The organism is Amycolatopsis sp. cmx-4-61, assembly GCF_046548775.1.
Classification (GTDB): Bacteria; Actinomycetota; Actinomycetes; order Mycobacteriales; family Pseudonocardiaceae; genus Amycolatopsis.
The window spans coordinates 1-114233 of the sequence record NZ_JAEBEI010000004.1 but is presented as its reverse complement, the minus strand read 5'-3'; the positions used below and the strand labels follow the sequence as shown (position 1 = coordinate 114233).

Below are 114233 nucleotides of genomic sequence, written 5' to 3'. Positions count from 1 at the left end.
GTCCGCCGGCCCTACTCGTTCAGCGTCGTGTTCCCGGTGTCCGACGCCGGTGTGCTGAGCTCGAGCAGCCGGGCCTCGGCGTCGCGCAGGTAGCGGTCCAGCGCCGCTTCCGCGGCGTCGAACCGGCCGAGGCGCAGATCGCGCAGGATCCGCTCGTGGCAGTCGAGGAACGGCTCGTAGAACGAGCGCGTGTTCTCGTTGAGCACGAAGAACAGCCGCGTCTCGGCGAGCACCTGGCGCATCGTCGCGGACAGGCGCTCGCTGCCGGCGAGGTCCGCGAGGGCCTGGTGGAAGTGGATGCTGGCGGTGCCGACCGACGGCCAGTCCTCGGCCCGCGCCGCCGTCCGGCCGTCCCGAAGCGCCTGCTCCACCAGGGACAGATCCACTGTGGACAGTTCGGCCGCGCGCCGCAGGGCACCGCATTCGGTGGCGCGGCGGACGACGTAGAGGTCCTCGATGTCGTCGGTCGTCAGCTCGCGCACGAACACGCCGCGGTTCAGCTCGTGCACGGCCAGCCGCTCGTGGGCGAGCAGCTGGAACGACTCGCGCAGCGTGTTGCGCGAAACGCCGAGCGCCGCGCTGATCACCGGCTCGGACAGCCGTTCACCGGGGGCGAAGACGCCGTCGGTGATGTACTGGCGCAGGATCGCCGCGACCCGCTCGGCCGTGCCGCTGCGCTCGAGCAGGTGCCGAGCGCCCTCCAGTCCCGAGGCATCGACGGTCACGGCACTACCTGACGCCGAGTTCGAAGTCGAGGCTGTACCGGTTGCCCGGCATCGCGCCCGCGGCCTTGGCGCCGTCGATCGGCAGCACGACGCCGTTGACGAACCGGGACTCGTCGCTCGCCAGGAACACCACGGCCTTCGCGACTTCCCAGGCCTCGCCGACGCGCGCCGCGGGCGTGCTCGCGACCAGCTGGTGCTGCTTGGTCTCGAACTCCTCCGGCGAGTTCAGCGTGCTGCGCAGCATGTCGGTGTCGATCGCGCCGGGGTTCACCGTGTTGGCCCGGATGCCCTGGTGCGCGTGGGCGACCGCGATGGACTTCGTCAGGCCGACCAGCGCGTGCTTGGTGGCGTTGTACACCGGGTCGCCGGGACGGCCCATCACGCCGCCGTTGGACGACGTCGTGATGATGCTGCCCGCCTTTTGCGCGAGCATGTGCGGCAGCACCGCCCGGGTACCGAGGAAGGCGGCCCGCACGTTGAGCGCGAAGATGTGGTCGAAGTCCGCCAGCGTCGTGTCCACGAGGGACTTGCCGAGGTGGACACCGACGTTGTTGAACAGCACGTCGATGCGGCCGGCCTCGGCGATCACGCCGTCGACGAACGCCGCCACGGCGTCCTCGTCGGTCGCGTCCACTATGGCGTGACGGTAGCCGTCGAGTGCTTCCGCGGGCTCGCGGATGTCGGAGGCGAAGACCGTCGCACCCTCGGCGAGGAACTCCTTCACGGTGGCGAGGCCGATGCCCCGCGCGCCGCCGAAGACCACCGCAACCTTGCCGGCCAACCGACCCATGCTCACTGCCCCGCTCTCCGTCGTGCTGTCTGCTCTTCGTCCACCACGTAGTCCGCCGGCAGCCGGACGAGCGCGTCCGGCGGCCCGAGGTATCGCACCTCGACGCCGTACACCTCGCGCGCCGCGGCCGCCGAGACGTAACCCTCGACGACGTCGGCGAGCACCGCCGCCACCGGCCGCTCGACCGGCGGCCCGTACCCGCCGCCGCCCGGCAGCGTGACGTCCACGACGGACTCCGCGGCGAGCGTCACCCGGCTCTTCGCCGGCAGGTCCGCCCCGCCGCGGAGGCCGAAGCGGCCGGCCGCGCCCGCCCGGCCACCCGCCACCCCGGACGCGGCGGCGCGCACCCGGTCGACGTTCCCGTTGACGGACCAGGAAGTCACGCCGAGTGCACCCATCGTGGTCACCTGTCCGAGTCCGCCGCGGAACCGGCCCGCCCCGCCGGAGTCCACGCGCAGCTCGCGCGTGTGCTGGACCAGCGGGGCCATGGTCTCGATGACCTCGGTCGGCGTCGAGCGCAGGCCGCTCGGGAACCCGGTGGCGGACAGGCCGTCCTGGTCCGGGCGCGCGCCCATGCCACCGGTCTGGAAGACGTTCAGCATGAACCCGGGACCGCGCCAGATGGTCATCCACAGCGCGTCCGCGCTCGGCGCGATCGCCGCGCCGGGCAGCGCGCCGATCAGCAGCGACGGCAGGAAGTGCCCGATCAGGTGCCGGGACGCGACCGGCGCCGGCGGCAGGCAGTTCAGCACCGAGCCTTCGGGCGCGGTGACGTGCACCGGCCGGAACGACCCGGCGTTGTGCGGCACCTCCGGCGAGATCGCCGCCTTGACGGCGAACGACGCATACGCCCGCGTGTAGTTCAGGACGACGTTGATCCCGCGACGGCTCTGCGGCGAGGATCCGGCAAAGTCGAGGTGGATCCCGTCACCGTCCACAGTGGCCGTGACGCGCAGGACGATTTCTTCGTCGTCGAACCCGTCGGTGACCATCTCGTTGGTGTACGTGCCGTCGGGCAGCGCGCGCAGCGCGGCGCGCACCGCCCGTTCCGAGCGGTCCATGATCTCGGCCGCAACCTCGTCGAGGCTGTCGAGACCCAGCTCGTCCAGCAGCCGCAGCAGGCTCGCCGCGCCGACCTCGTTGCCGGTGACCTGGGCGTACAGGTCGCCGATGGTCTCTTCCGGCGTCCGCACGTTGGCCCGGATCAGCCGTTCGACGTCGGCGTTGACCTCGCCCGCGCGCAGGAACTTCAGGATGGGCAGCCGCAGGCCTTCCTCGAACACCTCGTGGGCTTCGGCCGACACGAGCCGCCCGCCGATGTCCGGCGCGTGGCAGCAGGAGGCGAACCACGCGACCAGCCGGCCGCCGCGGAACACCGGGGTGGCCACGGTGACGTCGTTGATCTGGCCGGCCGTCTGCCACGGGTCGTTGGTGAGCAGCACGTCGCCGGGTTCGAGGGCCGCCGGCGGGTAGGCCGCGACGAAGTGGTGCATGCCGGTCGCCATCGCGTTGATGTGCCCGGGCGTGCCGCCGACGGACTGGCCGATCATCTCGCCGCGCGAGTCGAACACCGCGCAGGCCAGGTCGAGCGATTCGCGCACGACGGCGGAGAACGCCGTGTTGACCAGCGCGTTCTGCTGCTCGGCGAGGATCGAGTGCAGCCGGTTGCCGACCAGCCCGGCCAGGATCGGGTCGACGGTCACACCGTCACCTCCAGCGCGGCATCGTCGCGGACGACGCAGTGCGCACCGGGCGGGACGACCACAGTGGACTCGCGTTCCTCCACGATGGCCGGTCCGTCCACCCGGACACCGGGCGCGAGCCGGTACCGATCGAAGACCGCCGTGTCGACAAATCCCCCAGTCGACAGGAAGTAGGCCCGCCTGCTGCCCTTCCGCGGCTCTCCGGAGGAAGTCGGTTTCAGCCGCAGGGTGACCTCGGGTTTCGGCCCACTGGAGACGACCCGCCAGTTCAGCACCTCGACGCCGACCTCGGGCCCGGTGCGCCGGTAGAGCGCCCGGTAGGTGCGGGTGAACTCGTCGATGAGGGTGCCGGGCCAGGCGCCGCCGTGGACCGGGACGCGGATCTCGTAGCCCTGCCCGGCGTAGCGCATCTCGGCGATGCGCCGGTGCGTCACGTCGGCGATCCCCGACTTCGCCAGCAGCGCCGCACCTTCGGCCTCCATCTCGGCGAACAGCGCGTCGACCTGCTCCCAGGCCAGGTCGTGGACGGCCGCGCGCGCCGACCGCACGAAGTCGAACGCCAGCGGCGCGGTCAGGAACCCGGCCGCGCTCAGCACCCCGGCGGCGGGCGGCGCGACGACCGACGGCGCCCCGAGCGCCCGCGCGACGCCGACGCCGTGCACCGGACCGGCTCCGCCGAAGGTGTACATCGGCAGCTTCGCCGGGTCGTGCCCGCGCTCGACGGCGTGCACGCGGGCCGCGTTCGCCATGTCTTCGTTGACGCTGGTGTGAATGCCCCACGCGGCCTCTTCGACGCTCACGCCCAGCGGCTCGGCGATCTTTTCGGCGATCGCGGCTTTCGCGGCGTCGGCGGCCAAGCGCATTTCGCCGCCGAGGAAGTAGCCCGGGTCGAGGTAGCCGAGGACGAGGTCGGCGTCGGTGACCGTCGGCTCGGTGCCGCCGCGGCCGTAGCAGACCGGGCCGGGTTCGGACCCGGCGGAATCGGGCCCGACGGTCAGCAGGCCGAGCGGGTCGAGGCGGGCGATCGAGCCGCCGCCGACGCCGATCTCGATCATGTCGGTGACCGGCACCTGTACCGGCAGCCCGGACCCGGGCCGCAGCCGGTACTTGCGGTCCACTTCGAACTGGTGCGTCACGAGCGGCGCACCGCCCGCGATCAGGCACAGCTTCGCCGTCGTGCCGCCCATGTCGAAGGCCAGCAGGTCGGCCGGTCCGATCGCCGCGGCCGCCAGCGCCCCGCCCGCCGGGCCGGACTCGAGGATCCGGATCGGGTGCCGGGCCGCCGTGTCCACAGTGGCCACTCCGCCGTTGGACAGCATGATGTGCGGGGCCCGGGTGACGCCCAGCCGGTGCAGCCGCTGTTCGAGGTCGCGCAGGTACCGCTCGGTGCGGTCCTGGACGTAGACGTTGGCGACCGTGGTCGACGTGCGCTCAAACTCGCGGATCTCCGGCACGACGTCGGAGGACAACGCGACCCGCAGCCCGGGCGCGACCTCGGCGAGGACCGCTGCGGCGCGCCGCTCGTGCGCGGGGTTGGTGAAGGAGTGCAGGAAGCAGACGGCGACGGCCTCGATCCCGCGCGCGGCCAGCTCCCGGCCGAGCCGCGCGACGAACGCTTCGTCAAGTCCGGTGTGGACGGAACCGTCGGCGAGGATCCGCTCCGGGACGTCGAACCGCAGGTGCCGCGGGACGAGCGGCGCGGGCAGTGCCAAGCCGAGGTCGTAGAGTTCGTACCGGTGCTCACGCCGCAGTTCCAGGACGTCGCGGAAGCCCGCGGTGGCCAGCAGCGCGGTCCGGGAGCCCTTCCGCTCGATCAGGGCGTTCGTCACCAGGGTCGTCCCGTGCACGACCTGCTCGACGTCCGCGGCGGCGATCCCGGCTTCGGCGAGCAGCGCGGCCAGTCCCGCTTCGACCGCCCGGGCCGGTTCGTCGTGCGTGGTCAGGACCTTGCCGACAGCGGCGATGCCGGTCGCGTCCACCACGCAGAGGTCGGTGAACGTGCCGCCGATGTCGACGCCGATCCTCACGTCCGGTACCACCGCGGCGAGGTGTTCAGCGGCGGCTTCAGCTTGGCCTTGACGACCAGGACGTTCGGCTCGTCCGACTCGACGAACTCGCCGAGCAGCCGCCGGAACGCCCGTCCGAATCCGGAAACGCGGTCGGCGTGCACCCCGAACGACCGGGCGAGGCCGACGAAGTCCGGGCTGTCCCAGTCGACCCCGCGGTGGGGCAGCCCTGCGCGGTCCTGGTCGTACCGCAGCATCCCGTACCCCCCGTCGTCGACCAGGACGACGGTGACCGGCAGCTGCTCCTGAGCGAGCGTGGCCAGATCACCGCAGCCGTAGAGGAACCCGCCGTCGCCGGTGATGCAGATGGCGCGCCCGGTGCCGGCCGCGGCCGCCCCCAGCGACGCCGGGAAGCCGTAGCCGAGGGTGCCCCAGCCCATCGGGTAGGCGAGCTTGCGCGGCGCCCGCACCCGGTGGAAGCCGCCGACCCAGTAGCCGGCGACGCACATGTCGGAGACCAGCACCGCGTCCGTCGGCAGCACCTCGTCCAAAGTGGACAGGAAGTCGTAGGCCTGCGGTTCCTCGTCCCGGATGCGCTGGCGCACGCGCCGGCCGATGCCGGCCAGCCGCAGCGTGATGTCATCGAGCCCGGGCCGCTGCTTCGGCAGCAGCCGTTCGACGATCGAACGCGCGTCCCCGACCAGCGTCAGGTCGGGGACGTAGTTCTTGGCGGCGTCGTCGGCGTCGACGTTGACCGCGATCAGCTTGGGCGGCTTGGGCATCCGCCAGTTCTGCGTCATCAGGCCGTCGAAGTCGGTGCCGATGGCGAGCACGACGTCGGCTTCGTCCCACAGCTCGCCGACCTCGGGCGTGTGCACCGGGTTCGGCGCCAGGCACGGGTGATCGAGCGGCAGCAGCCCGCGGGCGGCGAACGTGGTGAGCACCGGCGCGGCGAGCTTCTCGGCGAGGGCGCCGATCGCCTCGCCCGCGCCCGAGCGCAGTGCGCCGCCGCCGGCCCAGATCAGCGGGTGCCGCGCGTCGGACAGCATCGCCTCGGCCCGCGCGAGGTCGGGGACGTCGACGTCCGGCTTGCGGTGCGGCGCGGGCGGACGGCGGTGCGGCACCTGTTCGCGCAGGTAGTCGGTGGGCACGCCGAGGTAGACCGGGCCGCTCTGCGGCAGCTGCGCGAGCCGGGCGGCGCGGTGGACGGTGGTGCCGATCTGGTCGGCGGCCCGCACGGTGAAGCCGCCCTTGGTCACCGGCGCGAACATCGCCTGCTGGTCGGACGTCTCGTGCAGCACCCCGCGGACGACGCCGGGCCGCCGCAGCGTCGAGGGGATGTCGGTGGCGATGACCAGCACCGGGGCCGCGGACGCCATGGCCTCGCCGACCGCGCCGAGCGTGTTCGCCGCCCCCGGGCCGGTGGTGACCAGCGCGACGCCGAGCTTGCCGGTGGCGCGGGCGTAGCCGTCGGCGGCGTACCCGGCGGTCTGTTCGTGGCGGACCCCGACGAGCTTGATCCCGGTCTCGCCGAGCGCCTCCCACAACGGCAGGTTGTGCACCCCCGGGAGGCCGAAGACGATCTCCGTTCCGAGCGCTTCCAGCGCGTCCACCAGCTCCCGAGCACCACTCACAGCCACGGCCCGGATACTGCCAGATCGTTCAACGATCTGGCAATCGACCCCTAGACGATGTTGTGCTCGGTGCGGGGCGCACCCGCGGCGAACCGGCGGACGTCGAGCTCGGCGATGTCCACCGCCGGCCGTCGCCGCAGGTAGAGGTCCCGGACCAGCTCTCCGGTGGCGGGTCCCATCTGGAAGCCGTGGCCCGAGAAGCCGGTCGCGTAGAAGAACCGCGACAGCAGGACGCTTTCCCCGATGATCTGGTTGCGGTCCGGCGTCGTTTCGTACAGCCCGGCCCAGGCCGTCCGGAGGCCGGCGTCGAGGACCGCGGGGATCCGGCGGCCGGCGAGCTCGGCCAGCCGGGGCAGCCACGCACCCGGCTCGTACCGGGTGTCGAAACTGGGGACGCCGTCGTCTGTGTCGTCTCCGGAAAACGACATCGCCAAACCGGGTCCCTCGCGGTGGAAGTAGAAGGCCGACGGCATCTCGATGGTCAGCGGAACCGCTTCCGGCAGCCCGGGCACCGGCCCGGTGAACACGACCTGCCGCCGGAACGGGCGCACGGGCAGGTCCAGCCCGGCCAGCTCGCCGACCCGGCCCGACCACGCACCGGCCGCGCACACCACCGCGCCGGTCCGGACGAACCCGGCCGTCGTGGCGACGCCGGTCAGCGTGTCGCCGTCCCGCTCGATCCCGGTGACCTCGACCCCGGTCCGCACCTGCGCCCCGTGTGCGCGGGCCGCTTTCGCGTAACCCTGGACGACGGCGTCCGGTGTCGCCTTGGCGTCCTCCGGCGACCAGAGCGCGGCCACCACATCGTCGGTGGCCACCAGCGGGAGCACCCGCTTCGCCTCGGCCGGGTCGAGCAGGTGGCTGCGGACGCCGTGCGCGCGCTGGAGCTCGGCGCAGCGCTCGAACGCGGGCACGTCGGCGGGGTCGGTGACGAGGTAGAGGTAGCCGTCGCGCCGGAAGTCGATCTCGACGCCGAAGTCGCGCGAGAAAGCGCTGTACGCGGCCAGGCCGCGCAGGCCGAGTTCGACGTTCACGGGACTGGTGAACGACGACCGGATGCCGCCCGCGGCCTTCGCCGTCGAGCCGCCGCCCAGCTCGCCGCGCTCGAGCAACAGCACGCCGACGCCGGCTTCGGCGAGCCGGAACGCGCAGCTGACACCGATCACGCCACCGCCGATCACCCCGCATTCGGCCATCGGTGGCAAGGACGTTTCCCCTGCGCCGCGGGCGGTCATACTCGCCAGAGTAGAACGTGATCCACCGGCGGCGGCCGAGCGCGTAGAGTCGGCGTGCCGAGCTCGGAAGGTGATGTCCCATGGCGATGATGCCCGTGACCGATTCGATGTTCCTCCTCGTCGAAACGCGCGAGCATCCGATGCACGTGGGCGGCCTGCAGCTGTTCAAGAGACCGGAGGGCGCGGGCGACGACTACCTCCGCGATGTCCGGAAGAGCCTGCTCGAATCGGACAACATGCGCTCGGTGTTCCGCCGCCGACCGGCGCGGCCGGTCACCACGATGGGCCACGTGGCGTGGGCCAACGACGGCGAACTCGAACTCGACTACCACTTCCGGCACTCGGCGCTGCCGCAGCCGGGCCGCGTCCGCGAACTGCTGGAGCTGACCGGCCGCTGGCACAGCACCCTGCTCGACCGGCACCGGCCGCTCTGGGAAACCCACCTCATCGAAGGGCTCGCCGACGGCCGGTTCGCCGTCTACACGAAGGTCCACCACGCGCTGATGGACGGCGTCTCGGCGTTGCGCCAGCTGCAGGGCACGCTGTCGGACGACCCCGCCGACATGGACTGCCCGCCGTGGTGGGGGTCGCGGCACGAACCCCGCGCCGAACGCGAGAAGCGTCCCCGCTCGTTCCTGCAGGCCGCGAGCAAGACGGCCAACCAGCTCGCGAGCCTCGCGCCGGCCGCGATGAAGGTCGCGCGCGAGGCGTTCGGCGAACACACCGTGACCCTGCCGGGACAGGCGCCGAAGACGATGCTCAACGTGCCGATCGGGGGCGCGCGGCGGTTCGCGGCGCAGAAGTGGCCCCTGGACCGCGTCCGGCAGGTGGCCACCGCCGCCGGGGTGTCGCGCAACGACGTCGTGCTCGCGATGTGCTCGGGCGCGCTGCGGGACTACCTGATCGAACAGCGCGCGCTGCCGGACGCGCCGCTGATCGCGATGGTGCCGGTGTCGCTGCGCCGGCAGAACGACCCGGGCGAGGCGGCGGGCAACAACATCGGCGCGCTGCTGTGCAACCTGGCCACCGACCTGCCGGACGCGGGCAAGCGGCTCGTCACGATCCACCAGTCGATGCGCAACGGGAAGCGGCTGTTCTCGGAGCTGACACCGTTGCAGACACTGTTGCTCTCGGCGGTGAACGTCGCCCAGCTCGGCGTCTCGCCGATCCCCGGCGTCGTCAAGAACACCCGGCCGCCGTTCAACCTGGTGATCTCGAACGTGCCCGGCCCGCGCAAGCAGATGTACTGGAACGGTGCCCAGCTCGACGGCATCTACCCGGCGTCGGTGCTGCTCGACGGCCAGGCGGTGAACATCACGCTGACGAGCAACGGCGACCACCTCGACTTCGGCATCACCGGCTGCCGCCGGAGCGTTCCGCACCTGCAGCGGATCCTGACACACCTCGACACGGCCCTGGTGGAACTCGAAGCCGCGGTAAGGTAGCCCGCTCACCGGCACCGGACTCCCCCATCGGAAGGAAACTTTCCGAAAGCGGGGCGAAAATGCTGGTCAGGCGGTTCCTCCCGCTCCTAGGGTGGCGACGATCACCCCCGGAGAGAGGAGCAGGACATGACCGAGGAGTGGACGACCCCGGACTTCGTCGAGTACGAAACCCCGATGGAGGTCACCGCCTACGCGGCCCGCATGGCGGACTGACCGATGCCGGTCGAGCCACTCCCGGAAAGCGCATTCATCGACGCGCTGCGCGGTCTTTCCGGCCGGTACTGGGGAACGCACCCGTTCCACCGCCGGCTGCACGCGGGCGAACTCGGCGAGCGCGCGCTGCGGATCTGGGCGGCGAACCGCTGGTACTACCAGTGCGTGCTGCCGCAGAAGGACGCGGCGATCATCAGCAACTGCCCGCTGCCGGAGATCCGCCGCCAGTGGCTCGACCGGATCGTCTACCACGACGGCGCGAGCGCCGGGACCGGCGGGATCGAACGCTGGCTGCGGCTCTGCACGGCGGTCGGCCTGGACCGGGCGGAAGTGCTCGACGAACGGCACGTCGCTCCCGGTGTCCGGTTCGCCGTGGACGCCTATGTGACCTTCGCCCGAACGAGACCGTGGTGGGAGGCCGTCGCGTCCGGACTGACCGAGATGTTCGCCGGGCACCTGATGCAGCAACGGGTGGCGGACATGCTCGCGCACTACGCGTGGATCGCCCGCGACGACCTCGCGTACTTCACCAACAGGATCGACAAGGTCGCCGGCGAAGGCAAGGACACGCTCGACATCGTGGTCCGCCACTGCGTCACGCGCGAACAGCAGGACCGCGCGATCGCCGCCCTGTCGTTCAAGTGCGACGTCCTGTGGTCGATGCTCGACGCGATCGAACGGGCCGCCGCGTGATCACCGCCGAGTCCGTCCCCCGGCTGCGGCGCGGCGTCCGGTTGTCCTTCGACCACGTCCGCGACACGCACGTGCTGCTGTTCCCCGAAGGTGTCCTGGTGCCCAACACGACCGCGGCCGCGGTGCTCGAGCTGTGCGACGGCGCCCGGTCCGTCACCGAGATCACGTCAGCGCTTTCTTCGCGCTACTCCGGCGTCGTCGCCCAGGACGTTCTCGACCTGTTGTCGCGGCTGGGGGAACGGCGGGTCGTCGCGTGGACGTGAACCCACCGCTGGGCCTGCTGGCCGAGCTGACCCACCGCTGCCCGCTGCACTGTCCTTATTGCTCGAACCCGGTGGAACTGACCACCCGGGACGCCGAGTTGTCCACCGAGGACTGGCTGTCGGTGCTGTCCCAGGCGCGGGAGCTGGGTGTGCTGCAAGTGCACCTCTCCGGCGGGGAACCGTTGCTGCGTCCGGACTTGCCTTCGCTCGTCACGCACGCGTACGGGCTCGGGTGCTACGTCAACCTGGTCACGTCGGGGCTCGGCCTGACGGCTTCGCGGCTCGACGATCTCGTCTCGCGCGGGCTGGCGCACGTCCAGCTGTCGGCGCAGGGCGCGACCCGGGAGCGTTCCGACCTGCTGGCCGGGGCGAAGGCGCACGACCGGAAGCTCGCGGCGGCGGCACTGGTGAAATCGGCCGGGCTGCCGCTGTCGCTGAACGTCGTGCTGCACCGGCGTAACCACGATCAGCTGGCCGGAATCATCGAACTGGCCGAGGAAATGGGCGCGGACCGGCTGGAGCTGGCGAACACGCAGTACTACGGCTGGGCGCTGCGCAACCGGGAGGCGCTGATGCCGACGGCTGCCCAGCTGGCCGCCGCCGAGCCGGTGGTGCGCGCGGCGATCGACCGGTTGCGGGGGACGATGGAAATCGTCTACGTCGTCGCCGACTACCACGAGCCGTACCCGAAGCCGTGCATGTACGGCTGGGGCGCGCGGCAGCTGACGGTGGCGCCGGACGGGACCGTGCTGCCGTGCCCCGCGGCGTCGGCGATCTCGACGCTTTCGCTCTCCTCGGTGCGGGACACGCCGCTGGCCGAGATCTGGTACCACTCGTCGTCGTTCAACGCCTACCGCGGGGAGGAGTGGATGACCGAGCCGTGCCGCACGTGCGACCGCCGCGGGCTCGACTTCGGCGGCTGCCGCTGCCAGGCGTTCCTGCTCACCGGCGACGCCGCGGCCACCGACCCGGTGTGCTCGCGCTCGCCGGGCCGCGGCGCGGTCGACCTGGTGCTTTCGCGGCCACCGGTGACCGACCTGGTGATGCGCCGGTGAGGGTGGTCCTGCTGGGCACCGCGGCGGGCGGCGGATGTCCACAGTGGAACTGCGCGTGCCGGTTCTGCGTCTCGGACCTGCCGCCGCGCACGCAGGACTGCGTCGCGATCAGCGCGGACGGCGTCGGCTGGTACCTGCTGAACTGCTCGCCGGACATCCGGGCCCAGATTCTCGGGACGCCGGAGCTGCGGGCCGGGCCGGGACCGCGCGAGACTCCGCTGCGCGGGGTGCTGCTGACGGACGCCGAGCTCGACCACGCGCTGGGCCTGCTGATGTTGCGCGAGTCGGGCGGCCTCCCGGTGCGGGCTCCCGCGGCGGCGTGGGCCGCGCTGTCGCCGTTTCGCGCGGTGCTCGACGGCTACGGCCACTGGCCGTCCCTCGGGGATCTTCCGGGCCTGCGGGTGGAGGTCCTGCCGGTGAGCGACAAGCGGCCGAAGTACGCCGCGGGTTCCGACGGGCCGTGGGTGGTCGCCTACCGCATCTCGGACCCGGCGACGGGCGGGGTGCTGGTGTACGCGCCGTGCCTGCGGAGCTGGCCTGCGGGGTTCGACGCGTTCGTCGCCGACGCTTCGCTCGTGTTGCTGGACGGGACGTTCTACGCGCCGGACGAGATGAGCGGAGTCGGCGGCCCGGACCAGCTGGCCATGGGCCACCTCCCGATCACGGCGAGCCTGCCCCGGGTGGCCGGGCGACGGTGGGCGTACACGCACTTGAACAACACGAACCCGGTACTGGACCCGGCATCGGCGGAGCACGCCGCGGTGCTGGCGGCGGGTGCGTCGCTGCCCCCGGACGGCACGACGTACGTGCTTTAGGCCGTTGACAGCGGTGGTTGGCTGGGGAGATGCGCCTTGAGGGGTCCGCGCATCGCGGAGTGCCGGGTGTCGCCTGGCGCCGTCGGCCGCCGGTGACGCCCGGCTGGAACCCGCCGTTGGCCACGCGCCGCCTCCCGACGCCCGCCGACCGCACCTCGCCAACCGGCCCCCGCCACTTGCCGCGCTCGGCCACACGCCGCCTCCCAGTACCTGCCGATTGCACCCCGGCAACCGACCCGCGCCACCCCACCCCGCCCTCGGCCGGGCGCCGGCCCCTTCTCCGGTCGGAGCCGGGGCCGTGAGCGCTGCGCTGCTCGCGCCGCTGCGGGAGCCGCGGTTCCGTGCCCTCGTCACCGGCCGGGGGCTGGCCGATTTCGGGAATGCCGTTGCGCCCTTTGCGCTCGCCTTCGCCGTCGTCGATCTGACCGGGTCCGCGGTCGCTCTCGGGGTCGTCGTCGGGGCCCGGTCCCTCGCCAATGTGCTTCTGCTGCTGTTCGGCGGGATGCTGGCCGACCGGCTGCCGCGGTCGGTCATCCTGCAGGGCACCGAAACCGCCGCCGCGCTCACGCAGGCCGCCGTGGCCGCGAGTGTCCTCTGTGGAATCGCGTCCGTGCCGCTGCTGGCCGGGCTCGGGCTCGTCAACGGGGCCGTCTCGGCCATCTCGCTGCCCGCGGCCGCCTCGCTCACGCCGTCGACCGTTCCGGCCACCCTGCTCACCCCGGCGAATGCCCTGGTCCGGCTGCTTTCCAACGCCGGGCGCATCGCCGGGGCCGCGCTGGCCGGCGTGCTCGTCGCCCTCGTCGGCTCCGGGTGGGCGCTCGCCGGGAACTCGCTGCTCTTCCTCGCCGCCGCGCTCGCCTACCGGCGGATCCGGCTGCCACGCGGGGAACGCGTTCCCGGCCGCCGCCCGCTCGCCGAACTCGCCGAAGGGTGGCGGGAGTTCCGCGCCCGGTCCTGGGTGTGGCTGGTGGTGCTGCAGTTCATGGTCGTCAACGCGGTGACCTCCGGCGCGCTGCTGGTCATCGGCCCGCTCGTCGCCGACGACACCTTCGGCCGCACCGGCTGGGGGCTCGCGCTGGCCGTGCAGACCGCCGGTTCGCTGCTCGGCGGGGTCCTCGCCGCCCACTGGCAACCGCGGCGGATGCTCTTCGCCGGCGTCGCGTGGGTCATGGCGGGCGCGCTGCCGATGCTGGCCCTCGGCGAGACGCCGTACCTGCTTCCGCTGCTGGCCGCGATGTTCCTCGCCGGCGTGGCGTTGGTGCAGTTTTCCGTCGCGTGGGACGTGTCGCTGCAGGAGAACATCCCGCCGGACAGGCTCGCGCGCGTCTACTCCTACGACATGCTCGGCTCGTTCGTCGCGATACCGCTCGGCCAGATCAGCGCGGGCCCGCTGGCCGAACACGCCGGCCGATCGGCGACGCTCCTGGGCGGCGCGGCCCTGGTCGCCGGCGCGACCGCGCTCGTGCTGTGCAGCCCGCAGGTGCGCGGGCTCGTCCGCCGGGCGCCGATGACCCCGGTGTGAGCTAGCGGCCCACCCGCGGTCCGGACGTCAGGTCGCGGTGGCCGTCGAGGCGCCACCAGTTCTCCAGCGTCTCGCGCAGCGCCTGCAGCAGCTCACCGCCGGTCTCCAGCGGGACCAGCGCCGCCTTGCCGTCGTCCACCCGCAGCGCGGCGGCCAGCCTGTCCCCGTGTTCGACCAGGCCGACGACCACGCACGTCGGCTCCCCGGTGACGTCGACGGTCGGGATGGCCCGTTCGTACCGCCAGCCTTGAGCGTTCACCCGGCCGACAGTGGCACAGCTTCCGCCGCCGCGGACCGGGTTTCACCCTCACGTGTACCTCAGGCGGGCGCCCAGGGCCGCACTTCCTCCAGCAGCTTCGCCACGGCCAGCACGAGGTCGTCCGAGTGCCGCGGCCCGACGATCTGCAGGCCGACCGGCAGCCCCGCCGACGTGCGCCCGGCCGGCACGCTGATCGCCGGCTGCTGGGTCATGTTGAACGGGTACGTGAACGGCGTCCACTCCGGCCACTCGCTCAGCCCGCTGCCCGGCGGCACGTCGTGCCCGGCCTCGAACGCCGGGATCGGGAGCGTCGGCGTGATCAGCACGTCGTAGCGCGTGTGGAACTCGCCCATCCGGATGCCCAGCGCGGCCCGCTCGGCGGTCGCGTCGAGGTAGTCGCTCGCCGTCCACTTGCGGCCGAGCTCCCAGACCCGGCGCAGGCCCGGGTCGGTCCGGCTCTCGGACCCCGGCGGGAACGAGTCCAGCAGCTTCGCCGCGCCCGACGACCACAGGACGTCGAACGCCGGCTTCGGGTCGGCGAACCCGGGATCGGTCTCCTCGATCTGCAGGCCGGCGTCCCCCAGCGCGCGGACCGCCGCGGCGACGATCGCGGCCACTTCCGGGTCGACGTCGACGTAGCCGAGCGTCGGTGAGAACGCGGCGATCAGGCCGCGCACGTCCCGCCGGACGGCCTCCCGGAACGAACTCACCGGCGGCGCCAGCGCGGCCGGATCGCGGTGGTCGGGCAGCGACAGGACGTCCAGCAGCAACGCGGTGTCGTCCACCGAGCGCGCCATCGGGCCGGCGTGCGAGAGCGGGCCGAACGGGCTCGCCGGGTAGAGCGGGATGCGGCCGTGGGTCGGTTTGAGCCCGACGATGCCGCAGAAGGACGCCGGGATCCGCACCGAGCCACCGCCGTCGGTGCCGACCGACAGCTCACCCATGCCGGCCGCGACGGCCGCGGCGCTGCCGCCGCTCGACCCGCCCGCCGTCTTCGACGGGTCGGCCGGGTTGCGCGTGATGCCGCGCAGCGGGCTGTCGGTGACGCCCTTCCAGCCGATCTCGGGTGTCGTCGTCTTGCCGAGCAGCACCAGGCCGGCCTCGCGCATCCGCGCGGCGACCGGGCTGTCGACGTCCCACGGCTGGTCCGGGTCGATGCTCTTCGAGCCCCGGACGGTCGGCCAGCCCCGGGTGAGGAACATGTCCTTGATCGAGGACGGCACGCCGTCGAGCCACCCGATCGGGTTGCCGTCACGCCAGCGGAGCTCGGCCGCCCTGGCCTGCTCGAGCGCGCGGTCGGCGTCGACGAGGCAGTAGGCGTTGCACTCGCCGTCCCGGGCTTCGATGGCCTGCAGCGCGTTCTGCGTCGCCTCGACCGGCGAGAGCTCACCGGTCGCGTAGGCGGCGACGAGTTCGCCGGCGGTCAGCATCCTGTCGTTCATCCGGCTCCCTGGTCCCCCGACGGCACGTACCCGAGCGTCTTGTCGACGACGTTGCGCAGCGGCTCCCCGGCCCGCCACCGGCGGAAGTTCTCGGTGAACACCTCGACCAGCTTGTTCCGCCAGCCGACGAAGTCCCCGGACATGTGCGGCGAGATCAGCACGTCCGGCCGGGTCCACAGCGGGCTTTCCGGCGGCAGCGGCTCGGTGTCGAACACGTCGAGCGCGGCCCCGGCGATGGACTTCGTGGCCAGCGCTTCGACCAGGTCCGACGTCACGACGAGCTCGCCGCGTCCCACGTTGACGAACCGCGCCGACGGCTTCATCGCGGCGAACGCGCGCGCGTCGAACAGGCCCTTGGTCCGCTCGGTCAGCGGCGCGACCGCGACGACGTAGTCGGCGTGCGGCAGGAATTCGGTGAGCCGCGCGGAGTCGTGCACCACGCCGAAGTCCGGGTCACCGGTGCGCTCGCTGCGGCCGGCGCCGCTCACCCGCATCCCGGCCGCGCGCAGCAGCCGCGCGATGGCCCGGCCGATCGGCCCGGTGCCGACGACCACCACCTCGCGCCCGGCGACGCGTTCGGTTTCGCGGTGCAGCCAGCGGCGTTCGCGCTGCAGGTCGTGCGAGCGCGCGAAGTCCTTCGCGAAGGCGAGTACGACACCCAGCACGTACTCCGCGATGGCGTCGTCGAAGACGCCCCGCGAGTTCGTCAGGACCACGTCGCTTTCGCGCAGGCCGGGGAACAGCACGGGGTCGACCCCCGCGCTGGCGATGTGCAGCCAGCGCAGCCGGCCGGCCGCGTGCCACGCCCCGGGCACCGCCGTGGAGAGGAAGTCGTAGACGAAGAGGGCGTCCGCTCCGGACAACGCTTCGGCGAGGCCCGCCGCGTCCGTGTAACGCACGACCGCCCCGGATTCGACAGCACCCATGTCCGGTGGGCGGGACTCGCCGCAGAGCACGGTCAGGACGGGGAGTTCCCGGTGTTCCGAGACGATCACGTTGACACGGTAAAAGTCGCTCGTATGATTGTCAACAATCCGAGGAACGACCCCCGGAGCACCGGACTGCAGGTGCAGACGTCTTCCGGAGGCTGAGCCTTGGATTTCGACTTCCTCGCGTTCGACGGCCCGCTGGCGCAACGCGGCATCGGCGTCATCGGGGTCATCGCCCCCTTCGGCCTCGCGCCGGAGCGCGCCGTACGACGCCGACCTGACCGGCGCCCTGCACACGGCTTCCTCGCCGAGCTGGACGTCGAACCCCTGGAAGCCGCGCTCGGCAAACCGGTGCTCACGCCAACCAGCCGACGATGTGGGCGTGCCTGCGCCGGATGGATCTCCCCGTCGTCGGACCGGGAGGTGGCTGCGTGCCGTGTCGTGACGGGTTTTCCTTGACCTCCCCTCTAGGATTGTCGACAATTTGCGTCCCCTCCGGAGGTTCCGTGACCACCATCGGTTTCATCTACCCCGACCACGCGGCCGAAGACGACTACCCGCTGGCCGAGCAGCTGCTCGGCGGCACCGCCGCCGACGAGGGCGACATCCGTCTCGCGGTCGAGCACATCTACGGCACCGACAAGTACGCGGTGGCCGAGCTGCTCGACCTCGGCAGCGAAGCCCGGCTCGCCGACGGCGCCGCCCTCCTCGCCAAGCACGAGCCCGCCGCGGTGATCTGGGCGTGCACCAGCGGCAGTTTCGTCTACGGCTGGGAGGGCGCCCGCGACCAGGCCGACCGCCTCGCCGCCGTCGCCGGGGTCCCGGCCTCGAGCACCTCCTTCGCGTTCGTGCACGCCGCGCGGGCGCTGGGCGTCGAGCGGGTCGCCGTCGCGGCCAGCTACCCGGACGACATCGCCCGGCTGTTCGTGGACTTCCTCCGGGCCGGCGGCATCGAGGTCGTCTCGATGGCCAGCGCGGACATCGTCACGGCGGCCGAAGTCGGCGCGATGAGCCCGGAGGCCGTCGTCGAGCTCGCCGTGAGCCACGACCACCCGGACGCCCAGGCGGTGCTCGTGCCGGACACCGCCCTGCGCACCCTGGGCGAAATCAACACCGTCGAGGCCGCGCTCGGCAAGCCCGTGCTGACCGCCAACCAGGTCACGGTCTGGGAGGGCCTGCGCCTGACCGGGCAGCACCGGCTCGTCCGCTCGCTCGGCGCGCTCTTCCGGCACCTGCCGGACGGGAGCGCCTGAGATGGCCCTGCCACCGGGCATGCTGCCCGAGATCGAGCCGGTGAGCCGCGAGTCGACGGCCGCCGTGATCGCGCGCCAGCTGCGCGACGCGATCATGACCGGCGCTCTCCCGCCCGGGACCCAGCTCGGCGAGACCGAGCTGGCCGCGCGGTTCCAGGTGTCACGGGGGCCGCTCCGGGAAGCCATGCAGCACCTGGTGTCCGAAGGGCTGCTGCGCAGCGAACGGCACCGCGGACTGTTCGTGATCGACCTCGAGCCGGGCGACGTCTACGACATCTACGCGGCCCGGTCGGCGATCGAGCGCGCCGCGATGCTGCGCGCGCTCCGCGGCGGCGACCGCGACCGGATCGCGGACGTGCTCGAGCAGACCGTCACCGAGATGGCGACGGCGGCCAGCGAGGACGACCCGGGCGCGCTCTCCACCGCGGACCTGAAGTTCCACGAGGCGCTCATCAACGCCTCGGGCAGCAAGCGGCTCGTGCGGATGGCCCGCACGTTGCTGATCGAGACGCGCATGTGCCTGACGGCGCTGCAGAGCACGTACCAGCGGGTCGAGGAGCGCGTGGAGGAGCACACGAAGCTCATCCAGGCCCTGCGCGACGGCGACGAGGAGACGGCGCTGACGCTCCTGGAGGCGCATATGGAGGATGCGGTCCAGCGGCTTGCGCCGGGCACGAGCTTGCGGGACGGGCACGCGCCGCCGGTGCCGGGGAACGCGTGACGGAAGGGTCGACTTGCGTACCGGCGGAGACGACACACGGTTCCGCGACCGGGGCTCGCGTGACTGGGTGGGCATCTTGCGTGACTGGCGGGGCATCTCGTGGGGGCGGGGGGTGCGGTCAGTGGGCATGGCGGGGTCCCAGGACCGGCTGGCCGGCTCGGCCGTCGCGGTAGGCGGGGGACCAGGGGAAGCGGCCCTGGGCGTCCGCGTGGACCAGTTGCAGCGCACGGATCGCCGGGCCGTACAGCGCGACCGCGAACACCAGGTGCGCCGAGGGCTCCGCGAGTTCGACGACCTCGAGCAGCCGGCCGTCGGGCAGCGGGATGCGTTCGCCCGCCGAAGGTGGCGAGCCGCGCAACGCCTGGGAGGCCAGCGCGTTCAGCAGACTGCCGGCCGCGAGCATCGGCAGGCCCGTCACGACCAGCTCCGGCAGGCCGTACCCGCTCAGGCCGATCGTGTACGCCCACGGCGGGTACGGCCCCGCGCTCGCCACTCCCTGCACCAGCCAGCCGCGTTCGGCCACGCCGCCGCGAAGCCGTTCCAGGTAACCGGATCTGTCCGGGTTCTCGCACTCGAAGCACATCGGTGACTCCTCCCCCTCGGTGGGCTCGGGGACCACCGTGCCGGAGGGCACCGACAAAAACTCAGCCCAGCGCTTCGGCCACCGCCGTGCCGAGGCGTTCTGTGGTATCCGTGCCGCCGAGGTCGGGCGTGCGGACGCGGCCCTCGTCGAGAACCCGGTCCACCGCGGCACGGATCGCTTGTGCCGCAACGGTTTCGCCCAGGTGTTCGGCCAGCATCGCGGCCGCCAGGATCTGGGCCACGGGGTTGGCGATCCCCTGCCCGGCGATGTCCGGGGCGCTCCCGTGGACCGCCTCGAACATCGACGGGAATTCACCCGATGGGTTGATGTTGGCGGACGGTGCCATGCCGAGTCCGCCGGTGATCGCGGCCGCGAGGTCGCTCAGGATGTCGCCGAAGAGGTTCGACGCCACCACGATGTCGAGCCGGTCCGGCGCCAGGACCATCCGCGCGGCCAACGCATCGACGTGCATCTGTTCACTGTGGACGTCGGGGAACTCCGCCGCGACTTCGGCGAAGATCTCGTCCCAGAACGGCATCGAGTGGATCAGCCCGTTGGACTTCGTCGCCGAGCAGACGCGCAAGGACCGCGTCCGGGCCAGTTCGAACGCGTACCGGATGATCCGCGTGACGCCGACGCGCGTGAAAACCGACTCCTGCAGCACGAATTCGTCCGGACGGCCGGCGTTGTGCCGCCCGCCGACCGCCGAGTACTCCCCTTCGGAGTTCTCCCGGACGATGACCAGCTCCAGCTCCTCGGCCTTCCGCCCGGCCAGCGCGGACGTGGTGCCCGGCAGCAGCCGCACCGGGCGCAGGTTGACGTACTGCTGGAACGCCCGCCGCAGCGGGATCAGCAGGCCCCACAGGGAAACGTGGTCCGGCACGCCGGGGAAACCGACCGCGCCGAGCAGGATCCCGTCGAACGCCGAGAGCTGCGAAACGCCGTCGTCCGGCATCATCGACCCGACCCGCGCGTACCGTTCGCAGCTCCAGTCGAACTCGGTCCACTCCAGCGAGAAGCCGAACCGGGCCGACGCCCGGTCGAGGACCTTGCGGGCCTCGGCCGTGACGTCGACGCCGATCCCGTCGCCGGGGATGCTCGCCAGGCGGTAGGCCGTCACAGAGCGACCGCGATGTACTTGGTCTCCAGGAACTCGTCGATGCCGACCGAACCGCCTTCGCGGCCCAGCCCGGACTGCTTGATCCCGCCGAACGGCGCCGCCGGGTTCGACACGATGCCCTGGTTGAGCCCGATCATCCCGGCTTCCAAGGCTTCCGAGACCCGCAGCGCACGCTTGAGGTCGCTGGTGAAGACGTAGGAAACGAGGCCGAACTCGGTGTCGTTCGCCTTCGCCACCGCCTCTTCCTCGGTGTCGAACGGCGTGATCGGGGCGACCGGCCCGAAGATCTCCTCGTGCGTCAGCCGCGCCTCCTGCGGCACGTCGGTCAGCACCGTGGCCTGGTAGAAGTGGCCCGGCCCGTCGACACCCGAACCACCCGTGAGGACGCGAGCGCCGCGGTCGGTGGCGTCCTTGACCAGCTCGGTCACCTTGTCCACGGCGTTCTGGTCGATCAGCGGGCCGACCACGACGTCCTTTTCGGTACCGCGGCCCATCGGCAGGGTTTGCATGCGCTCGGTCAGCCGCCGCGCGAACTCGTCGACGACGCCGCGCTGCACGTAGAACCGGTTCGCCGCGGTGCACGCCTCGCCGATGTTGCGCATCTTCGCCTGCATCGCCCCTTCGACGGCGGCGTCCATGTCCGCGTCGTCGAAGACCAGGAACGGCGCGTTGCCGCCCAGCTCCATCGACGTCCGCAGGATCTTGTCGGCGCACTGCTCCAGCAGCTTGCGGCCGACGCCGGTCGAGCCGGTGAAGGAGAGCTTGCGGGCGCGGCCGTCGCGGATCAGCGGCTCCATCACGCCACCGGAATCGCTGGTCGTGACGACGTTGAGCACGCCCTCCGGCAGCCCGGCCTCGGCGAGGATGCCGGCCAGCGCGAGCATCGACAGCGGCGTCTGCGCGGCCGGCTTGATCACCGACGTGCAGCCCGCGGCGATCGCCGGGCCGATCTTGCGCGTCCCCATCGCCATCGGGAAGTTCCACGGCGTGATCAGCAGGGTCGGCCCGACCGGCTGCTTCGTGATCAGGAACCGGCCGGCGCCGTTCGGAGCGGTCGCGTAACCGCCGTCGATGCGGACGGCCTCCTCGGCGAACCAGCGGAAGAACTCGGCGGCGTAGGCGATTTCGCCCTTCGACTCGGCGATCGGCTTGCCCATTTCCAGGGTCATCAGCAGGGCCAGCTCCTCCTGGCGCTGCATCAGCAGCTCGAAGGCCCGGCGCAGGATCTCGCCGCGCTCGCGGGGCGCCATCTTCGCGAAATCGGCCTGCGCCGCGACGGCGGCGTCGAGCGCCGCGAGGCCGTCCGACGGCGAGGCGTCGGCGACGTGGCACAGCTCGTTGCCGGTGGCCGGGTCGACCACCGGGAAGGTCTTGCCGTCCTGCGCGGCGACCCACTTGCCGCCGATGAACAGTTCCTTGCCGACCGCCTCGACGACGCCGGACTCGGTGCTCGCGCTCATCCCGACTTGCTCCTCACGTGTTGTCCCCAGAGCCATGCTATGGATATTGTCAACAATCGACAACCCGCTCGAACCGACCTAGGAGCACGCTGCCATGGCCCAGCTATCTCCGCTGCTCAAGCAGGCAACGCCCGTCGTGGTCGACCACGGTGAAGGGGTTTACCTCTACGACGTCGAGGGCAAACGCCACCTCGACTTCACCGCCGGCATCGGCGTCACGAGCACCGGGCACTGCCACCCCCACGTCGTGCGCGCGGCGCAGGAGCAGATCGGCAAGCTCGTCCACGGCCAGTACACGACGGTCATGCACAAGCCCCTCCTCGAGCTGACCGAACGGCTCGGCGCCGTGCTGCCGAGCGGGCTCGACTCGCTCTTCTACGCGAACTCGGGCAGCGAAGCGGTCGAAGCGGCGTTGCGGCTCTCGCGGCAGGCGACCAAACGCCCCAACGTCATCGTCTTCCAGGGCGGCTTCCACGGCCGGACCGTCGCCGCCGCGTCCATGACGACGTCCGGAACGCGGTTCAGCGCCGGCATCGGGCCGCTGATGGCGGGCGTGCACGTCGCTCCGTTCCCCTACGCCTACCACTACGGCTGGGACGAACGGACGGCGACGAAGTTCGCGCTGCGCGAGCTCGACTACCTGTTCCAGACCGTCAGCGCGCCGCACGAGACGGCCGCGTTCTTCGTCGAGCCGGTGCTGGGCGAGGGCGGGTACGTCCCGGCGAACACCGAGTTCCTGGCCGGCCTGCGCGAGCGCGCCGACCGGCACGGCATCCTGCTGGTCGTCGACGAGATCCAAACCGGCTTCGGCCGCACCGGGAAGTTCTGGGGCCACGACCACTTCGACGTCTCCCCCGACGTCGTCCTCATGGCGAAGGGCCTGGCGAGCGGCTTCCCGCTGTCCGGCATCGCCGCTTCGCGGGAGCTGATGGCGAAGGCGTTCCCGGGCTCGCAGGGCGGGACGTACGGCGGCAACGCCGTTTCGTGCGCCGCGGCGATCGCGACGCTCGAGGTCATCCAGCAGGAACACCTGGTCGAGAACGCCGCCGAGCGCGGCCGCCAGCTGCTCGAAGGCGCGCGGGTGATCGCGGACAAGACGCCGTCGATCGGCGAGGTGCGCGGGCTCGGGCTGCTGGTCGGCTCGGAGTTCACCACCGCCGACGGCGAGCCGGACACGGCCACCGCGCAGGCCGCCCAGCAGGCCGCGGGGAAGAACGGGCTGCTGCTGCTCACCTGCGGGCCGTACATGAACGTCGTCCGCATGGTGCCGCCGCTGGTCGTCACCGCCGAGCAGGTCGACGACGCGCTGCGGATCTGGGGCGACGTCGTCGCCTCGGTCACGGGGAGCTGAGCATGGCCCGGCCGCGGGCTTCCCCGCGGCCGGGCCGCGTTCAGGCCAGCGCGGTCAGCTGCTCGAATTCGCCGTCGGAGAGCGTGAGGCCAGCGGCCGCGCAGTTCTCCTCCAGGTGCGCGACCGACGACGTCCCCGGGATCGGGAGCACGACCGGCGACCGGCGCAGCAGCCAGGCGAGGGACACCTGCGCGGGTGTCGCGCCGAGGCCGGCCGCGACCTTGCCCAGGACGCCGCCCGCGGTCGCGTGGCCGCCGTTCGCGATGGGCAGCCACGGGATGAACGCGATGCCCTCGCGCTCGCAGTAGCCGAGCACGTCGTCGGACGCGCGATCGGTCAGGTTGTAGCGGTTCTGGACGCTCGCGATCGGCGCGATGGCCCGGGCCTGCGTGAGCTGTTCGACGGTGACTTCGGACAGCCCGATCCGGGCGACCTTGCCCTCGTCCCGCAGCCGGGCGAGGGCGCCGATCTGGTCGGCGAGCGGCACCTGCGGGTCGAGCCGGTGCAGCTGCAGCAGCTCGAGGCGGTCGACGCGCAGCCGCCGCAGCGAGAGTTCCGCCTGCTGCCGGAGGTATTCGGGCCGGCCGAGGGGGACCCACTCGCCGCGGCTGGGCCGCGCGTGCCCGCACTTCGTCGCGACGAGCAGCCCCGGGTACGGGTGGAGCGCGTCGGCGAGCAGTTCCTCGTTCAGGCCCAGGTCGTAGGCATCGGCGGTGTCGAAGAACGTCACGCCGAGCTCGGCCGCGCGGCGGGCGACGGCCTTGGCGCCGTCCTTCACGTGGTCCCACTCGGTCAGCCGCATCGCCCCGAAACCCAAGCGGTGCACGGAAAGGCCGTCTTCGAAGGTGTACGTCGAGGTCATGCGGGAAGCTTCGCCGCGGGCGCCGTCACTCACCAGAGATTTAGCGTGAGCTAAATCCAAGACCCAGTGACAGCGTGATCACGCTGCGCGGCGCGAATGTGAAAGTCCTTCATGGCGGCGTACCGCCGGTACGTACTACGCTGCGGTAACCACAGCGACGGCGCGGAGGAGAAACTGCCGATGGGCGACGTGGCAGCACGCCTGGCCGAAATCGTCGGGGAGGGGAACCTGCTCACCGGCGAGGCGATCTCGGAGGACTACGCGCACGACGAAGCGCTGACGGCGGAACCGCAAAAGCCTGCGTACGTCGCGAAGCCGGCAACGGCCGAAGAAGTCGCGGAGCTGCTGAAGGCCGCTTCGGAGCACAACGTCCCCGTGACCGCCCGCGGCTCCGGCAGCGGGCTGTCCGGGGCCGCCCGGCCCCAGGCGGACGGGCTGCTGATCTCCTTCGAGCGGATGAACGCCGTGCTCGAAGTGGACACCGGGAACCACGTCGCCGTCGTCCAGCCCGGGGTCACCCTCGCCGAACTCGACGCCAAGACCGCCGAAGCCGGGCTCGGCTACACCGTCTACCCCGGCGAGCTCAGCGCGAGCGTCGGCGGGAACGTCGGGACCAACGCCGGCGGGATGCGGGCGGTCAAGTACGGCGTCACCCGCAACAACGTGCTCGGCCTGCAGGCCGTGCTGCCGACCGGCGAGATCATCCGGACCGGCGGGAAGACGTCCAAGATCTCCACCGGCTACGACCTCACGCAGCTGATCATCGGCTCCGAGGGGACCCTCGCGCTGGCCACCGAGATCACCGTCAAGCTGCACCCGCGGCTGCCCCACGGCGCCACGGTGCTCGCCCCCTTCGGCGACTTCGGCCAGGTGATGGCCGCGGTGCCGGACATCCTCTCCAGCGGGCTCGCGCCGCACATCCTCGAGTACATCGACAACCTGACGATGGCCGCGATCGTCTACAACGAGAAGCTCGAACTGGGCGTACCGGACAAGATCCGCGAGACGTGCGAGGCGTACCTGGTGGTAGCGCTGGAAAACCGCGAGAGCGGGCGCCTCGAGGAGGACGTCGAAACCGTCGGCGAGCTGCTGAGCGAACTGGGCGCCACCGACGTCTACGTCCTCGAAGGCAATGCCGCCCGCAAGCTCGTCGAAGCCCGCGAGAAGGCCTTCTGGACCGCGAAGGCGGCCGGCGCCGACGACGTGATCGACGTCGTCGTGCCGCGGACCGCGATGCCGCAGTTCATCGCCAAGGCGCGCGAACTCGCGATGGCCGCCGGCGGCGGCGCGCTCGGCTGCGGGCACGCCGGCGACGGCAACGTCCACCTCGGCATCTTCTGCAAGGACGACGCCAAGCGGAAGCAGCTGCTCACCGACATCTTCGCCTACGCCATGGAACTCGGCGGCGCGATCTCCGGCGAGCACGGCCTCGGCCGCACCAAGGCGCACTACCACGCCGAACTCGAAGACCCGGCGAAGATCGAGCTGATGCGCCGGATCAAGCAGAGCTTCGACCCCGCCGGGATCCTGAACCCCGGCGTTCTCTTCCCCGAAGGAACCGCATGAGTGAGCTGAACGGCGCCCAATCCCTGATCCGCACGCTGGTCGACGCCGGTGTCGAGGTGTGCTTCGCCAACCCCGGCACGTCGGAGATGCACTTCGTCGCCGCACTCGACACCGTCCCGGAGATGCGGGGCGTGCTGGCGCTGTTCGAAGGCGTCGTCACCGGTGCGGCCGACGGGTACGCGCGGATCGCGGACAAGCCCGCCGCGACGCTGCTGCACCTCGGGCCGGGCCTGGGCAACGGCCTGGCGAACCTGCACAACGCGCGCCGCGCGCACACGCCGATCGTCAACGTCGTCGGCGACCACGCGACCTACCACAAGCAGTACGACGCGCCGCTGGAGTCGGACATCGAGGCCGTCGCGGGCTCGTTGGAAGGCTGGGTGCGCCGCTCGGAGCACACGAAGGACGTCGGGGCGGACGCCGCCGCCGCGGTCGCCGCCGCGCAGGACGCGCCCGGCCGCGTCGCCACGCTGATCCTGCCCGCCGACGCCTCCTGGGGCGAAGGCGGCGAGACGTGCGCGCCCATTCCGCCGCGCGCGCCGCAGCCCGTGGACGCCACGACCGTCAAGGACATCGCCGCGGTGTTCGGCACCGGGGAGCCGGTCGCGCTGCTCATCGGCGGCCGCGCGTGCCGCGAGGAGGGGCTGCGCGCGGCGAGCCGGATCGCGGCCGCGACCGGCGCGAAGGCGTTCGTCGAGACGTTCCCGGCGCGGCTGGAGCGCGGCGCCGGGCTGCCGTCGATCGAGCGGCTCGGCTACCTCGCCGAGCAGGTCGCCTACCAGCTCGACGGGATCAAGCACGTCGTCGTCGCCGGCACCAAGGCACCGGTGTCGTTCTTCGCCTACCCCGGCAAGGCGAGCGACCTGGTGCCCGAAGGCGCCCAGGTGCACACGCTCGCGTCGGTCGGGCAGGACGTCACGCGCGCGCTGAACGAAGTCGCCGAGCTGGTCGCCGCGGACACCGAACCCGTGCTGGCGCCCGAATCCCGGCCGTCCCTGCCCAGCGGGCCGCTGACCCCGCAGAACTGGGTCGAGGTGATCGGGGCGCTGCTGCCGGACAACGCGATCATCGCCGACGAGGCCAACACCTCCGGCCTGATGCTGCCGATGGCGACGGCCGGTGCGCCGCGCCACGACGTCCTCACGCTGACCGGTGGCGCCATCGGCTACGGCCTGCCGGTGGCGACCGGAGCGGCCGTCGCGGCGCCGGACCGGCCGGTGCTGAACCTGCAGTCCGACGGCAGTGCGCTGTACACGATTTCGGCGCTGTGGACGCAGGCGCGGGAGAACCTGAACGTCACGACGGTGCTGCTCAACAACCGCGCGTACGCGATCCTGCGGCTGGAACTGCAGCGCGTCGGCGCGGCTTCGGGCGGCCCGAAGGCGAACGACCTGCTCGACCTTTCGCGGCCGGACATGGACTTCGTACAGATCGCGGAGGGCATGGGCGTGCCCGCGACCCGCGCGACGACCGCCGAAGAGCTCGCCGAACAGCTCCAGCGCGCCTTCGCGGAGCCGGGTCCGCACCTCATCGACGCGGTGGTGCCGCCCCTGCTCTGACCCGGCTATCCTCGCCGGCACACGAGCCGGGGAGCGGCGGATGCACGAGGACGAACACGCGAAGCGGGGGCTCGACCTCGACCGGCCGAACGCCGCCCGCGTGTACGACTACCTGATCGGCGGCCGGTTCAACTACGCCGTCGACCGGGCGTTCGCCGAGCGGATCCTCGGCGAGCTGCCGAACGCGCGGCACATGGCGCTGGTCAACCGGGCGTGGCTGCGCCGTGCCGCGCGGTTCGCCGCGGAGCAGGGCATCCGGCAGTTCCTCGACATCGGCTCGGGCATGCCGACGGTCGGGCACGTGCACGAGGTCGTCCAGTCGATCGCGCCCGAGTCGCGGGTCGTGTACGTCGACCACGAGCCGATCGCGGTCGCGCACAGCGAGATCGTCTTGGCGGGCAACGAGAACGCGGCCATGGTGCAGGCCGACGCCGAGCACCCGGACGACGTGCTGGACCACCCGGTCACCCGGGCGCTGCTGGACTTCGCCGAGCCGATGCTGGTGATCATGGCGGCGTTCATCCACTTCGTCCCGGACTCCCGCGACCCGGCCGGGCTGATCGCCGCCTACCGCGACGTCCTCGCGCCGGGCAGCCACCTCGCGCTGTCGTCGGGCACCTGGGAAGGGCAGGGCGAGGAGTCCCGGCGATCGGTGGCGCTGTACGAAAAGAGCGGCACGCCCTTGACCCTGCGTTCGCCGGAGGAGCTGCGGGCGCTGGTGCGGGGGTTCGAGATCCTGCCGCCGGGGATCGTGTTCACGCCGCAGTGGCGCCCGGACGAGCCGCCGGAAGACCCGCCGGAGCGGTCGGGCGGCCTCGCGCTGGTGGCCCGCAAGAACCGATGACCTCGCCGGCGGAACGCGGTCTCCGGCTATCCTCGCGTCACACCTGACTCCGGGAGCGGCGGATGAGCGAAGACGAGTACGCGCGGCGGGGCATCGACCTCGACAAGCCCAACGCCGCGCGCGTGTACGACTACATCCTCGGCGGGCAGCTCAACTACGCCGTCGACCGGATGTTCGCCGAGCAGGTGCTGGCCGCGCAGCCCAACGCGCGCGAGCGGGCGCGGCTCAACCGGCAGTGGCTGCGCCGGGCCATCCGGTTCGGGATGGACCAGGGCATCCGGCAGTTCCTCGACATCGGCTCCGGCATGCCGACCGTCGGGCACGTGCACGAGGTCGCCCAGGCCGTCGACGCCAACGCCCGGGTCGTCTACGTCGACAACGAGCCGGTCGCCGTGGCGCACAGCGAGATCGTCCTGGAGGACAACGAGAACGCGGCGATGGTGCACGCCGACGCCGAGTTCCCCGAAGACGTCCTCGAACACGACACCACCGAGATGCTGCTGGACCTGGACCAGCCGGTGATGGTGGTCATGGCGCTGTTCGTGCACTTCATCCCGGACGAGCGCAACCCGGCCCGGCTGATCGCCGCCTACCGCGACGCGCTCGCGCCCGGCAGCTACCTCGCCCTGTCGTCGGCCACCTACGAGCAGCAGAGCGACGGCACGGCCCGCGCCGTCGCGATGTACCAGAAGAGCGCGAATCCCGTCACGCCGCGCTCGGCCGACGAGCTCCGCGCCCTGGTCGACGGCTTCGAGATCATCGACCCCGGCATCGTGTTCATTCCCGAGTGGCGGCCGGACGACCCCGCGGAGATGCCCCCGAACCCCGCGGAGTGCGGCGGGCTGGCCCTGGTGGCCCGCAAGAACTAGACGGCGACCAGCTCCGGCGCGGTCCGCGTCTTCGGGACCAGGGCCGCCAGCAGCACCCCGGCCAGCGCGGCGAACGCGGCCACCGCGAACGTCGCGCGGAAGCCGGCCAGTGACGGCACCGGCAGCCCGCCGACGGTGATCGTCAGCTGGGCCAGCATCGCCGCCATCACCGCGCTGGAGATCGCCGTGCCGACCGAGCGCATCAGGGAGTTCAGGCCGTTCGCCGACGCCGTTTCGGTGACCGGCACCGAACCCATGATCAGCGCGGGCATCGCCGCGTACGCGATGCCGACGCCGGCCCCGATGATCACCGACGCCGTGATCAGCTCGGCCGCGTTGTCCATCAGCACGATCGCGAACGCGTACCCGGCCGCGATCACCAGCGCGCCGCTCATCAGCGTCGGGCGCGGGCCGAACCGGGCGATGAGCCGCGCCGAAACCGGCGAGAGCAGCATCATCACCAGTCCGTTCGGGGCCAGGGTGAGGCCGGACTCGACCATCGTCTGGCCCAGCCCGTAGCCGGTGGACGCCGGCGCCTGCAGCAGCTGCGGGAACGACAACGCCATGGCGTACAGGGCGAAGCCGACCATGATCGACGCGAGGTTGGTGAACAGCACCGGGCGGCGCGCGGAGACCCGCAGGTCGACCAGCGGGTCGTGGCGGCGGAGCTGGTAGGCACCCCAGCCGAGCAGGATGACGACGGCGACCGCGGCCAGCCCGAGCGTCGGCGCGCTGGTCCAGCCCCACGTGCCGCCCTTGACCACCGGCAGCAGCAGGCAGAGCAGCCCGGCGGCCAGCCCGAGCGCGCCGAAGTAGTCGAACGGCGCGGGCGTGCGCAGCGGCGACTCGGGCACCACGGTGAGGATGAGCAGCGCGCAGGCCAGCCCGAGCCCGGCGGCGGTCCAGAACAGCACGTGCCAGTCGGCGTTCTCGGCCACCAGGGCCGCGACCGGCAGCCCGATGGCCCCGCCGACGCCGAGCGTGGCGCTCATCAGCGAGATCGCGCCGCCGACGCGTTCGGGCGGCAGTTCGTCGCGCATGATGCTGATGCCGAGGGGGATGACGCCCATCGCGCAGCCCTGCAGCCCGCGACCGACGATCTGGAACGCGAGCGCGCTGGTCGTCGCGGACACGATCGAGCCGGCGATCAGCAGCCCGAGGCTGATCAGGATCATCCGCCGTTTGCCGTAGAGGTCGCCGAGCCGCCCGCTGACCGGCGTGATGACGGACGCGGCCAGCAGCGTCACGGTGACGACCCAGGAGGCGTCGGCGGCGGAGGCGTGCAGCAGCCGCGGGAAGACCGGGATCAGGGGCACGACCAGCGTCTGCATGAACGACGCGACGAGCCCGCAGGAGGCGAGCACCACGACGATCGGGCGGCCGGAACGGGACACACCACACCCCCAGTGTGTATTTAGTACGCGTCATGCAACTTCATGCACTGTACCCACGGGGTGACGGATTTCCGTACGAGTGGCGGTTTCGTCACAGCCAGGTGCGGACGCCTCCGTGGCCGGAGCAGGTGCCCGAGCGGTGCTGGCTGTAGCTGTAGCTGCCGTCCTTGCAGATGGCCGTGGCGCCGGACGGGTTGTCACTCGGCCGGTGGACGCAGGTGCCGTCGGAGTTCCGGTAGTAGTCGGCGCCGCACGCTGCCGGCTCGGGTGCGGCCTGGGCAGTGGTGGCCGCGGCCTTCGGCTTCGGCGCGGTCGTCCGCGGGGCCGCCGGAGCGGCGGTGACCACCGGGGCGGCGGTGACGACCGGCGCTTCGGAGGTGGCCGGAGCCGAAGTCGTGACTTCGGTCGAGGTCGCCGTCGGCGTCGGCGTGGGCACCGGGTAGGTGGGGGTCGGATAGGCCGAGGTGGTGGGCGCGAGAACGCCGAGGTTGCCGGCGTCCTTGGGCGGCACGGAGCCGACCCCGCACCCCGCGACCAGCACACCCGCGACCAGCACGGCACCGAGTTTCATCCGCACGACGACTCCCTTAGCGACACGAAGCAATGTCGCAGGGAGTCGATCGAACGCGCCCGGTTGTTACGCCTGTTGCCTAAACTCGCCCCATGTCCTGGCTACGGCGGTACGCGGCCGAGCTCGCCGTCGTCGTCGCGGTGCTCGTCGGCTCGCTGTTCGCCGTCCTCAACGACGGGGCCAAGCCCGCCCACCACGCCGCCCTCGGCTGGGCGCTCACCCTCCTCTGCTGCGCCGCCCTCTTCTTCCGGCGCCGGTACCCGCTGGGCGTCGCCGGGTTCGCGCTCGTCTGCTGCGCGGTCTACTACCCGCTCACCGACCCCGACGGCCTGGTCCTGCTGGCCTTCGCCTACGCCCTCTACAACGCCGCTGCAGCGGGCCGGATCCGCGGGGCCGCGCTGCTCGTCGTCGCCGCGATGGCCGGCGTCACCGCGGGGGAAATCAGCTCGCGGACCGGGCGGCACGTCGACAACTTCGCCTTCTTCCTGATGACCGGCTGGTTCGTCGCCCTGGTCGCCGGCGGCGCCGTCGCGCACTACCGCGCCGAGGCCGAGCGCACCAAGGAGGCCGAGGCGCGGGCGCGCGCCACCGACGAACGCCTGCGCATCGCCCGCGAGCTGCACGACGTCCTCGGCCACCACCTCGCGCTGATCAACGTCCAGGCCGGCGCCGCGCTGCACCGGCGTGACCCCGGGCAGGCCGAGGAGGCGCTCGGGGCGATCAAGGACGCCAGCAAGACCGCACTCCAGGAGTTGCGCGCGACGCTCGGCATGCTCCGCCAGGCCGGCGGCCCCGGCCTCCAGCGGGTCGCCGAGCTGGCCGAATCGGTCGGCGCCTCCGGGCTGACCGTCCGGACCGAGATCGACGGCGTCGCCCGTGACCTGCCGCCGGACGTCGAGCACGCGGCGTTCCGGGTGGTCCAGGAGGCGCTGACGAACGTGGCCAAGCACGCCGGCGCGCGGAACGTCGTCGTCCGCCTCGGCTACGGCGCCGACGAGCTGACCGTGGCGGTCGACGACGACGGCCGCGGCGGTGCGGCCGCGGCCGGCAACGGCATCCGCGGGATGGCCGAACGCGCGCGGGCGCTCGGCGGCGAACTGACCGCGGCGCCCCGGGAAGGCGGCGGCTTCCGGGTGCGCGCCCGGCTGCCGGTGCGATGATGGGCCGATGATCCGGGTCCTGCTCGTCGACGACCAGCGGCTCGTCCGCGCCGGCTTCCGGTCCATTTTGGACGGCGAGGCCGACATCACCGTCGTGGCCGAGGCCGCGGACGGGCGCGAAGCGCTGCAGGCCGCGCACGACCACCACCCCGACGTCGTGCTGATGGACATCCGGATGCCGGTGCTCGACGGCCTCGCCGCCACCCGGCACCTGCTCGAAGACCCGGCGGTGCGGGCCAAGGTCGTCATCCTCACGACGTTCGACCTCGACGAAGACGTCTACGGCGCGCTGCGGGCGGGCGCGAGCGGGTTCCTGGTCAAGGACACCGAGCCCGAGGAGCTGATCCACGCCGTGCGGGTGGTCGCCCGCGGTGACGCGCTGCTGGCGCCGTCGATCACCCGGCGGCTGATCGCGGAGTTCGCCGCGCGCGGCACCCGTCCGGCGCCGTCCCCGGCACTGGACCGGCTCACCGACCGCGAACGCGAAGTGCTGTCCCTGGTCGCGGCCGGGCTGTCGAACGACCAGATCGCGCGCGAGCTCACCCTCAGCCCGGCGACGGCGAAAACGCACGTCAGCCGCATCATGACCAAGACCGGCACGCACGACCGGGCGCAGCTGGTCGTCCTCGCCTACGAGTCCGGCGCGGTGACGCCGAGGTGGCTCGCCCCCTGAGCCGTACTCCCGCGGGTGTACGGGACCGGCCTTAAGGGACACCCCCGGGAGCACGCGAAGTGTCCTCCGCTGCGCGACGCGCGGTAGGGCCCGGCTCGCGAATCCTTGTCCACCATGGACACCATCACCCGTACCCCCGGCGGCCGCCTGGCCCGGCTGGCCGGCTGGGCGCAGCACCACCGGTGGCTCGCCGTCGCGCTCTGGGCCCTCGTTCTCCTCGGCGTCACGTTCACGTCCCGGCTCGCCGGCAGCGCGTTCCACGACGACAACTCGTTGCCCGGCACCGAATCCCAGCAGGTCGTCGACCTGCTGCACAACACCGCGCAGGCCGGCGCGAGCGCGCAGATCGTGCTGAAGGCCGGCGACGGGCTCGCCGCGCACCGCGCACCGATCGACACCATGCTGGGCGAAGTCCGCTCCCTGCCGCACGTGCGGTCGGTGACCGAGACGCTCGCGCCCGGCGGGCGGATCGGGTACGCCACCGTCACCTTCGACGCGGCCTCGACCGATTTGCCCTACGACGGCATCGTGAAGTTCGCCGACACCGCGAAGCGGGCCGGGCCGGTCGAAGTCGCCCTGGCCGGGGACCCGATCGAGCGGATCGCCAAGAGCGGCGGCCCCGCGGAAGGCGTCGGCCTGCTCGCGGCGCTGGTCATCCTCGTGTTCCTGTTCCGCTCGCTGCTCGCGGCCGGGCTGCCGGTCATCACCGCGGTGTTCGCCGTCGGCAGCACGCTGGGGGTGATCACGGTCGTCTCGCACTTCGTCGACATCGCGAGCTACACCTCGCCCCTGATGATGCTGGTCGGGTTCGGTGTCGGCGTCGACTACGCGCTGCTCGTCTTTTCCCGCTACCGCTCCGAAATCCTGGCCGGTCACGACCGCGAATCCGCCGCGCGGCGGGCTCTCGACACCGCCGGCCGCTCGGTGCTGTTCGCCGGGACGACGGTGATCATCGCGCTCCTCGGCCTGCTGGCGCTCGGGCTCGGCGGCCTGCGCGGGGTCGCGCTGTCCGTCGCGCTCACCGTCCTGATGACGATGCTCGCGTCCGTGACGCTGCTGCCCGCGCTGCTCTCGCTGTTCGGCAAGCGGCTCGAACGCGGCATCCGGCGGCACGCGCTCCGGCGCGACCACGGCAAGGCGTGGCGACGGCTCGCCGACGGTGTCCAGCGCCGTCCGTGGGCCCCGCTGATCATCGGCTTGACCGTCCTCATCGGACTGTCCGTTCCGGCCGCGGGCCTGCGGCTCGGCTTCGCCGACGCGAGCACCGACCCGGCCGGTTCGACCACGCGGGAGGCGTACGAGCTGCTGGCCGAGGGCTTCGGCCCGGGCTTCACGGGCCCGCTCGCGATCGTGACCGAGGACGGCGACCCCCTCGCGCTGCAGCGGACACTTTCGTCGACCCCGGGCATCGCCCGAGCCCTGCCGCCCACGGGCCGGACGGTCCTGGTGTTCCCGACGACGTCACCCCAGGACTCGGCGACCGCGGAGCTGGTGACGCGGCTGCGGACCGAAGTCCTGCCGACGCTGCCGGGGCACTACCTGGTCGGCGGCTCGGTGGCGGCCGCGACGGACTTCGCCGACGCCGTCGCGGACCGGCTGCCGCTGTTCGTGCTGGTCGTCGTCGGGCTGTCGGCGTTGCTGCTGATGCTGGTGTTCCGCTCGGTGCTGGTTCCGCTCAAGGCGGCGCTGCTGAACCTGCTGAGCATCGGCGCGTCCCTGGGCGTGATGACCCTGGTGTTCGGCGACGGCTGGTTCGGCGCGCAGCCGGGCCCGATCGAGGCGTTCGTCCCGGTGATGATCTTCGCGATCGTCTTCGGGCTGTCGATGGACTACGAGGTGTTCCTGGTGTCCCGCATGCACGAGGAGTGGCGCCGGACCGGCGACGCCCAGCTGGCGGTGCGCGAAGGCCTGGCCTCGACGGGCGCGGTGATCACCGCGGCGGGCGCGATCATGGTGCTGGTGTTCGGCGCGTTCCTGCTGGACCCGTCCCGCATGCTGGCCCAGTTCGGCCTCGGCTTGGCGGTCGCGGTCCTGCTGGACGCGGTGGTGATCCGGTGCCTGGTGGTCCCGGCCGTCATGCGGCTGCTGGGGGCGCGGGCGTGGTGGCTGCCGCGGTGGCTGGACCGGCGGCTGCCGCACCTGGCGCTGGAGCCCTGACTCCACTCGATCGACGAGCTCGTCCGGTCGCTGTAGCGTCGACAGTCCTTCACGGACAGGGGAACCGGATGATCGCACGCACCTGGCGGGGCTGGGCGCCCGCCGCGACGGCCGACGACTACCAGCGGCACTACGAGAGCGAAGTGGCGGAGCACCTGCGGGACCTGCCCGGCTTCCGCGGCGCCCGGCTGCTGCGCCGGACGGACGGCGAGGAGGTCGAGTTCACCTCGATCACGTTCTTCACCGACCTCGACGCCGTACGGGGCTTCGCCGGAGACAGCTACGAAGAAGCGCGTGTCGAAGAAGGCGGACGGCGAGCGCTGAGCCGCTGGGACGACCGCGTGCACCACGCGGAAGTCGCCGTCGCCCTGTGACGGAAACGGGCCGTTCCCCGCGCGGGGAACGGCCCGTTTTCACCACGGCCTATTCGTAGATCTCGCCCTTGGCGGCCTTCTCCACCAGCGAAGCGGGCGGCTCGAAGTGGTCGCCGTAGCGGGCCGCGAGCTCACGGGCCCGGTCGACGAAGCCCTGCAGGCCACCCTCGTACTGGTTGATGTACTGGATGACGCCACCGGTCCACGCCGGGAAGCCGATGCCGAAGATGGAGCCGATGTTGGCGTCGGCCACCGACGTCAGCACGCCTTCGTCGAAGCACTTCACCGTCTCGAGGGCCTCGGCGAAGAGCATCCGCTCCTTGAGGTCCTCGAACGGCACCTCCGCCGAACCGGACTTGAACGCGTCGCGCAGGCCCGGCCACAGGCCGGCGCGCTTGCCTTCGGCGTCGTACTCGTAGAAGCCCGCACCCGTCGAGCGGCCCTTGCGGTCGAACTCCTCGACCATCCGGTCGATCACGGCCTCCGACGCGTGCGACTTCCACGTGCCGCCCGCGGCCTCGACCGCCTCGCGCGTCTCCTTGCGGATCTTGCGCGGCAGGGTCAGCGTCAGCTCGTCCATCAGCTGCAGCGGCGGCGCCGGGTAGCCCGCCTGCGCACCGGCCTGCTCGATCGACGCCGGCTCGACGCCCTCGCCCAGTGCGGCGACGGCCTCGTTGATGAACGTGCCGATCACCCGCGAGGTGAAGAAGCCTCGGCTGTCGTTGACGACGATCGGGGTCTTCTTGATCTGCAGCGTGTAGTCGAAGACCTTCGCCAGCGTGGCCGGCGACGTCTTCTCACCGCAGATGATCTCGACCAGCGGCATCTTGTCCACCGGCGAGAAGAAGTGGATCCCGATGAAGTCCTCCTGCCGCTGCACGCCCTCGGCGAGCGTGGTGATCGGCAGCGTGGAGGTGTTGGAGCCCAGGACCGCGTCGGCGTTCACGACGCCTTCGATCTCGCCGAACACCTTGTGCTTCAGCTCGACGCTCTCGAAGACGGCCTCGATGACGAAGTCGACGCCCGCGAAGTCGGCCGGGTCACCGGTCGGCTTGATCTTCGCCAGCAGCGCGTCCGACTTCTCCTGCGTGGTCTTGCCGCGCGAGAGGGCCTTCTCCTCCAGCTTGACCGCGTAGCCCTTGCCCTTCTCGGCCGCCTCGAGCGAGACGTCCTTGAGGACGACGTCGATGCCGGCCTTCGCCGAGACGTACGCGATCGCGGCGCCCATCATCCCGGCGCCGAGGACACCGACCTTCTTGGCCGTGTACTTCTCGAAGCCGTCCGGGCGCGAGCCGCCGGAGTTGATGGTCTGCAGGTCGAAGAAGAACGCCTTCGTCATGTTCTTCGAGACCTGGCCGGTGGCGAGGTGGATGAAGTAGCGCGTCTCGATCAGCTGCGCGGTGTCGAAGTCGACCTGCGCGCCCTCGATCGCGGCGGCCAGGATCGCCCGCGGCGCCGGCATGTTCGCGCCCTTGATCTGCTTGCGCAGGTTCGCCGGGAACGCCGGCAGGTTGGCCGCGAAGCTCGGGTTCGACGGGGTGCCGCCGGGGATCTTGTAGCCCTTGACGTCCCACGGCTGCACGCCGCCCTCGGGGTTCGCCTTGATCCACGCCTTCGCGGCGGGCACGAGCTCCTCGACCGTGCCGACGAGCTCGTGCACCAGCCCGAGCTCGAGCGCCTTGGCCGGGCGGTGCCGCTGGCCCTGCAGGAGGACGTTCAGCAGCGCGCTCTGGATGCCGAGCAGGCGCACGGTGCGGACCACGCCACCGCCGCCGGGCAGCAGGCCCAGCGTCACTTCGGGCAGGCCGAGCTGGCTGCCCTTGACGTCGGCGGCGATGCGGTGGTGCGTCGCCAGCGCGATCTCGAGGCCACCGCCGAGCGCGGCGCCGTTGATCGCCGCGACGACCGGCTTGCCGAGCTGCTCGATGCGGCGCATCTGCCCCTTCATCAGGGTGCTGCCCTCGGTCAGCTCGACCGCGTGCTCCGGCTTGGCCCGGATGAGGTCGTTCAGGTCCCCGCCGGCGAAGAACGTCTTCTTCGCGGAGGTGATGACGACACCGGTGATGGTGTCCTTCTCCGCCTCCAGCCGGTCGACCGTGACACCCAGCGACTCGCGGAAGGCGGCGTTCATCGTGTTCGCCGACTGGTTCGGGTCGTCCAGGGTCAGGGTGACGATGCCGTCTTCGTCCTGGTCCCAGCGGATGGTCTTGCTCTCGGCCATTTGTGTCCTCACACCCGCTCGATGATGGTCGCGACGCCCATGCCGCCGCCGATGCACAGGGTCACCAGCGCGCGACGCGCCTGGCGGCGTTCCAGCTCGTCGACGACCGTGCCGACCAGCATCGCGCCGGTGGCGCCGAGCGGGTGGCCCATGGCGATCGCGCCGCCGTTGACGTTGACCTTCTCCTCGTCGAGGTGCAGGTCCTTGATCCACTTGAGCACGACGGACGCGAACGCCTCGTTGAGCTCCCACAGGTCGATGTCCTCGGGCTTGAGACCCGCGGCCTTCAGGACCTTTTCGGTGGCCGGCGTGGGGCCGGTGAGCATGATCGTCGGCTCGGAGCCGATCGACGCGGTCGCCACGATCCGGGCGCGCGGGGTCAGCCCGAAGGTCTTGCCGACCTGCTCGGACCCGACCAGCACCAGCGCGGCGCCGTCGACGATGCCGGAGGAGTTGCCGCCGGTGTGGACGTGGTTGATCTTCTCGACCGAGTGGTACTTCTGCAGCGCGACGGCGTCGAAGCCGCCCAGCTCGCCGATGCCGGCGAAGGCGGGCTTGAGCTTGCCGAGGCCCTCGACGGTGGAGCCGGGGCGGCGGTGCTCGTCGTGGTCCAGGATCGTGACGCCGTTGATGTCCTTGACCGGCACGACGGACTTGGCGAAGTAGCCGCCGGACCAGGCCGCCTCGGCGCGGTCCTGCGAGCGGACGGCCCAGCGGTCGACGTCCTCGCGGGAGAAGCCCTCGATGGTCGCGATCAGGTCGGCGCCGGTGCCCTGCGGGACGATGTAGTTGTCGTACGCGGTGGCCGGGTCCATGAACAGCGCACCGCCGTCGGAGCCCATCGGCACGCGCGACATCGACTCGACACCACCGGCGATGATCAGGTTGTCCCAGCCCGAGCGGACCTTCTGCGCGGCGGTGTTGGTGGCCTCGAGCCCGGAGGCGCAGAAGCGGTTCAGCTGCACGCCGGCGACGGTCTCGGGCAGGCCCGCGTTGAGTGCGGCGGTGCGCGCGATGACGGCGCCCTGCTCGCCGACCGGCGAGACGACGCCGAGCACGACGTCGTCGATCGCGGCGGGGTCGAGGTTCGGGTGGCGGACCTTCAGTTCGTTGATCAGGCCGACCACCAGGTCGACCGGCTTGGTGCCGTGCAGGGCACCGCCCTTGTTCTTGCCGCGAGGCGTGCGGATCGCCTCGTAGATGTAGGCCTCGCTACTCACTGAACAACTCCTCGCGAGCGGGATGGGACGTCGTCGTACCGTGACCGACTATACCGGCCAGTAGGGCTAATGCCCATTAACATATCGTCGGATAACCCCAAGGTGTCAATGGGTTGCAGCTGTGCCGTTAGCCGCTATCGTTCACTCACCATGACCGACTCTGTGCGTAGTGCGCGCCCCCGCGACCGCAAGGCCCAGCTGGCCACGGTGGCGGCGGAGCTGTTCCGCGCCCGCGGCTTCCCCGGGGTCGGCATCAAGGACATCGCGGACGCGGCGGGCGTCACGGGCCCGGCGTTGTACCGCCATTTCGCGGACAAGCAGGCAATCCTGGCGTACGTGGTCCTGAGCGGCTTCGAGGACATGGAGGCGGCGACGGCGGAGGCCCTGTCGGACGCGGTCCAGCCGTCTGACCAGCTGGAATCCTTGTTGAGCCGCCTGGCAACCCAGGCGGTCGAGCGTCGCGAAATAGCGGCGTTGTGGCGCTGGGAAGGCCGCCATCTCCCGAAGGAGGACCAACGCGAGATCGCCCGCCGGTCGGCGCTGGCCCTGACGGCGTGGTCGAAGGCGCTGCTGGCCAGGCGCCCGGAGCTGCCGTCCGAAGACGCGGAGCTGCTCTGCTGGGCGGCGCTGTCGGTGTTCGGGAGCGTGTCGGTCCACCACACGTCGGTGGCCCGCCGCCGCTTCGCTCAGTTGCTGGTCGAACTGGCCCTCGGTGTGCTGAACACCACACTCCCGGCATCGTCCACCCCGCCGCCTTCGCCGGGGTTGAGCCTGGGCACCCCGTCCCGCCGCGAGCAGGTCCTGGCGGAGGCAACGACGTTGTTCGCCCAGCGCGGCTACCACGACGTGAGCATGGAGGACATCGGAGCGGCGGCGGGCATAGCCGGACCGAGCATCTACCGCCACTTCCCGAGCAAGGCGGCATTGATGGTGGCAATCGGCCACCGGGCGGCGGATCGCCTGGCCTTGGCCGCCGAGCGGGCGCTGCGGACGTCCGACGAAGGCTCGGCGTTGCGCCGCTTGGCGGAGTCGTACGTGCACACGATCTTGCGCACACCGGAACTGCTGGTGTCGTTCTCGGCGGACCGCGTGACGATGCCGGACCGCGACAAGGCGGACCTGCTGCGGGTCCAGCGGGACTACGTGGCCCAGTGGGTGACGCTGCTGTCAGCAGTGCGGCCGTCGTTGCCGGTGAAGGAAGCGAAGATCACGGTGCACGCGGCACTGACGATCGCGAACGACCTGGCCCGGACGCGCCGGGTTGCGTCGAGGCCGAACTTCGAAGCGGAGCTGACGACGTTGCTCCGGACCGTCCTCGGCGTTGCCGACTAGCCACCGAGCGCTCGATCTTTTCGCGACAAATCGACAATCACCTCGCTTGAAATTGCTTCACCTCCCAGTCGTACCCAAGGGCAACCATCCCATAACACTGCGTGTCTAATCCGCCCAACTTGTCGCTTCGATCACGTGTTTGATCAGACCTCTCCCGGCAAAAACCTCCTTAAGCAGCGCAAACACTTGACCAGGGTCACCCGAATGGCGCTACACGTGGGCTGCTAAATTGTGTTCGACTTGCTAGTCGTTTCTAAGTTGCGGAAGAGGAAATATCGGCATGCGATCTCCGGATGGCAATGGACAACCGGGGATCAAATCCGAACTCCTCGACCTGAGCACGATCTCCCTGTCCGAAGTGCGGCAACTCGACCCCGTCGTGCTTCACCGGTCGATCCGTCACGCCGTGGGCCGCACCGCACACATCCCGGTGACTGCGAGCGGCAGCGGCGCTGGCGCCAAACGCGTCGACTGACCTGCTCCGAAAGGTTTTCCGTGCGCACGATGGACGACGTCTCGTCCCAACCGGACGTGCATTCGATCGCCTGGGACACCTTCGACCTGCTGGCCGCCGGCCGCGGTGGGATCGCCGCCGTTGATGTCCTGCGCACCGCGGACCGGAGCCGTCGCCTGCTCTTGTTGTGCGGCCTCGTGGAGCGCGCGGCTGCCGATCCGCGGCTGACCGGACCACTGATCGGTTCCGAAGCCGCCTGGGATCTGCTGGTCCGGGCGCAGCGAGCCGATTCGGGCGCATTGGAGCGGGTCCTCGCCCACCCCTACACCGGGAGCTGGGCGGGGTACACCACCCGCCTGATCGAGCAGGATCTGATCGGGGAATGCCCGCTTTGGGTGCACTACGGCTATCTGCACACGCTCGCCGCGGCGGCGGCGATCCACGCGAGCCTCGACTTCACCATCCGGGTGCCGGTCTGGGACGGAACTGTCGTGCTGCCGACGCTGGGAGCGGCTCGGCTCGCGACAGGCCACCGCTTCACCACCGCCGAGGTGCACGGGGAAGCGGGAGCTTTCACGATCGTCGGCGAACACTCGCGTGTCGCCCCCGGGCAGCCGGCTTGGAGTCCCCTCCGGACGTTCCGGTTCGACGCTTGCGACCGCGTCCTCGAACTGCGGCTCGACGATCTGGACCCGCATCGCGGTTTGTACCACCCCATCCCGCCTGCCCGGCTCGCGGAAAGCGAGTCGGCGGATTGGCGAAACCTGCTCGGTGAAGCCTGGAACCTGATCGTCGAACACCTGCCCGAGTACGCCGAAGTCCTGCCCACGGGCCTGATGTCGATCGTGCCGGAGCCGGCGGTCCCGTTCCGGCTCCCGAGCGCATCGACGGGCGAAGCATTCGGCAGCGCGGTCATCGCGGCCCCGGACGAACCGGCGGCCCTCGCCGCTGCGCTAGTGCACGAGTTCCAGCACGTTCGACTGGGTGCTCTTCTCCAGCTCGCCCGGCTACACGACGACGATCGCACTGAGCGGCTTTACGCGCCGTGGCGGGAAGATCCCCGGCCGCTCGGCGGTCTGGTGCACGGAATCTATGCATTTTTCGGCGTCTCGGCATTCTGGCGAGCACGCTCCAAGGCCTGCCCGGACGATCTGCTGGCCGCGTTCGAATTCGCCCACTGGCGCATCCAAAGCTGGCACACGCTCGAAGCGATTCGCGAAGACTCGGCCCTGACCGACGCGGGACGGCGCTTCCTGGATGAGCTGGCAGCCGTGCTCGGTCCTTGGCAGGCCGAACCGACGACGGGTGAAGCGAAGCAGTGGGCGGACACCCTGGCCGTTGATCACGACGCCGGCTGGCGGCTTCGCCACCTCCGCCCCGAACCCGGGACGGTGGCCGAACTCGTGCAGGCGTGGCAGGACGGACTCCCCTGCCCGTCAGTCGCAGCAGGAGGCCGGCTGGACACCGTATCGGACGGCGACTGGCCGAATGCCCGCGCCGACCTGGTCCGGGTTCGGCTGGGTGAGAACGGAGAAACCCGGCTGGCGCAGTTGTGGTCACTCGTACCGGACGTGCTGGAGGCCGACCGCCTGCTGGTCGACGGCCGGGTCGCCGAAGCCCGGGCTGCCTACGCCGCGGAACTCGCGGCGGACCCGGACCACGCCTCGGCGTTGATCGGCCTGGGTCTGTCGCTCCCGGACGGCCCGGCCAAGCGGGCTCTTCTCTCCGCACCCCAGCTCGTCCGCGCGGTGCACCGGAAGCTGCGCACCGCAAGCGGTTCCCCCGGCGTCGAAGAACTGGCTGCTTGGACGGGCGCAAGGTTTTCCTGACCGAGTCACAGGGGCATCGGATCGATATCGCACTCCGCGCGCACCGCGTTTTCCGCGGCATCGATCGCGGGGTGACCCGGCCGGAGCACCCGGCCGATCGTGCCGATCACCTCCTGGTGCTGGCTGACCGCTTCTCTGATGCGACCGAGCCGTTCGAGGTCCAAGGCTCGGTTGAGCCGGGCCGCGAGCGTCACGGGATGGCTGTCGGGCAACGCCTGCCGCAGCCGTGCGAGGGTTTCGGTGTTCATCCGCAGGGAACGCTGCACGTCTCCGAGTGCGTACCAGTCGTTCGCGGTGTTGATCGAGCACGCCAGGACGTGCGGATGGGAGGGGCCCAGCCGGTCCCGCAGCTCCGTCAGCACCCGTTCGTTTCGGCTCGATGCGGCCGCCGGATCCCCGAGCAGTCGCAGGGTCACCCCGACGTCCGCGTCCGCCAGCAGGGTGTGTGGGTGCCGATCACCCATGTTTGCCCGGTACAGCGAAAGGACTTGTTCGCCGAGCTCGAGTGAGGCCGCCAGCTCACCCGCGTTACGCAGGTCCAGCGAATGGGCCAGAGCGCAGGCCAGCGCGTTCGGGTGGTCCGGTCCGTACTTGTACCGGAAGCGTTCCAACGCGCTGCCGGACAGGTTCAGCGCAGCCCCGTGGTGCCCGTCCTTCCGCTGCGCGACGGCGAGGTGGTAGTCGCGCCGGACGACGCCGTCGGTATCCGAGCCGAAGAGACCGCGCACCCGTTCCACGACCTTTTGTTGCTCGATGCGCGCCCAGGAGTAGTCACCGAGTTCGCGTCGGCAGATGATCATGATGTTGAGCGTGAGGATGGTTTCCCAGTTGTCGTACCCAAGGACTTCCGACCGGCGTTCATAAGTGTCTTCACTGAGCCAGCGCGCCTGTTCGTACTCCCCCACCAGCAGCAGCGACACGACCAAATCGTGTGCCGCGCGCAGGGTCGACGGGTCGTCGTCGCCGAACAGGGAGCGGGCCCTCTCGTATGTCCTCCGGTTCAGATCCCGTGCCGTCGAGAAGTCGCCGTTGGCCTTGAGCCCGACGGCCACCAGCATCTCCGCGCGCAGGGCCTGTTCCGAATCCGGCCCTGCGGTTCGGCGGTAGAGCCGCAACGTCCGCCCGCTGACCTGTGCCGATGCCTCGTACCGGCCGAGCACCCAGAGCATGCGCCCGAGCTCCTCGGAAGCGGCCAAGGTCTGAGCGTCTTCCTCGCCATACCGGTTCGTCCAGGTTGTCGCGGCTTCTTCGGCCAGCGCCAGCGCCCCGGCGTGATCACCGGAGAAGTACAGGAACTTCATCACGTTGAGCAGCAATCGCCGCACCCACGGGTCGTCGCAGTCGATCAGGCCTGCGGGCCGCAGGTGCGGCAGCACCAACTGGTAGCGCGGCCACAGCGGCGCTGTCTCGGGGTCGTTCGGATCAAGGTTGGCCAGCAGGAGGGCGGCACCGTGGCGCATTTCGGCACGCGTCTTGGCCGACATCCCCCGCCGCAACGCCAGTTGCGCGAGCCGGTGCAGGAGCAAGCCGCCACTGCGGTGATCCAGATTGGCCAGCCGGCATCGGTTGATGTCCCGGAGCGCCCGGTCCAGCAGGTCGGGATCCCGCATCGCGGTGTCCAGCTCGGGAGCGATCGAAACACCCCGTACTCCGGCGAACAGGCTGCGGGAGATCGGTTCGGTCGCGAAGAACGCACAAACCTGGAGCAGCTGATGCGCGGCCGGATTGCGGACGGCAAGGCCGTCGAACGAGACGTCCCAGGCGGCTGCCGCGGCGATCTCGTCGTCCGACGTCCGCGGCGACGTCGACAGGATCTCGGCTACTTTTTCGTCCAGCAGCCTGATGTACTCGGTGACCGGGATTCCGCTTTCGGCACGCCACGCCGCGGCCTGCACCAGCGCGATCGGCAGATCACCCAGCTTTTGCGCGAGCGCATCAGCCTCCCCTTCCGCAACGGCGGGGTCCCGGTGGCGCAGCAACTCGATGCTCTCCGCGCGGGTGAACCGGCCTATCGGAATGGATTCCCCCGGAAAGCCGGCCGGAGCGCCGTCCCGTGTAGTGACCAATGTCCGGCCCGGTCCGTCGGTCGGCAAGAACGGCAGGAGGGACGCCGGATGGTCGGCCGCGTCGAAGACGAGCAGCCAGCGGCGGTAGGGCTTGCCGGCGCGCAAGGCGGCCAGGACGGCGGGCACCGCGGTAAGGGCCTCTTCGGCGCCCGGCAACCGGAGCTGCCGGGCGAGCTCGCTCAGGGAGGCGCGGATCTGCGACTCGTGAAGCGCGCTGACCCACCAGACGAGGTCATGGTCGCGCAGCTGCCGGTAGATGTATTCGACCGCGATCTGGGTTTTGCCGAGACCTCCGGGTCCGTGCAAGATCGCGCAGCCTGCCGGCCTCAGGCTTGCCGTCAGGTGGTCGAGCAGTTCGCGGCGGCCGATGAACTCCGGATTGCGGGCGGGAACCGCGCCCCAGACGACCGGGGCGTCGGTGGTGATCCGCCGCACCCGGCGCAGAGAGGTGGCCGCTTCTTCCCGGACGTCCGTTACCCCCCGCTCCGCCGCGAGGCCCGACTCGGCGGCGGTGGGCGGAGCCTCGCCGTCCTCCGTGACGACCTCCCGGTCATCCTCCGCGGCCGCGAGCTCGTGCTCCCGAGCCTGCAAGCGCTCGGCTCGCCAGGCATACGGGCCCGAGAGCGCGCGCATGACAACTCGTTCGAGCGAGATGTCTGCCGTGTCGTCTGGCAGCGCGGCGCGGTCCGGATCGGCGAGTGCGTCGGCGATCTTCAGCAACACGGGGTGCCGCTCGCCGAACCGCTGCCCGGTCGCGGCGACCACCCGCACGGTCTCGGCTCGCCGTCCGGCCGCGAGCAGCGCCTCGCGTATCGGGATCGGTAACTCGAAAACGGCGTCGTCTTCACTTGTGCTCGTCTCGGGCGGGGCAAGGAGACCACTCGTGAACACCTCGGCGAGATGGGCCGTCCCCGCCTCTGGCACGAGCTCCGCGCGGACGAATCGTGCGATCGGCAGACTGACCGGAACCGCGGCCAGCAAAGTCGCAAGCCGGAGCGCCGGCGGTGTGGCGGCACCCACGAACCGCCGGACCCGCTCCTCGGCCGACAGCGGCGCCACGGGCTCGTCGTCGTCCGCCGGCTCAGGCAGTGGCTGGTCGCGGGCGAGCATGACCGTACCCGGTACCGCGTCGGTGACCGTGCGCGAAACGAAGCGCACCCACCAGCTGAACCACCGGCCCTCCAGTTCGAGAACGGGTACCGGTATTGCACCGGCCGCGGTCTTTTCCGGATCCGCCATGGTCATCCAGGCGTCCGGCAGCTCGAACCCGTAACGGCGGTTCGGCCGGAACGGACCGGGCGAGGCAAGCAGGGCCCGGTGCAACGGCAACCCGCCCTTCTTCCACATGTACTGGGGCAACAGGTGCACCAGCGCGACCGGCATGCCACGGCTCCACTGTGCGAGCAGTGGCGACACGAGGTCGCGCCGCCACGCCTCGCCGACACCGTCGGTGACAACCAACATAAGCCGGTCCCCGTACCAGCCGAGGAGTTCGGCCGCGCTGTGCTGCGGCGCGTCCGGTGTGCCGCCGCGCAGGACCGGCGAGAGAGATCCGTCGGTCGCACGGGCCTGCGTTTCGAGGTACCGGATCCGGACCGTCCGGAACGCTCCGAGCTGCTGAACCAGTCTCAGAAACGCCGAGACTTCGGACTGCCACAGCGTCATCGACGCTCCCGCGTCGACCACCACCGTCAGATCGAGGACACGAGTCGTCGGAGCGGGCTTCACCACGGGCAGCCAAAGGCCGTCCTGTGCGGCTTGCTCAGCGGTCGACTCCTCGTCCAGCTGGAGGTCGTCGTCCCGAGTGGAAGGGCGCAGCTGCTTCAACGGTCGCAGGGACCGCAGGATGTCCGGGCCACCCGGCATGGTCCCCGGCTTCGGGGCCCGGCCGTTCGGCAGCGCCCCCGGACGACTGCCGACGTGGACGTCCCGGGCGGACCCTCCGACATTGCGATGCCGTTGCTGCCTGGCCATCAGTTCGGGCGCCCCGACCGGCCGTGGGGCCTTCCCCGGCTCCGGTTCGCGGGCCGATGGTGGCGGCGCCTCGGGTGCCGGCTCCGGAGTAGGCGGGAGGGGCGGCTGCGGGTCACTGTCCGGCTGTCCCGACGACCGGCGGAGCGCCGCAGCCAGCCAGACCGCGTCGGCGACCTCGCTCCACGACAGCGGCTCGTTCCCGACGCGGATCTCGCGCGGCTCCTCGGCCATTTCACGGCACCACAGAGTTCAACTGCCGCCAGAGCGCGTCCACCAGCCGCGGCCAAGAATCGCCCTCGTCGTGGTACGCCCCCGAAGTCGCCAGGTAGACCGCCTCGAGGAGCTTGTCGACCGGCAAGCCGCCGAACGCTTCGCTGCGGCTGACGAACTCCTCGATGAGGCGGGACCGGTGGGTATCGCCGGGGTCGAGTGCGTGGGCCGCCACCATGGCCGCCAGCTGCTCGATATCCGGATCCTGGAGTTCGAGCCGCAGGCATCGGCGCAGGAAGGCCGGCGGGAAATCGCGGTCGCCGTTGCTGGTGATCACGACGAACGGGAAGGCCGCGCACCGGACCCGGCCATCCACGACCGTCGCCGTCAGGTCGGGGTCGGCCGTGAAAACCTCGACCTCTCGGGTCCGGCTGCGCATCCGCACCAGTTCCGGGATCGCGAACTCGCCGTCCTCGAACAGGCTGAGCAGATCGTTCGGCAAATCGGCCTCGCTCTTGTCGAGTTCGTCGATGAGCAGCACGCGAGGCAGCCGGCGGGGCAGGAAGACCGTGCCGAGTTCGCCGAGCCGGAGGTATTCGCCGATCGGCGGTTCCTGGTCGCCGTCCCGCATGGCCGAACGAGTGCCTGCCGTTTGGGCCCGGCCGATCGCGTCATAGGTGTACAGCCCGGCTTTCAGCGTCGTGTGCGACGTGATCGGCCACCGGAGTACGCGGCCCAGCCCGAGTTCCCGGGCGACCCGGTACGCGAGGCTCGACTTGCCGCTGCCTGGCCTGCCCGTCACCAGCAACGGTCGCCGCAGGTACAGCGCGGCATTGACCATGTCGATCTCGTGGGAGTCGACGTGCCTGGTGATCAGCCGGTGCTCCGACCCCAGCCGCCGAGCTGCTTCGCCCTCGTCCGGCGGCACGACGTCCTCGTCCGGCAGCGGTCCGCCGTCGAATGCGCGCCAGGGCGGCGCGGGCGGGAGCAGATCGGCGAGCGTGGCGCCGTCGACCGGCCGGCCGGTACCGCAGTAGATCCACCAGTCCGGCTGTTCAGGACGCTTTTCCCCGTTCATCCGCATTCTCCCGAGTCACATCCGACAGGTAAGGGCCATCGTCCAGAAAGATCAGCCTGCTCGGGTCGTCCCACAAGATCACCAGATCGCCGGCCGCCCGCAAGTCGACGGGAATCGTCACCTCGCGAAACGACGCCCGCCGGGAATCCCTGGTTCGCGCGGGAAGATCGCCGAGTCCACCACCGTCGACGAGCCAGGCGACGAGTTCCCGCACCACCTCGGCCGGTGCGTGCGGATGCCAGAGCAGGGCCGGGATCCCCGTTCGCAGTCCGGTGGCCAGCTCGTCTTCCCCCGGCCGCGGCCGCACGGGTGGCGGTTCGGCGAGCACCATGACCAGCCATCGGCCGTCACTGAGCGTGGCGTCGAGCCGATGCCGCTTCGCGGTGTCATCTGGCCGGCAGTAATACACCTGTTCAGCCGACGGGTTGCCTAACATCGCTTCCCAGCGAATCCGCCAGGCGCGATGCCACTGCCGGGAGAACATCCGTTCCAACGAGCGGATGACGATCGGGTAATCGAGGGAAAGCGGCCGGGGATCCCCGGTTTCGTGTTCTTTGCACCACCGGTGCACCGGCAGGTTGACCAGCGCCCGCGGCAGGATGAATTCGAGCGCGACTTCTTCGCGGTATTCTGCCCAAGCACGTTCGGCGTCGACGACCAGCCGGTCGACGTGGTGCTCGAGATCCGTACCCTGGACGGTGGCCATCCCACCGCGGGCCGGCGGCCATTCCCGTGGATCTTCCTGACGCCAATGGGAAACGACGTGCAAGTCGGGGTCGATGCCGTCCACTTCCACCATGATCACCAGGTGCAGCCGCAGTCCATCGCCGGCGCCGGGCTTGTGCTCGGCACGCAGCTCGTGCAGCCGAGCCTCACCCTGGACTCGCCGGGCCTGCCAGGTGTTCCATTCCCGTAGCTGTTCACCGAGTGGCCGCGGGCACTCCGCGGCGACAAGTTCGATGAAGATCAGCGCCGGCGGAAGTCCGTGTGCCGGGGTGTTCAGCTCAGTCAGCAGACAGAAAGCGTCCCAAGCGTCCCCCGGTTCACCGGCCGGGCATGCCGCGGGATTCGCCGACCGGCGGAGGAGAGCACTCAGCCTCGGCGGGACGACCCCCGTCAGCGCCGAACGCAGCCAGAGCAATTCGGAATCGGGCAGCAGGTCGTGCATCCGCGGTTCGTGCACGAGGCGGTGCAGCAGCTCTGCCTCCGGAGAGCCCGGCCGCAGCATGCGGACGGCCCTGTCGAGCGCGTGCATCCCGCCTTCGGATCTGGCGCAGGCGTTGACGACGTCGATCAGCTGGTCCCGTCCGCTCGCGTGTTCGGACAGGGTCAGCGAGAAACCGAGGTTGTCGTGGATCAGATCCACCAACAGTGACCGGGTCGGCCGATCGGCGGCCAGCCCCGCTTTGGCGAGGAGATTGACGATCGCCTCCCGGACCGCGATGCGAACCGTCGACGAGGTCTGCAGCTCACGGCTCGGTCCGTAAGTTCGTTCTCCGGCCGACACTTGACGAACCACCTCCCGCCCGGGAGCCCGGGAACGGTGATTTTACCGGTAGAACGCCGATGCAATAGCGTCAAAAGATGGACACGGACACCGTGAAAGCAGACAACGGCGCTCGCGGGAAATAGCTCACGCAACTGCACGTGCACCTCGGCACCCGACATCCGTCCCTGTCGCAACGACCGGGGATACGGGACAATGGAGGCGGGCCGACGGGGTCCGTTCTCCCTGCGAGAAGGGATGCGTGATGCAGACACCGAACCCAGACGGTGAAGCGGGAATCGACTCGGAGCTCCTCGATCTCGGCGGGGTACCGCTGTCCTTGCTGCGCACCCTGGACGGCCGCGAATTGCGCAACGCACTGGAGCACGCGGCCGATCGGGTGTCCTACATCCCCGTGACGGCAAGTGGCAGCGGTGGCGGCAGCGCGCGACGCGTCGACTGATCGTGGCCACCGGTGAACTGGTCCCCCACCGCCTCTCCTGGCGCGATTTCGACGCGCTCGCCCGTGGAGGCGGGGGTGCCGGACCGGTGCGGCGGCTGCGCGCCGCCGAGCGGAGCAGACGATTGCTCCTGCTGCGGGGAATCGTCGACGTCGCGGCCAAATCGCCTAACCTGGCGGGGCCGTTGCCGTCTCCCGAATCGGCTTGGGAACTGCTGGCCCGCGTTCAGGAAAGCGATCCCGCAGCGGTCGAAACCATTCTCGACCACCCCTACACCGGCAGCTGGGCCGGGTACACGACCCGGTTGTGCCACCAGGACGTGACGGGTGTCTGCCCGTTCTGGGTGCACCTGGGCCACGTGCACTGCCTGGCCGCCGCCGCGGCGGTGCTCGCCGGAGCCCCGTTCGACGTCGAACTCCCGATGTGGCAGGGCAATGTGGCGTTGCCGACGCTGGGATCAGTCCGGCTTCGCGGGGGCGAAACGTTCGGAGTGGCCCGGTTGTCCGGCCGGAACGGCACCATCTTGGTCCGGCACCGGAACACCGAGATCCGGTTGCCGGCCGACCTGAGCATCGAAACCCCGTACTGGCAACCGGTCCGCCGGATCGCCGCGTGGCACGGCGACCAGCGGCTCTCGCTCCGGCTCGACGACCTCGACCCCTACCGCGGGCTCTACGAGCCACTCCCGCCGAGGCGGCTCACCCCCACGGAGGTCGAAGCCTGGCGGACGGTCACGGCGGACGCGTGGCGGTTGCTGAGCACGCACCTTCCCGGTGTGGCCGAAGCCGTGCCCAGCGGACTCGAGTCCCTGGTACCCGCGCCGGCGGTCGCCTTCCGGCTGCCCAGTGCTTCGACGGGCGAAGCCTTCGGCAGCGCGATCGTGGCTTACAGCGATGATCCCGAGCAACTGGCCGCCGCGCTGGTGCACGAATTCCACCACATCCGGCTCGGCGGTATCCAGCACCTGGCCGCCCTGCACGTCGACGATCCACGGGAGCGGCTGTACGCGCCTTGGCGCGACGACCCTCGCCCCATCGGCGGGGTGCTGCACGGGATCTACGCCTTCTTCGGCGTCACCGCTTTCTGGCGAGCTCTGGCCACGGCGGAACCTGGTAATGCTCTGGCGTCCTTCGAGTTCGCGCTGTGGCGCACCGCGGCCTGGCGCACCTTGCAGCAGGTGCACGACGACCAAAGCCTGACCCGGACCGGACGGAGGTTCCTCGACGGAGTTGCGGAGGAACTGGCTCCGTGGCAGGAAGAACCCGTCGCGGCCGAACCTGCTGCCTGGGCAACGAGGGCAGCCGTCGACCACTACGCGACCTGGCGGCTGCGCCACCTGCGCCCTGATCCGCGCATCGTCTCCGCCCTCGCGGACAGCTGGCGCCGCGGGGAAACGTGGCCCAAGGTCGGTGCGCCACCCGAGTCGCGCACTCCGACGCCGGTACCGGACGGTGGCTGGACCGATGCCCGGACCGACCTGCTGCGGCTGCGGTTCGGCCGTGGCAGTACCGCAGTGGGTGAGCACGGCACGAGCGTCCCCGGCGTGACCGACGCCGACCTCGCACTGGTGACCGGCCGGATCGAAGCTGCCGTAGCCGGCTACCGGACTTCGTTGAAGGCCAACTCCGACAACCCGGCCACGATAGTCGGCTTGGGACTCGCCCTGGCCGTCCGTGGCACCGGACCTGCAGCGCGCGCGTTGCTGCACCGCCCCGAGCTGGTCCGGGCGGTGCATCGGCTGCTGCGTGCGGACACGAGCGCCGCCCCGTCGGTCGAGGCCGTGGCCGGCTGGCTCGGCCGGTTCACGCACTGAGCAGCGGCCGCGGCCCTACAGCGGTGTCGGGTCGATGTCGCAGTCCGCGCGGATCCCCCGCGACGCTGCCACCGTGGCCGGGTGGGTCTCGCCGAGGACGTGCCGGTAGCGGTCCATCACATCGGTGTACAGGTCGTCCGCTTCCTCGGCCTGCCCGAGCGCCCGCAGGTCCAAGGACAGGTTGAGCTGCACGGCCAACGTGGTCGGGTGGTCGAAGCCGAGCACGCGGCGGGCACGTTCCAGCAGCTCCGCGTCCCGCTCCGCGGCCTCCTCGACCCGGTCGAGCGCGGCCAGATCGCTGGCCACGTCGATCGCGCACACGATCGTGTGCGGGTTGTCCTCCCCGAGCAGAACCCGGAACTGCTCCAGCGAACGCTCGTCCAAGGCCCGGGCCCCCGACGGGTCACCGGACAACCGCAAGGTGACGCCCAGGTCGAGCGCCGCCGCCAACGTGTGCGGGTGGTTTTCGCCGAGACTTTCGCGATAGAGCTCGAAGACCTCCTCGCCCAGCCGGCGAGCTTCCGCGAATTCGTGGGCGTGCCGGAGATCGATCGAGTGGCCGAGGGCACAGGCGAGGGCGTTCGGGTGCTTGTCGCCGTAGCGGATGCGGAACCTGCGGAGCGCGTCCTCGGAGATCACGCGCGCCTCGTTGTGGTCACCGTCCTTCCGGCACGCCACCGCGAGGTGGTACTTGCGCCGCAAGGTGCTGATGCTGTCCACGCCGTAGGTCTGTTCGACCCGGTCGGCGATCTGCTGCTGCTCGATCCTCGCCCACGGGTAGTCACCCAGCTCGCGCCGGGCGATCACCATGAGGACCTGCGTCGACACGGTCAGTGCGTTGTCGTAACCGAAGACCTCCACACGACGGCGGTAGGTCTCGGACGCGAGTTCGTTCGCTCGCCGGAAATCGCCGATGAGCAGGAGTGCCACCACGTAGTCGTGAGCCGCGCTCAACGTGCTCGGGTCGTCCTTGCCGAAGAGACCCCGCGCCTTGACGTAGATCTCCTCGTTGCGCTCGGCCGCTTCCATGAACTGCCCACGAGCCTTGAGGATGACCGCGTAGGTGAGCTGGGCCTTGAGTGTTTCTTCCTCGTTGGGCCCGATGAGTTCCTTGTACCGGTCGTAGGTGCGCCGGCTGGTCTCCGCGGCGTCGATGTAGCGGCCGACCGTCCACTGGAAGAACGCCAGCCGCTCGGATGCTTCCAGTTCCTGCAGCGGCGGGTCTTCGATGGGTGCCTCACCGCGGGTCTGCCGTTCGAGCCGGTCACGTTCCCACTCGTGCACCGCGCGCTCCGCGAGCGTGACCGCGCCGTCGTGGTCGCCCCAGTGGTAGAGGAACTTCATCAGGTTGATCACCAGCTGCCGCACCCACTGGTCCGTGCATTCGATCAGCTCGGCGTCGTAGATGTGCGGCAGTACCTCTTGGTAACGCATCCACTGACGCGGCGACGCCGGGTCGTTCGGGTCGAGGTTGGCCAACAACTTGTGCGCACCGTGGCGCATGTCGCGGCGTTGCGTCTCCGACATGCGGTTGCGCAGGACCAGCTGCACCAGGCGGTGCAGCAGGATGGTGTCGGTGCGGTGGTCGATCTTGGCGAGGCCGAACCGGTTGATGTCGCGGACGGCGCGGCCGAGTTTGATCGGGTCGCGCAGTGCGGCGTCGAGTTCGGGCGACACCGTCATACCGCGGACACCGGCGAACAAGCTCCGCGACACCGGTTCGGGTGCGAAGAACGCGCAGACCTGCAACAGCTGGTGGGCGGCGGGGCTGCTCTTGCTCAGCTGGTCGAACGAGACGTTCCAAGCGGCGGCAACCGACGTTTCGTAGTCCTGCGGGTTCGACGTGTCGAGGATCTCGGCGACCTTTTCGTCGAACAACCGCAGGTATTCCTTGGCGGTCATACCGGTTTCGGCGAGCCAGGCCGCGGCCTGCTCGATCGCCAGAGGGAGGTCGCCCAGCTTCTCGGAGATGCGATCGGCGTCGGTGTCGTCCAGCTGGGGTCCGCGCCTGCTCAGCAGCATTTTGCTTTCGCTGCGCTCGAACACGGCCACTTCGAGCGGCCGCGCCACCCCCGCCCAGTTCGGGTTCCGGGACGTCACCAGAATGTCGCCCGGGCCGCCGACCGGGAAGAACGGGCGAACCATCTCCGGATCCTCGGCGGAGTCGAAGACGAGCAACCACCGCCGGTACGGCCGGCCGAGGCGCAGGGCCTCCTTGACCGCGGGCACAGCCGTGATGGCTTCGCCCGCACCGGGGAGGCGCAGGTGCTGGGCGAGTTCGGTCAGCGACGCGTTGATCTGCGTCGGCCGGGTCGCCTGGATCCACCAGACGATGTCGTAGTCCTGCAGGTGGCGGTAGATGTATTCGGTCGCCATCTGCGTTTTCCCGATGCCCCCCATCCCGTGGAGGGTGGCGGGCAGGACCGCAGTGGTGCCCGCGCCCAGCCGCTCACTCAACTGGGCGAGCAGTTCGCCCCGACCGGTGAAATTGGGATTCGGTGGGGGGATGGACCCCCAGATCGGCGGTACCTCTTCGCCCGAACGCCGTACTTGACGAGAAGTCGATGCGCCGACACTCGCGACCACGCTCGCAGTTTCGACGGCGGAAGGTTTTCCGATGTCATCGGAGACGCGTTGCCCCGCGCCACGGGTCTCTTGCGTATCGACTGCGGGTCTGCCGGGAAGATCCGATTGCTCCAGATCGCGAGGCACAGTGGTCACCGGCAGTACGGTAGCGGCTTTCCCGCGAATCCGACTGGGAAACGCGGGTAATCTACCCAATCGGTCCGCTCTCGAGAGGTACGGTCCGGAGAGAGCCGTCATCACATCGCGTTCGAGTGCTATCTCCTCGCTCGTCGCCGTCTCGGGCCGGGGGTCGGGCGTCGTGTCCGGGTCGACGAGTGCCGCCTGCAGCCGGGCCAATGCGGGCTTGTGCTCACCGACGCGCCGCGATGCCGCACGAACCGCGTGCGCCGTGTCCGAACGACGTGCTCCGCTCAGCAGCACCCGCCTGGTCTGACCGGCGAATTCCCACGGCGTCGTCCGGTCCCACGGTTGCCGGGTGCCGTCGTGTTCCAGCAACCCGCTCGTGAACACCTCGATGAGGTGATCCGGCCCCGACTCCGGCAGCAGTTCGGCTTGCACGGCGGCCGCGACGTCGATATCCACCGGAACGGCCGCGAGGAGCGTGGCCAGCCGGAATGCCGATGGCGATGCCTGACTGCGAAAATCTCTCACCCGTTCCTGCGCAGTCACCTCCTTTTCCCGCGGCTCCGGGATCCGGCCCGGATCGCGAACGGTTCCCGTCGGCCGGTCCCGGACGAGCAAGACCGGGCATTTCCGCCGTTCACCGGCGTGCCCCGTGACGATCTCGGTCCATCGGCGGAACCAGCGTTCCCCGAGTTCGAGCACCGGCACCGCGATCGAATCGCCGGTGAGGCCGGCGTGTTCCACATCGTCGAGCAGCAGGTCGGTCAGCCGAACCCGGTAAGAATCGTTGGGCTGCACCGGGCCCTTTGCCGTGATTTCGGCGTCGTAGGCGTCGACACCGCCCCGGACCCAGAGCCGCCGCGGCAGCAGGTGCACGATCGCCACCGGCACCTTGTGTCCCCAACGTGCCAGTACCGGCTGGACCAGGTCCCGGCGCCAGGCGTCGCTGATCCCGTCGGTCAGTACGAGCATCAACCGGCGGCCGGACGAATCCACCGGCTCGCCGGTCCCCCGGGCCGGGCTTTCCGGCGTTCCGCCGTGGAGCACCGGTCCCAGGACCACTCCCCCCTCGGCGAGTCCGGCCTTGCCCGTCTCCAGCAGCCGCACCTGGACCGACCGGAAGGCACCGATCCGGCGCTGGCACAGTGCGATGAACGCCTCGACGGTCGGTGCCCACAACGCCATGGACGGCGCCTGCTCGACCACGAGAGTCAGGTGCAACCACGGCACGCGCCGGCGCTTGGTGACCGGCAGCCAGATGCCGGCTTCCGCGCTGACCTCGGCAGTCCGCTCCTCGTCGAGCTCGATGTCCTCCGAACGGTCCGAGGGAACTTTGCGCTTCAACGCGCGGAAGGCGCGCACCAGCCGGTTGACGTCGGCCAGCGGGAAGGCAGCGCCGGACGCCCCCGGTTCCTCGCCGCCGGATTCCCGGCCGAGCGAGCCGCCGGCGCCGGCACGACCGTTCGCGACCGCCGGTCGAGCCGGCGACACGGGCAGCGGACCCGGCTGGGGAGGGGCCGGCCGACCGGGTTCGGCCCTCGGCGGTGGGCTCACGGGCGTGGTTTCGGGCGGTTCGGTGCGGGGCGGTCGAACCCGGGGCGGTGTGCCGCTCGGTTCCGCGGGCGGGGGCAGCTCGGTGCCCGCCGACATAGCGGCCACCAGCCACAGCCCGTCGGCGACCTCGGTCGCCGTCAGGTCGTGCGGCTCCGAGCCGCCCGGGTTCGCCGGCACGTCAGTTTCCCTGCTGGTTCAACTGCTGCCAGAGGGCGTCGACCAGGCCCGGCCAGCCCGGGTCATCGGGTTCGTAAGCGCCGGAGGTGGCCAGGAAGATCGCGTCGAGCAGTTTGTCCGCCGGCAGTCCCCCGAGAGCCGCGCGCCGGGCGACGAAGTCCTCGATCAGCACGGCGCGGTGATCGGGGTCGAGCGCGTGGGCGGCGACGATGGCGGCCAGCTGCGCCGGATCCGGGTCCTTCATCTCCAGGCGCAGGCACCTGCGCAGGAAGGCGGGCGGGAAGTCGCGCTCTCCGTTGCTCGTGATGACGACGATGGGGAACGCCGAGCAGCGGACCACGCCGTTCTCGATCTGCGCCGTGTAACCGGGATCCGCGGTGAACACCTCGGCGACCGGCGAGCGCCGGGCGTCCCGGGCCAGCTCCGGGATGAGGAACTCGCCGTCCTCGAAGATCGACAGCAGGTCGTGGGGCAGATCGGACTCGGCCTTGTCGAGCTCGTCGACCAGCAGGACCCGGGGTAGGTGTCGCGGGAGGAACGCGGTCCCGAGTTCCCGCAGCCGGACGAAGTCGCCGATCGGCGGCTCTTCCGCACCGGTTCCGCCAGGACCCGCGTGACGCGCGGCCGATGCCTGGACACGACCGATGGCGTCATAGTCGTAAAGGCCGGATCTCAAAGTGGTCTGCGACGTGATCGACCAGCGGAGCACGCGGCCCAGGCGCAGTTCGCGGGAGATCCGGTAGGCGAGGCTGGACTTGCCGCTGCCGGGTTTCCCCGTCACCAGGAGCGGGCGGCGCAGGTACAGCGCGGCGTTGACCATGTCGACTTCGGCGCGGTTGGGCCGGACCGAGCCGTAACGCCGTTCGGAGCCCAGGCGCCGGCCGGTCTCGGCCTCGTCCTGTGGCACATCGACCGCGAGCGGCTCTCCGTCCCGCCGGAAGTCGCGCCACGGCGGCGGCGGGGGCAGCCGGTCGGCGAGGTGCATGTCGTGCAGCGGATCGCCGGTGCCCCGGTAGATCCACCACTCCGGCGTGCGGTCAGGAAGCTCGGTCGCGCTCATCGGCGCCCCCTCCGCCGGCCGGCCCGGTTCCGCCGTCGCCCAGGGGGAGCATGCGGTTCGGATCGTCCCACAGCACCACCAAATCCCCTATGACATCGCCATCCGGGGACGACGACCGATTCCGAAGTGCGTCCAGCCGATGCTTTCGGGTCAGCGCGGGCAGATTTCCCAGCCCCCCGTCACCGGCCATCCACATTACCACCTCGCGTACGACTTCCGAAGAGGCCGTGGGGTGCCAGACGATGACCGGCAATCCGGCCCGCAATGCGGCGAAAAACTCGTCGCGGCCCGGTTCCGGCTCGGGGGGCGGACTTTCGGTCAGCACCGTCATCAGCCACTTCTCGTCGCTGAGAATGGCGTCGAGGTGGTGCCGATCTTCGGTGTCGCCGCGGTCGCAGAAATACACTCGTTCGCAGGATGGTTCCCGGCTCCAGGACGCCCACCTCCGCCGCCAGACGCGGTGCGAGCGCCGCGAACTCATCCGTTCCAGTGAACGGATGACGGTCGGGTAGGCCAGGTACAACGGCTGCGGCACACCGAAGTCACGCTCGGTGCTCCACGTGTGCACGGGAAGATCCAGCAATGCCCGGGGAAGCACGAATTCCAGGAGGACCTCCGCGTCGCTTTCCGCCCACGCCTCCTCCGCCGCCGAGATCAGTCTCGCAACTTCGTCCTCAAGGGCCGCCGAGGTCGCCGTAACCGATTCCCCCCTAGGCGGCGGCCACTCACCGGCGTGGTCCTGACGCCAGTGCGAGATCTCGTAACGGTCCTCGTCGACGAGGTCGGGACTGATCACGATGGTCAGGTGCAACGGACCGGAGGCCGGTGGTACTACATGATTGCGAAGTTCGCGAAGCGCATCGTCGAGCAACAACCGGTGCGCCTGGCCGTCGGCCCATTCGTGCAGTTGTGCGGCCAGCCGTTCCTCGCATTCGGCCGCGAGCAGTTCGGCGAACGCCACCACCGGAGGCAGCTCTCCTGGCGCGGCGTTGAAGTCGGCAAGGCCGAAGAAGGCCTCGGCGGCGTCCGCGTACTGCGGTACCGGCGAGATGTGCCGGGCAGCGCGGCGCACGGCCGTGCGCAACCCCGGTGGCGAGAATCCGTCGAGCAGCCGCCGGATTCGTTCTTGATCGGTGTCCGATACCACATCACGCAATGGCAGGGAATCCACCAAAGCGCGGAATTCCGCGCATTCTTTGGTCCCCGGACGGAGGAACTCCAGGACATCCGCCAGCACCGGCAGCCCGTCTTCGAGCACGCAGCAACCGTTGACGATTTCGATCAGCTGGGTACGTGCGTCCAGCTGGTCCGGCACCGTGAACGGATTGTCGAGCGCCCTGCGCAACTCCGCGACCATCAGGGTGCGGATCGATTTGTCGTCGGCGAAACCGGCAACCACCAGCACATCGACGAGTGCCCGACGAGTCATGAGGCCGATGTGGGAGCGCCCTTGCCTGGTCAACACCGGCGTACCACCTCCCCGCCGCCCCGTGCCCCGAAGATCGCGAGTCTACCTATCGGTGGCTTTGCGAAAAGGGGCAAAAGGCGGACAACTGTCAACGAACCCCAAGGGTGGATCGGCTCGTGATCACCGTTTCGAGCCGCTCGATCTCCGGGGAACCGGGGTCGAGCAGGCGTACGGCGGCGAGCAGCTCCGCCAGCCCGCCGTCGTACCGTTCGCACGTGCGCGCGAGTTCGATCACGTGCAGCCGGTCTTCGGACTGGTGCCGGACCGCGTCGGCGATCTCCCGGCGGGAGAACATTCCCAACAGGAGCCGGCGGCTTTCCGCGTCCCGCACGCATTCGACAGCCAGCAGTGCCTCCACCAGAGCGCCGAACGACGCGGCCGTCATGGCGGCCGGCTTCGTGACCGGAGCGGCGAACTCCTGGCCGGGTGCACCCAAGAGGCGCAGCCAGGCTTCGGTCTTCGTTTCCTTGACCTGCACCGGAATCCGGCGGTAGGAAGCGGCGTCGGCGGCCGGGTCCGCGCGGACCACGTCCTCGTAAAACGAATTCGACACGATCAGGACCATCGCCGCGCCCGAGTCCTTCAGGGCCTTCTTCGCCGCCGGCTCGTCCAAAAGGCGGAACGCGAAACTGTTCGCGTCGCTGACTGTTCCGTGGCTGCCCTGGTAGACCTCGCCCGCGTGCAGGGCCACCCGGAGGCGGACGTTCGCCTCCTCCGCGTGCACCGCGTTGTACCGGCGCAGCTCCGCCAGCATGCGGTCGGGCAGCTGGGCCACCAGATCCGCCTTCGCCACTTCCGGCGGCAGGTGGATCATCGCGCCGTCGCCGGTGTTCTCCCGGAACAGCACGTCCCAGGGGATGCCCGCCTCGGCGAACGCCGTGCGCATCAGGTCCCAGAACCCCTCGTGGACGACCAGCCGGTGCGCCGTCGTCCGCCTGGGGTCGTTGTAGCCGGCGATGTCCACCGCCATGATCGTCTTGTGGTGCGCGGCCGCATAGGAATGCACGACCCACCTCCCCACGTCCTCGCTCATTGTCCCAGACCCATGCACGCTCGGCCATGTTCGCGTAGAGCGTTACGCGTAAACCGGACCTTCTTGACCTTGTTTCGTCCATAATTCGTCGTGCCCACGACACGCCTGCACCTGGTGAGCGCGGATGAGGACCACCGCGTCTCGACCATCGAGCTCTTCTTCGACCTCGTCTTCGTCTACGCCATCACCCAAGTCACGCAGCTGATGGCCGACCACCTGAGCCTCGTCGGTGTCGGGCAGGGGGTGGCCATGCTCGCCGTCCTGTGGTGGTGCTGGTGCTCCTACGCCTGGCTCGGGACCACCATCCACGTCGACCACGGGGTCGCGCGGCCGGCCATGTTCGGGGCCATGGCCGTCATGTTCCTCGTGTCGCTGACCATCCCCGAGGCCTTCGTCGATCACCCCGGCGGGCTGTACGCGCCCGCGCTGTTCGTCGGCTGCTACGCGCTCGTGCGGCTGCTGCACCTCGTTGCCTACTTCGGGGCCGCGCAGCACGATCCCGCCCTGCAGAAGGTGCTGCTCAAGATGTTCGTCGGGCTGCTGCCGAGCGTCGTCCTGCTCGGCGTGGCCGCGTTCCTGAGCGGGCCCTGGCAGCTCGGGTTGTGGGTCGTCGCCTTGGGAATCGACTACCTCAACGTCTACCTCAGCGGACCGGAGGGCTGGCGGCTCAACTCGCCCGCGCACTTCGCCGAGCGGTTCGGGCTCATCGTGATCATCGCGCTCGGCGAATCGATCGTCGCGATCGGCATCGGGATCGGCGCGCTGCCGATGTCGTGGCTGGTCGCGGGGGCGGCCGTGTGCGGTCTCGCGCTGGCCGCCGGGATGTGGTGGACCTACTTCGACGTCGTCGCGCGCGTGTCCGAGCACCGACTGGCCCAGGCCACCGGTGTCGAACGGGCGAAGCTCGCCACCGACTCCTACACGTTCCTGCACCTGCCGCTGATCGCCGGGATCGTGCTGGTCGCCCTCGGCCTGAAGAAAGCCTTCCTCTACATCGCCGACACCGAGCACCACTCTCCCGGCGAAGCCCTGCACGGCGTCCCCATCTGGACGCTCACCGGCGGCCTCGCGCTCTACCTGATCGCGCTGAGCGCCCTGCGCAAGCGCAACCTCGGCAGCTGGAACGTCCAGCGGCTGGTCCTCGGCGTGCTCCTGGTCGCGGCGACGCCGGTGCTGGAGCACGTGCCCGCCGCCGTGCTGCTGCTCGTCGCGGCCGGGCTCGTGCTCGGGCTCATCACCTTCGAGCGGCTGCGGTTCGGCCAGTGGCGGCGGCAGGTGCACGCCGAACACTCATAGCAACTCGGGGCCGACGACCGACAGCAGCTGCAGCTTCTCCGCGTCCTCGGTCCCGGGCGTGGCCGTGAACACCAGCAGCACCTGGCCGAGGTCGTCGGTGAAGAGCAGCTGGCAGTCGAGCGCGATCTCGCCGAGGCTCGGGTGCACGATCGTCTTGCGCCGCTCGAACGGCACCGCGACCTCGTGCGCTTCCCACAGCTTCGCGAACTCCGTGCTCTTCGCGGTCAGCAGCCGCGCCAGCTCGGTGGCCCGGGGGTCGGTCGCGCTGGCGGCCCGCAGCTTCGCCACCAGGAAACGGGCGTGGCTCGCGCGATCGGGGGCCGGGTAGATCCGCTGCTCCGCCGGGTCGGTGAACCACCGGTAGACGGCGCTGCGCGCGGGCCCGCGGTGGCCGGTCTCCGTGCCGAGCAGGGCTTCGGCCGGGCGGTTCTGCACGAGCGTCTCGCCGAGGTTCGACATCACCTGCGCGGGCGTGTCGTGCAGCCGGTCCAGCACGCGCATCAGGGCCGGGCTGACGTGGTCCGCGCGCGACACCCGCGTCGGTGCGGTGTGGCCGGCCAGCCGGAACAGGTGGTCGCGCTCGTCCAGGGTCAGCCGCAGGCCGCGAGCGAGCGAGGTGAGCAGCTGTTCCGACGGCCGCGGCCCGCGCTGCTGCTCGAGCCGCGTGTAGTAGTCCGCCGACATGCCCGACAGGGCCGCGACCTCCTCGCGCCGCAGCCCGGACGTGCGGCGGCGCTGGCCCGGCGGCAGCCCGACGTCGTCCGGGCGCAGGGCCTCACGGCGGCGGCGCAGGAAGTCGGCGAGTCCGGTGCGGTCCACGTCCTCGATTATCGGCGCCTGCCCGGCCGGTGCCAGGGATCGCCGATCCCCCGATCGGCGCGCTCTGCCGCGCCCGTCCCGGCGCGGCGACGCTGAGCGCATGACCACTTACCTCGTCACCGGGGCCGGCGGCGGCCTCGGCGCCATCACCGCCCGCGAACTCGCCGCCACCGGCGCCCGCGTCGTGCTCGCCGTCCGCGACCCCGCCCGCGTCACGCCGCCGCCGGGCGACACCGAGGTCCGGCGGCTCGACCTGGCCGACCTGGCCTCGGTGCGCGCGTTCGCGGCCGGCTGGGCGGGCGAGCTCGACGTCCTGATCAACAACGCCGGCGTGATGGCCGTGCCGTACGCGAAGACCGCCGACGGCTTCGAGACCCACATGGCCGTCAACCACTTCGGCCCGTTCCTGCTGACGAACCTGCTCCTGCCGCACGTCACCGGCCGGGTGGTGACGGTCTCGTCGAACCTGGCGCGGCGGGGCGAACTCCGGCTCGACGACCTGGACTGGGCGCACCGCCGGTACTCGGCGCTGGGGGCGTACAACCAGTCGAAGCTGGCGAACCTGCTGTTCACGCACGAACTGCAGCGGCGGCTCACCGAGGCCGGGCGGGACACGCTCGCCGTCGCGGCACACCCGGGCGTCGCGCGGACCGGGCTCGACCGGCACTACCGCGGGGTGCGCGCCGCCGTCCTGAAAACGCTTTACCCGGTGATCGCGCAGAAGAAGCCCGAGTACGGTGCCCGGCCGATCCTGTTCGCCGCGACCGGGGACGTCCCGGGCGGCGCCTACGTCGGACCCGGCGACCGGTCGGGTGGCCCGCCGAAGCTCGAACGGCAGCGCAGCGTGGACAGCGACCTGGCCCGCCGGTTGTGGGAGGTGTCGGCCCGGCTCACGCGGTGCTGAACCCCGCACTGGCGCGATCCCGCCCGCCGGGTTAACCTACTCGCGAGTAGGTAACGGGATGGAGGGCCACATGGCTGCGCCAAGGAAACGGGACGCGATGGGCTGGGGCCTGTCCGCGCTGACCCGGCTGGCCGGGAGCAAGGTCGTCGAGCGAGCCGGGCTGCGCAAGCCCCTCGAAGGCCTGGTCACCGCGGGAACGCGCAACGGCTTCCGCGTCGCCGGCGCGGCGAGCCGGTCGTTCAAGTCCGTGCAGAAGCTCGGGAAGCCCGCCCGGCTCGCGCCGGCGACCGACACCGGGCTGTTCGACCTCACGCCGAGCGAGGACCAGCAGCTCATCGTCGAGACGGTGACCGAGTTCGCCGCCGAGCAGCTGCGGCCGGCCGCCGCGGACGCCGACGCCAAGCTCGAGGCGCCCGAGGGCCTGCTGAGCCGGGCCGCCGAGCTGGGCATCAGCCTGGTCGGCATCCCCGAGGAGCTCGGCGGCGTCGGCACCGAACGCTCGGTGGTGACCAACGCGCTCGTCGCGGAAGCCCTGGCGCACGGCGACCTGGGCCTGGCCGTGGCCGTGCTCGCGCCGTCGGCGGTGAGCACCGCGCTGGTCAGCTGGGGCGACGAGCAGCAGCAGGCCGACTACCTGCCCGCGTTCGTCGGCGAGCACGTCCCGGCCGCCGCACTGGCGCTGCAGGAGCAGAAGGCGCTGTACGACCCCTTCAAGCCGGCGACGAAGGCGCGCCGCACCCCCAAGGGTTACCAGCTCGACGGCGTGAAGGCGCTGGTCCCGCGGGCGGCTCAGGCGGAGCTGTTCATCGTGTCGGCCGACCTCGAAGGCCGCGGTCCGGCGCTGTTCCTCGTCGAGTCGTCGAGCGCCGGGGTGTCCATCGAGGCCGAGCCGGCGATGGGCCTGCGCGGCGCCGCGACCGGCAAGCTGCACCTGGAACAGGTCAACCTGCCCGCCGGCGCGCTGCTCGGCGGCGGCAAGGCGGACGTCTTCGCCGACGTCGTCCGGCTGTCGCGGCTGGGCTGGGCGGCGCTGGCCGCCGGCACCGCGAAGGCCGTCCTCGACTACGTCGTCCCCTACGTCAACGAGCGGGTGGCGTTCGGCGAGCCGATCAGCCACCGGCAGGCGGTCGCCTTCGCCGTCGCCGACATCGCGATCGAGCTGGAGGGCCTGCGGCTGGTCACGCTGCGCGCCGCGGCGCGGGCCGAGCAGGGCAAGCCCTACGCCCGCGAGGTCGCGCTGGCGCGGAAACTGGCCACGGACAAGGGCATGCAGATCGGCAGCGCGGGCGTGCAGCTGCTCGGCGGGCACGGCTTCGTCAAGGAGCACCCGGTCGAGCGCTGGTACCGGGACCTGCGGGCCATCGGCGTCATGGAAGGCGCCGTCCTTCTCTAGGCTTCGGAAAGGCAAGTCATGATCAACCTGGAAGTCCCCAAGAAGGCCGGCGCGCTGATCAACCAGGCGTACCAGGCCGCGGCCGAGGTGTTCCGGCCGATCTCGCGCAAGTACGACCGCGCGGAACACACGTACCCGACCGAGCTGGACATGTTCGCGGCGCTGCTGGACGGGCTCAACTCGTCGGGCGAGGGCGGCGCGGGCGCGGCGGGCGTCCGGCGCTCCGGCCCCGAGAAGGAGAAGGGCAACCGCAACGGCGCCAACCTGAACGTCGTCCTCGGCACGATCGAAATGTGCTGGGGCGACGTCGGCCTGCTGCTCTCGATGCCGCGCCAGGGCCTGGGCAACGCGGCGATCAGCTCGGTGGCCACGGACGAGCAGCTCGAGCGGTTCTCCGGCATGTGGGCGGCGATGGCGATCACGGAGCCGGGCTTCGGGTCGGACTCGGCGGCGGTCAGCACGACGGCCCGGCTCGACGGCGACCACTACGTGTTGAACGGCGAGAAGATCTTCGTGACGTCGGGCGAGCGCGCGGACGCGGTGGTCGTCTGGGCGACGCTGGACAAGTCCAAGGGCCGAGCGGCGATCAAGTCGTTCGTGGTGGAGAAGGGCACGCCGGGCTTCGAGGTGGTGCGCACGGAGCACAAGCTCGGCATCCGCGCCTCCGACACGGCGGTGCTGCGCTTCGAGAATTGCCGCGTCCCTCGCGAGAACCTGCTGGGCTCGCCGGAGATCGACACGAAAAAGGGTTTCGCGGGCGTCATGCAGACGTTCGACAACACCCGCCCGCTGGTGGCGGCGATGGCGATCGGCGTGGCCCGCGCGGCCCTGGACGAGACGCGCGAAATCCTGACGTCCGCGGGTATCACGATCGACTACGACCGCCCGGCGAACAGCCAGCACGCGGCGGCGGCGGAGTTCCTGCGCCTGGAGGCCGACTACGAGTCGGCGTACCTGCTGACGCTGGAATCGGCGTGGATGGCGGACAACCGCAAGCCGAACTCCCTGCAGGCGTCGATGGCGAAGGCCAAGGCGGGCCGCTCGGTGGTGGAGATCGCGCTGAAGTGCGTCGAGCTGACCGGGGCGTACAGCGAGGAGTCGCTGCTCGAGAAGTGGGCGCGGGACGCGAAGATCCTGGACATCTTCGAGGGGACCCAGCAGATTCAGCAGCTCATCGTGGCCCGCCGGATTCTTGGGAAGACGTCGGCTGAGTTGAAGTAGTTGTGACGTAACGGAAAGCCGCCCGGTCGCTTGCCCTTCTCAGGGCTGTGCGTCCGGGCGGCTTTCGTGTCGGTGGGGACCGGTTTCATGATCAGGCCGCCTCCAGGCCGTCATCAAGGGCAGGCCGCCCGAACACCGCGTCGACCGCCTCACGCGCCCGCTGGTGGCTCGACGGGACGAGGTGCGTGTACGTCCGGAGCGTGAAGCCCGGGTCCGCGTGCCCAAGGTAGTCCGCCAGCTCCGTAATCGACACCGCACGGGCCAGGAGCGTCGAGGCGTAGAAGTGACGGAGCGCATGCATCCCGTCCGCTCGACCTCGGTACTTGATCCCGGCCGTCCGGAACGCTCCGTGCCAGACAACCTTCGTGAACAGGTCTCCGGAGTACAGCCGGCCACCTTCCCCGGTCATCAGCAGCCGCGCCGTCACCGGATCACCGTCCGCGCTCTGCCAGGGCAGCGTCACGGCCACGGACGGGAACCGATCCTCGTGGTCGTCGATCTCGGCCAGCATGGCGGCCGACAGCGGGATGGTTCGCTCCTTGCCACGCTTGGGGAGCGCGAACATCATCACTCCCCTGACTGTTTTGATCTGCCGACGAATCCGCACGGTCATGGCCGTCCGGTCGACGTCATCCGGCGAGAAGCCCAGAATCTCACCCTGCCGCAGCCCGAAGCCAGCACCGAGCGGAACCGCGATCTTGAACCGCTCCGCCAGCCCCGACCGCACAGCCTGAACGCGTTCTTCCGGCCACACGACGATTGGCGGGCTACTGGCGACCGGGCGCCTCACAGTCTTCGCGTGGCACGGGTTCTCCCGAATCCGGCGGTCATCCACGGCCGAATCCATCACGCCGGAGACGGTGTTGAACAAGACCGCCTGATAGTTATCCGAGAGCTTCCGCTCTTCCATCGAGCCGACCCAGTCACGAATGGTCGACGGCTTGATCTGCCCGACCTTCTTGGTCTCGAAGACCGGGTAGATCTGGCTTTCGAGCCGACTGAGGATGGTCGACCGCGTGCCCGGGTCCGGCGACTGGCTCTTCAACCAGCTCTCCGCCTGCTGGCGAAACGTCGTCATCGAGGCCCGCGGATCGATGTACTTGTCTTCGCGCTTGTCGGACTCGACGCCGATGAGGAAGTCCTCAGCGCGCTTCTTCTGCTTGTCTGCGAACGACTTCGAGCGTTCGTTGTTGTCCGGATCGAGGTAGCGGACTTTGTACCGCAGCCCGATGCCGTACAGCTCCGACCGTTCCATGACGGGCTTGCCCCGCGCGTTGAGGATGACCTTCCCGGTCACCGCATCCCGCGCGGGGCGAAACCAGCGGTCTTGAATGTGCCCCATCAGGCCGCCTCCGCATCGACCCAGGCGCGCAGCTTGGCCGGGTCATAGCGCAGGTGCCGGCCGATCTTCTTCACCGGCGGACCCTCGCCGCGCCATTTCCACTGGTAGAGCGTCTTCACCGGGACGCCGAGGTAGTCGGAGACGTCCTCGACGGTCCAGAGCCGATCGATGTTGCTGACGTTGTTCATTGCTCCCCCTTTGATCAGGCCGCGAGTCCAGTTGCCGAAGTTTCTGGAGGTCTCTCCGCCGCGAGTAGCGCCCGGTCGTACTCGGCCTTCCACGTGATCCGTTCCGCGATGGCGCGCATGACGAGGTGCGGCCGGGGCGGGACCTGCGGGTCGCCGGGCTCGACCTTGCGCCAGACCTGCTGTGACCGGTCGACCTCCGGCTTCTCGATTCCGACCGCCGCGAGCGCCTGGAGCACGAAGGCCCGCCGGTCGGCCTTGTGGTCGACGAGCGTCTTGCCCGACCACTTCCGGGAGACCAGGACACGACGGCCGGGCAGCCCGAGCGTGGTCCGGCGGTGAGCCCGGCCCTTGCAGTGACCCGGGGTGGTCTTGCCCGTGACGCCCTTGGGCTGGACGCCGTAGAGCAGCCAGACCGCGCAGCGCGGCGAACACGGCGTGACCGACAGCTCAGCATGGAGCCGGTCGTGGTGATCGGCTTGGGCCGCGCTGTCCGCCTCGACCACCTCGCCGGTGGACTTGGTGAGGTACTTAGTCAGGTAGCCGATGTGACGGCCGGCCTCTTCGGTGCCGCCGAGGATGCCCTTCGAATGCACCTGCCGCCCGAACGTGACGACGTGCGCCGGTTGCTCGACGGCCTCCACCGCGTCGTCCCACCGGGTCAGCGGCCGACGCGTCTCCGGATCGACGAAGCCGGCCTCCGGGCCGTCCCAGACCGGCCGCCGGTCGACGTAAACCATCTCGTCATGCGCCGGCCACCAGACCTGGTGATAGGTCGCTTCGGTGACCTGCCGGATCACGTCGTGCGGCACTGAACCCCGGATCGCGGTATGCAGATGCGGAGCGGCCCGACGCTGCGGCTCGACCGTGGCGAAGTACTGCGCGTCCCACCCGACGACCCGCCGGAGGTTCTGCCACCACCGGTCAACCAGCGCGGAGAAGTGCACCGCATCCCGTGCGGCCCGCCGGTAGTCATACCGAAACGGGTCGACCGGCGAGCCGTCACCGCGGACCGGGCCGTAGGTGTCGCAGGTCAACGTCACGAACATGGACGGCCGGAAGCGTCCGGCGTACTCGCGTCCGACCGTGGTCTTCGCGACCTTCCGCCGAGGCAGGTTCGGCGCATCCTGCCGACGCTTCGTCGACCGCTTCACGGCCCGCTTGGTCGGCACGTCGAGGGCAGGCAGCCGGCCCCGCATTCCGAGTTGCCGAAGTTCCGCGTCGACCCCGCCGACCTCCTCCCGCAACTCTTCGGCTTCGGCCTGGTCGTGCTCGACCACCTCCCGATACGCCGCCACCAGGTCAGCGCGGTAAGTCAGCAGCTCCTTGTGGTCCTCCGAGGACGGCTCGGCGGTGAGGGTGGGCTCTTCGGTCAGGTGCCAGCCCTCGCGACACTGGGCCTGCCGAAGCGCCTTTGCCTTCCGAGCGCACGGCAGGCACACCGACTCGACGGTAGATCCGCACGGGACCGGGACGTAACGGAGTTCGCCGGTCGTGGTGTCGCCGACCTCCATCGTGAACGGGCGAACGCAGACACCGTGCTTCTCCGCCGTCGCCCGGATCACGTCCGCAGCCAGCGGAGCCCGCATCCGCTCGGCACGTGTCTCGCTCATCAGGCCGCCACCTCCCCCGGCGTCGACCAGCCACGCAGCAGGTACACCGGCATGTCCTGCTTCGCCCCGACCGGGAGGTCCGGGAACGTGCTCGGCTCGAACCGGACCACGCCGAACACCAGGACCGGAATGCCGCACGGCGTCCGGCCGGTGATCGAGATGTGCACCCACTTGCCGTCGCACAGCCGCCACAGCCGGGCCGAGACGTCCTCGAGCGTCTGTGCCCAGACCAACAATGCCCGCGAGACTGCAGCCAGGCCGTCCACGTCGAGTTGGACGGTGATCGGGCTGGACCAGGCGTTGACGTCCACTGACGCGGCCGGCGGCAACTGGTAGGAGTCGAGGTGATCGCGGATGGCGTCGAGGAAGATCATCAGCCGGTTCACGCGGCCACCCCCTCACCACCGTGTCGCAGATCCGCGACACCCCCGTTGGTCACGTACGCCTCCAGCGCCTTCACGGTGCTGTCGGAGACCCACCCGGCCCGGATGCGCAGCGGCTCACGGATGCCCTCGCCCCACACGTAGCCCACGCCAGCCTCGGAGTCACCGATCCGGTTCGCCCACGCCCCCCGCTCGTACGCGCCGTCCCCGAGGACCATCCCGACGTGCGTCTTCGAGGTCACGCGCAGGCACACGCGCCGGGTGAACAGCTCTCTAACGGGCACGGTGTCCTTGGTGGGCTCCTGGACGTAGCCACGGACCGAGATGCCGAGCGCCCGCCCCTGTGTCGTGAGCAGAGCAACGCGCTCCACAATGGCCTCACGGGTCTTGCGGTCGGTGTACTTGGTCAGCGCGCCGATTTCGTCGAACTCCAGCAGCTCCAACGGATACTCCGTCGACACAGGAATCGTGCGGAGCCGCCCGGCGAACGCGCGCTTGCGGGATTCCATCTCCTCGACCATGCCGTCAAGCAGCTCGACCGCGTCCTTCCCATCAACCGCGTACCGGGCGAAGATGCCGCGCCCGTAGGCCAGTTCCATGCCCTTCGGGTCGATGCCGGACATGCGCACCACCCCAGCCCGGATCGCCGGAGCGGCCGCCACCAGCGGGCACCACATCACCGAGTTCTTGCCTGCACCCGACGCACCGGCAGTCAGGCAGTGCGCACCCGAGCCCAACAGCGGCACCCGCCAGTCACGCCCGTACTCAGTCCGCCCCGCCCAGACACTGCGTAGATCCACACCGGTCGAGTCGACGCCGTCCGGGACCTGAGGACCGGCGACACCACCGGCGAGGAGGTCACGGCGCTGAAAGTCGATCGACACGACGTTGGGTGCCAGTTCGCGGACCTGGCAGCGAGCGACTTTGCGGGCGACGGCCAAGGCACGGGCGGCCTCGTCGAAGTCCTCGGGCTTCTGGCCGGCCACGAGTTCAACTCGAACCTCGTCCCAGGAGGCACCGGAGCGGACGCGGAGCACCTTCGGGATACGGGCGTTCGGTCGGTTCGACGTGGAGCGGGAGAGGGCGCGTCGGCGGCCGACGAGGTTCACGTTCACCACGACCGGCAACGCCTCGTCCCGCACCGAGAGACCGCACGCGTGCAGCCAGCCCGGCAGCTTCCGCCCGTAGACCACCCACCGTGCCCACCAGGAACGCACGAACCGCCAGCACCACTGATCGAACGAGACCGAGCCGATCGCCCACCACACCAGCAGGACGACCGCGACGCTACCCAGGATCAGCACGAGTGAGAGCCAGCCGAACAGTTCGCACCAGGCGTAGACCGCGACCACAGCGAGGCTGGTCCGCCACCGGGTTACGACCTGCGCGAGCATCCACATCACGGCCTTGCACAGCCACCACAGAGCCACGAACACGACGGCTGCCGCAGCCAGGGCTTCCAGGATCGAGGCCAGTGCGCGGCCGATCTTGTGCAGCACCCATACCCCGAGCCCCAGTCCTGCCAGGGCCACTAGCGCGAAGCCGGCCGACATCACCGACCACCCCGCTTGATCCGCAGGTCTAGCGGCAGCATCCCCAGGCAGGGAGCGCACTTGGTCTCCCCAGGCAGCAGGCGCGTGAACTTCTTGCATTCCGCGCAGCGCATCCGGGTGACCCCGGTTGACTGGCGTCGGTCATCATCATTTATCGTTCGCATTGTTCACTTCTCCAGTGGACAGACGCAGAACCGGCGAAAAGGTTGGTAGCCAGGAACCGGTTCTGCGTTCTTAAGGATCATTGCGAGTACATGAGGACGCGTTTATCCGTCGCACGTCCTCACGTGCGAAATTTTCGATATCCAGTTCTTCGGAAGCTTGCTACTGCCCAGAAGCGTCCGTATGCCCCCGCAGAGCCAGCAGGGCGAACACAACGCGATCTTCGCCCAATGCATCGGCCAGAGCAGCGATCACGTGCAGCGACCCCGGGTGGCGCGATCCCGTCTCAATCGCCTGCAAGGTCGACTTGCTGATCTTCACGCGCGCCGCGACGGCCGAGAGGCTCAACGACCTCCGTTCCCGCGCCGCTCGCAGGTACGCGCCGAATTCGACATCCGGCAGCGGCGGAAGCTGTTCTTTACTCAGCCGTGCCGCCGGAGTGATAGGGGCACCTGTGGGGTCTACCCCCTCCCGTCCGTAATCCGATTTCCACTCAGGCTTCTTGGTCAAGCTCTCCACTTCGCGCCGCTCTCGGTCAGACCAGTAGAGCGCTTCGTGGTGGTGTCCTCGGTCGAGATCGGCTACGGCCCGATACATCCGCGCGTTCGCCCGCCGAAACGCCACCCACGCCGACACCGGCGCGTCACGTCCCGGCATTCGCGCATACGCATCCTCATGCGCCTCCTGCAACGTCCGGGGCGCACTAGCCTTCACCGTTGCCGTTCCCATCACGGCCGCCCGGAACCGCCGTGCGAGCCGTCAGCAGCGCCGCCAGGTCGTCCACTCCGTCGCGGAGCCGGAGAAGGAAAGCCACGCACGCCGGCCACTGGCCCAGATCCGTCGGCAACGCGAGGGAAACCACGGTTCCGCCGGTCACGACCAGCATCGGCGGGCAGCCCGGATGGGGGCCGGTCTCCTCCACCGCCACCGAGTCCCCTGGCTCCACTGTCCACGTCACGCCGAACCCGTCGACCCGAAGCACCATCACCGTCTGCCTTACTCGCCCAATCCTGTGCCAGCTCAGCGAACCCTTCGGCCGCCGACTCCAACGCCGCGATACACCACCACGGCAGACCACGCGTCCGCGCCAACTCCTGCCACGCCTGCGCCACCCGCCGAGCCGCATTCGACGCGTTCAGCGACGACGACGGCGAGAACACCCGACGCCCGTGCTCCCACGCCTGCATGTACTCGCGGTACGCCAACTCCCACGTCTGGACCAGCACACCGAACGCCGCAGCATCCCGAACCGGCCCAGACGTCCTCACGCCGCTCACGCCGCCTTGGCCGCAGCTTCGCCAGCCGTGGCGGAGCGCCCCGACTTCGCACCACTGCCGGCCACCTTGAAGCCCGTCGCACGGAAGGCGTAGGACTGGTACTTGAACTCACCCTGCCCAGCCACCTTCGGCTCAGCCGTCAGCCCCTCCAGCTCGATCGGCCGCATCCCCGGCAACGCCTCCGACGTCGTCGGCACCGGCTGCACATCGGCCAGCAACGTGATTTCGAACGAAGCACGCTTCGCCCGCGTCTCCGCCGGGTCGGTGACCATCACCTTCCACTGCCGCTTACCCGTCACCTCATCCACCCGCTGCCGCGCCGCGCGGTTCGCAGCCCGGTCCTCACGCGACTGATACTCGTTGTCCGGCGACACGTCGCCCACCATCACCAAGCCCTGCGGAAACGCGTCATCGAAGTCGATCCCGAACCGGTGTCCCTTTTCGATAGCCATGCTGAATCCCTTGCGTCGTCTATTGGTTGGTTACTTCAGGCGGCTCTCCGCCTCGTGCCGCTGCGGCGTCCAGTGCCGCGCTCACCTCGTCCAGTTCCCTCCGCAGTACGGCGATGGCGTCGGAGTCCACGAGCAGGACCACCGGGAACGCCTTGCCGAACCGGACTTCCGCGCGGTTTGCGTACGTCAGCGCCGTGACACGAATGGGCAGATCAGCCGTGACGTGGATCTGAACCGTGTCGCGCATGCCACGCCGCGCCTACGCCGCACGTCGGCGAGGTACCGCCCGCTTGTCCAAACCAGCCAGCCGGACGGCGGTTGCAATGGTCACGCCTACCTCCTCGATGTCCTGGCACCAGGCCTGCCCCGGCAACCTGACACCCAGACTCTGCCAAAAGGCGGGACGTGATCACCACGTGGCGGGACATCTCGGGACGTCCCTGGTACCGTCGAAGACGTCCCTACACGTCCCAAGGGGTGACGATGCCGAACGAACGCCTGCGTGACGCGCTGCTGCGCAACGGCCTGACGTTGGAGCAGGTCGCCAAGGCCGTCGGGGTCGATCAGAAGACCGTCGAGCGCTGGATCACCAAGAACCGGACGCCCTACCCCAAGCACCGGCACAAGATCGCCGCCATGGCGCGCGAGTCAGAGACCTACCTGTGGCCGGACTCCGTAGCCCCCGAGCGCAAGGCCGAAACGGCCGCCGCCGAGCTTGTGCAGGTCTTCCCGCACCGCAACGCCGTCCCCGTCGAGCTGTGGGACCGGCTGATCAAAGAAGCATCGGAGACCGTCGAGATCCTGGTCCATGCGGCGTTGTTCCTGGTAGAACGCCCGCGGTTCATCAAGGACCTGACAGCCAAGGCAGCGGCCGGCGCTCGCATCCGGCTCGTGTTCGGAGACCCCGAAGGCGACAGCGTCGCCCTGCGCGGCGAGGAAGAGCAGCTCGGCGAAGGGACACTCGCGGCGCGCATCCGCAACGCGCTGGCGTCCTACCGGCCACTGGTCGGCGTCGACGGGGTCGAGATGCGATTCCACAACACGACGCTCTACAACTCGATCTTCCGCTTCGACGACGAAATGATCATCAACACGCACGTATACGGGTTCCAGGGAGCCCACGCCCCGTCCCTCCACCTGCGGAGACTGTCCGCCGGGGACCTCTTCGAGACCTACTCAGAGAGCTTCGAATCAGTCTGGAACCTCGCCAAGCCAGCCACCTTCTAGGAGGCCGCATGACCCGAATCGACTACTACAACGACCCGAACGCACCCAAGGCCAACAGCATCGCGGTAGCAGTCTCGGCGTTCATCCAGGACGACGAAGGCCGAATCCTAATGATCAGGCGCACGGACAACGACCTGTACTCCATCCCGGGCGGCCAGCTGGAGCTCGGCGAAACTCTGGCTGAGGCTGCAGTCCGAGAGGTCCGCGAGGAGACCGGCATCGAGTGCGAAGTCACCGCGGTGATTGGCTTGTACTCGGACCCAAAGCATGTCATCGCCTACGACGACGGCGAAGTCCGCCAAGAGTTCTCGATTTGCTTCCGCGCTGCCGCAACAGGTGGCACCCTGCAAACCAGCAACGAGAGCAAGGAGGTCGCCTGGGTTGCACTGGGAGATCTGCCGCATCTTAATATACACAAATCCATTGCTTTGAGAATTAAGCACGCCCTCTCTTCGAGAAATGAAGCTTTTTTCACTTAATCGTCAGTCCGGCGGGTTTCGCTTTGGCTCACGCATTCCCAAATAGCTTCTAAACATGGGGTGAACTTGGAAGGTCTGAATTCCAGAAAGACTAAGGCTCACGACTTGATACGGCCCCAAGTACGCGCTGCCACTACGCCTCCGCCCCTTGATGCCACCAACAGCTCTCGCCCTCAGGAAACCAACTCTCCACAGAATCTCGATCAACGACTCCGGATCAAGCGGAGCCAGCCACTCCTGAGCACTCTCACCAGTCGGCACGTCACCGCAGATAATCTCAAGGCACAGGTACTCCAAGTCACTTCGCGAGAAGGTATAGATGCGACCACGAAAAGCGTCCAGCACCCCCAAGAGACCTGGGTACTGAAATCTGTATTCCGAGGCAATATCTTCAGTTCGATCTTCAGAATACGATTTTTCGGCCGTTGTAACAGTTGAGTAATTCAACGGCGGACTTGAGCCGTCCTCGACCGCGCTCTCAATCACCTGGGTCGAAAACTGGATGATCTCGCGAGGTCTATATAAAGTTCTGTCGACGAGATAGTTGAAAGACTTGCTCCGCCGATAATCTAAGGCCTCGGAGAAGATCGAAGACCAGACCTCCGTGTCGTCTCCAGACTCAAGACGAGGTATGGAGTTTCTAATCCTTTTCGCCATCAGGCTGAGCAGACCCGACTCGGTCCACGTGATTGTTTCAATCAAATCCCTATACTTCTGCGCATCGTCATATAGTGCCGGAATATTGTCATACAACTCCTGACGCAGTGACATGTACACGCGCAGATTAGGCGAGAAAAGGTTAATTTGAACACAAGCTTGAAAGAGTCCAGCAACGAACGACTGGGCATCCTCAGATGAATCCCAACCCTTGTCCAACTCGTCGACTAGGACAATTACTTTTTTATCCCCAAGTACTTCATTTAACTTCGGAAGCAGGTGATTGATCTCTTCAAGCTTGTATAGCTTTTCGAGCGCACGAGTCTTTAGTGAGCCTTCGAGATTTCCAAGCTTGACGCCTTCGAGGCGTTTTATGTATGACACCAAGGCGGAAAGCTTGCTCATATTTGGATCGTAATGATTGTCTCGAATGTACCGATGAATATCGCCCATAGCACCGCGCTTCGGACGAGTCGTCTTGCTGCAGACAATCTTCATCACTTGCACATAGATTAGGTACTTCCATCCGGCGGCATATGCGCCATACTTTGCCCACGCACCCGATTCCTCAGTGGCAAGCGTCGACTTGAGGAGCTCGTAGGAGTAATCCTCAGGAGCCAACTCAATAACATGAGCGCCCTGATCACGACCACGCTTCGCCATCATCTGAAAGATGGCACTCTTGCCCACACCCCTATTGCCAAGGATGATCGTTTTTGCGCCCTGTTCAACCCTCTTGAAAGCTTCAGACTCGACGAAGTATCGCTCTAAGCCTTTGTGAATATCTCGCTCAGCGGCCGGAGCACCCAAGTCGATCTTTGTAAGGTCTAGAGGATGAACAGCTTCGGGCGTCATGCGCTTCCTTCGGGTACTCGGATTGCCGAACTTAGCTCTATGGGATCAAGGGCGCGCCGCCTGTAGCGGCGCGTCGGTCGCGCAAGGAGCCCCTCACCTGGGCGGCCGCATCCGCTTCCGACACGGCGGGCTGCCGCTCCGCTTCGCCCGCCGGTCGGGCGGTGCGGCCGCCAGCGGGTCGGCCGGCCCAGCGCCGCAAGGCAGCAGCGCATGTGTCCTCTGAGCCAACATCGACCTCCCTCTACAAGTAGGTATGACGGACGGGTCGCTCGTGACTCGATCTCTGTTACGCACCGTCGTAGGGGACCTCCATCCCGACGCCGGATCGTGACAACGGCCGGTAGCACCGCGTCAAGACGGTGAAGCGTGTCTTGACCCGGCACCACCGGCCGCGTGCTGGCTTCGTATCGGGATGCAGGGGTAGGCGTGGCTGGAGCGCCAGGCCGTCTCCAGGCCGTCAGAGGCCAGGGAGCAGCGACAGACAACGAGAACTAACGAGACCTATCAGCGCAGGTCAGAGGCCGTTTGCGGCGAAGTGAGCGGGGTCAACGAAAACCGGCTGAGAAATCCTGGACATCTTCGAGGGGACGCAACAGATTCAGCAGCTGATCGTCGCGAGGCGGATCCTCGGGAAGACGTCCGCGGAACTCAAGTGACGCGCTGGTGAAGGCCACTCCGGTCCGGGGTGGCCTTCACCGCGGTCAAGAGATCTGGTCGTCCAGGAACTCGTCCAGGTACCGCCACGTCGTGCCGCGGGCCTTCCGGCCCGTCAGGACGCCGAGATGCCCTCCGGGCGCGGTCTTGAAGCGGACCTCCGGGGCCTTGTCCAGCAACTCCACCACGCGCTCCACCGACGGCCTCGGCGCGATTGTGTCGTTCTCGCCCGCCACCACCAACGTCGGCACGCGGACCGATGACAGCGAGATGATCCGGCCGTTCAGGTCCACCTTGCCCTCCGCCAGGTCGTTCGTGCGGAACAGGCGGTGGTACAGCTGGCCGAACGTGCGGCCCGGGTACGCGTACATGTTGCTCATGAAGTGGTCGACCGCCTCGATCTGGGCGAGGTAGTCGCGGTCGTCCAGGTGCGACAGGATGGCCAGGGGCTTCGTGATCTCCTTGCTGATGCCCGTCGCGCGGAAGACGCGGCTGACCAAATAGGACGGTGCGCCGCCGAACACGCGGTAGATCGGTGTCAGGAGGTGGCCGTTCGTCAGGTCGACCAGCGGGCGGAACGGGGCCACGATCGGGATCGCCGTGAAGTCCACCGGTGAGCCGATCGCGGTGATCGACGCGATCGGGAGGTCCGGGCGGTCGGCGTTCACCAGCAGCGAGAAGATCCCGCCGAGCGACCACGACACCAGGTGCACGTCCTGGCCGCCGGCATCGAGACTCACGCGCCGGATCGCGCGCGGGAGCACCTCGTCGATCCAGTGCTCGATGCCCAGGCGCCGGTCGGAGAACGCGACCATGCCGTAGTCGACGAGGTAGGTGTTGCGGCCGCCCTCGACCAGGTGCTCGACGAGGCTGCAGCCGCGGCGCAGGTCGAAGCAGATCGCCGGCGCCGCCAGCGGCGGTACCAGCAGGATCGGTGGTCCGGACACCGTGCCGCCGCGGTGGGTCATCCGGTACAGCGAGCGGTTGGGCCCCTGGTCGACCAGCACCCGCGGCATCGGGCGCAGGTCGGCGACACCGCCGTGCAGCACCTTGCCGAGCACGTTCGACGCCGCGGCGGCCAGCCGTGCGGGTGGTGAAACCATCGAGCCTCCCGAAGAACCGATCCGGGGGCAATCTTGCCGGGCCAGGCGAGTGGACTCAACACCCGCGCCCGGCAGAGACGTCTATTTCGGACAGTCACTGATCCGTTCGAGCTACCCCGGGCCCGCTCTCCGCGGCACGGGCTTCGTAGGCCGCACGCGCCGGGGAATGGGCTGCCGAGGCCAGCAGCCGGTCCGCCTTGAGCGCCCGCGACAGCGCTTCGCCGAACCGCCGCGGCAGCAGCCGGGTGAGCTTTCCCATAGTGCCCACCGACCGGGGCACGTAGACGTCGAAACGAGGCTTCCGCAGCGTGGCCACGATGGCGTCGGCCACATCTTCCGGCCGCGACGACTTGAACAGCTTCGCTTCGCCGAGGCCGCTCGCCAGTTCCGTCCGGACGATCGCCGGCATCACGCACGAAACGTGCACGCCGCTGCCGTGCAGCTCCAGGTGCACCGCCTCGGACAGCCCGACGACCGCGTGCTTGGTCGCGCAGTAGGTCGCCGCGCCGGGGAAGCCGGCCTTGCCCGCGAACGAAGCGACGTTGACGATGTGCCCGGACCGCCGTGGCCGCATCCGCTTCACCGCCTCGCGCGTGCCGTGGATGACGGCGTGCAGGTTGATCTCCAGCTGCCGCCGGGTCGTCGCGTCGCTCTCCTCCTCGAGGTTGCCGAGCGGCATGATGCTGGCGTTGTTGACCAGCACGTCGATCCGGCCGTGGCGGCGTTCGACCTCGTCGAGGAACTCGGTGAACCCGCGGATGTCGGTGACGTCCAGCGGCAGCGCGTCGGCCCCCAGCTCGCCGGCGGTCTTCTCGGCCCGGACCTGGTCGAGGTCGCCGATCACCACCCGCGCGCCCAGCCGGGCCAGCGCCGACGCGGTCGCCGCACCGATCCCCTGTCCGCCGCCGGTGATGACGACGACCTTGCCCGCGAGTTCCATGGCGACCCCTCCATCTGTTGGCACCGTGTCAACAGTGTCGTCCCGGAACCCGGTCAGCGCTACCCCACGCGCTGCTCCAGCACCTGCCCGACCCACTCCTCGACGCTGAACCGGACGGTCGGGGTGAACCCCTGGCTTTCGTAGTACCGCTGGAGTTCGCCGTCACCGCCGGCCCAGCAGTCGACGCGCACGAGGTCGATCCCGCGCCGCCGCGCCTCGTCGAGCGCGTACTCGATCAGGCGCCCGCCGACGTGCCGCCCGGTGAACCGCCGGGACGTGATGAGCAGCCGGATGTACAGCTCACGCTCGTCGACCGCCGGCACGTGCGGGTCGTGGTCCTCCGAGACGATCAGCGCGCCGGCGGGCTCGCCGTCGACCACCGCGATGCGCAGGCCCGGGTCCGCGGCCATGCCCTTGACCCGCTCGACGCGCTTCGGGACGCGGCTCCACGGCTCGGTCCCCCACTGCCCCGAACTGCCGCGCACGACCAGCCATCCGACCGCTTCGTCGAAGAAGCCCAGCAGGGTGTCGACGTCCCCGGAATCACCCGATCGGATGACGGTGTTGTCCATCCCCCCTGTCTACCGCACGGTGAGCACGCGCGGGCCGGCTTCGGTGATCGCGACGGTGTGCTCGACGTGCGCGGCCCGGCTGCCGTCGGCGGTGTGGATTGACCAGCCGTCCTCGGCGTACCGGTAGGCGTCGCCGCCCCGGGTGAGCATCGGCTCGATCGCCAGCACGAGCCCCGGCTTCAGCCGCATCCCGCGGCCCGGCCGGCCTTCGTTCGGCAGGTGCGGGTCCTCGTGCATCGCGCGGCCGATGCCGTGCCCGCCGTGGTCGTCGAGCATGCCGTGCCCCTGCGCGCGCCCGGCGACGCCGACGGCGTGGGAGATGTCGCCGAGCTTGCCGCCCGGCTGCGCGGCGGCGATCCCGGCCTGCAGCGCCCGTTCGGTGGCTTCGATGAGCGCGAGGTCGGCGGGATCGGCGGTGCCGACGACGAAGCTGATCGCCGCGTCGCCGTTCCAGCCGTCGAGGATCGCGCCGCAGTCGATGCTGACCAGGTCGCCGTCCCGGAGGCGGTAGGCCGTCGGGATCCCGTGCACGACGACGTCGTTGACGCTGGTGCACAGGACGTTCGGGTAGGGCGTCGGCGCGGACCGCGGCTGGTAGTGCAGGAACGACGGTTTCGCGCCGGCTTCACCGATGACGTGGGCGGCGACGTCGTCCAGTTCGCGCAGGGAGACGCCGATCGCGGCAGCCTCCTTGACCGCGTGCAGCGTGTTCGCCACCACCCGGCCGGCCTCCCGCATCATCGCCAGCTCGGACTCCGTTTTGATCTCAACCATGGCGATAACTATACCGGTATAGTTATCGCTGTCCAGTGCGCCCGTCCTGGGGGCGTTCAGCCGTCGGCTCCGTGCGTGTCATCCGCAGTTCAACCGGCGCTGATTGACTTCACCCGTTCATGACCTCTCTCGCGACGAGGACAAATTGACCCAGTCAGTGCCCGGCGGCGACCCGCTCGCCGCGTTCGGCGCCGAACTCGACGACATCCGGGCGAAAGCCGTTGCCGCCCAGGAGAAACTCCGCTCCGCCGTCGCCACCGTGCAGTCCCCGGACGGGGCGGTTTCGGTGACCGTCGGCCCGAGCGGCGTCCTCCAGGGCCTCCGGTTCGGCCCGCGCGCGTACGAGCGGCCCCCGCAAGCCCTTTCCGGCCTGGTGCTGCAGCTGATCGGCCGGGCGCAGCAGAAGGTCTCGGCCGAGGTGGCCGACGCCTTCGGCGGCATGGTCGGCGAGAACTCGGCCGCCCGCGAGCTGCTGGAGGAGTTCCTGCCCGCCCCTGAACCGGACGCCGGACCGCCCCCGGGCAAGAGCGACGTCTTCATGCCGGAGCAGGAGGCCGAGGACCGCCCGGCCGCGCCCCCGCCGCAACCGCAGCGCGGTCAGCCGCGCCGTCGTCCCCGGTCCGCGCCGGACGAGGACGACGGCGAAAGCAACCCCTGGTAGGACGGAGGAGAACCGGTGGTTTCCGGAGCAGGTTTCTCGGTCGACCCGGCCGAGCTGCAGAAGTTCAGCCAGTTCCTGTCGGGCACCACGCAGCCGGCGGTGCAGGACGCCGCGAACCGGATGCAGGCCGCCAACGGGTTCGACAACGCCGCGTTCGGCATCCTGCTGGCCCAGGTGCTCGCGGTGCCCTCGCGGATCACCATGGGCGTCATCACCGGCGAGATCGGCAAGCTCGCCGGGGACATCGGCAAGTCCGCCGCGGACGTCAAGAAGGCCGCCGAGACCTACACGACCCACGACTCGAACACCGCGCAGGGTTTGAGCACCTTCGAGACGGAGCTGGGCAAGTGACCGTTCCCATCACCGCGTCGAACTCCACGACCGGCGCCGGCGTCTTCGACAGCTGGAAGCAGGTGGGCGACTCGATCGGCAAGGTCCAGACCGAACACGGCGGCGACCTCGCGGCCGTCAGCGTGGAGCTCGGCATCAACATCGTCAGCGCCGCGCTGGACACCGTCGCGTTCGCCATGGACCCGCTGGCGAAGCTGATCGCCGCGGGCCTGGGCTGGCTGATCGAGCACGTTTCGTTCCTGAAGTGGCCGCTGGACCAGGTGGCGGGCAACCCGTCCGAGGTCACCAAGGTCGCCAACGAGCTGCACAAGATCGGCGAGTCGCTGCGCAACACCGGCACGCAGCTCGACGACACGCTCAAGTCGACGATCACCCAGTGGCAGGGCAAGGGCTACGACAGCTTCAAGAAGTCCATCGACGACCGGAAGGGCTGGATCGACGCGAACGCGAAGGCGTCGGACGTCGCCGGCTACATGGTCGAGACCACCGGGGCGCTGATCGCCGCGGTCCGCTCGCTGCTGCGCGACATCATCACGACGATCCTCGGCGACATCATCTCCACGATGCTGATCGCGCTCGCGATGGCCGCGTTCACCTTCGGCGCGTCGATCGCCGTCGGCGTCAGCAAGATCGTCGTGCAGGTTTCGGTGCAGGTCGCGGCGATGGCGGCCAAGCTCGCCAAGGTCGTCGCCTACGCCGGGCGGACCATGGCGCGGCTGACCCAGCTGTCGAAGCTGGTCAAGCCGAAGCCGGGTGCCTCGGGCGCGGGCCACGAGCTGACGCCGGTGCCGCGGCCGAACGGGAACAGCGTGCCGAACTTCTCGCGGCCGCTGCCGCCGCGACCGGGCGGAGGCGCAACTCCCGGCACCCGGCCGCCGGGTGACGGCACGGTCCCGAACTTCTCCCGGCCGCTGCCACCGCCGGGCACCGCGGTCACCCACGACACCCCCGGCACCGGGGGCGCGACGCCGAGCACACGGCCGCCGGGTGACGGCACGGTCCCGAACTTCTCCCGGCCGCTGCCGCCCCCGGCACCCGCACCGAAGCCGCCGTCGCCGCAGTCGCACCTGAGCGACCACGACTTCCCGATGATCAAGAAGCACGAAGACTGGCTGAAGACCAAGTTCGGCGACAGCTACAAGAAGATGAAGTTCGCCGACGACTGGATCAAGAAGAACCACCCGGAGTACTACCCGATGCTGAAGGCGCTGTCCGACGCCAAGAGCTCGAAGAACTTCGCGGGCTGGGCGGGCAAGGACATCGTGCAGGTCGACCGCGGCCTCACCGACATCCAGATGCAGGCGGAAGCCGCCTGGGCGGAAGAGGACAAGAAACAGCAGCAACCGCAGTGAAAGCCGGGCGGGGCACCTCGGTGGAGGTGTCCCGCCCGGTACGTCAGGCGACGCCGAGGTGCCGCGAGATCAGCATCTTCTGGACCTCGCTAGTGCCCTCACCGATCTCCAGGATCTTCGCGTCGCGGTAGAAGCGGCTGACCGGGTACTCGTTCATGAACCCGTACCCGCCGAAGATCTGCGTCGCGTCGCGCGCGTTGTCCATCGCGGCGTTGGAGGCCACCAGCTTCGCGATCGACGCCTCCTTCTTGAACGGCTCGCCGCGCAGCATCTTCGACGCCGCCTGGTAGTACGCCAGGCGCGCGGTGTGCGTGCGGACCTCCATGTCCGCGATCTTGAACTGGATCGCCTGGTACTCGCCGATCCGCTTGCCGAACGCGACCCGGTCCTTCACGTACTTGAGACACTCGTCGACGCAGCCCTGCGCCAGCCCCACCGACAACGCGGCGATCGCGACCCGGCCTTCATCCAGGATGGACAGGAACTGGGCGTACCCGCGGCCGCGGACGCCGACCAGGTTCTCCGCGGGCACCCGGACGTCCGAAAAGGACAGCTCGTGCGTGTCCGAGCAGTTCCAGCCGACCTTGGAGTACTTCGGCGCCACCTCGAAGCCCGGTGTGCCGGACGGGACGAGGATGGCCGAGATCTCCTTGCGGCCGTTCTCCATCACGTCGGTGACCGCGGTGGCCGTGACGAACCGGGTGATGTCCGTGCCCGAGTTCGTGATGAACGCCTTGCTGCCGTTGATGATCCACTCGTCACCGTCCTGGCGGGCCCGCGTGCGCGTCGCGCCCGCGTCCGAACCGCCGCCCGGTTCGGTCAGGCCGAAGCCGCCCAGCGCCGTCCCGGCGCACAGGTCGGGGAGCCACTTCTCCTTCTGCTCCTGCGTTCCGAAGCGGTGGATCGGCATCGCGCCGAGGGAAACACCGGCCTCCAGGGTGATCGCGACCGACGAGTCGACCCGGGCCAGCTCCTCCAGGGCCAGGCACAGCGCGAAGTAGTCGCCGCCCATGCCGCCGAACTCCTCGGGGAACGGCAGGCCGAACAGCCCCATCTCGCCCATCTTCGCGACGATGGCGTACGGGAATTCTTCCTTCTCGTACAGCTCGCCGATCACCGGCGCGACTTCGGCGTGCGCGAAGTCCTCGACGGTTTTGCGGAGGGACTCGTACTCCTCGTCCAGGCGGAAGTCGATCACTGCTGCTCCTCGTGGGGCGTCACTGTGCTGATGGTTACCAATCCGGCCACAGTCACGGCTGGAGGCTACTTTTGGCCGGACTGGTAACGATGGCAAGGGTTTCGTCGAGCGCGACCTGTTGGCCGGCCCGGACGGGGAGTTCACTGACGACGCCGTCGATCGGCGCGGTGACCGTGTGCTCCATCTTCATCGCCTCGACGACCAGCAACGGCGTCCCGGCCTTGACGACGTCACCCGCGGCGACCTTGACCACGAGCACCGTGCCCGGCATCGGGCTGGTGACGGGCCCGGCTCCGGCGGCCTCGCCGCGCGAGGCGAGCACGAACTCCTGCTCCCCGAACGGGAAGCTGAGGCCGTCACGCGCCAGCCAGACCGTCCGATCCGGACCGCAGGCCTGGCGGTAGCGGTGGAACCCGCCCGCGTGGCGGATTTCGAGCACGTCACCGTCGCGCCGGGCCGAAACCTCGACCGGCTCGGCGTCGTCGACGAACACCGTGGCGGCCGACGGCGTGCCCTGCACCCGGACCACCGCGCGCGCGGTGCCCGACTTCAACCGGAACGTCACGCCGCCGGACCCGCCCATCCGCCAGCCGTCCGGGACGTCCCACGGGTCCACCACGGGCCCGGACGGCTGCAGCTCCAGGAACCGGTCCAGCGCGGCCGCGACGAAGAACTCCGCGGGCACCTCGGTCGAGACCAAAGTGGACAGCCGCCGGTCGACGAGCTCGGTGTCGAGCCGTCCGGCGCGAACGTCCTCATCGGCCAGCAGGCCGCGCAGGAACGCCGTGTTCGTGCCGACGCCCAGCAGCGCCGTGTCGGCCAGCGCCAGGTCGAGCCGGTGCAGCGCCGCCGCCCGGTCCGGGCCCCACGCGATCACCTTGGCCAGCATCGGGTCGTAGTTCGAACCGACCACCGCGCCCGGCGTCATCCAGGAGTCGACGCGCACGCCGTCGCCGGCCGGCTCGTGCACCGCCAGCACCGTGCCGCCGGTCGGGATGAACCCGCGCGCCGGGTCCTCGGCGTACACCCGCGCCTCGACGGCGTGTCCATCGAGGACGACGTCTTCCTGCTTGACGGAGAGGTGTTCCCCGGCGGCCACCCGGACCTGCCACTCGACGAGGTCGAGACCGGTGACCAGTTCGGTGACCGGGTGCTCGACCTGCAGCCGGGTGTTCATCTCCATGAAGAAGAACTCGTCCGGGTTCTTCGCCGACATGATGAACTCGACGGTCCCGGCGCCCACGTACCCGACCGAACGCGCGGCTTCGGCCGCGGCCGAGCCCATCTTCTCGCGCGTGGCCTCGTCGAGCAGCACCGACGGCGCTTCCTCGATGATCTTCTGGTGCCGCCGCTGCAGGCTGCACTCGCGCTCGCCGAGGTGGATGACGTTCCCGTGCGTGTCGGCCAGCACCTGGATCTCGATGTGCCGCGGGGTCGTGACGAACCGCTCCACCAGCAGCGTGTCGTCGCCGAAGGACCCCTTGGCCTCCCGCCGCGCCGACTCGATCGCCGCGGCCAGCTCTTCGGGCGCGTGCACCAGCCGCATGCCCTTGCCACCGCCACCCGCGGATGGCTTGAGCAGCAGCGGGTAGCCGACCTTCGCGGCGGCGTCGGCGAAACCGCCCTCGGGGATGTCCACATCGGACGTGCCCGGCACGACCGGGACCCCGGCCTTCGACACCGTGGCCTTGGCGCGGATCTTGTCGCCCATGGCGTCGATGGCCGCGACCGGCGGGCCGATGAACACGAGCCCGGCGGCCTCGCAGGCGCGCGCGAACTCGGCGTTCTCGGCCAGGAAGCCGTAACCGGGGTGCACGGCCTGCGCACCGGCGGACACGGCCGCGTCCACGATGGCCGGGATGTTCAGGTAACTGCGGGCGGCTTCCGCCGGGCCGATGCGGACGGCCGTGTGCGCTTCGCGGACGTGCCGCGCGTCGGCGTCCGCGTCGCTGTACACGGCGACCGCGCGGATCCCGAGCGCCCGCAGCGTGCGGATGACCCGGACCGCGATCTCGCCCCGGTTCGCGACCAAAACTGAGTCGAACATGCCCCTCACATCCGGAAGACGCCGTAGTTGACCTCGGACAGCGGCGCGTTGGCCGCGGCCGAGAGGGCGAGGCCGAGCACCGTGCGGGTGTCCGCCGGGTCGATGACGCCGTCGTCCCACAGCCGCGCGGTGGAGTAGTACGGGCTGCCCTGCGCCTCGTACTGCTCGCGGATCGGGTCCTTGAACGCCTCTTCGTCCTCAGTGGACCATTCGCCGCCGCGCGCCTCGATCGAGTCGCGGCGGACCGTCGACAGCACGGAAGCCGCTTGCTCGCCGCCCATCACCGAGATCCGCGCGTTCGGCCACATCCAGAGGAACCGCGGCGAGTACGCCCGGCCGCACATCGAGTAGTTGCCCGCCCCGAACGAGCCGCCGATCACGACGGTCAGCTTCGGCACCCGCGCGCACGCCACCGCGGTGACCATCTTCGCGCCGTGCTTGGCGATGCCGCCGGCCTCGTACGCGCGCCCGACCATGAAGCCGGTGATGTTCTGCAGGAACAGCAGCGGGATCGAGCGCTTGTCGCACAGCTCGATGAAGTGCGCGCCCTTCATCGCCGACTCGGCGAAGAGCACGCCGTTGTTCGCGATGATGCCGACCGGGTGGCCGTGGATCCGGGCGAACCCGGTGACCAGCGTCGACCCGTACTCCTTCTTGAACTCGCCGAACCGGCTGCCGTCGACGATCCGGGCGATCACCTCGCGGACGTCGTAGGGCACGCGCGGGTCGGTCGGCACGACGCCGTACAGCTCGGCCGGGTCGACAGCGGGCGGCTCGGTCGGCAAGACGTCCCAGGGCCGCGGGGCGCGCGGCCCGAGCGTCGACACGATCGAGCGAACGATCCGCAGGGCGTGCGCGTCGTCGTCGGCCAGGTGGTCGGTGACGCCGGACTGGCGGGCGTGGACGTCCCCGCCGCCGAGCTCCTCCGCCGTGACGACCTCGCCGGTCGCCGCCTTCACCAGCGGCGGGCCGCCGAGGAAGATCGTGCCCTGGTTCCGGACGATGACGGCTTCGTCGCTCATCGCCGGGACGTACGCGCCGCCGGCGGTGCAGGAGCCGAGCACGGCGGCGATCTGCGGGATCCCGCGCGCGGACATCGTCGCCTGGTTGTAGAAGATCCGGCCGAAGTGCTCACGATCCGGGAAGACCTCGTCCTGCCGGGGCAGGAACGCGCCGCCGGAGTCCACCAGGTAGACGCACGGCAGGTTGTTGTGGAGGGCGACCTCCTGGGCGCGCAGGTGCTTCTTCACCGTCATCGGGTAGTACGTGCCGCCCTTGACGGTGGCGTCGTTGGCGACGACCACGCATTCCCGGCCCGAGACCCGGCCGACGCCGGTGATGATGCCCGCCGAGGGCGCCTCGTCGTCGTAGAGGCCGTTCGCCGCCAGCGGGGACAGCTCCAGGAACGGCGAACCCGGGTCCAGCAGCGTGTCGACGCGGTCGCGGGGCAGCAGCTTGCCGCGCTCGACGTGCCGGGCGCGGGCCTTCTCCGGGCCGCCGAGCCGGGCGCTCGCCAAGCGTTTGCGGAGGTCCTCGACCAGCTCCGCGTGCGATGTGGCGTTGCGGGCGTAGGCCTCGCTGTCCGGGGCAGCCGTAGTCCCCAGTGCCGGCGTGTCCATGGGCTCCCTCGAAGTTAGCCGTCGTTAACCTCCGCCTCGATGTTAGCGACGGCTAACGTGGGTGTCCAGTCGCCGGAACGCGGGAACGGCCACCCCGGCGGACCGGGGTGGCCGTTCGCGAGCGAGCTCAGCCGATCGCCGCCCGCAGCGGGGCGTAGTAGCCGCCCGACTGCCCGGCCACGGTCGGGTGGTAGGACTCGATCACCGGCCAGGTGAGGCTGTGCAGGTAGTCGTCCGCCGAAGAGCAGATGTTGTGCCCGACGAACGACGGCCGGACGTCGACGAAGGTCGCCCCCGCCGAGGCCGCCTGCGACTGGATCACCGACGCCAGCGTGTCCGCACCGGAGTTGATCGCGGTCCGCTTGGTGTCGCTCAGCCCGACCCAGCAGGAGCCGGGCACGGTGTAGAAGCGCGGGTAGGACAGGACGACGAGCTGGGCGCCCGGCGCCTTGGCCTTGATCGCGTTGTAGGTGTTGGTCAACAGCGGCGGCAGCGTGTTGTTGACGTAGGTCTTGGCCGTGTTGACGCGGTTCACGCAGTCGGAGTCACTGCCCAGGGTGCAGGTGGTGATCACGTCGCTGAACCCGGCGTCGTTCCCGCCGACGGTCACCGTGACGAGCGTGGCCGACGAAGGGATCGAGTTCGCCTGGTTGATCACGTCCCCGGTCTTCGCCCCCGAGCAGGCGAGGAACGTGAAGGAGGTTCCGCTGTGGGCGTTGGCCCACAGCTGCGGGTAGGCCTTGGAACTGCGGTAGCAGCTCCCGGAACTGCCGTAGCTGCCGGCCCCGACCCCGGAGGAGTAGGAGTCGCCGAGTGCGGCGTAGACGGTCCCGGCGGCGTGGGCGAGGCCCGTGACACCGAGAGTGGCAACGACAACGGCCCCCAGGGCCGTGCTCAACCGTAGGAGGGATCGCCGGAAATTACGGGTGGGAACAGCCATGGGTCACTCCTCTGTGACAGGGCCGACCCGATTAGGACAGCAGGTGAGAGGCTGACACGGAACCCCCGGTTACCGGTAGGTACCCACTCGGCCCACACCGGAAGTGTGAAACCCCAGCGGTTCGTCAGCGGGCCTCGAGTCGACGGCCGCTCCGGCTAAACCGCGGACCCGCGCCAGGCGAGTACTCCCGGAAGCCTCCGGAGACGACCGGGGCTCGACGAGAGGGGAACTTCCGATGACGTTCGCGCGCACGGCCTTCGCCGGCTTGACCACCATCGCCGCCGGCCTCGGGCTGGCCCTGACGACCACGGGCACCGCCGCGGCCGCGGAGACCGGCTCCTGGCACGCCTACGGCAACACCAACCCGATCACCTCCAGCTCCGCCACCTGGCACTGCGCCGGCTCGAAGACGGTCGCCACCAGCGTGGTCGCCCAGGTCTGCGCGATCAGGTCCGCGGGCGGGGGCGCCGTTCAGGGCGCGGTGATCGTGCGCAACAACCGGTCCGCCTTGTTCTCCGTGAGTGCGTCCATGGACCTCTACACGTCGTCCGGGGCCGGCCTCGGCGTCTGGACGTGTGCGTCGTCGGGGGTCGCGGCGAACTCGTGGTCGGTCTGCTTCGGCCGGACGCTCGCCCAGAGCAGCCCGGTGAACTCGATGGGCGACGCCAAGGGCGTGGACCTGGGCACGTCGCCGTTCGTGTGACAGGAGGGCCGGCATCCGACCACGGACCGGACGTTAGCGCTCGCTAACCTGCCGCTCTAAACTGACCGGATGCCGGCCAACCCCACCCCTCTCGTGAACGGCGAGAAGGCGAGCAGGCGCGAACAGATCCTGTCCGCGGCCGCCGAGCTGTTCGCCCACCACGGCTTCCACGGTGTCGGCATCGACGACATCGGGGCCGCCGTCGGCATCTCCGGCCCGGCGCTCTACCGCCACTTCCGCAGCAAGGACGCCATCCTCGGCGAGATGCTGAACTCGATCAGCCGCTACCTGCTCGACGGCGGCACCGCCCGGGCCGCCCGGCCCGGTGAACCCGACGACACGCTGACCGGCCTCGTGCGGTTCCACGTCGATTTCGCGCTCGCGCACCCGGCCTTGATCACCGTTCAAGAGCGGAACCTGGCGAACCTCACCGACGCCGACCGCAAGCAGGTGCGCGCGCTCCAGCGCCAGTACGTCGAGGTGTGGGTGCGGGTGATCCGTGAAGCCGTCCCGGACCTGGGTGAACGGCAGGCGCGGTCGGCGGCACACGCCGTGTTCGGACTGATCAACTCGACGCCGTACAACCGCCATCTCGGTGACGACGAACTCGCCGAACTGCTCTGCCGGCTCGCGCTGGGTGCCCTTCGCGCGGCCTGATGGCCCGCAAGGGATCAAGGTATCCCCACGGACGCCGTCGTGGTGTTTGATGGGGCACGTGGACCCGGACTGGAGCGAGCAGGAGCGCCGGCTCGTCGAGAAGGCTCAGCGCGCGTTGACCGCGCTGAGCCTCGGTGACGACGCCGAAGCACTGGGCGAGGTCGCCCCGTCGGCCGCCGAGCCCCAGGCCCGCGCGGACGAGACGAAGGCCCTCATGCTGCTGCTCTTCGGCGAGTGCAGCGCGATGGTCTCCACCCTCGGCGACGGCGGCAGCGCCCCGGTGAAGGTCCAGGTGTTCGACGAGGACGGCGAAGAGGTCTCGATCGACCAGGCCGACCCGCCGGTGCGGACGGCGGTCCGGACGCTGCTCGCCGAGGTCCACGGCAACACCGAAGCGGCGCAGGAGCAGGTCGAGATCGCCCTGGCCAACGCGGCGCCGGACGAGGTCGACAGCCTCGTCCTGCAGGCGCTGCGCTGGACCATCCGGCTGTCGGTGGAGTGCCTGGACCGCGACCTGCCGGTGGCCCCCTGGATCTCCGAGGCCGTCTCGGACTAGGCGCCCCGGAAGCGCCCCAAGGCCACATTGGGTGCGTCAGACGCACCGAAGGCGGCCTTCGGTGCGCTTCGAGGTCACCCGAGCAGGTGCTTCACCAGTGCCGCGATCTGACCGGTTTCGATGAGGAACGAGTCGTGCCCGTAGGGCGAGGTGACCACCGACGGCTCCGGCGCTCCGGGGACCCCCGCCGCGATCTCCGCCGACTGGTAGAGCGGGTAGAGCCGGTCGCTGTCGACGCCGCCGATCACCGCCCGCGCCGTCACCCGGCCCAGCGCCGCCGCCACGCCGCCGCGGTCGCGGCCGACGTCGTGGGTGTTCATCGACTCCGTCAGCACCAGGTAGCTGTTGGCGTCGAAGCGGTGCGCCAGCTTCTCCGCGTGGTGGTCCAAATAGGACTCCACGGCGAACCGGCCACCGCGCAGCGGGTCCTCGCCGTCCTGCGGGGCCCGGCCGAACCGCTCGGCCAGCTCGGGCTCGCTGCGGTAGGTGACGTGCGCGATCCGCCGCGCGATGCCGAGCCCGGCCACGGGACCCGCCGGCGCCGAGTAGTAGTCGCCGCCGTGGAAGCCCGGGTCGCTGCGGATGGCGTGCAGCTGCGGGGCGGCCCAGGCGATCTGCTCGGCCGACGCCCGCGCGGTCGAGGCCAGCACCAGCACCGAAGCGACCCGGGCGGGCAGCGAGACCGCCCACTCCAGCGCCCGCATCCCGCCCATCGAGCCGCCGATGACGGCCGCCCAGCGATCGATGCCGAGGTGGTCGGCCAGTACCGCCTCCGCGGCCACCTGGTCCCGGACCGTCACCGCCGGGAACCGGCTGCCCCACGGCGTCCCGTCGGGATCGGGTGACGACGGCCCGGTCGAGCCCTGGCAGCCGCCCAGCACGTTCGGCACGACGACGAAGAACTCGTTCGTGTCGACGGCCTTCCCCGGCCCGATCAGCCCGTCCCACCAGCCCGCGCTCGGGTGCCCGGGTCCGGCGGGGCCGGCCGCGTGGCTGTCCCCGGTCAGCGCGTGCTCGACGAGGATCGCGTTGGACGCGTCGGAGTCCAGCGTCCCCCACGTCTCGTACGCGAGCGAGAACGCGGGCAGCACGCCACCGGCCTCCAGCGCGAGCGCGCCGGGGCCGGTGACGAACTCCCGGCGGCCCGGCGGGTCACCGACCCGCCAGGCGCCGGTAACGGTCACAGTTCCGCCTTGGCCGCCCGAAATCCGGCTTCCAGGTCGGCCTTGAGGTCCTCGATGCCCTCCAGCCCGACGGCCAGCCGGACCAGGCCCGGCGTCACCCCGCTGGCGAGCTGCTCCTCCGGCGTCAGCTGGCTGTGGGTGGTCGACGCCGGGTGCACGATCAGGCTGCGCACGTCGCCGAGGTTGACCAGCTGGCTGTGCAGCTGCGTCCCGTCGACGAACTTCCGGCCCGCCTCGACCCCGCCGCGCAGGTCGAACGACAGCACCGCGCCCGCGCCGCGCGGCAGGTACTTCTGCGCCGCCGCGTGGAACGGGCTCGACGGCAGCCCGGCGTAGTAGACCTTCTCGACCTCGTCACGCTGCTCGAGCCACTCCGCAAGCGCTTGCGCGTTCGAGACGTGCCGCTCGATGCGCAGCGACAGCGTCTCGATGCCCTGCAGGATCAGGAAACTGTTCAGCGGCGCGATGGCCGCACCGGTGTCGCGCAGGAGCTGCACGCGCGCCTTGGCCGCGTACGCGCCCGGGCCGAGCGCCTCCCAGTACTTCAGGCCGTGGTAGCTCGGGTCGGGCTCGTTGAAGCCGGGGAACTTCTCCGGGTTCTTGCCGAAGTCGAACGTGCCGCCGTCCACCAGGACACCGGCGATCGTCGTGCCGTGGCCGCCGAGGTACTTGGTGGCCGAGTGGATCACGACGTCGGCGCCGTGCTCGATCGGGCGCACCAGGTACGGCGTCGGGATGGTGTTGTCGACCAGCAGCGGGACGCCGGCCTCGTGCGCGACGTCGGCGACGCCGCGGATGTCGAGGACGTTGCTGCCCGGGTTGGCGAGCGTCTCGGCGAAGAAGAACTTCGTGTTCGGCCGGACCGCGGCGCGCCACTGCTCGAGGTCGTCCTGGTCCTCGATGAAGGTGACCTCGACACCGAGCTTCGGCAGCGTGTAGTGGAAGAGGTTGTAGGTGCCGCCGTAGAGCGACGGGCTCGAGACGAAGTGGTCGCCCGCCCCGGCGAGGTTCAGGATCGCCGCCGTGGTCGCGGCCGAACCGGACGCGAACGCCAGCGCCGCGACGCCGCCTTCGAGCGAAGCGACGCGCTGCTCCAGCACGTCCTGGGTCGGGTTCATGATCCGCGTGTAGATGTTGCCGGGCTCGGCCAGGCTGAACAGGTCGGCGCCGTGCTGGCTGTCGCGGAAGACGTACGACGTCGTCTGGTAGATCGGCGTCGCGCGCGCCCCGGTGGCCGGGTCCGGCGCGGCGCCCGCGTGGATCTGCTTGGTCTCGAAGGACCACGCCGAAGTCTCGGTCATCGGTTTTCTCCTTGCGGCTCAAGGGGGTTCGTGAGGGCTGCCGGGACGAAGCTACTTGCGCCGAACGGCCTACCCAACCTTTCCCACCTCCTGGGAGCCGAGTTGCCTTGCCGGCCAAATCTCTCTGTGGCTAAGATATCTGTCAAGGGAGACTCACAGGCAGGGAGATAGTCGTGACGGAGCGGGTACAGGTGCTGGTCGTGGGGGCCGGGCTGGGCGGGTTGTCGGTGTCGCTGTTCCTGGCGCAGGCGGGAGTGGACGTGCTGACCGTCGAACGGCACGCGGGGACGTCGGTCCACTCGCGCGCCGCCGGGCAGAACTGGCGCACGATGGAGTTGTTCCACTGGGCGGGAATCGACCGTGAGGTGCTGACGGCGAGCCCGCGCGCGGCGCAGGGGCTGCGGATCACCGTCGCGACCAGCCTGGCCGGCCGGGTGCTGCACCGGCTGGTCCAGGACGGCAGCGAGTTCGACGTCTCGGCGTCGACGACGCTGCCCGCCGGCCTCGCGGGCCAGGACGTCGTGGAGCCGATCCTGCTGACCCACGCGGAGAAGGCCGGCGCGCGGGTGCGGTTCCGGACCGAGCTGACCGGCCTGGTGCCGGACGAAGACGGCGTCACCGCGACGCTGCGCCACCGCGAGACCGGCGAGGAGACCGTGGTGCGCGCGGACTACGTCATCGCCGCCGACGGCGGCCGCAGCGGCATCCGGCAGCGGCTCGGCATCGGGACCACCGGCCTGGACGCGCTGAGCCACTGCCTCGGCGTGGTGTTCGACGCCGACCTCGGCGACCGCGTCCACCCCGGCCTGTCCGACCTGTTCTACCTGCAGCACCCGGACTTCACCGCCGCATTGGTCACCACGGACCTGCCGAACCGGTACGTCTTCGCCCCGGACTACTTCCCGGACCGCGGCGAAAGCCCGGCCGACTTCACCCACGACCGGCTCGTCGCGATGATCCGCGCCGCCACCGACCTGCCGGAGCTGGAGCCGGAGATCGTCTGGACCGGCTCGTGGGAGGTGGCCGCGCGGCTCGCCGACCGGTTCCGCGCCGGGCGGGTCTTCCTGGTCGGCGACGCCGCGAAGGTGACTCCGCCGACCGGCGGGATGGGCGGCAACACGGCGGTCGGCGACGCCGCGGACATCGCGTGGAAGCTCGCCGCGGTGCTGCGCGGCGAAGCGGGCCCGGCCCTGCTCGACACCTACGAGGCCGAGCGGAAACCGATCGCGCGGATGGTCATCGACACGTCACTGCACAACATGAAGCAGCGCATGCACCCCGACCTCGACGTCTCGGGGCTGACGAAGGCCGAGGACCAGCTCGGCATCTTGCTCGGCTTCCGCTACCGCTCGACCGCGGTGCTCGCCGAGGAGCCGGACGACGGCGAGCGCGTCGAGGACGTGCACGCCCCGACCGGGCGGCCGGGCTTCCGGGCGCCCGGAATGGAGTCCACTGTGGACCTGCTCGGGCACTCGTGGGTGCTGCTGTGCGCCGCCGACGGCACGCGGTGGCAGCCCGCCGCGGCGGACATCGCGGCGGAGCTGGGCGTCCGCCTCGACTGCCACACGATCGACGGTGACGTCTTCGCGACCCGCTACGGCCTTTCGAACGGTGGCGCTTCGCTGGTGCGTCCCGACGGCATCGTCGCGTGGCGGTCCCCGGAGCCGGCCGAGGACCCGGCCGGCGAGCTCTGGCGGGTCCTGACGGCGGTCCTGTCCCGCTGACCGCTGCTCGAGGCCTGCCGAGCACCCGGTGGAACGTCGCCGGGCCCGCCGGCTCCTGCTGAAGAACATCGGCGCACCCGGCCACGAGACTGCCGTCCGGAAAGGACTCGGCCACGCTGTCGCAACCGCTTCCACGATCGCCGGGCATCGCCCACCCCGCCGACCCTGAGGAGCCTTCCCGGGGTTTCTCGGCGAGAATGCTCTCGTGGTTTCGGTGCGCAGCGTGGTCGACCGGGTGGGCCCGACGCTGCTCCACGCGCTCCAAGTGCCCGAAGAGTCGCCCGCGGTCGCCGACGTCGTCATCGCCGAACCGGGCGGGGCCCTCACGCTGTCCGCCGGCGACCTCGTGCTCGGCGTCGCCACCACCGGCCCCGAAGACGCCGCCGAGCTGGTGAAGCAGAGCGCCGCGCAGGGCGCCGCCGCGGTGCTGCTCAAGCCGCCGCTGGCCGCAAAACCGGCGGTGAAGCGGGCCGCGAAGGCCAGCGGGGTCGCGCTGATCCAAGTGCACGCCGCGACGTCGTGGGCGCAGCTGGTCTGGCTGCTGCGGACCGTCCTCGACGCCCTCGCCGACGAGTCGGAGGACCTCGACCCCGGCTCCGGGGACCTCTTCCGGCTGGCCGACGCCGTCGCGAGCGTCGTCGACGCGCCGGTGACCATCGAGGACACCAACTCGCGCGTGCTCGCCTACTCCGCGCGCCAGGACCTGACCGACCCCGCCCGCGTCGCCACGATCATGGGCCGCCGCATCCCCGACGACGTCCTCGCGCGGTTCCGGTCGCGCGGGGTGTTCCGCGAGCTGTCCCGCGGGCGGCAGACGATCTTCGTCCCGGCCCAGCGCGACGGCACCCTCCCGCGGCTGATCGTGCCCATCCGGATGGGCGGCGAGCTGCTCGGGTCGATGTGGGCGGTCGTCGCCGGGCCGGTGTCCGACGAGCGGGCGGCCGCCTTCGCCGACGCCGCCCCGGTCGTCGCGCTGCACCTGCTGCGGCACCGCGCGCACACCGACGCGCAGCGCCGCGCGTCGGCGGAGCTGCTGCGCGCGGTGCTGGAGGGCAGCGTGAACCCGCGGAAGGCGATGGCGGAGCTGGACCTGTCCGACGAGCCGCACCGCGTGGTCGTCATCGAGGTCACCGGCGGCGACGGGCGCGACACCGAAGGCCTCCGGCTCGCCCTCCTCGAGCGGATCTCCCAGGGCGTCGGCAGCCGCCCGGTGGCGACCGAGCTCGCCGGCCTGCTCTACGCCGTCGTGCCGGACCGGCCGGGCCCGGGCGGCTGGACCGAGCTGCGGCAGGCCCTGGCCGCGCAGCCGGCGACCCGGCGCGGCGGAGCCCCGCGCGCGGCGGCGGGCTCGCCCGGCGGGATCGGCGACCTGTCGACGTCACGCGCCGAGGCGGACGAGGCCCTCGGCCTGCTGCGCGCCGAAATCCGCACCGACCGCGTGCTCGCCTTCGACGAAGCTTGGACGGCGTTGACGCTGCACCGCGGCGCGACGGCGGCGGCCGCGGCGCGGGTCACCGACCTCGGCCCGCTGCGCACCCTGCGCGCGCACGACGCAACGGGCAAGGCGGGCTACGTCGAGACGCTGTACGAGTGGCTGCGCCATCCCGGCGACCCGCGCGCGGCGGCGCGGGAGCTGCGGATCCACCCGAACACCCTGCGGTACCGGATGCGGAAGCTGCTCGAGCTGGTGCCGCTGGACCTCGACGACCCCGACGTCCGGCTGGCCCTGCTGACCCAGCTGGTCGCGCTGCGCTGGAGCTGATTGGGCCGTTCAGCCCAATCCGTGACGTATGCACTACTCCGCATGGATCGCGCCGATCGTTCCGATTGTCTTTTCCAGCCGAAAGATGGTGGATTCTCCAAGATCGGTGCCGCATTTTCTCTTCACCACCCGGGGTAGCCGGGTCGTGGCAGAGGAGTTCGTCCATGAGCAGTTCCGAGCGGTTCGGTCGGGCCGTCAAGCTGGGTGCGGTGTCCGCGCTTTCCCTGGTCGCGCTGGTCGTCCCGGCGGCAGGAGCCGGCAGCGCCGTCGCGGCGCCCAGCGGCGACTGCTTCACCCCCGCGCACGCCGCGGACCGCGGCAAGGACGGCCACGCCGACACGGTGTCCCCGGCCGAGGCGGCCCGCATGGAAGCGGACCTGCAGAGCAAGCTGGCCGGCAAGCGCACGGCGTTCTCGGCGCAGGCGGCGGCGGTTTCGATCCCGGTGTACTTCCACGTGATCACCAGCGGTTCGACCGGCAACCTCCCGGCGGCGACGATCACCAAGCAGATCTCGGTCCTGAACAACGCGTACGCGTCGAGCGGCTTCAGCTTCTCGCTCGTCAGCACCGACTACACGAACAACTCGACCTGGTACAACGGCATCACCGACGGCACCTCGGCCGAGCGCAACATGAAGAACGCCCTGCGCAAGGGCGGCAAGAACGCGCTGAACATCTACACGGCCAACCTCGGCGACAGCCTCCTCGGCTGGGCGACGTTCCCGTCGAGCTACAACAGCCAGCCGAAGCTCGACGGCGTGGTCATCCTCGACGAGTCCCTTCCGGGCCGCTCGGCGACGAACTACAACGAAGGCGACACGGCGACCCACGAGGTGGGCCACTGGATGGGCCTGTACCACACGTTCCAGGGCGGCTGTTCCGGATCGGGCGACTACGTGTCGGACACCCCGGCGGAAGCCACGGCGACGTCGGGCTGCCCGACGAACAAGGACACGTGCACGTCGACCGGCAAGGACCCGGTGCACAACTTCATGGACTACAGCTACGACAGCTGCATGTACGAGTTCACGGCGGGCCAGACCTCGCGGATGCAGAGCGCTTGGTCGGCGTACCGGGCTTGAGTCCCCGCACCCCGCGGCGGAAACCGTGAAGGCCACCTCGGCTCGAGGTGGCCTTCACGGCTTTCCGCGGGGTCTCGCGGTTCTCGCGGTTTTCCGTGGGTCTCGCGGCTTTCCGCGGGTCTCGCGGGCTTCCGCGGATCTCGCAGCCTCCCGCGGATCTTGCGGCTTCCCGCGAGCGGCGGTTCCCTCGGCTTCTCGACTTCCACGGCAGGCGGTTTTCTTGCCCTGGAACGCTTTCCAGACACAATGCCCCACCCCCGCTCCCCTCACGTCGACCGCTCACCCGGGTTGTCCACAGCCCCCAGCAGTTGTGGATGAACCCGGCCGCAACCCCCCGAAATCGCCAGAACCGTCGGCACCCACCGATAGACTGAGCGGGGCTCGTCCCCCAGGGATGGGTGGGGCGCGGTGGTCAGGCTCCGACGCCCGGAAATCGCTGCTCACCTCGTAACTGAGGTCCTTCGCCACCAGCTGTGAAGGCCGCAGGTACACCCACACCGCCCCGACGTCCCCACGCAAATACTCGCGGAACCGCGGGTCCCACCGCTCCTCCTCCGCCCCCAGATAACGCACCAGCTTCCGCCGTCCACGCGCCGCGTCGAACGGACGCACCGCCGCCTCGCCGCTCGCCAGCACCTGCCGGACCACCCCGGTTCCGAGCTCGCAAACATCGACACAAACGGCAATCCGCGGCCGCGCACGGACAAGCGCCGGCAAGCGCGACCACGGCCCGCTGAGGATCCAGAACGCTCCCTCTTCCCACAGGTACCACGTGGGCCGCACCGTCGGGCCGTCCGTGGCCACCCGCGCCGTCAACGGCAGCGCCAAGAACTCGTCGATCACGCGACCAGCAGCGTCTTGCCGACCGTCGTGCGCGACTCGATCGCCGCGTGGGCGTCCGCCGCCTTCTCCAGCAGGAACCGCTGGCCGATCACCGGCACCAGGTGGCCGCCGGCCGCCGACGCCAGTGCCGACTCCGTAAAGGCCCGCAGCTCCGCCGGCGAACCGATCGACCGCACCAGCGAAACCCCCCGCGCCGCAGCGTCCTCTTCGGACACTTCGGCCCACGAGCCGCCCGCCAGGCCGTACACCGCCATCCGGCCGCCCGGGCGCAGCAGGCCGAACGCCGCCGTGTCGATCGGCCCGCCCACGCCGTCGAACACCACGTCCACCGGGCCGACCGCGGACGTCCAGTCCGGCCGCGAGTAGTCGACCACCGAGTCCGCCCCGAGCACGTGCGCCACCTTCGCCGGCCCGCCCGCCGCGCCGATCACCGTCGCCCCCGCCGCCTTCGCCAGCTGGACCAGCAGGCCGCCGACCCCGCCCGCCGCCGCCTCGACCAGGACCCGATCGCCCGGGCGCACCCCGGTCGCGTGCACCAGGCCGGTCGCCGTCCGGCCGTCCGCGAGCAGCGCCACCGCCGCGTCGAGCGAGAGCGCGGGCGGCACCTCGAACACCGCCGCCGCGTCGACCGCGACGCGCTGGGCGTACCCGCCCGAGCCGCCCGTCGACGTGACCACCCGCTGCCCCGCCAGCCCCGGGTCCGCCCCCGCGCCGACCGCGCTGATCACCCCGCCGACGCCGTTGCCCGGGATCACCGGCAGCGACGCCCGGAACGGGCCCGGCGCCCCCGCCCGGAACTGCGTCTCGACGAACGTGATGTTCGCGTACGCCACCTCCACCAGGACCTGCCCCGGCCCGGGCACCGGGTCCGGCGCCTCCCCCGGGACCAGGACCTCCGGACCGCCGAACTCACTCATCCACACCGCACGCATGCCGCCACGGTGCAACTTCCAGTGAAGTCGAGGTCAAGCGCCTTGTCCGCGCAGCACCACGAATACGGCAGAGAACTGTCCGATCAGCACGATGACACCGCCGTCCGGGTGGTTCACCGTGAGTGGCAACACCGCACCATTCCGGACGCAGACCGACCCAGGAGGCCGACCGTGCGTATCGCCGTTCCCCGTGAGATCAAGAAGCACGAATACCGGGTCGCGCTTACCCCGGCCGGGGTGCACGAGCTGGTCGGGCGCGGGCACGACGTCTTCGTCGAGACCGGCGCCGGGGCGGGTTCGTCCATCACCGACCAGGAGTACGTCGCCGCCGGCGCGAAGGTCCTCGCGACCGCCGACGAGACCTGGGCCGAGGGCGAGCTCGTCCTGAAGGTCAAGGAGCCGATCGCCGAGGAGTACGGCCGTCTCCGGCGCGACCAGGTGCTCTTCACCTACCTGCACATCGCCGCCGACCGGCCGCTGACCGACGCGCTGCTGGCCGCCGGCACCACCGCGATCGCCTACGAGACGGTGCAGACGGCGACCGGCGCGCTCCCGCTGCTCGCCCCGATGTCCGAGGTCGCGGGCCGGCTGGCCCCGCAGGTCGGCGCCTTCTCGCTGATGAAGCCCAGCGGCGGGCGCGGTGTCCTGCCCGGCGGCATCCCCGGCGTGCACCCGGCGCGCGTCGTCGTCATCGGCGGCGGGGTCGCGGGCCTGAACGCCGCCCGCGTCGCGCTCGGCCTCGGCTCGGACGTCGAGATCCTGGACACGAACGTCGACCGCCTCCGCCAGATCGACAACGACTTCGGTGGCCGCATCCGCACGGTGACGTCGACCCGGCTGTCGGTCGAGGAGTCCGTGCTGCAGGCCGACCTGGTCATCGGCGCGGTGCTGGTCCCGGGCGCAAAGGCGCCGAAGCTGGTCTCGAACGACCTGGTCGCCCGCATGAAGCCGGGCAGCGTGCTGGTCGACATCGCAATCGACCAGGGCGGCTGCTTCGCCGACTCGCGCCCGACAACGCACGACGACCCGACCTACAAGGTGCACGAATCGGTCTTCTACTGCGTCGCGAACATGCCAGGCGCAGTCCCCCGCACCTCAACTTACGGCCTCACGAACGTAACGCTCCCGTACGCGGTCCAGCTGGCCGAGCAGGGCTGGAAGTCCGCCCTCCAGTCCGACGCAGCGCTGGCCAAGGGCCTGAACACCCACAACGGAGCCCTGACAAACGCCCCAGTAGCCGTAGCCCACAACCTCCCCCACACCCCCCTGAACACAATCCTGGCCTAAGACCCACCACCCCGAGCGGGCTCCTGTCGACCCCGACAGGAGCCCGTTCCCTTTCCAAAGACCCAACACCCACCACGGCAACCCCCGGCACACAAGCGCACGACCGTCCGACAGCGCACGAAGGCGAGCCAAAGGAAAATCCGGCAGCGCTGGAACCCGGACCGGAGGCACCGTGGGGGGTCCGGGGGGCTCGGCCCCCCGGGCAAAAGGACAAAGTCGACATGAGCGGCGAAGCCGCGATGCAGAGACGAAGGGGCGACCCGCTCAACCAGCCTGGGGGTCACTGGGAGCGGGCCGCCGAGTCCTAGCTTAGAGGGCCGTAGCCGACTTCGCTGCACCGGGTCGGCAAGTCGCACGAATTCTTTACCAAGATGATCTGCGCGCGGCTCGAAACCCTCTGGTCAGAGCAACGGCGAGCCTACCGGCCGGTAGCGGAAAGTGACGAAGGTCGCTCTGGGCCGTTCCGTGCGCGCGGGCGGCGCCGGTAGGGCAGGATGACGCCGCATCAGCGGGGAACGTTAGGGGACGGTATGCACGACGGCAGTGGCCGGATTGTGGTGCAGAACCTGAGCAAGCGGTTCGGCGAAGTGAACGCCGTGCAGAACCTGAGCTTCACGGTCGAGCCGGGTTCGGTGACGGGGTTCCTCGGCCCGAACGGCGCCGGCAAGACGACGACGTTGCGCATGTTGCTCGGTTTGGTGACACCCACATCGGGGACGGCGACGATCAACGGGCGGCCGCACTCGCAGCTGGGGAATCCGGCGCGGGTGGTGGGTTCGGTGCTGGAGAACGAGGGGTTCCACCCGGGCCGGACGGCGCGCAACCACCTCCGGGTGTACGCCGCGGCCATCGGGGTGCCGGATCGGCGTGCCGACGAGGTGCTCGGCCTGGTGGGCCTGGGCAGCGCCGCGGATCGGAAGGCGGGCGGGTTCTCGCTCGGCATGCGGCAGCGGCTGGCGCTGGCGACGGCGTTGCTGGGTGATCCGCAGGTGCTGGTGCTCGACGAGCCGACGAACGGTCTGGACCCGGAAGGCATTCTGTGGCTGCGCAATTTCCTGCGTGCGTACGCGCGGGAGCAGCGGCGGACGGTGCTGGTTTCGAGCCACCTGCTCAACGAGGTCGAGCAGCTGATCGACCAGGTCGTCATCATCAGCCAGGGCGTCACGCGGTACTACGGCCCGCTGGAGCAGCTGCGCAAGGGCCAGCAGTCGCGGGTGCTGGTGCAGCCCGCGGATCCGGCCGCGCTCGTGAAGGCGTTGCAGGACAACGGCATCCATCAGGTGTCGCCGACGCCGGACGGCCGGGTCGCCGTCGCCGGGTCGAGTGTCCAGCAGATCGGTGACCTGGCCGCGAAGGCCGGGATCGCGGTCTACGGGATGCAGGAGGAGCACGCCGACCTGGAGCGGATGTTCTTCCAGCTGACGCAGGGTCAGTACACCGGCGGCGCGCCCGGGTACGCGCCGCAGCCCCAGTACCAGGGCCCGCCGCCGCCCGGTTACCCGCCGCAGCAGCAGCACTACCAGCAGGGCCCGCCGTCGGGCCCGCAGCAGCAACAGCACTGGGGAGGACCGCAGCAGTGATGGGCAACCTGATCAAGGCGGAGTTCCGCAAGACGCTCACGCTGAACACGTGGTGGGTGCTGCTGATCCCGCTGGCACTGGTGGCGTTCTGGCTGACGTTCGTGTGGGGCAAGATCACGAACGACTTCGCGGACTTCATCGGCTCCAGCGACGCCCGCGAGGTCGCGGGCGCGGTCGGCCTGGACGCGAGCAAGCTGCCGGTCGGGCTGCTGGCGTTCGCGCACGGCGTCAACATCGCGCAGCTGATCCCGGGTCTCTTCGGCGTTTTCGCGCTGGCCGGCGAATACCGCAGCAAGACGATCACGACGACGTTCCTGACGGCGCCGAACCGGGTCACGGCGCTGACCGCGAAGATGCTCACCTACGTGGCGTGGGGCGCGATCTACGGCCTGGTCAGCTTCGGTGTCTCGGCGATCGCGGTGATGGCGTCGGTCGATTCGGGTCGCTGGCCGTCCGCCGGGCAGTGGCTGGCCGCGCTGGGCGGGACGGTGCTGGCCTCGGTGCTGGTGACGCTGTTCGGCATCGGGTTCGGCGCGGTGCTGCGCAGCGTGCCGCTGGCCGTCGTGCTCTTCCTGGTGTGGTTCCTCATCGTGGAGAACGTCCTGGTCATCGCCTTCTGGGGGCCGGCCGACATCCTGGGCGGGATCCTGCCGAACGGCACCGCCAACGGGATCGTGGGCGGGATCGCGGCGGACGCGTTCGGGATCAACTCGCTCAACCTGCCGGGCGGCGTCGACCACTGGTCGGCCCTCGGTCTCCAGCTGGCGGCGGGCGCGCCGGGCGTCATCTCGTGGTGGGCGTCGGCGCTGATCTTCTTCGCCTGGACGATGCTCTTCTTCGGCCTCGGCTGGGCGGGCAACCAGAAGCGCGACATCACCTGACCCCCCAAGCGCCCCAATGTGGCCTTCGGTGCGTCAGACGCACCGAAGGCCGCCTTGGGGCGCTTGGGTCGATCCGGGGCGCGCGGAAATATTTTGTCGGTGGTGGCGCTTACTGTGACAACGTGACCATCGCTCCGCCCCGCTCCCGTCAAGAGCTCCCACCCACCGAGACGGCCGGCTGGATCCGCCGGCTGTCCGCCGCGGCGTGGGAGCACCGCGTGCTCGTCGTGCTGTCGCTGCTCGCCGCCGCCATCGGCGTCGGCGTCCAGGCCGCGAGCCCGCTGCTGGTGCGCTCGGCGGTCGACGACGCGGTGGCCGGGCGGACCGGTGGGCTGACCGGGATCGCCGTCTTCCTCGTCGCGCTGCAGCTGGTCGCCTTCGGCACCGCGTTCGCGCGCCGCTACCTCGGCGGGAAGCTCGCCCTCGACGTGCAGCACGATCTGCGCCAGCGCGTCTTCAACGCGGTTTCGCGGCTGGACGGCGGCAAGCAGGACGCGCTGCGCACCGGCCAGGTCGCCTCGCGCGCGATCTCCGACCTGCAGCTGGTGACCGGGATCCTGATGCAGGTCCCGCTGTCGTTCGGTTCGGTGGTCTTCGCGCTGCTGTCGTTCGTCGCGATGCTGTGGCTGTCCCCGGTGCTGACGCTGATCGCGCTGGTGGTCACGCCGGCCGTCGGCATCATCGTGGCGCGCAGCCGCAAGCGGCTCTTCCCGGCGACGTGGTCGGCGCAGCAACGCGCGGCGGACGTCGCGCAGCAGGTCGAAGAGACCGTCACCGGCGTCCGGGTGGTCAAGGGGTTCGGCCAGGAGACGCGGGAAGTCTCGAAGCTGGAAGGAACCGCGCGCAAGTTGTTCGGCGAGCGGCTCCGCGCGGCGAAGCTCTCGGCGGTCCCGACGGCGACGACCGCCGCCCTGCCCGCCGCCGGCCAGGTCGCCGTGCTCGGCATCGGCGGTGTCCTCGCGCTGAACGGGTCCATCACCCTCGGCACGTTCCTGGCCTTCGCCACCTACCTCGCGACGCTGATCGGCCCGGCCCGGATGCTGTCCGGGCTGGTCGTGCAGGCCCAGCTGACCCGCGCCGGCGCCGAGCGCGTGTACGAGCTGATCGACGCGCAGACCGACGTCGTCGACGCGCCGGACGCGCGGCCGCTGCCCGACGGGCCGCTCGGCGTGGAGCTCGAGGGCGTCCGGTTCGGCTACACCCGCAGCGAGCCGGTCCTGGCCGGCCTTTCGGTGACCGCGAACCCGGGCGAAACCCTCGCGCTGGTGGGCACCGCGGGTTCGGGGAAGTCGACGATCTCCTTGCTGCTGCCCCGGTTCTACGACGTGCACGAGGGCGCGGTGCGGGTCGGCGGCCTCGACGTCCGCGACGTCCCGCTGCGGCAGCTGCGGCAGGCCATCGGCGTGGTGTTCGAGGAGGCCTTCCTGTTCTCCTCGTCGATCCGGGACAACATCGCCTACGGCCGCCCGGACGCGAGCGACGAAGAAGTCGTCGCGGCGGCCAAGGCGGCGGAGGCGGACGGCTTCATCCGCGCGCTGCCGGAGGGCTACGAAACGCTGGTCGGCGAGCGCGGGCTCACGCTTTCGGGCGGGCAGCGGCAACGGCTCGGGCTGGCCAGGGCGCTGATCACCGACCCGCGGATCCTCGTCCTCGACGACGCGACCTCGGCCATCGACACCGTCACCGAAGCGGCGATCCACGACACGCTGCGGTCGGTCACCGCGAGCCGGACCACCCTGCTGATCGCGCACCGGCGGTCCACCCTGGCGCTGGCCGACCGGATCGCCGTGCTGGACGAGGGCCGCGTCGTCGACGTCGGCACCGAGGCCGAGCTGATGGCGCGCTGCCCGCTGTTCCGCGAGCTGGTGGCGGGCCCGGGCGACGACGTCGAAGAGAAGCACCGCTGCGAAGGCCTCGACTGCGGCCAAGACGGCGTCACGCCGTCGCTGTGGCCGCGCGACGAGAGCCGCGACGAAGTCGACGAGCTGGCCGAAGCCGCGCGGATGCGCAGCGGCAACCCGAACAACAGCGGGTTCGTCGGCGGGGGCGGCGGCCTCGACGTGCCGCCGACCCCGGAGCTGATCGAGGGCGTGCGCAAGCTCCCGGCCGCCGTCGACGAGCCGCGGCTGCCCGGCGCCGACGTCACCGCGCCCGACCCGGAGTTCCGGCTGGCCGGGCTGCTGCGGCCGGTCCGCTGGCCGCTCGCCGTGGTGGTCGGGCTGGTGGCGGCGGACGCGCTGGCGTCGATCGCGCTGCCGGGGCTGTACCAGTTCGGCGTCGACCACGGGGTCCGCGCGGGCGTCGAGTGGATGATCTGGCTGGCCGCCGGGATCGGCGCGGCGGTGATCGCGGCCGACTGGCTGGTGGTCTTCGCGCAGACGCGGCTGACGTCCCGCGTGGGCGAGACGGTCCTGTACGCGCTGCGTGTGCGCAGCTACGCGCACCTGCAGCGGCTCGGGCTCGATTACTACGAGCGGGAGCTGTCCGGGAAGATCATGACCCGGATGACGACGGACGTCGACGCGCTCTCGGCGTTCCTGCAGACCGGCCTGGCCACCGCGGTGGTCAGCGCGCTGACGCTGGCCGGGATCACGGCCGCGCTGCTGGTCACCGACGCCGGGCTGGCGCTGTACGCGCTGGCGATGGTGCCGGTGCTGGCGGTGGCCACGGTGATCTTCCGGCGCTCGGCGTCGAAGGCGTACAACGAGGCCCGCGAGCGGGTCAGCGTCGTGAACGCGGACATGCAGGAGAACGTCAGCGGGCTGCGCGTCGCGCAGGCGTACACACGCGAAGACCGCTCCGCGGAGGCCTTCGCCTCACGCAGCGACGACTACCGGCGCTCGCGGCTGCGGGCCCAGCGGTACGTGGCGACGTACTTCCCGCTGGTGGCGCTGCTGTCGGACCTGGCGACGACGACGGTGCTGGTGGCGGGCGCGAACCGCGTTTCGGCGGGCACGCTGTCGGCCGGTGTGCTGCTCGCCTTCCTGCTGTACCTGCAGCAGTTCTTCTCGCCGATCCAGCAGCTGTCGGCGGTGTTCGACGGCTACCAGCAGGCGAGCGTCGGCCTGAACCGCATCGGCGACCTGCTGCGGACGCCGACGTCGGTGCCGGCGGCGGAGAACGCCGTGGCGGCGCCCGCCCGGCTGCGCGGCGAGGTCTCGTTCAAGGAGGTGGAGTTCGCCTACGCCGGCACCGAGGCCCCGGCGCTGTCGGAGTTCTCGCTGGACGTCGCGGCCGGCGAGACGATCGCGCTGGTCGGCGCGACCGGCGCGGGCAAGTCGACGGCGGTGAAGCTGGTGGCGCGCTACTACGACGTCACCGGCGGCGAGCTGCGGATCGACGGCACGGACGTCCGCGAGTACGACCTGGCCGGGCTGCGCCGCCGGATGGGCGTGGTCCCGCAGGAGGCGCACCTGTTCTCGGGCACGGTCGCCGACAACGTCCGCTACGGCCGCCCTGCCGCGACCGACGCGGAGGTCGAGGCGGCGGTCCGCGCGGTGGGCGCGCTCGACGGCGTCGCGGCTCTCCCCTCGGGTTTCCTGCAGCCGGTGGGCGAACGCGGCCGCTCGCTGTCGGCGGGCCAGCGCCAGCTGGTGGCCCTGGCCCGGGCGGAGCTGGTGGACCCGGACATCCTCCTGCTGGACGAGGCCACGGCCGCCCTGGACCCCTCGACGGAGGCAGCGGTCCTGCGGGCAACGGAGACGGTCGCCCGCCGCCGCACGACGTTCGTGGTCGCCCACCGCCTGGCCACCGCGGCCCGCGCGGACCGCATCGTGGTCCTGGACCACGGCCGCATCGCGGAAACCGGAACCCACGAAGAGCTCCTGGCCGCCAACGGCCCCTACGCCCGCCTCTGGGCCCTCGGCTGACCGTGCGAAAAGGGTCGACACGCGTGAGGGAAAGGTCGACTCGCGTGATTGAGGGGTCGACACGCCGGATCGCCCAAGCCTCGCCGTGTCGACCCTCCAATCACGCGTGTCGACCCTCCAATCACGCGTGTCGACCCTCCAATCACGGGTGTCGACCCTTCAATCACGGGTGTTGCCCTCTTGCGCACGAAAGTTCGTGGCCGGGTGGTCGGGGCGCTGGGAGCATGGCGGGCATGTTCGAAGAGAAGCGGGTTCCCGATCGGCAGATCCGGGCCATGCAGACCGAGACCACCGTCCGGGTCTACCTGGCCTGCTCGCCCGCCGACGCCGACGCCGCGCTCGAGAAGCAGTCCTTCGGGCGGGCGGGGACGGTGTGGGTCACGCCGTCGTTCCGCCTCGCGGCCCACCTCAGCAGCAACGGGAGCAAGCCGGGGCGTGAGCGCGTCTTGGCCGTCGACATCACCCGCGAAGGCTTCGAGCGGGCGCTCGCGCAGCACGTCGAGTGGGTCCCGGAGCGAGATCTCGACCACACGGCGCTGGACTTCCAGGCCGTCCGGGTCGACAGCGAGCTCCCCGACGAGTGGATCACCGCCATCACCGACGTCACCCCGGTCATCCGGGACATCGCCGGGCTGTTGGCCACCGACCAGCTCCACCTGGCGGTCAAGCTCGTCCCGTACGAGCCGCCGTACGAGCTCGGCTAAGGAAGCGCCCGCCAGGCCGGGAACCCTGTACCGGGTCCAGCGCTTAAGGTTCCCTTAGCACATCTTGATCGAATCAGTGACCGATACCCTAGTGCGCCACGCCTCACACAGACCGGTTCCATCACATCGCGGTCACCGAGGGGGTTAGCCTGGTAGGCGCATCAGCGGATTCAAGATCGAGATCGAGACGGATAGAGGCGAGCCCCAGCCGTGTCCAGCAGCAGCCCTGCGTCACAGTTCGGCCCCAACGAGTGGCTGGTCGAAGAGATGTACGACCAGTTCCTCGCCGACCCTTCCTCAGTCGATGCCGCATGGCACGACTTCTTCGCGGACTTCAAGCCGACGCAGAGCGCGCAGGCCAAGGCGGACACCGCCCGGCAGCAGGCCGACGCCAAGCCCGCCACCAACGGCCAGGCCACCCAGCCGTCGGCCAAGGCCAAGCAGAACGCGGAGTCGGCGGCCAAGCAGGCGGCCCCGGCGGCGAAGGCGGCCCCCAAGCCGGAGCCGAAGGCGGCCCCGAAGCCCGCGGCCAAGGCCGCCGAGCCCAAGGCGACCGAGCCCAAGGCGGCCGAGCCCAAGGCCGAGCCCAAGGCCGAGGCGAAGAAGGAAGAGCCGGAGTCGAAGCAGCTGCGCGGCGCCGCGGCGGCCATCGCCAAGAACATGGACGCCTCGCTGAGCGTCCCCACCGCGACCAGCGTGCGCGCGGTCCCGGCGAAGCTGATGGCGGACAACCGCATCGTCATCAACAACCACCTCAAGCGCACCCGCGGCGGCAAGATCTCCTTCACGCACCTCATCGGCTACGCCATGGTGCGGGCGCTGAAGGACTACCCGAACATGAACCGGCACTACCAGCAGATCGACGGCAAGCCGTTCGCGATCACGCCGGAGCACGTCAACTTCGGGCTCGCCATCGACATGAAGGGCAAGGACGGGTCGCGCAACCTCGTCGTGGCCTCGGTCAAGGGCGTCGAGGACATGTCCTTCCTGCAGTTCTGGCAGGCCTACGAGGACATCGTCAAGAAGGCCCGCAACAACAAGCTCACCGCGGACGACTTCTCGGGCACCACGATCTCGCTGACCAACCCGGGCGGCATCGGCACCAACCACTCGGTCCCGCGCCTGCAGGCCGGCCAGGGCGCCATCATCGGCGTCGGCGCCATGCAGTACCCGGCCGCGTTCGAGGGCACCAGCGAGAAGACCCTGGTCGACCTCGGCATCAGCAAGATCATGACGCTGACCTCGACCTACGACCACCGCATCATCCAGGGCGCGGAGTCGGGCGAGTTCCTCAAGCGCATCCACCAGCTGCTGCTCGGCGAAGACGGCTTCTACGACGACGTCTTCACCAGCCTGCGCCTGCCGTACGAGCCGATCCGCTGGGTCGCCGACATCCCGGACGGCCCGGTCGACAAGACCGCCCGCGTGATCGAGCTGATCGACGCGTTCCGGATGCGCGGCCACCTGATGGCCGACACCGACCCACTGAACTACCGCCAGCGCAGCCACGCCGACCTGGACGTCCTGTCCCACGGCCTGACGCTCTGGGACCTCGACCGCGAGTTCCCGGTCGGCGGCTTCGCCGGCCAGGAGCGGATGAAGCTGCGCGACATCCTGGGCGTGCTGCGCAACTCCTACTGCCGCACGGTCGGCATCGAGTACACGCACATCCTCGACCCCGAGGAGCGCCGCTGGATCCAGGAGCGCGTCGAGATCCCGCACGAGAAGCCGGACCCCGCGGTCCAGAAGTACGTGCTCTCGAAGCTGAACGCCGCCGAGGCGTTCGAGACGTTCCTGCAGACCAAGTACGTCGGCCAGAAGCGGTTCTCGCTCGAAGGCGGCGAGACGGCGATCCCGCTGCTCGACACGCTGCTGGACAAGGCCGCCGAGCACGAGCTCGACGAGGTCGTCATCGGCATGCCGCACCGCGGCCGGCTGAACGTGCTGGCCAACATCGTCGGCAAGCCGATCAGCCAGATCTTCCAGGAGTTCGAGGGCAACCTCGACCCCGGCCAGGCGCACGGCTCCGGTGACGTGAAGTACCACCTCGGCGCCGAGGGCAAGTACTTCCGGATGTTCGGCGACGGCGAGACGAAGGTGTCGCTGACGGCGAACCCGTCGCACCTGGAGACCGTGGACCCGGTGCTCGAGGGCATCGTCCGCGCGAAGCAGGACCTCTTGGACAAGGGCGGCGAGGGCTACACCGTATTGCCCGTCCTGATGCACGGCGACGCGGCCTTCGCGGGCCAGGGCGTCGTGGCCGAGACGCTGAACCTCGCGCTGCTGCGCGGCTACCGCACCGGCGGCACCGTGCACGTCATCGTCAACAACCAGGTCGGCTTCACGACCGCGCCGGAGCACTCGCGCTCCTCGCAGTACGCCACCGACGTCGCGAAGATGATCGGCTCGCCGATCTTCCACGTGAACGGCGACGACCCCGAAGCCGCGCACTGGGTGGCCAAGCTGGCCGTCGAGTACCGCCAGGCGTTCCACAAGGACGTCGTCATCGACCTCATCTGCTACCGCCGCCGCGGGCACAACGAGGGCGACGACCCGTCGATGACCCAGCCGGCGATGTACGACATCATCGACACGAAGCGCTCGGTCCGGAAGACCTACACCGAGTCGCTGATCGGCCGCGGTGACATCTCCGTCGAGGAGGCCGAGGCCGCGCTGCGCGACTTCTCGAGCCAGCTGGAGCACGTCTTCAACGAGGTCCGCGAGCTGGAGAAGCACCCCGCCAAGGCCAGCCCCTCCGTCGAGGAGGAGCAGCAGGTGCCGGCCAAGGTGAAGACGTCGGTCGCCACCGAGGTCATCGAGCGCATCGGCGACGCGTTCGTCCAGGTCCCGGAGGGCTTCACGCCGCACCCGCGCGTCAAGCCGGTGATGGAGCGGCGGCACAAGATGTCGCGCGAAGGCGACATCGACTGGGCGTTCGGCGAGCTGCTGGCCTTCGGGTCGCTGGCGATGGAGGGCCGGCTGGTCCGGCTGTCCGGCCAGGACTCGCGGCGCGGCACGTTCACCCAGCGGCACTCGGTCTTCATCGACCGCAAGACCGGCCAGGAGTACGCGCCGCTGCAGAACCTGGCCGACGGCCAGGGCCGCGTGATGATCTACGACTCGGCGCTGTCGGAGTACGCGGCCGTCGGCTTCGAGTACGGCTACTCGGTGGCCAACCCTGAGTCGCTGGTGATGTGGGAAGCGCAGTTCGGTGACTTCGTCAACGGCGCGCAGACCGTCATCGACGAGTACATCTCTTCGGGCGAGGCCAAGTGGGGCCAGCGTTCGGACGTCGTGCTGCTGCTGCCGCACGGCCACGAAGGCCAGGGCCCGGACCACACCTCCGGCCGCATCGAGCGGTTCCTCTCGCTGTGCGCGGAGGGCTCGATGACGGTGGCGGTCCCGTCCACGCCGGCGAACTACTTCCACCTGCTGCGCCGCCACGCCCTCGACGGCATCCAGCGCCCGCTGGTGGTCTTCACGCCGAAGTCGATGCTGCGCAACAAGGCGGCGACCTCGGCGGTCGGGGACTTCACGGGCGAGAGCCGGTTCATGTCCGTCATCGACGACGTCACGCCGGACCCGGCGAAGATCCGCAAGGTGCTGCTGACCTCCGGGAAGCTCTACTGGGAGCTGGTGGCGGAGCGGACGAAGCGCGAGGCCGACGACGTCGCCATCGTGCGGATCGAGCAGTACTACCCGCTGCCGAAGAAGAAGCTGCTGGCGGCGCTGGAGCGGTACACGAACGCGTCGCAGGTCGCCTGGGTCCAGGAGGAGCCGGAGAACCAGGGTGCGTGGCCGTTCTTCGGCCTGAACCTGCCCCGGAAGTTCCCGGAGGTGCTCTCGGGCCTGCAGGTCGTCTCGCGCCGCCCGATGGCGGCCCCGTCGGCGGGTTCGTCGAAGGTGCACGAGGTCGAGCAGAAGGCCCTGATCGCGAAGGCGTTCGAGTGATCGCTTGACCACGACGAAGGCCCCCGCGCTCCTGGTGCGGGGGCCTTCGTGTCCCGGGCCCCGAAAACTGTCGGTGCCCTCCGCTAGCGTGGCAACCGGGGGCGCAGCCCAAACCGTTTGCCCTCCGCAGCCGGTTCGGGGCAAGGTGGCGATCATGCTGATCCGCCGGGAAACCCCCGCCGACCAAGCTGCGATCCAGGCCGTCCACAGGGCAGCGTTCCGGCGCGAAGAAGGCGTGACGCCGGTCGAAGCGCCCCTCGTCGACGAACTCCGCGCCGAGGGCGACCTGATCAACGCCCTCTCCCTCGTCGCCGTCCGCGACGGCGAAGTCGTCGGGCACGTCTGCTGCAGCCGGGCCCGAGTCGGCGAGGACACCACCGCAGCCGTCGGGCTCGGGCCGCTCGGGGTGCTCCCCGCGCACCAGCGCAGCGGCGTCGGCTCCGCCCTCGTGCACACCGTCCTCGGCGCCGCCGACGCCCTCGGCCACGGACTGGTCGTCCTGCTCGGCAACCCGGCCTACTACTCCCGATTCGGCTTCGTCCTCGCGGACACGCTCTCGATCACCGCACCCGATCCGGCGTGGGGCCCGCACTTCCAGGCGCGCACGCTCACCCGCTACCACCCGGCACAGGCGGGCGCGTTCGAGTACGCGCCGGCGTTCTCCCGCATCTGAACAGGAGCCTGGCATGTACGCACCGACCTCCTCCGTCGGCGTCCGGATCAACCGCGAACAGCCGCCGGCCAAGCTGGTCGACCTCGCACGGCAGGCCGAAGCCGCGGGACTCGACGAAGTCTGGCTGGTCGAGGACTGCTTCTGGGCCGCGGGCATCGCCACGGTCGCGACCGCACTGGCGGTGACGTCGACGATCAAGGTCGGCATCGGCGTCCTGCCGGCGGTGGCGCGCAACCCGGCGATCGCGGCGATGGAACTGGCGGCGCTCGCGGAGCTGCACCCGGGCCGCCTGATCGGCGGGCTCGGGCACGGCGTGGCGTCGTGGATGCGCCAGATCGGCGCGTACCCCGAGTCTCCGCTGGCGGCGCTGGACGAAACGCTGGTGGCGGTGCGGCGGCTCCTGGCGGGTGAGCGCGTCTCGCTGGACGGCCGGCACGTCCACCTGGACGAGGTCGAGCTGGTGTTCCCGCCGAAGACCGTCCCGCCGGTGCTGGCGGGCGTCCGCCGGCCGAAGTCGCTGGCCGTGGCCGGGTCCTCGGCGGACGGGACGATCCTGGCCGAGCCGGCCCCGCCCGAGTTCGTCCGGACCGCGTTGGCCGGCATCGCGGCGACCGGCCCGCACGCCGTGGTGACGTACAACTGGCTGGCTCTCGGCGACCGCGAGCGGGCGCGCACGACGGTGGCGGAGTCCCTGAACCCGGGCTCTCGCGTGCAGGTGGAGGGCCTGCCGTTCGCCCCCGAGCTGCTGGCCCTCATGGATTCGTCGTCCACAGTGGACGAGCTGGCGGCCGGCCTGCGCCCGGAGTGGATCGACCGCCTGGCCATCTGCGGCGATCCGGACACCTGCGCGGCCGCCGTCCGGTCGCTCCACGAAGCCGGCAGCGGCTCGGTGGTGCTGCTGCCGCTGCCCGAGGAGCCGCCGGAGCGGGGCATCGAGGACGCCGCCCGCGTGGCGGCGGCCGTCCGCGGCTGACGCCGGAAAAGGAGTTCGTGCGGGGCGGCCGGCGTGTCAGGATCAGCCCATGCCGGTCGACCAGCACCTCCTCCTGGCCTTCCTCGTCACCACGGCCATCGCGATGGTGATGCCGGGTCCGGACATGCTCTTCATCCTCGGCTGCGGCATGCGCGGCGGCCCGAAGGCCGGTCTGCTCGCCACCGCCGGGGTCGCCACCAGCGAGGCCATCCACGTCGCCGTCGCCGCGGCCGGGCTGGCCGCGCTCTTCGCCGCCGTTCCGGTCGCCTTCACCGTCGTCCGCGTGGCCGGTGCCGCGTACCTGATCTACCTGGGCGTCCAGGCGATCCGGAACCGCAAGCCGCTCGTCGAGCGCAAGAGTGATCGCGCCTACCTGTCCGGGCTGCTCACCAACCTGCTCAACCCGAAGATGGTCACCTTCACCATCGCCTTCCTGCCGCAGTTCATCGACCCGGCCCGAGGCCACGTCTGGCTGCAGTTCGCCGTCCTCGGCGCGATCATGATCCTGTTCGAGTTCCTCGTCGACGGCACCGTCGGCGTCCTCGCCGGCCGCATCGGCGGGTGGGTGCGGCGGAAGCGGAACCAGCGGCGGATCGAGGTCGCTACCGGCGGCATCTTCATCGGCCTCGGCGTGAAACTGGCCGTGGACCACTGAGTCCTAGGCGCGCAGGCCGTCGACGATCACCGCCACGATCCGGGGCGCGCGCTCGGCCCAGTCGGCTTCGGGGATCCGCGACAGCGCCCCGAGGAGCAGGATGACGTCGGCGGCGTCGACCCCGGCGCGGATTTCCCCGGCGGCCTTCCCCCGGTCCAGCAGCGTTTCGAGCGCTTCGTCGAGCCGGTGGTGCTGGCCGGAGTAGAGGTCCTGCCACGCCGGCAGCTCGATCGCCGCCATGACGCCGCGTTTGACGCGCGCGTACTCGACCAGCCGGTCCAGCCAGCGGGACAGCGCGGCCAGCGGCGGGTGTTCCGCGAGCAGCGGCGCCACGGTGCCGATGAGCTGGGTCAGTTCGGCCCGGTACACCTCCGCCAGCAGGTGCTCGCGCGTCGGGAAGTGCCGGTAGAGCGTGCCCTGCCCGACCCCCGCGGCCTTGGCGACCCGGTGCAGTTTGAGGTCGTCGGCCGCGCCGTTGGACTCGCTCAGTTCCGCCCGGGCGGCCTCGACGATCCGGTCACGGTTGGCGACGGCGTCCGATCGGCGCTCACGCAAGAGACTGCTCCTCGCATAAGTGGACAAGTGTCCGGTAGGCTTAAGCGGACAGTTGTCAGCTTAGCGGGAGATGTACATGACGAACGGACTGGACAAGGTCGTCGCGATCACGGGCGCGAGCAGCGGGATCGGCGAGGCGACGGCCGTGGAGCTGGCGAGCCGCGGCGCGGCCGTCGTGCTCGGCGCCCGGCGCACCGACCGGCTGGAAGTGCTCGCGCGGAAGATCCGCGACGACGGCGGCCGCGCGGAGCTGCTGGACGTCGACGTGACCCGCCGGGTCGACCTCGAGCGGCTCGTCGCCCTCGCTGTCGACCGCTTCGGCCGCCTCGACGTCCTGGTGGCCAACGCCGGCGTCGCCCGGATCGCGCCGGTGAGCGCCCTCGACGTCGACGACTGGGACGCGATGATCGACGTCAACCTCCGCGGCGTGCTGCACGGCATCGCCGCCGCGCTCCCGGTGTTCCGGGCGCAGGGCCGCGGGCACTTCGTCACGACCGTCTCGACGTCGGGGCTGAAGATCGTGCCGACCCAGGCCGTCTACGCGGGGACGAAGAACGCCGTGCGCACGCTGCTGGAGGCGCTGCGGCAGGAGTCGACCGACGGCGTCCTGCGCACGACGGCCATCTCGCCGGGGTTCGTGCGTACCGAACTCGTCGACTACGTCCAGGACCCCGGGCAGCGCGAGCAGGCGCAGCAGGCGATGGCGGCGCTCGGCATCAGCCCCGACGCCGTCGCGCGGGCGATCGCGTTCGCCATCGAGCAGCCGGACGACGTCGAAATCGGCGACCTCACCATCCGGCCCACCCGGCAGGGCTAGGGCGTGTCTGACAAAGCCTTGGTCCAAGTGATCACTGCATGGAGAACAACCGCTGATCGGTAGACGATGGCGAGCTTGTCGTAGCGAGTGGCCAGGCCGCGCCATTGTTTGAGCAGGTTGAACC

The 114233-nt window shown here is 70.3% G+C and carries 97 protein-coding genes and 1 pseudogene (1 of these 98 running past the window's edge); 50 read left to right on the top strand and 48 right to left on the bottom strand.

Features of this window, described 5'->3' with window-relative positions; translation table 11 throughout:
• Positions 1-93: the final stretch of a hypothetical protein gene (locus ACLJOU_RS15250; protein WP_410567761.1), read on the top strand. 165 nt of this gene lie to the left of the window's left edge; the window shows 93 of its 258 coding nt (coding positions 166-258); its start codon lies off the left edge, out of view; its stop codon occupies positions 91-93.
• On the opposite strand, the gene ACLJOU_RS15245 is transcribed toward ACLJOU_RS15250, so the two are convergent.
• From ACLJOU_RS15245 to ACLJOU_RS15220, 6 genes are read right to left on the bottom strand one after another with little or no spacing between them, the layout of a single operon-like run.
• Complete coding sequence (locus ACLJOU_RS15245; protein ID WP_410567759.1) at positions 12-725, bottom strand: GntR family transcriptional regulator; 714 nt, start codon at positions 723-725, stop codon at positions 12-14. The genes ACLJOU_RS15250 and ACLJOU_RS15245 overlap by 82 nt on opposite strands.
• A gap of 4 nt (positions 726-729) precedes the next feature.
• Positions 730-1515 carry an SDR family NAD(P)-dependent oxidoreductase gene (locus ACLJOU_RS15240; protein WP_410567757.1) on the bottom strand — a complete coding sequence of 262 codons (786 nt, stop codon included), beginning with the start codon at positions 1513-1515 and terminating at the stop codon, positions 730-732.
• Between the two features lie 2 nt (positions 1516-1517).
• Positions 1518-3218 (bottom strand): hydantoinase B/oxoprolinase family protein, encoded by a 1701-nt coding sequence (locus ACLJOU_RS15235; RefSeq protein ID WP_410567755.1) that lies wholly within the window; start codon positions 3216-3218, stop codon positions 1518-1520.
• Positions 3215-5245, bottom strand: a complete 2031-nt coding sequence (locus ACLJOU_RS15230) for a hydantoinase/oxoprolinase family protein (protein ID WP_410567753.1) — start codon at positions 5243-5245, stop codon at positions 3215-3217. Before ACLJOU_RS15230 ends, ACLJOU_RS15235 begins: the two co-directional genes overlap by 4 nt.
• Positions 5242-6864 (bottom strand): thiamine pyrophosphate-binding protein, encoded by a 1623-nt coding sequence (locus tag ACLJOU_RS15225; protein ID WP_410567751.1) that lies wholly within the window; start codon positions 6862-6864, stop codon positions 5242-5244. Before ACLJOU_RS15225 ends, ACLJOU_RS15230 begins: the two co-directional genes overlap by 4 nt.
• A 44-nt stretch (positions 6865-6908) precedes the next feature.
• Complete coding sequence (locus tag ACLJOU_RS15220) at positions 6909-8093, bottom strand: NAD(P)/FAD-dependent oxidoreductase (protein WP_410567749.1); 1185 nt, start codon at positions 8091-8093, stop codon at positions 6909-6911.
• 80 nt (positions 8094-8173) lie between these two features.
• On the opposite strand from ACLJOU_RS15220, the gene ACLJOU_RS15215 reads away from it, so the two are divergent.
• From ACLJOU_RS15215 to ACLJOU_RS15185, 7 genes are all read left to right on the top strand, one after another.
• Positions 8174-9538, top strand: coding sequence for a WS/DGAT/MGAT family O-acyltransferase (locus ACLJOU_RS15215; RefSeq protein WP_410567747.1), 1365 nt, complete (start codon positions 8174-8176; stop codon positions 9536-9538).
• 126 nt (positions 9539-9664) lie between these two features.
• Complete coding sequence (gene pqqA, locus ACLJOU_RS15210) at positions 9665-9751, top strand: pyrroloquinoline quinone precursor peptide PqqA (protein ID WP_043776987.1); 87 nt, start codon at positions 9665-9667, stop codon at positions 9749-9751.
• A 3-nt stretch (positions 9752-9754) separates the two neighbouring features.
• A complete protein-coding gene (gene pqqC / locus ACLJOU_RS15205; RefSeq protein WP_410567746.1) occupies positions 9755-10444 on the top strand; it encodes a pyrroloquinoline-quinone synthase PqqC in 690 nt (229 codons plus the stop codon).
• Positions 10441-10707 carry a pyrroloquinoline quinone biosynthesis peptide chaperone PqqD gene (gene pqqD / locus ACLJOU_RS15200; protein WP_410567744.1) on the top strand — a complete coding sequence of 89 codons (267 nt, stop codon included), beginning with the start codon at positions 10441-10443 and terminating at the stop codon, positions 10705-10707. Before pqqC ends, pqqD begins: the two co-directional genes overlap by 4 nt.
• Positions 10698-11762: a pyrroloquinoline quinone biosynthesis protein PqqE gene (pqqE, locus tag ACLJOU_RS15195; RefSeq protein WP_410567742.1), complete on the top strand. Its 1065-nt coding sequence runs from the start codon at positions 10698-10700 to the stop codon at positions 11760-11762. Before pqqD ends, pqqE begins: the two co-directional genes overlap by 10 nt.
• Positions 11759-12577 carry a pyrroloquinoline quinone biosynthesis protein PqqB gene (gene pqqB / locus ACLJOU_RS15190; RefSeq protein WP_410567740.1) on the top strand — a complete coding sequence of 273 codons (819 nt, stop codon included), beginning with the start codon at positions 11759-11761 and terminating at the stop codon, positions 12575-12577. The genes pqqE and pqqB overlap by 4 nt, the downstream gene beginning before the upstream one ends.
• A gap of 298 nt (positions 12578-12875) precedes the next feature.
• Positions 12876-14099, top strand: coding sequence for an MFS transporter (locus ACLJOU_RS15185; protein ID WP_410567739.1), 1224 nt, complete (start codon positions 12876-12878; stop codon positions 14097-14099).
• Position 14100: 1 nt separating this feature from the next.
• Here the strand turns inward: ACLJOU_RS15185 and ACLJOU_RS15180 are convergent, their stop codons facing one another.
• The 3 genes from ACLJOU_RS15180 to ACLJOU_RS15170 are packed head-to-tail and all read right to left on the bottom strand — an operon-like array spanning position 14101 to position 16726.
• Positions 14101-14358: a hypothetical protein gene (locus ACLJOU_RS15180; RefSeq protein ID WP_410567738.1), complete on the bottom strand. Its 258-nt coding sequence runs from the start codon at positions 14356-14358 to the stop codon at positions 14101-14103.
• 59 nt (positions 14359-14417) lie between these two features.
• Positions 14418-15800, bottom strand: coding sequence for an amidase (locus ACLJOU_RS15175; protein WP_410567737.1), 1383 nt, complete (start codon positions 15798-15800; stop codon positions 14418-14420).
• Complete coding sequence (locus ACLJOU_RS15170) at positions 15797-16726, bottom strand: D-2-hydroxyacid dehydrogenase (RefSeq protein ID WP_410568336.1); 930 nt, start codon at positions 16724-16726, stop codon at positions 15797-15799. The genes ACLJOU_RS15175 and ACLJOU_RS15170 overlap by 4 nt, the downstream gene beginning before the upstream one ends.
• Before the next feature lie 321 nt (positions 16727-17047).
• On the opposite strand from ACLJOU_RS15170, the pseudogene ACLJOU_RS15165 reads away from it, so the two are divergent.
• The 3 genes and pseudogenes from ACLJOU_RS15165 to ACLJOU_RS15155 all read left to right on the top strand — a co-directional run.
• A pseudogene (locus tag ACLJOU_RS15165) lies at positions 17048-17174 on the top strand (Asp/Glu/hydantoin racemase); the annotation flags it as partial.
• 61 nt (positions 17175-17235) lie between these two features.
• Positions 17236-17982 carry a maleate cis-trans isomerase gene (locus tag ACLJOU_RS15160; protein WP_410567736.1) on the top strand — a complete coding sequence of 249 codons (747 nt, stop codon included), beginning with the start codon at positions 17236-17238 and terminating at the stop codon, positions 17980-17982.
• Position 17983: 1 nt separating this feature from the next.
• Positions 17984-18703: a GntR family transcriptional regulator gene (locus ACLJOU_RS15155; protein ID WP_410567735.1), complete on the top strand. Its 720-nt coding sequence runs from the start codon at positions 17984-17986 to the stop codon at positions 18701-18703.
• Positions 18704-18821: 118 nt separating this feature from the next.
• Here the strand turns inward: ACLJOU_RS15155 and ACLJOU_RS15150 are convergent, their stop codons facing one another.
• The 3 genes from ACLJOU_RS15150 to ACLJOU_RS15140 all read right to left on the bottom strand — a co-directional run bounded on the left by ACLJOU_RS15150 (position 18822) and on the right by ACLJOU_RS15140 (position 21866).
• Entirely contained in the window at positions 18822-19286 is a 465-nt protein-coding gene (locus ACLJOU_RS15150) for a DUF4262 domain-containing protein (protein WP_410567734.1), read from the bottom strand.
• A 61-nt stretch (positions 19287-19347) separates the two neighbouring features.
• Positions 19348-20406 (bottom strand): tartrate dehydrogenase, encoded by a 1059-nt coding sequence (locus ACLJOU_RS15145; protein WP_410567733.1) that lies wholly within the window; start codon positions 20404-20406, stop codon positions 19348-19350.
• Positions 20403-21866 (bottom strand): NAD-dependent succinate-semialdehyde dehydrogenase, encoded by a 1464-nt coding sequence (locus ACLJOU_RS15140; RefSeq protein ID WP_410567732.1) that lies wholly within the window; start codon positions 21864-21866, stop codon positions 20403-20405. The genes ACLJOU_RS15145 and ACLJOU_RS15140 overlap by 4 nt, the downstream gene beginning before the upstream one ends.
• Positions 21867-21960: 94 nt before the next feature.
• Here ACLJOU_RS15140 and ACLJOU_RS15135 point away from each other — a divergent pair, with 94 nt between their 5' ends.
• On the top strand, positions 21961-23217 hold the full coding sequence (locus tag ACLJOU_RS15135) for an aspartate aminotransferase family protein (protein ID WP_410567731.1): 1257 nt from the start codon (positions 21961-21963) through the stop codon (positions 23215-23217).
• A gap of 40 nt (positions 23218-23257) precedes the next feature.
• Here the strand turns inward: ACLJOU_RS15135 and ACLJOU_RS15130 are convergent, their stop codons facing one another.
• The gene (locus ACLJOU_RS15130; protein ID WP_410567729.1) at positions 23258-24079 is read right to left on the bottom strand and encodes an aldo/keto reductase; all 822 of its coding nucleotides are present in this window, start codon (positions 24077-24079) and stop codon (positions 23258-23260) included.
• Between the two features lie 180 nt (positions 24080-24259).
• Between ACLJOU_RS15130 and ACLJOU_RS15125 the strand changes: the two genes are divergently transcribed.
• From ACLJOU_RS15125 to ACLJOU_RS15110, 4 genes are all read left to right on the top strand, one after another.
• Positions 24260-25645, top strand: a complete 1386-nt coding sequence (locus ACLJOU_RS15125; RefSeq protein ID WP_410567728.1) for an FAD-binding oxidoreductase — start codon at positions 24260-24262, stop codon at positions 25643-25645.
• Positions 25642-27204 carry an acetolactate synthase large subunit gene (locus tag ACLJOU_RS15120; protein WP_410567726.1) on the top strand — a complete coding sequence of 521 codons (1563 nt, stop codon included), beginning with the start codon at positions 25642-25644 and terminating at the stop codon, positions 27202-27204. The genes ACLJOU_RS15125 and ACLJOU_RS15120 overlap by 4 nt, the downstream gene beginning before the upstream one ends.
• A gap of 40 nt (positions 27205-27244) precedes the next feature.
• On the top strand, positions 27245-28048 hold the full coding sequence (locus ACLJOU_RS15115; protein WP_410567724.1) for an SAM-dependent methyltransferase: 804 nt from the start codon (positions 27245-27247) through the stop codon (positions 28046-28048).
• Positions 28049-28110: 62 nt separating this feature from the next.
• Positions 28111-28917, top strand: a complete 807-nt coding sequence (locus tag ACLJOU_RS15110; protein WP_410567723.1) for an SAM-dependent methyltransferase — start codon at positions 28111-28113, stop codon at positions 28915-28917.
• On the opposite strand, the gene ACLJOU_RS15105 is transcribed toward ACLJOU_RS15110, so the two are convergent.
• Positions 28914-30311, bottom strand: a complete 1398-nt coding sequence (locus ACLJOU_RS15105; protein WP_410567721.1) for an MFS transporter — start codon at positions 30309-30311, stop codon at positions 28914-28916. The genes ACLJOU_RS15110 and ACLJOU_RS15105 overlap by 4 nt on opposite strands.
• A gap of 91 nt (positions 30312-30402) precedes the next feature.
• Complete coding sequence (locus ACLJOU_RS15100) at positions 30403-30882, bottom strand: DUF3761 domain-containing protein (RefSeq protein ID WP_410568334.1); 480 nt, start codon at positions 30880-30882, stop codon at positions 30403-30405.
• A gap of 92 nt (positions 30883-30974) precedes the next feature.
• Here ACLJOU_RS15100 and ACLJOU_RS15095 point away from each other — a divergent pair, with 92 nt between their 5' ends.
• From ACLJOU_RS15095 to ACLJOU_RS15080, 4 genes are all read left to right on the top strand, one after another.
• Entirely contained in the window at positions 30975-32042 is a 1068-nt protein-coding gene (locus tag ACLJOU_RS15095; RefSeq protein ID WP_410567719.1) for a sensor histidine kinase, read from the top strand.
• 7 nt (positions 32043-32049) lie between these two features.
• Entirely contained in the window at positions 32050-32715 is a 666-nt protein-coding gene (locus ACLJOU_RS15090; RefSeq protein ID WP_410567717.1) for a response regulator, read from the top strand.
• A 114-nt stretch (positions 32716-32829) separates the two neighbouring features.
• Entirely contained in the window at positions 32830-34872 is a 2043-nt protein-coding gene (locus ACLJOU_RS15085; protein WP_410567715.1) for an MMPL family transporter, read from the top strand.
• 68 nt (positions 34873-34940) lie between these two features.
• A complete protein-coding gene (locus ACLJOU_RS15080) occupies positions 34941-35246 on the top strand; it encodes an antibiotic biosynthesis monooxygenase family protein (protein WP_410567714.1) in 306 nt (101 codons plus the stop codon).
• Between the two features lie 49 nt (positions 35247-35295).
• Here the strand turns inward: ACLJOU_RS15080 and ACLJOU_RS15075 are convergent, their stop codons facing one another.
• On the bottom strand, positions 35296-37467 hold the full coding sequence (locus ACLJOU_RS15075) for a 3-hydroxyacyl-CoA dehydrogenase NAD-binding domain-containing protein (RefSeq protein ID WP_410567712.1): 2172 nt from the start codon (positions 37465-37467) through the stop codon (positions 35296-35298).
• Between the two features lie 8 nt (positions 37468-37475).
• A complete protein-coding gene (locus tag ACLJOU_RS15070) occupies positions 37476-38687 on the bottom strand; it encodes an acetyl-CoA C-acetyltransferase (RefSeq protein ID WP_410567710.1) in 1212 nt (403 codons plus the stop codon).
• Positions 38688-38837: 150 nt separating this feature from the next.
• Here ACLJOU_RS15070 and ACLJOU_RS15065 point away from each other — a divergent pair, with 150 nt between their 5' ends.
• The 3 genes from ACLJOU_RS15065 (at position 38838) to ACLJOU_RS15055 (ending at position 42302) form a co-directional block, all read left to right on the top strand.
• Positions 38838-40019, top strand: coding sequence for a TetR/AcrR family transcriptional regulator (locus tag ACLJOU_RS15065; RefSeq protein ID WP_410567709.1), 1182 nt, complete (start codon positions 38838-38840; stop codon positions 40017-40019).
• 280 nt (positions 40020-40299) lie between these two features.
• Positions 40300-40494, top strand: a complete 195-nt coding sequence (locus ACLJOU_RS15060; protein ID WP_410567707.1) for a hypothetical protein — start codon at positions 40300-40302, stop codon at positions 40492-40494.
• A gap of 29 nt (positions 40495-40523) precedes the next feature.
• A complete protein-coding gene (locus ACLJOU_RS15055; RefSeq protein WP_410568332.1) occupies positions 40524-42302 on the top strand; it encodes an HEXXH motif domain-containing protein in 1779 nt (592 codons plus the stop codon).
• A 5-nt stretch (positions 42303-42307) separates the two neighbouring features.
• Here ACLJOU_RS15055 and fxsT (ACLJOU_RS15050) read toward each other — a convergent pair whose 3' ends face one another.
• The 3 genes from fxsT (ACLJOU_RS15050) to ACLJOU_RS15040 are packed head-to-tail and all read right to left on the bottom strand — an operon-like array spanning position 42308 to position 49137.
• Positions 42308-46573 (bottom strand): FxSxx-COOH system tetratricopeptide repeat protein, encoded by a 4266-nt coding sequence (gene fxsT, locus ACLJOU_RS15050; protein ID WP_410567706.1) that lies wholly within the window; start codon positions 46571-46573, stop codon positions 42308-42310.
• Between the two features lies 1 nt (position 46574).
• The gene (locus ACLJOU_RS15045) at positions 46575-47630 is read right to left on the bottom strand and encodes an AAA family ATPase (protein ID WP_410567704.1); all 1056 of its coding nucleotides are present in this window, start codon (positions 47628-47630) and stop codon (positions 46575-46577) included.
• On the bottom strand, positions 47608-49137 hold the full coding sequence (locus ACLJOU_RS15040) for an effector-associated domain 2-containing protein (protein WP_410567702.1): 1530 nt from the start codon (positions 49135-49137) through the stop codon (positions 47608-47610). Before ACLJOU_RS15040 ends, ACLJOU_RS15045 begins: the two co-directional genes overlap by 23 nt.
• A 244-nt stretch (positions 49138-49381) precedes the next feature.
• On the opposite strand from ACLJOU_RS15040, the gene ACLJOU_RS15035 reads away from it, so the two are divergent.
• Together ACLJOU_RS15035 and ACLJOU_RS15030 are read left to right on the top strand one after the other, a co-directional pair.
• Positions 49382-49579 (top strand): hypothetical protein, encoded by a 198-nt coding sequence (locus tag ACLJOU_RS15035; RefSeq protein ID WP_410567700.1) that lies wholly within the window; start codon positions 49382-49384, stop codon positions 49577-49579.
• Positions 49580-49581: 2 nt separating this feature from the next.
• Positions 49582-51390: an aKG-HExxH-type peptide beta-hydroxylase gene (locus ACLJOU_RS15030; RefSeq protein ID WP_410567698.1), complete on the top strand. Its 1809-nt coding sequence runs from the start codon at positions 49582-49584 to the stop codon at positions 51388-51390.
• Positions 51391-51405: 15 nt separating this feature from the next.
• On the opposite strand, the gene fxsT (ACLJOU_RS15025) is transcribed toward ACLJOU_RS15030, so the two are convergent.
• From fxsT (ACLJOU_RS15025) to ACLJOU_RS15010, 4 genes are all read right to left on the bottom strand, one after another.
• Entirely contained in the window at positions 51406-55830 is a 4425-nt protein-coding gene (gene fxsT / locus ACLJOU_RS15025; protein WP_410567696.1) for an FxSxx-COOH system tetratricopeptide repeat protein, read from the bottom strand.
• Position 55831: 1 nt separating this feature from the next.
• Positions 55832-56890 (bottom strand): AAA family ATPase, encoded by a 1059-nt coding sequence (locus ACLJOU_RS15020; protein WP_410567695.1) that lies wholly within the window; start codon positions 56888-56890, stop codon positions 55832-55834.
• On the bottom strand, positions 56868-58355 hold the full coding sequence (locus ACLJOU_RS15015) for an effector-associated domain 2-containing protein (RefSeq protein WP_410567693.1): 1488 nt from the start codon (positions 58353-58355) through the stop codon (positions 56868-56870). The genes ACLJOU_RS15020 and ACLJOU_RS15015 overlap by 23 nt, the downstream gene beginning before the upstream one ends.
• A gap of 91 nt (positions 58356-58446) precedes the next feature.
• Positions 58447-59391, bottom strand: coding sequence for an effector-associated domain 2-containing protein (locus ACLJOU_RS15010; RefSeq protein WP_410567691.1), 945 nt, complete (start codon positions 59389-59391; stop codon positions 58447-58449).
• Between the two features lie 90 nt (positions 59392-59481).
• On the opposite strand from ACLJOU_RS15010, the gene ACLJOU_RS15005 reads away from it, so the two are divergent.
• The gene (locus ACLJOU_RS15005; protein WP_410567689.1) at positions 59482-60687 is read left to right on the top strand and encodes a low temperature requirement protein A; all 1206 of its coding nucleotides are present in this window, start codon (positions 59482-59484) and stop codon (positions 60685-60687) included.
• Here the strand turns inward: ACLJOU_RS15005 and ACLJOU_RS15000 are convergent.
• Positions 60682-61506, bottom strand: a complete 825-nt coding sequence (locus ACLJOU_RS15000) for a helix-turn-helix transcriptional regulator (protein WP_410567687.1) — start codon at positions 61504-61506, stop codon at positions 60682-60684. The genes ACLJOU_RS15005 and ACLJOU_RS15000 overlap by 6 nt on opposite strands.
• Positions 61507-61606: 100 nt before the next feature.
• Between ACLJOU_RS15000 and ACLJOU_RS14995 the strand changes: the two genes are divergently transcribed.
• From ACLJOU_RS14995 to ACLJOU_RS14985, 3 genes are all read left to right on the top strand, one after another.
• Positions 61607-62410: an SDR family NAD(P)-dependent oxidoreductase gene (locus ACLJOU_RS14995; RefSeq protein ID WP_410567685.1), complete on the top strand. Its 804-nt coding sequence runs from the start codon at positions 61607-61609 to the stop codon at positions 62408-62410.
• Positions 62411-62507: 97 nt separating this feature from the next.
• Complete coding sequence (locus tag ACLJOU_RS14990) at positions 62508-63803, top strand: acyl-CoA dehydrogenase family protein (protein WP_410568330.1); 1296 nt, start codon at positions 62508-62510, stop codon at positions 63801-63803.
• An 18-nt stretch (positions 63804-63821) separates the two neighbouring features.
• Positions 63822-65024, top strand: coding sequence for an acyl-CoA dehydrogenase family protein (locus ACLJOU_RS14985; RefSeq protein ID WP_410567683.1), 1203 nt, complete (start codon positions 63822-63824; stop codon positions 65022-65024).
• A 91-nt stretch (positions 65025-65115) separates the two neighbouring features.
• On the opposite strand, the gene ACLJOU_RS14980 is transcribed toward ACLJOU_RS14985, so the two are convergent.
• The 9 genes from ACLJOU_RS14980 to ACLJOU_RS14940 all read right to left on the bottom strand — a co-directional run bounded on the left by ACLJOU_RS14980 (position 65116) and on the right by ACLJOU_RS14940 (position 72238).
• The gene (locus ACLJOU_RS14980) at positions 65116-66366 is read right to left on the bottom strand and encodes a tyrosine-type recombinase/integrase (RefSeq protein ID WP_410567681.1); all 1251 of its coding nucleotides are present in this window, start codon (positions 66364-66366) and stop codon (positions 65116-65118) included.
• Entirely contained in the window at positions 66366-66554 is a 189-nt protein-coding gene (locus ACLJOU_RS14975) for a helix-turn-helix transcriptional regulator (protein ID WP_206790218.1), read from the bottom strand. Before ACLJOU_RS14975 ends, ACLJOU_RS14980 begins: the two co-directional genes overlap by 1 nt.
• 14 nt (positions 66555-66568) lie before the next feature.
• The gene (locus ACLJOU_RS14970) at positions 66569-68164 is read right to left on the bottom strand and encodes a replication initiator (RefSeq protein ID WP_410567679.1); all 1596 of its coding nucleotides are present in this window, start codon (positions 68162-68164) and stop codon (positions 66569-66571) included.
• Positions 68164-68550, bottom strand: coding sequence for a hypothetical protein (locus tag ACLJOU_RS14965; RefSeq protein WP_410567677.1), 387 nt, complete (start codon positions 68548-68550; stop codon positions 68164-68166). The genes ACLJOU_RS14970 and ACLJOU_RS14965 overlap by 1 nt, the downstream gene beginning before the upstream one ends.
• Positions 68547-70100: an FtsK/SpoIIIE domain-containing protein gene (locus ACLJOU_RS14960; RefSeq protein WP_410567676.1), complete on the bottom strand. Its 1554-nt coding sequence runs from the start codon at positions 70098-70100 to the stop codon at positions 68547-68549. Before ACLJOU_RS14960 ends, ACLJOU_RS14965 begins: the two co-directional genes overlap by 4 nt.
• A gap of 324 nt (positions 70101-70424) precedes the next feature.
• Positions 70425-70991, bottom strand: a complete 567-nt coding sequence (locus ACLJOU_RS14955) for an AMED_5909 family protein (protein WP_410567674.1) — start codon at positions 70989-70991, stop codon at positions 70425-70427.
• On the bottom strand, positions 70966-71247 hold the full coding sequence (locus tag ACLJOU_RS14950) for a hypothetical protein (protein ID WP_410567672.1): 282 nt from the start codon (positions 71245-71247) through the stop codon (positions 70966-70968). The genes ACLJOU_RS14955 and ACLJOU_RS14950 overlap by 26 nt, the downstream gene beginning before the upstream one ends.
• A 288-nt stretch (positions 71248-71535) precedes the next feature.
• Positions 71536-71991: a hypothetical protein gene (locus ACLJOU_RS14945; RefSeq protein ID WP_410567670.1), complete on the bottom strand. Its 456-nt coding sequence runs from the start codon at positions 71989-71991 to the stop codon at positions 71536-71538.
• A gap of 19 nt (positions 71992-72010) precedes the next feature.
• Positions 72011-72238 (bottom strand): hypothetical protein, encoded by a 228-nt coding sequence (locus tag ACLJOU_RS14940; protein WP_410567669.1) that lies wholly within the window; start codon positions 72236-72238, stop codon positions 72011-72013.
• 236 nt (positions 72239-72474) lie between these two features.
• Between ACLJOU_RS14940 and ACLJOU_RS14935 the strand changes: the two genes are divergently transcribed.
• Both ACLJOU_RS14935 and ACLJOU_RS14930 read left to right on the top strand, forming a co-directional pair.
• Complete coding sequence (locus ACLJOU_RS14935; protein WP_410567667.1) at positions 72475-73218, top strand: DUF5919 domain-containing protein; 744 nt, start codon at positions 72475-72477, stop codon at positions 73216-73218.
• Positions 73219-73226: 8 nt separating this feature from the next.
• A complete protein-coding gene (locus ACLJOU_RS14930; protein ID WP_410567665.1) occupies positions 73227-73697 on the top strand; it encodes an NUDIX hydrolase in 471 nt (156 codons plus the stop codon).
• A 3-nt stretch (positions 73698-73700) separates the two neighbouring features.
• On the opposite strand, the gene ACLJOU_RS14925 is transcribed toward ACLJOU_RS14930, so the two are convergent.
• The 5 genes from ACLJOU_RS14925 to map form a co-directional block, all read right to left on the bottom strand.
• A complete protein-coding gene (locus ACLJOU_RS14925; RefSeq protein ID WP_410567663.1) occupies positions 73701-75209 on the bottom strand; it encodes a P-loop ATPase, Sll1717 family in 1509 nt (502 codons plus the stop codon).
• A 701-nt stretch (positions 75210-75910) separates the two neighbouring features.
• Positions 75911-76966, bottom strand: a complete 1056-nt coding sequence (locus tag ACLJOU_RS14920; protein WP_410567661.1) for an alpha/beta fold hydrolase — start codon at positions 76964-76966, stop codon at positions 75911-75913.
• A gap of 94 nt (positions 76967-77060) precedes the next feature.
• Positions 77061-77906: an SDR family oxidoreductase gene (locus tag ACLJOU_RS14915; RefSeq protein WP_410567659.1), complete on the bottom strand. Its 846-nt coding sequence runs from the start codon at positions 77904-77906 to the stop codon at positions 77061-77063.
• 59 nt (positions 77907-77965) lie between these two features.
• A complete protein-coding gene (locus ACLJOU_RS14910) occupies positions 77966-78478 on the bottom strand; it encodes a GNAT family N-acetyltransferase (RefSeq protein ID WP_410567658.1) in 513 nt (170 codons plus the stop codon).
• A gap of 9 nt (positions 78479-78487) precedes the next feature.
• Positions 78488-79252: a type I methionyl aminopeptidase gene (gene map, locus ACLJOU_RS14905; protein WP_410567657.1), complete on the bottom strand. Its 765-nt coding sequence runs from the start codon at positions 79250-79252 to the stop codon at positions 78488-78490.
• A 145-nt stretch (positions 79253-79397) separates the two neighbouring features.
• Between map and ACLJOU_RS14900 the strand changes: the two genes are divergently transcribed.
• The 3 genes from ACLJOU_RS14900 to ACLJOU_RS14890 are packed head-to-tail and all read left to right on the top strand — an operon-like array spanning position 79398 to position 81616.
• Complete coding sequence (locus ACLJOU_RS14900) at positions 79398-79913, top strand: YbaB/EbfC family nucleoid-associated protein (protein WP_410567655.1); 516 nt, start codon at positions 79398-79400, stop codon at positions 79911-79913.
• A gap of 15 nt (positions 79914-79928) precedes the next feature.
• A complete protein-coding gene (locus ACLJOU_RS14895; protein WP_410567653.1) occupies positions 79929-80264 on the top strand; it encodes a hypothetical protein in 336 nt (111 codons plus the stop codon).
• Positions 80261-81616, top strand: a complete 1356-nt coding sequence (locus tag ACLJOU_RS14890; RefSeq protein ID WP_410567652.1) for a hypothetical protein — start codon at positions 80261-80263, stop codon at positions 81614-81616. Before ACLJOU_RS14895 ends, ACLJOU_RS14890 begins: the two co-directional genes overlap by 4 nt.
• 43 nt (positions 81617-81659) lie before the next feature.
• Here ACLJOU_RS14890 and ACLJOU_RS14885 read toward each other — a convergent pair whose 3' ends face one another.
• From ACLJOU_RS14885 to ACLJOU_RS14870, 4 genes are all read right to left on the bottom strand, one after another.
• Entirely contained in the window at positions 81660-82814 is a 1155-nt protein-coding gene (locus ACLJOU_RS14885) for an acyl-CoA dehydrogenase family protein (RefSeq protein ID WP_410567651.1), read from the bottom strand.
• 52 nt (positions 82815-82866) lie between these two features.
• Positions 82867-84861 carry an acetyl-CoA carboxylase biotin carboxylase subunit gene (locus tag ACLJOU_RS14880; RefSeq protein WP_410567649.1) on the bottom strand — a complete coding sequence of 665 codons (1995 nt, stop codon included), beginning with the start codon at positions 84859-84861 and terminating at the stop codon, positions 82867-82869.
• Between the two features lie 5 nt (positions 84862-84866).
• Complete coding sequence (locus tag ACLJOU_RS14875) at positions 84867-86480, bottom strand: carboxyl transferase domain-containing protein (RefSeq protein ID WP_410567647.1); 1614 nt, start codon at positions 86478-86480, stop codon at positions 84867-84869.
• 127 nt (positions 86481-86607) lie between these two features.
• A complete protein-coding gene (locus tag ACLJOU_RS14870) occupies positions 86608-87378 on the bottom strand; it encodes an SGNH/GDSL hydrolase family protein (RefSeq protein WP_410567645.1) in 771 nt (256 codons plus the stop codon).
• Positions 87379-87655: 277 nt separating this feature from the next.
• Between ACLJOU_RS14870 and ACLJOU_RS14865 the strand changes: the two genes are divergently transcribed.
• The 3 genes from ACLJOU_RS14865 to ACLJOU_RS14855 all read left to right on the top strand — a co-directional run bounded on the left by ACLJOU_RS14865 (position 87656) and on the right by ACLJOU_RS14855 (position 89336).
• The gene (locus ACLJOU_RS14865) at positions 87656-88123 is read left to right on the top strand and encodes a hypothetical protein (protein ID WP_410567643.1); all 468 of its coding nucleotides are present in this window, start codon (positions 87656-87658) and stop codon (positions 88121-88123) included.
• Between the two features lie 69 nt (positions 88124-88192).
• Positions 88193-88780 carry a TetR/AcrR family transcriptional regulator gene (locus ACLJOU_RS14860; RefSeq protein ID WP_043777105.1) on the top strand — a complete coding sequence of 196 codons (588 nt, stop codon included), beginning with the start codon at positions 88193-88195 and terminating at the stop codon, positions 88778-88780.
• A gap of 49 nt (positions 88781-88829) precedes the next feature.
• The gene (locus tag ACLJOU_RS14855) at positions 88830-89336 is read left to right on the top strand and encodes a hypothetical protein (RefSeq protein WP_013229665.1); all 507 of its coding nucleotides are present in this window, start codon (positions 88830-88832) and stop codon (positions 89334-89336) included.
• Positions 89337-89410: 74 nt separating this feature from the next.
• On the opposite strand, the gene ACLJOU_RS14850 is transcribed toward ACLJOU_RS14855, so the two are convergent.
• Positions 89411-90520 (bottom strand): homoserine O-acetyltransferase, encoded by a 1110-nt coding sequence (locus ACLJOU_RS14850; protein ID WP_410567640.1) that lies wholly within the window; start codon positions 90518-90520, stop codon positions 89411-89413.
• On the bottom strand, positions 90517-91821 hold the full coding sequence (locus tag ACLJOU_RS14845; RefSeq protein WP_410567638.1) for a bifunctional o-acetylhomoserine/o-acetylserine sulfhydrylase: 1305 nt from the start codon (positions 91819-91821) through the stop codon (positions 90517-90519). Before ACLJOU_RS14845 ends, ACLJOU_RS14850 begins: the two co-directional genes overlap by 4 nt.
• A 173-nt stretch (positions 91822-91994) precedes the next feature.
• Here ACLJOU_RS14845 and rdmE point away from each other — a divergent pair, with 173 nt between their 5' ends.
• From rdmE to ACLJOU_RS14830, 3 genes are all read left to right on the top strand, one after another.
• Positions 91995-93545, top strand: coding sequence for an aklavinone 12-hydroxylase RdmE (gene rdmE, locus ACLJOU_RS14840; protein WP_410567636.1), 1551 nt, complete (start codon positions 91995-91997; stop codon positions 93543-93545).
• 205 nt (positions 93546-93750) lie between these two features.
• Positions 93751-95307, top strand: a complete 1557-nt coding sequence (locus ACLJOU_RS14835) for a PucR family transcriptional regulator (RefSeq protein ID WP_410567634.1) — start codon at positions 93751-93753, stop codon at positions 95305-95307.
• Positions 95308-95471: 164 nt separating this feature from the next.
• On the top strand, positions 95472-96389 hold the full coding sequence (locus tag ACLJOU_RS14830; RefSeq protein ID WP_410567632.1) for a zinc metalloprotease: 918 nt from the start codon (positions 95472-95474) through the stop codon (positions 96387-96389).
• A 279-nt stretch (positions 96390-96668) separates the two neighbouring features.
• Here ACLJOU_RS14830 and ACLJOU_RS14825 read toward each other — a convergent pair whose 3' ends face one another.
• Positions 96669-97232 carry a pyridoxamine 5'-phosphate oxidase family protein gene (locus tag ACLJOU_RS14825; RefSeq protein ID WP_410567630.1) on the bottom strand — a complete coding sequence of 188 codons (564 nt, stop codon included), beginning with the start codon at positions 97230-97232 and terminating at the stop codon, positions 96669-96671.
• Positions 97229-98164, bottom strand: coding sequence for a zinc-binding dehydrogenase (locus ACLJOU_RS14820; protein ID WP_410567628.1), 936 nt, complete (start codon positions 98162-98164; stop codon positions 97229-97231). Before ACLJOU_RS14820 ends, ACLJOU_RS14825 begins: the two co-directional genes overlap by 4 nt.
• A 171-nt stretch (positions 98165-98335) precedes the next feature.
• On the opposite strand from ACLJOU_RS14820, the gene ald reads away from it, so the two are divergent.
• From ald to ACLJOU_RS14775, 9 genes are all read left to right on the top strand, one after another.
• A complete protein-coding gene (gene ald, locus ACLJOU_RS14815) occupies positions 98336-99451 on the top strand; it encodes an alanine dehydrogenase (protein WP_410567626.1) in 1116 nt (371 codons plus the stop codon).
• A 530-nt stretch (positions 99452-99981) separates the two neighbouring features.
• Positions 99982-101031, top strand: coding sequence for an ABC transporter ATP-binding protein (locus ACLJOU_RS14810; protein WP_410567624.1), 1050 nt, complete (start codon positions 99982-99984; stop codon positions 101029-101031).
• Positions 101031-101912, top strand: a complete 882-nt coding sequence (locus tag ACLJOU_RS14805; RefSeq protein ID WP_410567622.1) for an ABC transporter permease subunit — start codon at positions 101031-101033, stop codon at positions 101910-101912. The genes ACLJOU_RS14810 and ACLJOU_RS14805 overlap by 1 nt, the downstream gene beginning before the upstream one ends.
• Positions 101913-102034: 122 nt before the next feature.
• A complete protein-coding gene (locus ACLJOU_RS14800) occupies positions 102035-105781 on the top strand; it encodes an ABC transporter ATP-binding protein (RefSeq protein WP_410567620.1) in 3747 nt (1248 codons plus the stop codon).
• A 233-nt stretch (positions 105782-106014) separates the two neighbouring features.
• Positions 106015-106485: a DUF4291 family protein gene (locus tag ACLJOU_RS14795; RefSeq protein ID WP_410567618.1), complete on the top strand. Its 471-nt coding sequence runs from the start codon at positions 106015-106017 to the stop codon at positions 106483-106485.
• A gap of 210 nt (positions 106486-106695) precedes the next feature.
• Positions 106696-110436, top strand: a complete 3741-nt coding sequence (locus ACLJOU_RS14790) for a multifunctional oxoglutarate decarboxylase/oxoglutarate dehydrogenase thiamine pyrophosphate-binding subunit/dihydrolipoyllysine-residue succinyltransferase subunit (protein ID WP_410567616.1) — start codon at positions 106696-106698, stop codon at positions 110434-110436.
• A gap of 154 nt (positions 110437-110590) precedes the next feature.
• Entirely contained in the window at positions 110591-111109 is a 519-nt protein-coding gene (locus ACLJOU_RS14785; protein ID WP_410567615.1) for a GNAT family N-acetyltransferase, read from the top strand.
• Positions 111110-111122: 13 nt separating this feature from the next.
• The gene (locus ACLJOU_RS14780) at positions 111123-112082 is read left to right on the top strand and encodes an LLM class flavin-dependent oxidoreductase (RefSeq protein ID WP_410567613.1); all 960 of its coding nucleotides are present in this window, start codon (positions 111123-111125) and stop codon (positions 112080-112082) included.
• A 49-nt stretch (positions 112083-112131) separates the two neighbouring features.
• A complete protein-coding gene (locus tag ACLJOU_RS14775; protein WP_410567611.1) occupies positions 112132-112737 on the top strand; it encodes a LysE family translocator in 606 nt (201 codons plus the stop codon).
• 3 nt (positions 112738-112740) lie between these two features.
• Here the strand turns inward: ACLJOU_RS14775 and ACLJOU_RS14770 are convergent, their stop codons facing one another.
• Positions 112741-113292: a TetR/AcrR family transcriptional regulator gene (locus ACLJOU_RS14770; protein ID WP_410567609.1), complete on the bottom strand. Its 552-nt coding sequence runs from the start codon at positions 113290-113292 to the stop codon at positions 112741-112743.
• A 76-nt stretch (positions 113293-113368) separates the two neighbouring features.
• Between ACLJOU_RS14770 and ACLJOU_RS14765 the strand changes: the two genes are divergently transcribed.
• Positions 113369-114109 (top strand): SDR family oxidoreductase, encoded by a 741-nt coding sequence (locus tag ACLJOU_RS14765; RefSeq protein ID WP_410567607.1) that lies wholly within the window; start codon positions 113369-113371, stop codon positions 114107-114109.
• Positions 114110-114233 lie beyond the last annotated feature (124 nt).

Coding starts and splice junctions, on each gene's coding strand:
- ACLJOU_RS15240 (WP_410567757.1), bottom strand. CDS start 1,515: ATGGGTCGGTTGGCCGGCAAGGTTGCGGTGGTCTTCGGCGGCGCGCGG.
- ACLJOU_RS15065 (WP_410567709.1), top strand. CDS start 38,838: ATGACCGACTCTGTGCGTAGTGCGCGCCCCCGCGACCGCAAGGCCCAG.
- ACLJOU_RS14985 (WP_410567683.1), top strand. CDS start 63,822: ATGATCAACCTGGAAGTCCCCAAGAAGGCCGGCGCGCTGATCAACCAG.
- ACLJOU_RS14860 (WP_043777105.1), top strand. CDS start 88,193: ATGCCGGCCAACCCCACCCCTCTCGTGAACGGCGAGAAGGCGAGCAGG.
- pqqA (WP_043776987.1), top strand. CDS start 9,665: ATGACCGAGGAGTGGACGACCCCGGACTTCGTCGAGTACGAAACCCCG.
- ACLJOU_RS14995 (WP_410567685.1), top strand. CDS start 61,607: ATGACCACTTACCTCGTCACCGGGGCCGGCGGCGGCCTCGGCGCCATC.
- ACLJOU_RS15135 (WP_410567731.1), top strand. CDS start 21,961: ATGGCCCAGCTATCTCCGCTGCTCAAGCAGGCAACGCCCGTCGTGGTC.
- ACLJOU_RS15075 (WP_410567712.1), bottom strand. CDS start 37,467: ATGGCCGAGAGCAAGACCATCCGCTGGGACCAGGACGAAGACGGCATC.
- ACLJOU_RS15110 (WP_410567723.1), top strand. CDS start 28,111: ATGAGCGAAGACGAGTACGCGCGGCGGGGCATCGACCTCGACAAGCCC.
- ACLJOU_RS14945 (WP_410567670.1), bottom strand. CDS start 71,991: ATGGCTATCGAAAAGGGACACCGGTTCGGGATCGACTTCGATGACGCG.
- ACLJOU_RS15215 (WP_410567747.1), top strand. CDS start 8,174: ATGGCGATGATGCCCGTGACCGATTCGATGTTCCTCCTCGTCGAAACG.
- ACLJOU_RS14980 (WP_410567681.1), bottom strand. CDS start 66,366: ATGGGGCACATTCAAGACCGCTGGTTTCGCCCCGCGCGGGATGCGGTG.
- ACLJOU_RS15100 (WP_410568334.1), bottom strand. CDS start 30,882: ATGAAACTCGGTGCCGTGCTGGTCGCGGGTGTGCTGGTCGCGGGGTGC.
- ACLJOU_RS14795 (WP_410567618.1), top strand. CDS start 106,015: ATGTTCGAAGAGAAGCGGGTTCCCGATCGGCAGATCCGGGCCATGCAG.
- ACLJOU_RS14975 (WP_206790218.1), bottom strand. CDS start 66,554: ATGAACAACGTCAGCAACATCGATCGGCTCTGGACCGTCGAGGACGTC.
- ACLJOU_RS15090 (WP_410567717.1), top strand. CDS start 32,050: ATGATCCGGGTCCTGCTCGTCGACGACCAGCGGCTCGTCCGCGCCGGC.
- ACLJOU_RS15220 (WP_410567749.1), bottom strand. CDS start 8,093: ATGACCGCCCGCGGCGCAGGGGAAACGTCCTTGCCACCGATGGCCGAA.
- ACLJOU_RS14950 (WP_410567672.1), bottom strand. CDS start 71,247: ATGGTGCTTCGGGTCGACGGGTTCGGCGTGACGTGGACAGTGGAGCCA.
- ACLJOU_RS15115 (WP_410567724.1), top strand. CDS start 27,245: ATGCACGAGGACGAACACGCGAAGCGGGGGCTCGACCTCGACCGGCCG.
- ACLJOU_RS14930 (WP_410567665.1), top strand. CDS start 73,227: ATGACCCGAATCGACTACTACAACGACCCGAACGCACCCAAGGCCAAC.
- ACLJOU_RS15055 (WP_410568332.1), top strand. CDS start 40,524: ATGGACGACGTCTCGTCCCAACCGGACGTGCATTCGATCGCCTGGGAC.
- ACLJOU_RS14830 (WP_410567632.1), top strand. CDS start 95,472: ATGAGCAGTTCCGAGCGGTTCGGTCGGGCCGTCAAGCTGGGTGCGGTG.
- ACLJOU_RS14765 (WP_410567607.1), top strand. CDS start 113,369: ATGACGAACGGACTGGACAAGGTCGTCGCGATCACGGGCGCGAGCAGC.
- ACLJOU_RS14880 (WP_410567649.1), bottom strand. CDS start 84,861: ATGTTCGACTCAGTTTTGGTCGCGAACCGGGGCGAGATCGCGGTCCGG.
- ACLJOU_RS15010 (WP_410567691.1), bottom strand. CDS start 59,391: ATGAGCGAGGACGTGGGGAGGTGGGTCGTGCATTCCTATGCGGCCGCG.
- ACLJOU_RS15080 (WP_410567714.1), top strand. CDS start 34,941: ATGATCGCACGCACCTGGCGGGGCTGGGCGCCCGCCGCGACGGCCGAC.
- map (WP_410567657.1), bottom strand. CDS start 79,252: ATGGTTGAGATCAAAACGGAGTCCGAGCTGGCGATGATGCGGGAGGCC.
- ACLJOU_RS14855 (WP_013229665.1), top strand. CDS start 88,830: ATGGGGCACGTGGACCCGGACTGGAGCGAGCAGGAGCGCCGGCTCGTC.
- ACLJOU_RS14785 (WP_410567615.1), top strand. CDS start 110,591: ATGCTGATCCGCCGGGAAACCCCCGCCGACCAAGCTGCGATCCAGGCC.
- ACLJOU_RS14970 (WP_410567679.1), bottom strand. CDS start 68,164: ATGAGCGAGACACGTGCCGAGCGGATGCGGGCTCCGCTGGCTGCGGAC.
- ACLJOU_RS14935 (WP_410567667.1), top strand. CDS start 72,475: ATGCCGAACGAACGCCTGCGTGACGCGCTGCTGCGCAACGGCCTGACG.
- ACLJOU_RS14875 (WP_410567647.1), bottom strand. CDS start 86,480: ATGGACACGCCGGCACTGGGGACTACGGCTGCCCCGGACAGCGAGGCC.
- ACLJOU_RS14775 (WP_410567611.1), top strand. CDS start 112,132: ATGCCGGTCGACCAGCACCTCCTCCTGGCCTTCCTCGTCACCACGGCC.
- ACLJOU_RS14810 (WP_410567624.1), top strand. CDS start 99,982: ATGCACGACGGCAGTGGCCGGATTGTGGTGCAGAACCTGAGCAAGCGG.
- ACLJOU_RS14845 (WP_410567638.1), bottom strand. CDS start 91,821: ATGACCGAGACTTCGGCGTGGTCCTTCGAGACCAAGCAGATCCACGCG.
- ACLJOU_RS15175 (WP_410567737.1), bottom strand. CDS start 15,800: ATGAACGACAGGATGCTGACCGCCGGCGAACTCGTCGCCGCCTACGCG.
- ACLJOU_RS15085 (WP_410567715.1), top strand. CDS start 32,830: ATGGACACCATCACCCGTACCCCCGGCGGCCGCCTGGCCCGGCTGGCC.
- ACLJOU_RS15150 (WP_410567734.1), bottom strand. CDS start 19,286: ATGTGCTTCGAGTGCGAGAACCCGGACAGATCCGGTTACCTGGAACGG.
- ACLJOU_RS14910 (WP_410567658.1), bottom strand. CDS start 78,478: ATGGACAACACCGTCATCCGATCGGGTGATTCCGGGGACGTCGACACC.
- ACLJOU_RS15120 (WP_410567726.1), top strand. CDS start 25,642: ATGAGTGAGCTGAACGGCGCCCAATCCCTGATCCGCACGCTGGTCGAC.
- pqqC (WP_410567746.1), top strand. CDS start 9,755: ATGCCGGTCGAGCCACTCCCGGAAAGCGCATTCATCGACGCGCTGCGC.
- ACLJOU_RS15095 (WP_410567719.1), top strand. CDS start 30,975: ATGTCCTGGCTACGGCGGTACGCGGCCGAGCTCGCCGTCGTCGTCGCG.
- ACLJOU_RS15035 (WP_410567700.1), top strand. CDS start 49,382: ATGCAGACACCGAACCCAGACGGTGAAGCGGGAATCGACTCGGAGCTC.
- ACLJOU_RS14865 (WP_410567643.1), top strand. CDS start 87,656: ATGACGTTCGCGCGCACGGCCTTCGCCGGCTTGACCACCATCGCCGCC.
- ACLJOU_RS14780 (WP_410567613.1), top strand. CDS start 111,123: ATGTACGCACCGACCTCCTCCGTCGGCGTCCGGATCAACCGCGAACAG.
- ACLJOU_RS14920 (WP_410567661.1), bottom strand. CDS start 76,966: ATGGTTTCACCACCCGCACGGCTGGCCGCCGCGGCGTCGAACGTGCTC.
- ACLJOU_RS14960 (WP_410567676.1), bottom strand. CDS start 70,100: ATGTCGGCCGGCTTCGCGCTAGTGGCCCTGGCAGGACTGGGGCTCGGG.
- ACLJOU_RS14805 (WP_410567622.1), top strand. CDS start 101,031: ATGGGCAACCTGATCAAGGCGGAGTTCCGCAAGACGCTCACGCTGAAC.
- ACLJOU_RS14990 (WP_410568330.1), top strand. CDS start 62,508: ATGGGCTGGGGCCTGTCCGCGCTGACCCGGCTGGCCGGGAGCAAGGTC.
- ACLJOU_RS15140 (WP_410567732.1), bottom strand. CDS start 21,866: ATGAGCGCGAGCACCGAGTCCGGCGTCGTCGAGGCGGTCGGCAAGGAA.
- ACLJOU_RS15020 (WP_410567695.1), bottom strand. CDS start 56,890: ATGAGCGCGACCGAGCTTCCTGACCGCACGCCGGAGTGGTGGATCTAC.
- ACLJOU_RS14955 (WP_410567674.1), bottom strand. CDS start 70,991: ATGGGAACGGCAACGGTGAAGGCTAGTGCGCCCCGGACGTTGCAGGAG.
- ACLJOU_RS14940 (WP_410567669.1), bottom strand. CDS start 72,238: ATGCGCGACACGGTTCAGATCCACGTCACGGCTGATCTGCCCATTCGT.
- ACLJOU_RS15045 (WP_410567704.1), bottom strand. CDS start 47,630: ATGAACGGGGAAAAGCGTCCTGAACAGCCGGACTGGTGGATCTACTGC.
- ACLJOU_RS15155 (WP_410567735.1), top strand. CDS start 17,984: ATGGCCCTGCCACCGGGCATGCTGCCCGAGATCGAGCCGGTGAGCCGC.
- ACLJOU_RS15125 (WP_410567728.1), top strand. CDS start 24,260: ATGGGCGACGTGGCAGCACGCCTGGCCGAAATCGTCGGGGAGGGGAAC.
- ACLJOU_RS14915 (WP_410567659.1), bottom strand. CDS start 77,906: ATGGAACTCGCGGGCAAGGTCGTCGTCATCACCGGCGGCGGACAGGGG.
- ACLJOU_RS14820 (WP_410567628.1), bottom strand. CDS start 98,164: ATGCGTGCGGTGTGGATGAGTGAGTTCGGCGGTCCGGAGGTCCTGGTC.
- fxsT (WP_410567706.1), bottom strand. CDS start 46,573: ATGGCCGAGGAGCCGCGCGAGATCCGCGTCGGGAACGAGCCGCTGTCG.
- ACLJOU_RS15060 (WP_410567707.1), top strand. CDS start 40,300: ATGCGATCTCCGGATGGCAATGGACAACCGGGGATCAAATCCGAACTC.
- ACLJOU_RS14925 (WP_410567663.1), bottom strand. CDS start 75,209: ATGACGCCCGAAGCTGTTCATCCTCTAGACCTTACAAAGATCGACTTG.
- ACLJOU_RS15170 (WP_410568336.1), bottom strand. CDS start 16,726: ATGGGTGCTGTCGAATCCGGGGCGGTCGTGCGTTACACGGACGCGGCG.
- ACLJOU_RS15130 (WP_410567729.1), bottom strand. CDS start 24,079: ATGACCTCGACGTACACCTTCGAAGACGGCCTTTCCGTGCACCGCTTG.